Raw genomic sequence first — 113895 nt, 5'->3', positions numbered from 1 at the left:
CCGTGGGCGTCACGCCGCGGTACAGCACCAGGCGCGGCGGCTTGTACTGCGCGCCGTTCTCGCGAAACACCTGGCCCCACGCATCTTCGGTAGAGCGCAGCACGGTCGAAACAAACGCCGCCTCCTTGTCGTTCGATGGCGGCGCCTTGGCCGGGCCTTGCTGCTGCACTACGGGCGCACCGCCGCCGCCGCTCAGCATGCCCAGAATGGTCAGTGGGTTGATGCCAAAGATCCAGCCACCCACCAGCGCAATCACGATGGTGCCAATGCCGATGCTGCGGCCGCCGAAGCCAAAGCCGCCACCCCCGCCGCCGCCATCGTCACCGCGCCGGTCTTCCACGTTGCTTGACTGGTCGTTGCCTTCCCACCTCATCGTGTGCTCCTCACCGCGCATCCGCGATGCGCTAAATTGCCGCAATGGTATCTGCCCGCCACACCGCCCGCGCGTCGGACGACCGCCCAAGCCCCGCGCCCGTGTTGCTGACGGGCTTCGACCCCTTCGGGGGCGACCCCGTCAACCCCAGCTGGCGCATCGCCCAGGCCCTGCACGGCAGGCTGCTGGACGGCCACCGTGTCGTGGCCGAACAACTGCCCACCGTCTTTGGCAGCGCGCTGGTGGCGCTGGACGCCGCCCTCGCACGCCACCGCCCCACGCTGGTGATTTGCCTGGGGCTGGCCAGCGGGCGCAGCGCGTTGTCTGTCGAGCGCATTGCCATCAACGTGGATGACGCCCGCATCGCCGACAACGCCGGTGCGCAGCCCATCGACACCCCCGTGCTGCCCGGCGGCCCCGCCGCGTACTTCAGCACGCTGCCGATCAAGGCGATGCGCGACGCCATCCTGGCTGCGGGCGTGCCGGGCGAGATTTCGCAAACCGCGGGCACCTTCGTCTGCAACCACGTCTTCTATGGGCTGATGCACCGGCTGGCCACGGTGCCTGCCTTGAAAGGCGCGCGAGGCGGCTTCATCCACGTGCCCATGCTGCCCGAGCAGGGCGCGCCCAGCCTGCCGCTGGCCGACATGGTGGAGGGCCTGCGCGCAGGCATCCGCACCGCGCTGGCCACCACCGGCGATGTGCGCAGCGGCGGCGGCGCCATTCATTGAACGGCAGGGTTCAAGTAAAAAGTGCCCGTGGCGCAGGCCGCACCAGCGCTGGCAGCTATGCATTAAATAGCAATTCGCCGCTGCGCAGCGCCTGCGCCAGAATGCCCCGCATGACCGACACCCTGCTTGACGCCCCACGCACCGCCCAGTGCCTGCCCTGGCCCGCGCTGGTCAACGAGATTGAAGCCCTGCTGACCGACGCCAGCGTCAGCGTGCCGCCGCGCCTGGTGGTGCCCATGGACCAGGGCGCCTACCTTTTCGCCATGCCTGGCTGCGACGCCCGCACGGCGATGACCAAGCTCATCACCTTCACGCCCGCCAACGCCGGCACCGCGCGCCCCACCATCCAGGGCGACGTGACGGTGTTCGACGTGGCCACGGGCCAGCGCCGCCTGATTCTGGACGGCCCCACCGTCACCGCGCGGCGCACCGCCGCCGTGTCGGCGCTGGCTGCGCGCCAGCTGGCGCCGAACCTGGCGGGGCCCATGCTCATCGTCGGCGCCGGGGTGCAGGGCATGGCGCATGTCGAGGTGTTTGCCGCCGCGCTGGGCGTGCGGCGGTTTCTGGTCGCCTCGCGCAGTGCCGCCAGCGCCGATGCCCTGGTGCAGCACGCGCGCGGGCTGGGCCTGCAGGCCGATGCGGTGCCCGATGCCGACGCCGTCGCCGACGACTGCCCGCTGATCGCCACCTGCACGCCCGCCAGCGCCGTCGTGCTGCGGGCGCTGCCGCGCCCCGACGCCTTCATCGCCGCCGTGGGCGCCTTCACCCCGCAGATGGTGGAACTGGCGCCCGAGCTGTGCCGCCACGTAGCGCAGTACGGCCGCATCGTCGTCGATTCGCGCGATGCCGACCACGAAGCGGGCGACTTGCTGCAGGCCGGCCTGCCCGTGGCCGATTTCGCCAGCTTGGCTGACGTGGTGCATGGCGATTTGCTGGGCCAGGCCGGGGGCCAGCGCAGCGGCCCGGTGCTGTTCAAAAGCTGCGGCTGGGCTGGCTGGGACCTGGCGGCCGCACGGCTGGCGGTGCGCGCCGCTGGTTGATGAGGCCGATTAACGGGGCAGGTTGACGCTGCAGGTTGACGCCGTCTGGCTGCCCCGGCGCGGCGCCCGCAATGTCAGCCGCAACCCCCGCCGCGTCAGCTGCCGCGTTTCGCGCGCGCCGCAGGCGCCGCGGGTGGGCGGATCTGGATCGTGCGGTCAAATTCAAAGCGCCCTGCTGCGGTGAACTTGTTGGATTTCGCCTCGCCTTCCGCGTCGGTCGTCAGCGGCAGCCCGGTCTTGGCGTCGAACTGCGCCGTGATGGTGGTGATCTTGCTGCTCAGCCCGTCGCCCGGCACCTGGTAGCGGTACGTGCGCACGGCCCGGCCGCCGTTGTCTTGCAGGTCGCAGGTCAGGTTGGTCATGCCTTCGGTCGTCATGTACGTGGCGGTGGCGCCTGCAAACAGCTGGGTGTCTTCGGCGCTGAGCGCCGTCCATTCGCCATACGGAAGCGATTTGGACCACGCCTTCTGGCCCACGCCCATGTAGTGGTCGCCCATCGGCGCATCGGACGTGATGCGAAAGGCCGTCTTGTCGGGCACGACCTCGGACACCGTGGTCACCTTGCCCTGGCGCAGCGTCATCACCCAGCTGCCGTCAGACATGCGGGTCATGGGCACGCGGTCTTCCGTCAGCTTGAACGGCCCCGCCTCGGGCTTGACGCGGTTGTCGCGCGCAAAGTCGCTCTGGCAATCGGCCCACGCCGCGCAGGCGGGTGCCAGCCATGCGGCGGCGGCGATCGTCAGGCCCACGGCGCTGCGAAGTGGATGCATTTCAGTTCTCCCTTTTTGTAGATCAAAAACTCAAGGTGAAGTGGCCAGCTAGCGCTCACAGGTATGGCGCGCACAACACCACGATGCCCAGCACCACCAGCGTCATCCCCGCTTTCTCGGTGCCGCTCATGCGTTCGCGAAACAGGCCGCGCGACACCAGCAGGCTGAACAGCACTTCCGACATGCCCACGGTGCGCACCGCGGTGGCGTTTTGCATCGCGTAGGCCGCAAACCAGGCCAGTGAAGCGATGGCGCCCAGCGAACCCGCCACCAGCGACACGCGCCACGCGCGCCAGATGGGCCGCAAGCCCTCGGGCGAGCGCCAGGCCAGCCACCCGCCCAGGCTGAGCGACTGCATCGCCTGCGCCAGCAGCACGCCCCACGCCGCCGACAACCAGGGCGATTCAACCCCCAGCGCCAGCGCGGCGCCGCGGTAACCGACCGAGGCGAGGGCAAAGCACGCGCCGCACAACAACCCATAGCCTGCTGACGCCGACCACCAGGCTGAGTGGCCCAGGCTGGCGCGGCGTTCTGCTGGCGGCAGGCTGAGCACAGCCACGCCCGCCGTGGCCACCAGCATGGCGGCCACCATCACCACCGTGGGCCACTCGCCCAGAAACAGCACGCTGAACAGCGCCACCTGCAGCACCTCCGTTTTCGACAGCGTGACGGCCACGGCGAAGTTGCGCTCTTGCATGGCGCGCAGCAGCGCGGCGGTGGCGCCCAGCTGAAACGCCGCGCCCAGCGCGATCCAGCCGAAGTACGCCCAAGAGAACACCGGCCACGGCGCGGGCGCGCCGCCCGGCCACAGGTACAGCGACAGCAGGCACACCAGCGCGAACGGAAGCCCAAACAAAAATCGCACCAGCGTGGCGGCCCAGGTGCCCAGGCTGCCGGTCAGCGACTTCTGCGCCGCGTTGCGCCCGGTCTGCGCCAGCGCCGCGAACAAAGTGACGGGAACCCACCAGAAGGTGGCCAGGGTGGTGGAAGTCATCCGGATGGGGCCGCAGCAGGGCGCTGAGGGTGCGGCGACCGTGGCCTGGGCGTGATTTGCGTGGTTGCGAAAGGAAAATTCCGCCAGCGCACTGTGCACCAGCGCCAGCAGCTATCAATTCAGTAGTTGACGGGCGTCGGTCTGGCAGCGCGTCGGCTTGCGCCAGCCCGCGCCATCAGGTCTTGGGCAGCGTCACACCCACCTGGCCCTGGTACTTGCCGCCACGGTCCTTGTAGCTGGTTTCGCACACGTCGTCGGGGTCGCTTTCAAAGAACAGCACCTGCGCGCAGCCCTCGCCCGCGTAGATCTTGGCGGGCAGCGGCGTGGTGTTGCTGAATTCCAGCGTCACGTAGCCTTCCCATTCGGGCTCGAAAGGCGTGACGTTGACGATGATGCCGCAGCGCGCGTACGTGCTTTTGCCCAGGCAGATGGTCAGCACGTTACGCGGGATGCGGAAGTATTCCACCGTGCGCGCCAGCGCAAAGCTGTTGGGCGGAATGATGCAGACCGGCGCGTTGATGTCTACAAAGCTCTTCTCGTCGAAGTTCTTCGGGTCCACCACCGTGCTGTGGATGTTGGTGAACACCTTGAATTCGGGCGCGCAGCGGATGTCGTAGCCGTAGCTGCTGGTGCCGTAGCTGACGATCTTCTGCCCGTCGGCGCTTTGGCGGACTTGGCCGGGCTCGAACGGCTCGATCATGCCGTGCTGTTCGGCCATGCGGCGGATCCATCGGTCGCTCTTGATGCTCATGCTGTGTACTCTGGTTTTGATAGCTGCCAGCGCAGTCTGCGCCAGCGCTGGGGCGTTATTTTGCTTGAGAAATAATGGTTTGCTCGATCACGCGGTCGTCGCCCAGCACGATCAGGGCGAACAGCAGCTCGGCCAGCGAATCGGCCTGCGACGTGCGCCGCGCCAGCAGCGGTGTGGCGGCGGGGTTCAGCACGACGAAGTCGGCCTCGCAGCCGGGCTGCAGGTTGCCGATGACACCTTCCAGGTCCAGCGCGCGCGCGGCGCCCGCCGTGTGCAGCCACCACAGCTTTTCAGGTGCCAGGCTGACGCCGGGCTTGGCGGCAAAGCCGGTGGTGGCCGCGCGGCCGGTGAAGTAGGCGGCGCGCATGGTGACGAAGGGCGAAAAGCTGGTGCCACCGCCCACGTCGCTGGCCAAACCGTACAACATGCCCCCACGCTCCCCCGCTTCGCGAGGTCCGCTGCCCCCCGAGGGGGCCGTTTCTGCCTTGGGGCGGCCCGGCGGCAGAAAGCCCACGCGGTCGGCGGCGGCGAAGTCGAAAAAGCCGCTGCCCAGAAACAGGTTGCTGGTGGGCGAGACGGCGGCGGCGGTGCGCGTGTCGCGCATCAGGCGGCGGTCGTCGTCGTCGAAGTGGATGCAGTGCGCGTACACGGCGCGCGGGCGCATCAGGCCGTGGTCGGCGTAGATGGCCAGGTAGCTGCGCGAATCGGGGAACAGCGCGCGCGCCCAGGCCACTTCGTCCAGGTTTTCGGCCACGTGCGACTGCACCCACACATCGGGGTATTGGGCCGCCAGCGCGCCCGCGCCGCGCAGTTGCGCCTCGGTGCAGCTGGGGGCAAAGCGCGGCGTGATGGCGTAGCCCAGGCGGTCTACGCCGTGCCATTGGCGGATCAATGCCTCGGTGTCGATCAGGCTTTGCTCAGTGTCGTCGCGCACGCCGTCGGGGCTGTGGCGGTCTTGCAGCACCTTGCCGGTGATCAGGCGCATGTGGCGGCGCTGCGCTTCGGCAAAGAGCGCGTCGACCGAAGGCACGTGCGAGGTGCTGAACGTGAGCGACGTGGTCACGCCGTTGCGCAGCAGCTCGTCACAGAAAAAGCGCGCCACGCTGGCGGCGTGGGCCTCGTCGGCAAACTGCGCCTCGTGCGGGAAGGTGTAGTGCTCCAGCCACGGCAGCAGGCCTTCGGCGGGCGAGCCGATCACGTCGGTCTGCGGGTAATGGATGTGCAGGTCGACAAAGCCCGGCGCCAGGATGCGCCCCGGCAGATGCGTGCAGGGCACATCGGCGTACTGCGCGGCCAGCGCGGCGTAGGCGCCCGCGGCCAGCACCACCTGGCGGCCCTCGGCATTGGGGCCCACCACCAGCAGGCCGTCTTCATCGAACAGGGCTTGACCGTCGGGGTCAAAGCGAAGCAGGGAGGCGCGCCAGGATTGCATGCCGCCATTTTGCCTGCGGGCCGACGCCGGGCGCGCTCGCGCACCCCCGGCCAATGGCGCGCACCCTGTTGCCGGGTTGCGATGGCCATGTCCAATGACATAGCCAAACTTAAACCCCACTGCTATGCTGACTTACTGCTTACAGTATTCAAGACAGATCGGGTGACATGCGGGGACAGGTGCGGCACAAAATGGTTCAAGGGGCTTCGCGGGTTCTGGCGCGCAGGGGCTTGCACGCCACGGCGTTCTCGGAAGTGTTGGCGGTCACCGGCGCTTCGCGCGGGTCGATCTACCACCACTTTCCGGGTGGCAAGGCAGAGCTGATCGAGGCGGTGCTGGAGGACTACGGCGGCCGCACCGACGACGCACTGCAAGCGCTGCACGGCCAGCCCTTGTTGAGCGTGGTGCGCGGCGCGCTGGCGTTGTGGCGCGCCCGCCTGGTCGAAGAAGACTGCGGAGCCGGTTGCCCCGTGGCTGCCGTGGCGTTGGCCGCTGATTCACCGCGCCTGGAAAGCGACTGCCGCGCCATTTTTGACGACTGGATCGCCACGCTGAGCGGCGCGCTGTTCGCGGGCGGCTTGAGGTCGTCCGATGGCGCGAAGGCCCTGGCCACCTTGGTCATGGCAAGCATGGAAGGCGGCACCGTGCTGGCGCGTGCGCAGGGCAGCATCGAACCTTACGACGTGATGGCCCGGCAGGTGCTGGCCTACGCCGAGCACGCGGTGGCCGCCAATGCCGCCACCACCGGCCGCCGGGCGGCCTGATCGACAGCGGCGGGCGCCTGCTGTCAGCGGCCGGGTTGCCCGGACGCTCACGCTGGCGCGGGCCAGCGGCGGCGCGGGGTGACGATCAAGCGGCGCCGGGTGCGGCGGCTTCGGTGAAGCACTCGTCCAGCTGCGCGCGCCAGGCGGCCTTGTCAGCGGGCGGCGCAAAGCTGGCGTCGATGCTGTTGGCCGCCAGTTGCCAGGCGTGGCGGGCGTCCATGTTGCTGGCGGCGAACATGGCGCGCAGGTTGTCGTTGACGTAGCCGCCAAAGTAGGCTGGGTCGTCCGAGTTGACCGTGGCGCACAGGCCCGCGTCCAGCAGCGCCTTGAGCGGGTGGTCGCGCAGATCAGGGAACACCTGCAGCTTCTGGTTGGACAGCGGGCAGACGGTCAGCGGCATGCGCTCGCGCGCCAGGCGCTGCATCAGCCCCTTGTCGCGCACGGCTTGCACGCCGTGGTCGATGCGCTGCACCTTCAGCAAATCCAGCGCTTGGCGGATGTATTCGGGCGGCGCCTCTTCGCCCGCGTGCGCCACCACGTGCAGGCCCATGTCGCGCGCGCGGGCAAACACGCGCTGAAACTTCTCGGGCGGGTGCCCGACTTCGCTGGAATCCAGGCCCACGCCGATGAAGTGGTCGCGCCAAGGCAGGGCGTCTTGCAGCGTCTGCAGGGCCTCGTCTTCGCTCAGGTGGCGCAAGAAGCACAGGATCAACGCCGCGCTGACGCCCAGTTGCGCCTGCGCGTCGCGGCAGGCGCGCGACAGGCCGAGGATCACGGTCTGCATCGGCACGCCACGCGCCGTGTGCGTCTGCGGGTCGAAGAACAGCTCGGCCCGCACCACGTGGTCGGCTGCAGCGCGCTGCAGATACGCCCACGCCATGTCGTAGAAGTCTTGCTCGGTGAGCAGCACGCTGGCGCCGGCGTAGTAGATGTCCAGGAAGCTCTGCAGATCGGTGAACGCGTAGGCCGCGCGCAGCGCCTCGACCGATGGGTAAGGCAGCGTGACGCTGTTGCGCTGGGCCAGGGCGAAGATCATTTCGGGCTCCAGCGAGCCCTCGATGTGCATGTGCAACTCCGCCTTGGGCATGGCGGCCAGCAGGGCGGGCAGCTGCGCGCAAGGGATGGCGGCGAAGGCTTCGGCCATGGGGTGGACCACGTGGGTGTCTGCCGGGCGAGGGGTAGAGGCGTTCATGCCAAGCATTCTGCACAACGCGTGCCAGCGTGATCGAGGCGCACGCGGTGCCAATCGCTGGGCGGCCGAGCCTTGCGCGTGGCGCGCAGCCGGGCGTGTGCGCCACAAAAAACCCGCCTGAGAGGCGGGTTGGCAGGGGTTGACTGGATGCGCTGCGCGCTGGACGGCCCGGCAGCCGGGGCGGGCGGTGCTCGCGGCAGGGCGCGTCAGCGCAGCAAGCCCAGCAGCAGCTTTTGCATCGCGGATTGGCCGCGGTCTTCGGTGGGGAACACCGCCACGCCGTCCACGGCGCCAATCGCGCCCAGGCCGCGCGTGATCGCGTTGAAGGGCAGCAGGCCGGGGTTGTTGGTGCGCCAGGCCAGCGTGCCGCCGCTGCGCGTGTCCACGCCGCCGTTGCGCTGGCGAATCTCCAGCGTGTGGGCATCGCGCTCGACCACCTGCGGGCGAACCAGCAGGGGCTTGGTCATGGGCGGTGGCTGGGTGTGGCAGCGGCCGGGCTCTGCCCGCGCCGTGTCGGCCGCGCCGAACAGGTTCAGCCCGCCGCCGAACAGGCCGGTGAACAGGTACAGCCCAAGCGCCTGGCCGAATGACTGCGTGAACTCATACGCCTTCGGCGCGCCCGGCTTGGTGGCGTTCATGTCCTGCTGGGTGACCAGCTTGCCGGTGTCGGGGTTGATCCAGCCTTCGCCGTTGGCGTTCTCGCGCACGGTGAAGCCGTCGGTGGTGGCCCAGTCCAGCAGCTGGCCGCCGCGGTCGGACGTTTCGATCTTCAGGTCGCCCAGCTGGTTCTGGCTCAGCCCGGTGATCTTCATCGCGTTGTCGCCGCGCGTCACCGTGACTTCGCTGGCCACGTACATCTCGGGGTTGTTCTTGAACTGCTCGGTGTCGATGGTGATCTTGGTGCCGTCTTCCAGCTGGAAGGTGGTCTTGCCCCAGAAGTCCACGTCGGTCTTGCCGTCCTTGTTCCAATCCACATGGGGGTCGCCCCAGATGTTGGTCACCTCGCCGTTGTTCTTGTTGATGATCTTGATCTGCGAGTCTTTCTCGTCCAGCTGCAGCGTGTAGTTGCCCAGATCGATGTCGGCCTTGCCGTTGCCGGGGTTGTTCACCGTCCACTGCGTTGCCTGCTTGCCACCTGGCTGCGGCTTGCACGGGCAAAAGCACCCTTGCGTATCCAGTTTTCCCAGTTCAAAACGATTGGTGTGAGACAGCTGCGGCTTGGTCGGTTTGATTTGGCCGACATCGCCCAGAAAAACGGCGCCGATGGCGGCAAATCCGGCCACTTGGGTGTTGATCATGGAATCTCCTCGTTGAAGGGGCGCCGCACGGCCCGCGCTGGGCGTGGTGAAGGCATGGCGGCTTGGGCGCAAGTAGACCCGCGCAGGGGGCGCGCCACAAGCTGCCATCAATCCCATCGGTAACGTTCCTATCGGTAGTGTTACCAGGGGTCAGGCAGGCCAGGGGCGCCACCGGCGGGCCGATCAACGCAGGAGTGCAGGAGGGCCGGGCGCGCGAGGCCCGGCCAGGCGATCAGCGGATCACGCCGAAGTGGATGCCGCTGGTCTTCAGGTAGCGGCGGTAGGCGGCCGACATCCGGTCGGCGGCGCTGTGGGCCTCGGCGTCGGGCGCCAGGGGCAGGCGCTTGGGCTGCTGCGATTCCAGCACCGGCTGGTCCTGCCCAAAGATCGTGTTCTGGAAGTCGATCAGCCGGGCGTCGGGCGATTCAAAGTCGTTCATCGCCATGCGCGTCCAGGCCACGCTGGTTTCCTCCGTCACAGGGCAGACGAACATGGCGATCGATTCCCACAGCCCGTCGATGGCGGTGCTGCCCGCCTCGGGCTGCTTGGTCAGCACGGCCGTGTATGGCGCGGTGACTTCGTAGGTGTATTCCACCTGCGCGCCGCTTTCGGCGTGGATGGACGAGCGCGGCTGCCACGCCAGGCAGCCGGTGGCCAGCACGCCGTGCGGCGTGGGCTTGACCTCGTAGGGCGGGATTTCCGCGCGGTCGCGGCTGCCCAGCCAGTCTTCGTGCACGAAGCCGAAGTGCGACATGTCCAGAAAGTTTTCAATGATGCGCGGCGCGCTGGCCTGCACCAGGTAAGGGCCGCTGGTGGTCTTGCGCAGGCGCGGCTCGGCCTCGGCGGCGAAGCCGGGCAGGTCGTGAATGGGCAGCGCATCGTCCACGGGCTCGGCCAGGCGCACCCACAGCATGCCGTAGGCTTCGCGCGTGGCGAAGGTGGTGGCGGCGCAGCGCGGGCCGGGCTTGAAATCGGGCACGGCGGGCACCAGCGTGCAGGCGCCACCGGCTTCAAAACGCCAGCCGTGGTAGGGGCACTCCAGCTGGCCGGCGTGCACGCGGCCCAGCGACAGGCGCGCGCCGCGGTGCGGGCACTGGTCGGCCCAGGCGTGGGCGTTGCCATCGCCGTCGCGCCACAGCACCAGCGCCTGGCCCAGCAGGTTGGCGGCGTGCGGCTGCGTGCCGATGACGTGGCTCAGCGCCACGGGGTGCCACAAGGTTTTTTCTAACGTGGGTTCTGTCATTCTTATAGCCAAATCGCCTGCTGACGCCCGGTGGACGGGCGCCAGCAGCTATCTATTTGGAAGCAGGTACCTTGCCTTCCACGCCTTTGACGTAGAAGTCGATCTTGCCCATCCAGTCGTCGTCGGCGGTGGTGCCGGCGGCCAGGCGCTCTTTGCCGGTGCTGGGCGTGTCCGAATTTTTGTGTAAACGGTTCGGACTTCAATTGACGGAGATGCGGTCTCCGAACTGAATGGTAAAGCGGGTCAGCGCGGCCTTCCAATCGCGGATGGGCATGGTCCACTTCTGGCTGATGTTGCGCAGCGCCAGGTAGAACAGCTTGGTCAGCGCCTCGTCGCTGGGGAACAAGCCCCGGTTCTTGGTCAGCTTTCTCAAGCTCATGTTGACCGACTCGATGGCATTGGTGGTGTAGATGACCTTGCGGATTTCCGGCGGGTAATCAAAGAACGGGATGAGCCGGCTCCAGTTCCTGCGCCAGGACTGGCCGATGGGCAGGTACTCGGCATCCCATCGGGCCTCGAACTCTGCGAGCATCAGTTCGGCCTCCTCGGCGGTGGCGGCCGTGTAGATGCGGCGCAGGTCGGCTGCCACTTCCTTGCGGCGCTTCCATGAGACGTAGTTCAGGCTGTGGCGCACCATGTGAACGATGCACAGTTGCACCACCGCCTTGGGGAACACCGCCTCGATGGCGTCCGGAAAGCCCTTGAGCCCATCGACACAGGCAATGAAGATGTCCTGCACGCCCCGGTTGCGCAGTTCGGTGACCACCTGCAGCCAGAACTTGGCACCCTCGGTCTGCGCCAACCACAGACCCAGCACCTCCTTCTCGCCCGTCATGGTGATGCCGATGGCCAGGTACACCGCCTTGACCCGCACCGCGCCCTCGCGCACCTTCACGTGGATGCAGTCCAGATAGACGATGGGGTAAATCGGCTCCAGCGGCCGGGCCTGCCAGGCCTTGACCTCGTCGGCCACGGCATCTGTCACCGAGGAAATCAGGCTGGGTGAGACCTCGGTGCCGTACATCTCTTCGAGGTGGGCCTGTATCTCGCGCACCGTCATGCCACGGGCGTACAGCGAGATGATTTTGTCGTCGAAGCCGGCCCAGCGGGTCTGGTGCTTGGGGATGAGCTGAGGCTCGAAGCTGCCATGGCGGTCGCGTGGCACTTCGATGGGCAATTCGCCGAACTCGCCCTTGAGGGTCTTCTTGCTCTTGCCGTTGCGGGTGTTGCCAGCGGGGTTGGCCACCGCCTCGTTGCGTTCATGGCCCAGGTGCTCAGTCAGCTCAGCGTCCAAAGCTCGCTCGACCAGCAGCTTGGTCAGTTGCTTGAGCAGGCCGTTCTCGCCGATGAGGTCTTCAGGCTTCTTGTAGTTGGCCAGCAGGCCAGACAGCAGTTCTTCGGGTACGTTGTGTTTCTTGGTGCTCATTGTGCTTACGGACAGGCCGGCTTGCGTCGGCGTTGGATTGTCCGTTTACACAAAATTCTGCACACCCTCCCGGTGCTGTCCACGATGGGGCCGTTGAACACGTCAAAGCTGCGCGCCTTCATCTTGGTCTTGATCTCTTCGACCTTCGCGCGCACCTCGGCGGGGATCTCGTCCGACAGCTTGATCAAGTCGTTCTGCCCTTCCGGCACGCCCCAGCGCGTGACCTGGCCGCCCTTCCAGCTGCCGTCCAGCACGGCCTGGATGCTCTTCTTGTAGTAGTGGCTCCAGTCGGCGATGGCCGAGCCCAGGTGCGCCTTGCCGCCAAAGCTGCTCATGTCGCTGTCCCAGCCGAACGCGTGCTTGCCGGCGGTGTCGGCGGCTTGCAGCACGGCGGTGGAATCGGTGTTTTGCAGCAGCACGTCGGCGCCGCCGTTCATCAGCGCTTGCGCGGCCTCGGTTTCCTTGGGCGGGTCGTACCAGCTGTTGACCCAGGCCACGCGCACGCGAATGCCCGGCTTGACGCTTTGCGCGCCCAGCGTGAAGGCGTTGATGTTGCGAAGCACTTCAGGGATGGGGAACGAGCCCACAAAACCCAGCGTGCCGGTCTTGCTCATGCTGGCGGCCACCACGCCGGCCAGGTACGTATCTTGGTAGAAGCGCGAGTCGTACACGTTCATGTTCTCGGCCGTCTTGTAGCCGGTGGCGTGTTCGAACTTCACTTCCGGGTGGTCTTTGGCCACCTTGAGCATCGGCTCCATGAAGCCGAAGCTGGTGCCAAAGATCAGCTTGTTGCCCTGCGCCACCAGGTCGCGCAGCACGCGCTCGGTGTCGGCGCCTTCGGGCACGCTTTCGATGAAGGTGGTCTTGATCTTGCCGCCAAACTCGGCTTCGGCTGCCTTGCGGCCCAGGTCGTGCGCGTAGCTCCAGCCGGCCGAGCCGACGGGGCCGACGTAGATCCATGCGGCCTGCAACGCTTCGCTGGCCGGCGCGGGGGCCGAAGCGGCGGCGGGCGCGGGGGCGGGCGGGGCTGCGTCAGCCTTTGGGGCCTCGTCTTTGCGGCCGCAGCCAGCCAGCGCCGCTGCGCCCAGTGCGGAGGCGGCAGCGGCGAACTTGAGCAGCGCGCGTTTGTGGTTGTCGGTGGTCATGTCGAGCACTTTCGTCGTGAGGTTCGGAACGCGGTGCGGCGCACCACGGGCGCAAGCGCATGCAATTCGCGTGCCGATCAGGCCGGAATTGTAGGCAGGCCAACGCAGCCGCCAGCGGCGCGCTGTCACGCAGGCGGCGCAACGTGCTGGGGCGGATGTGTCGTTGAGATATTCAAGCAAAAACACGCCCTGGCGCTGGTAGGTAGTGCGCTGGCAGCTATCAAAAGAGGAGTGTACGGCGGTGCTGCCCATGCGCTGACCGGCACCGCGCGGCCACAAAAAAGCCGCGCACGGGGCGCGGCTGTTGGGCGAGGCCGGATGGCCTTATTTCTTGTCGGCGCCCGGCACTTTGCCTTCGACGCCCTTGACGTAGAAGTTCACGCCGCTCAGGAACTTGTCGTCGGCCACCTGGTCGGCCGCCAGCACTTCCTTGCCGTTGTTGTCGAACAGCGGGCCTTTCCAGATGTGGTACGTGCCTGCCTTCAGGCCGTTGCGCACTTCGTCCAGCTTGGCTTTGGCGGCCTCAGGCACGTCGGCGGCCAGCGAGACCAGGTCGATCGCGCCTTCTTTCACGCCCCACCAGCTCTGGCCCGTGGCCCACTTGCCATCCAGCGCGTCGCCCACGGCCTTGGTGTAGTAGGGCGTCCAGTTGATGATGGCCGAGCCCAGGTGCGCCTTGGGGCCATAGGCGGTCATGTCCGAATCCCAGCCAAAGGCGCGCTTGCCCATGGATTCGGCCGTTTTCAGCACGGCGGGCGAATCGGTGTTCTGGAACAGCACGTCGGCGCCGCCGTTGATCAGCGACGTGGCGGCCTCGGTTTCTTTGGGCGGGTTGTGCCAGTCGTTCACCCACACCACGCGCGTCTTGATCTTGGGGTTGGACAGCTGCGCGCCCAGCGTGAAGCTGTCGATGTTGCGCACCACCTCAGGGATCGGCACCGAGCCCACCACGCCCAGCGTGCCGCTCTTGGTCATCGCGCCGGCGATCACACCCGCCATGTACGCGCCTTCGTAGGTGCGGCTGTCGTAGGTGCGCAGGTTGTCGGCCGTCTTGAAGCCGGTGGCGTGCTCGAACTTCACGTCGGGGTTGTCGGCGGCCACTTTCAGCATGGGCTCCATGAAGCCGAAGCTGGTGCCGAACACCATCTTGTAGCCCTGGCCGACCAGGTCGCGCACCACGCGCTCGGTGTCGGCGCCTTCAGGCACGTTTTCGACAAAGGTGGTCGAAATCTTGTCGCCGAATTCCTTCTCGATCGCCTTGCGCGCGTTGTCGTGCGCAAAGCTCCAGCCGCCGTCGCCTACGGGCCCAACGTAGACAAAACCAATCTTCAGCGGCTCGGCCTTGGCGGGCGCAGGGGCCGAGGCTTCGGTGGCGGCGCTGGCAGCGGGCGCGGCGGCGGTGGGTGCCGGCTCGTCTTTCTTGCCACATGCGACCAGCGCACTGGCGGCCGCTGCCAGGGCAGCGAGTTGGAGCAGGGAGCGCTTGCGTTGGTCGGTCATGCGTGTGCCTTTCTGAGGTGATAGAGCTGCGTTGGAAAACTGGGATTATGAGGTAACAGTGTGTGGCGCAGCCCAGCGTGTCCGGGCTTGTTGAGCGACACGGCGGCCCTGCGGGTTGGCCCCGGCGGCGCTGGCTTGGCTGGCCTCGGATGGCGCCGCAGCGCAGGTCAACGTCGCAAAAGCTGACGCAGGTCAAAGACGCGGGGGCCTACTGTTCGCGCAAAATGTTGACTATTTAGTATTACGCTCGGTAAAGTTCCCGCCATGAAAACCGTGGCCGTGGGACTGACCGAGAAAGAAGCCTTTGCGCTTTCATTGCTGCTGCGCAAGCTGCAGCCCGAAGGGGCCTTCGTTGCGCAGTCGCTGGGCGCGGCCACCCAGGGCGGCGATCTGTACGTGATCGACGCCGACGCCTGGGTGCATGAGCACGGCGTTGAGCAGGCCACGGCGCACCTGCGCGGCCTGCTGCAAGGCCGGCCCGCCGTGCTGCTGATGGCGCCGCACGTGCCCGACAGCACCGAGCAGGCGCAGGCCGACGCGCAAAAAGCCGCCTGGACGGCGCAGGGCTGGGTGGTTTTGCGCCGGCCCTTCCGCGCCGAGGCGATGCGCCAGGCGCTTGACGCAGCCGCGGCACACGCTGCATCCGCGCCGGCTGACCACGTCGCCACGCCCGATGACGGCGGCCACAGTGCGGCCCAGGCCCAAGCCCAAGCGCATAGCGACGCCCCGGCGACGGCCCCGCTGCCTTTCGACACCACGGCCAGCCAGCGCAGCCGCACCTCGGCGTTCTTCAGTTCGGCATTTTTTGCGACCACCGTGCAGGGCCCGGCTTCGCAGCCAGCGCCTGCGGGCGGCGCGGGCTTCCCGCCGCCCGAGATCACCAACGCGCAACTCAGTCTGGGCGAGTTCACGGCCAGCCTGGCCACCTCACCCTCGGCGGAGTGTCGGCACTTTCTGGGTGCGTTGGCGCAGCGGCTGGCGCAGCCGGGGCCCTTCGAGATGAGCTTCACCATGATCAACGGCCTGGTCTTCGACGCCAACCAGGGCTGGGTGGCCAGCAACACGCCCATGTCGGTGCTGCGCATGGTGGCGCGCAGCCGCAGCCTGGGGGCGCACGTGAAGATCGTCGATCTGGATGCCGATGCAGAAGCGCGCCGCCGGGCCGAGCAGCGCGGCATGACGGCGTACCCGCTGGGGGCCATGCTGCATGCGCTGGCGCGCGTGGCCGATTGCCAGCTGCCCGTGGCGGCCAGCTAGCCGCTGCTGGCGGGGCAGCGGGCTTCAGCTGCCAGGGTAGTAGGGCTTGCCCAGGGACGCGGGCATGTTCACGCGGATCCAGGTCGGGTTGCGCGAAATCAGCGCCAGCACCACGATCGTGGCCAGGTAAGGCAGCATCGACAGCACCTGGCTGGGAATCTGCACGCCTTGCGCCTGCAGGTGGAATTGCAGCATCGTCACCCCGCCAAACAGGTAGGCGCCCAGCAGAATGCGGCCCGGCCGCCAGGTGGCGAAGGTGGTGAGCGCCAGCGCGATCCAGCCTTTGCCGGCCACCATGCCCTCGACCCACAGCGGGGTGTAGACCAGCGACAGGTAGGCGCCGGCCAGCCCGCACATCGCGCCGCCGAACACCACCGCGCCCAGCCGAATCAGCCGCACCGGGTAGCCCAGCGCATGGGCCGACTGGGGCGATTCGCCCACCGCGCGCAGCACCAAGCCGCCGCGCGTGCGGTACAAAAACCACACCAGCCCCAGCGCCAGCAGCATCGCCCCGTACACCAGCGGGTGCTGGCGAAACAGTGCCGGGCCGATGATGGGAATGTCGCCCAGGCCGAAGGCGTTGAACGGCGTGCGTTCGGGCAGCTTGGCCTGCACGAAGTTGATGCCCACGAAGGCCGACAGGCCCACGCCGAAGATGCTCAGCGCCAGGCCGGTGGCGTACTGGTTGGTGTTCAGCCAGATCACCAGCACGCCAAAGGCAGCGGCCAGCACCGCACCGGCCAGCGCGCCCGCGGCAAAGCCCAGCCAATCGTTGCCGGTGGTGACCACGGTGGCAAACCCGGCGATGGCCGCGCACAGCATCATGCCCTCGGCGCCAAGGTTCACCACGCCGGCTTTCTCGTTGATCAATAAGCCCAGCGCCGCCAGCGCCAGCACGGTGCCGGCGTTCAGCGTGGCCGCAAACAAGAGTGCGTAGACTTCCATTAGCCCGCCTTCGCGCGCACGCGGTAGTTGATCAGCGTGTCGCACGCCAGCAGCGTGAACAGCAGCAGACCCTGGAACACCCCGGTCAGCGACTTGGGCAGGCCCAGGCGCGATTGCGCCAGCTCACCGCCGATGTAGAACATGCTCATCAAGATGGCCGACAGCACCATGCCCAACGGGTGCAGGCGCCCAACAAAGGCGACGATGATGGCGGCAAAGCCGTAGCCGGCCGGCACATAGGGCGTCAGCTGGCCGATGGGGCCGGCCACTTCCAGCGCGCCCGCCAGCCCGGCCGTGGCGCCGGACACCAGCAGCGCCGTCCACAGCGCGCGGCGCGAAGAAAAGCCCGCGTAGCGCGCCGCCGCCGGGGCCAGCCCGCCCACCTGCTGCGCAAACCCGGCGCGGGTGCGAAACAGGAAGATCCACAGCAGCGCGGCCCCGCCCAGCGCCAACATCAGGCCCAGGTTCACGCGCGAGCCCTTCATCAGCTTGGGAATCTGCGTGACGGCCTCGAACGTGCGCGTTTGCGGAAAGTTGTAGCCCGCCGGGTCTTTCCAGGGGCCGTACACCAGATAGCCCAGCACCTGCACCGCCACGTACACCAGCATCAGCGTGACCAGGATTTCGCCCGCGTTGAAGCGGTCTCGTAAAAATGCCGCGATAGCCGCCCACAGCATGCCGCCCGCCATGCCGGCCAGCAGCACCGCCACCATGATCCAGCGGCCCGTATCTTTGGTCGCCATCAGCGCCACGCCGCCCGCAAACACCGCGCCGATGATGTACTGCCCCTCGGCGCCGATGTTCCACACGTTGGAGCGAAAACACACCGCCAGCCCCAGCGCGATCAGCAGCAGCGGCGTGGCTTTCAGGCCCAGCTCACCCAGCGCGTAAGGCGATTTGATCGGCTCCCAGAAAAACACCTGCAGCCCGCGCACCGGGTCTTTGCCCAGCGCAGCGAACAGCAGCGTGCCGATCAGCACGGTGATGGCCAGCGCCAGCAGTGGCGATGCCCAGGTCCAGGCGCGCGAGGGCGCCGGGCGTGGCTCAAGGCGCAGCATGCGCGCTCTCCTTTTCTTGCAGCGCCTGCTGCACTTCTTCGTGCCACAGGCCGCTCATCCACTGGCCGATCTGCTGCACGGTGGCCGCGCGCCGGTCGATCGACGGCGACAGCTGGCCCTTGGCGATCACGTGCAGGCGATCGCTCAGTTCAAACAATTCGTCCAGCTCTTCGCTGACCACCAGCACGGCGCAGCCCGCGTCGCGCAGCGCCAGGATTTCGGCGCGAATCTGCGCCGCCGCGCCCACGTCCACGCCCCAGGTGGGCTGCGAGACGATCAGCAGCTTGGGCTTGGCGTCGATCTCGCGGCCCATGATGAATTTCTGCAGGTTGCCGCCCGATAGCGAACGCGCAGGCGCGTCTGGCCCCGCCGCCTTGACGCGGTAGCGCGCAATGGTGTCGGCCGCCTGCGCACGCAACTGCCCAATGCGCAGCCAGCCCAGCGGGCCCACGGCTTCGCGCCGCGTCAGCAGCAGGTTGTGCGCCAGGCCCATCTCAGGCACGGCGCCGCGGCCCAGGCGTTCCTCGGGCACAAAGTGCAGCCCCAGCGCGCGGCGGCGCCCGGGCGTCAGCCGGCCGGCGGCGACGCCTGCTATCTTTATGGAAGCTGCCGGCGCCCGCTGATCCTCGCCGGAAAGCGCAAAAAGCAATTCCCGCTGGCCATTGCCCGATACGCCCGCCAGCCCCACCACCTCGCCGGCGCGCACCTGCAGGGCGATCTCGACCAGGTCAACGCCAAAGGGCGATTCGCGCGGCAGGCTCAGCCGGTCTACCTCCAGCACGGGCGCGCCCGGCGTGTGGGCGTGGTGCTGCAGCGCGGGCGGGTCGGCGCCGATCATCAGGCGCGACAGCGAGGCGTTGGTTTCGGTGCGCGGGTCGGTCACGCCCGTCACCTTGCCGCCGCGCATCACCGTGCAGGCGTTGCACAGCGCGCGAATCTCGTGCAGCTTGTGGCTGATGTACAGAATGCTGCAGCCCTCGGCGGCCAGCTGGCGCAGGGTGACGAAGAGCTTTTCCACCGCCTGCGGCGTGAGCACCGAGGTGGGTTCGTCCAGGATCAGCAGGCGCGGGTTGGTCAGCAGCGCGCGGATGATCTCCACCCGCTGCATCTCGCCCACGCCCAGCGTGTGCACGGGGCGCAGCGGGTCGATGTCCAGGCCGTAGGCGGCGGCGGTTTCCTGGATGCGGCGGGTGACTTCAGGCAGCGTCAGGCTGCGGTCAAGACCCAGCCACACGTTCTCGGCCACCGACAGGGTTTCAAACAGGCTGAAATGCTGGAACACCATGGCGATGCCCAGCTGCCGCGCCTCTTGCGGGCTGCGGATGTGCACGGGCTGGCCGTCAAAGTGCACCTCGCCCGCATCGGGCTTGACCGCGCCGTAGATGATCTTCATCAACGTGCTTTTGCCGGCACCGTTTTCGCCCAGCACGGCGTGGATCTCGCCCGGCTGCACCGTCAGCGACACGTCGTCGTTGGCCAGCACGCCGGGGTAGCGCTTGGTGATGTGTTGCAGTTGGAGTCGGGGCAGCATGGGCGGCGGCGTTCAGCTTGCAAAATTGTAGCAATCGGCATGCCAGCAGCGGCGCTGGCTGCGGGTTCAAGCCACATGGCCCGCTGGCTGGCTCAGATTGTGTGGCAATGTATCACCGCCATCGCGCGCGTCTGTGCGGGAAGATACGGGGGCGTGCGGCCGGCTCAGGGGGGGCCGGCGCGCCGCTGCACGAGCTTGCGCGGGGGCGTCGCCCAGCCATTCTCACAAGGGTTAGGCGGCCGCTGGCACGCAAGTTGCCAACCGAGGCTGACACCGTCGCAACCTCGGCGAATTGCACCATACTGGCGCCATGCCCACCTCTGAATCGTCCCCCGACGCGCTGCGCCTGATCCGGCGCGGCCGCGTCGTCACCTGCCACGGCGTCGCGCCCGACCGCACCCTGCTGCAGCTGCTGCGCGAAGACCTGCACTGCACCGCCGTCAAGGAAGGCTGCGCCAGCGGCGACTGCGGCGCGTGCACGGTCACCGTGGCCGAACGCACGCCCGAAGGCGCGCTGCGCTACCGCGCCGTGAACAGCTGCATCCGCCTGGCGCACAGCGTCGACGGCCAGGCGGTGTGGACCGCCGAAGACATCGCCGCCGCCGACGGTACGCTGCACCCCGCCCAGCGTGCGCTGGTCGAGTGCCACGGCTCGCAATGCGGCTTCTGCACGCCCGGCTTCGTCATGAGCCTGTTCACCCTGCACCGCCAGCGTGGGGGCGACGCCGTCACGCGCGACGAGGCGCTGCACGCGCTGTCGGGCAACCTGTGCCGCTGCACCGGCTACCGCCCGATTCTGGACGCCGCGCAGACCATGCACCACTGGCCCGAGCCGTTCCTGGATGAAGCCGATTTGCTCCAAAAAATGGAGCTGCTCGCGCAGTCTGCACAAGCGCCAGCGGCCGATTTGGCTAAAAACTTCTACCTGCAGCCCAACACCCTGGCCGAGCTGCTGGCCCTGCGCGCGGCCCTGCCCGCCGCGCTGCTGGCCGCCGGCACCACCGACGTGGGCTTGTGGATCACCAAGCAGCTGCAGCAGCGCCCGCAAATCATCGACGTGACCCGCGTGGCCGAGCTGCGCCAGCTGCAGCGCACGGCCAGCGCGCTGGTCATCGGCGCCGCCGTCACGCTGAACGACGCCTTTGCCGCGCTGGCGGCCGAGCGGCCCGCGCTGGCGCCTTTCTTCGACCGCTTTGCCGGCCTGCCCGTGCGCGAAAGCGGCACGCTGGGCGGCAACGTGGCCAACGGCTCGCCCATCGGCGATTCGATGCCGCTGCTGATCGCGCTGGGCGCCACCCTGCGCCTGGCCAGCACGCGCGGCGAACGCACGCTGCCCATCGAAGACTTCTACCTGGCCTACCGAAAAACCGCGCTGGCGCCCGACGAGGTGCTGGTCGCCATCACCGTGCCGCACCCCGCGCCCGGCGAATGGCTGCGCGTGGACAAGGTCAGCAAGCGCTTTGAGGACGACATCTCCGCTGTCTGCCTGGCCGTGGCGCTGCAGGTGCAGGACGGGCGCATCGCCAGCGCGCGCATCGGCGCGGGCGGCGTGGCGGCGGTACCGGCCCGTGCTACCAAAACAGAAGCTGTCTTCGCAGGCCAGCCGTGCGCTGAAGCCACATTTGAGCAAGCCGCGCAAAGCCTGATGGCTGAGTTTCAGCCGCTCAGCGACATGCGCGCATCCGCCGACTACCGGCGCACGCTGCTGGGCAACCTGCTGCGGCGCGCCTGGCAAGACGCCGCCGAGCCCGGCGCCCCCGCCTTGGCCGAACTGGAGCCCCAATCATGATGACCACCGCCACCTGGCCGCAGGCCCGCGCCGCCGGCCCCATCCCGCTGCCGGGGCAAGAGCCGCCGGTGCAAGACCCCGACCCGTTCGCCCCGCCCGCGCCCGTGGAAGACCCCGGCGCGCCGCCGCTGCCGCGCCGCGAACCCGGTGACGACCCACCCATCCAAGACCCTGAGCGCCTGCCGTGAACGACCGCCTGATTCCCCCCGCCGCCGAAGCGCGCACCAGCCCTAGCGCGTCGGCCAGCGCCTGCGGCACGTCCATCCCGCACGAAAGCGCGCGCGCCCAGGTGCAGGGCCTGGCGCCGTACGTGGACGACCTGCCCGAGCCGCGCGGCACCCTGCACGCCGCGCCGGTGATGTCGCCCGTGGCGCACGGCCGCCTGAACGGCGTGGACGCGAGCGCCGCGCTGGCCATGCCCGGCGTGCGCGCCGTGGTGCTGGCCGCCGACATTCCGGGCGACCCGGTGCTGGCTTCCTTTTCGCACGACGAGCCGGTGCTGGCGCAGGGCACCGTGCAGTTCGCCGGGCAGGTGGTGGCGCTGGTCGTGGCCGACAGCGTGATGGCCGCGCGCCACGCTGCGCGCGCCGTCAAGCTGGACATCACCCCGCTGCCTGCCTTGCTGACCATCGAAGACGCCATGGCGGCCAACAGCTTCGTGCTGCCGCCCGTCACCGTGGCGCGGGGTGACGCCGCCGCCGCGCTGGCCGCGGCACCGCACCGGCTGAAGGGTCACTTTGCCGTGGGCGGGCAAGAGCACTTCTACCTGGAAGGCCAGATCGCCCTGGCCGTGCCGCAAGAGCAGGGCCAGTGGCGCGTGGTCAGCAGCACGCAGCACCCGGGCGAGGTGCAGCACTGGGTGGCGCACGCGCTGGGCATTGCCAACCACGCCGTCGTGGTCGAATGCCGGCGTATGGGTGGCGGCTTTGGCGGCAAGGAAACGCAGGCCGGCCACCTGGCCGTGTGGGCAGCGCTGGCGGCCCACAAAGTGGGCGCACCCGTCAAGCTGCGGCTGGACCGCGACGACGACTTCATGATCACTGGCAAGCGCCACCCGTTTGCGTACGACTACGAGGTGGGCTTTGACGACAGCGGCCGCATCCAGGGCCTGACGATCGACATGATGGCCAACTGCGGCTGGTCGGCCGACCTGAGCGGCCCCGTGGCCGACCGCGCCGTGTTCCATGTCGACAACGCGTACTTCTTGCAAGACGTGGTGATCCGCAGCCACCGCTGCCGCACTCACACGCAAAGCCACACCGCCTACCGCGGCTTTGGCGGCCCGCAGGGCGTGATTGCCATCGAAACGCTGCTGGGCGACATCGCGCGCGCGCTGGGCAAGGACGCGCTGGCCGTGCGCACCGCCAACCTGTACGGCCCGCGCGGCGCCACCGAGCGCAACGTCACGCCCTACCAGATGCAGGTGGAAGACAACATCCTGCACGAATTGCTACCAAAACTGGAGCTGCTGGCGCACTACCAGCGCCGGCTGGAAGGCGTTTTGGCTTGGAACAGGCAGCACAAGCACATCAAGCGCGGCCTGGCCATCACGCCGGTCAAGTTCGGCATCAGCTTCACCGCCACGCTGTTCAACCAGGCGGGTGCGCTGGTGCATGTGTACACCGACGGCAGTGTGCAGGTGAACCACGGCGGCACCGAAATGGGGCAGGGCCTGAACACCAAAGTGGCGCAGGTGGTGGCCGATGAGCTGGGCGTGCCGTTGGCGCGCGTGCTGGTCACCGCCAGCGCCACCGACAAGGTGCCCAACGCCAGCGCCACGGCCGCATCCAGCGGCACCGACTTGAACGGCAAGGCCGCCCAGGCCGCCGCGCGCACCGTGCGCGGCCAACTGGCCGACTTCGTCGCCGCGCTGGACGGCTGCGCGCCCGAAGCGGTGCGCTTTGCCGACGGCCAGATCACCTCGCCCCAGGCTGTGCGCGACTTCACCGCCGTGGTGCAACAGGCCTACGCCGCGCGCATCCAGCTGTGGAGCGACGGCTTTTACCGCACACCCAAGATCCACTACGACAAGGTCACTCTCACGGGGCGGCCGTTCTTCTACTTCGCCTACGGTGCGGCGTGCAGCGAAGTGGCCATCGACACGCGCACGGGTGAATACCGCGTGCTGGGCGTGGACATCCTGCACGACGTGGGCCGCAGCATCAACCCAGCGATCGACATCGGGCAGATCGAAGGCGGCTTTGTGCAGGGCATGGGCTGGCTGACCACCGAAGAGCTGGTCTGGACCGACAAGGGCCTGCTGGCCACCAAGGCGCCCAGCACCTACAAGATCCCCACCGCGGCCGACGTCCCCGCGCGCCTGAACGTGCACCTGTGGCCCGAAGAAAATAGGGAAGACACCGTGTTTCGCAGCAAGGCCGTGGGCGAACCACCCTTCATGCTGGCCATCAGCGTGTGGGAGGCGCTGCGCGAAGCGATTGCCGCCGCGCGCGCTGATCGTGGCTTGGCCGGTGCCGCTGCCGCTGCCGTGCAGATGGACGCCCCCGCCACGGCCGAGCGCGTGCTGTGGGCGGTGAACGCGCCTTAATTGACGCACTTCATTGACGCGCATTCCAAGCCGCAGCTTTCGACGCGCCCGGCGCAGCCAAGAAAAAAGCCCCAGGACACAGGTCCCTGGGGCTTTTCTTTCTCTGGCCGTGGGCCGGAGAACTGCAATGTGGTGGTGGTAGGTGGAATCGAACCACCGACCTTGGGGTTATGAATCCCACGCTCTAACCGACTGAGCTATACCACCGGAAACCGCGCATTATAGACAAGTTTCGGCCGCCGAAAAATGGTTTTTTGCACGCTGGCCGGTGGGCTGACGGGCGCGCCCTGTGCCGCCCGCCGCATCGCCGTCAGCGCCGGGCTTGGGGCAACTGGGCTAGCTCATCGGTCACCAGCCGCACGATCAGCCTGTCCAGCGTATCGACCGAATAGTTGCTGACGTCGTGCACCGTCTCGCGCCCTGGGCCGCTGGCCGGGTTCTGCGCTTGCGCGTAGGTCAGAAAGACGAAGCGCCCGCCGGTGTACTGCGCGATTTGCCGCTGGATGTATTCGCCCTGCTTGTTCAAGCCGCTGGCGCCCACGCTGAACACCTTGATGCCCTTGGCCAGGGCGGCGCGCGCCGTGGCGTCGTACTGCGGGCCGGCGTAGTCCAGGTGCGGCGGCGCATCGGCCAGCAGCACCATCAGCCGCGTGGCGCCAGTGCCGCGCCAGCTGAGGGCGTGCACGGCCTCGAACAGGGCTTCGTTCATGGCCTCGGGTTCGTCGCCGCCGCCATCGGCTTGCAGCTGGTCCAGCACGGTCTGGAAGGCGCGCAGGTCGTTGGTGAAATCGTGGCTGCGCAGCACGAAGGTGTCGGTCTTGTCGCGGTAGGCGACCAGGCCAAAGCAGGTGTCGGGCTGGCTGGGCAGGGCGGCGACTTCGCTGGCGATGGTGCGCAGCGTGCTTTTCAGCTTGGCGATTTCGTCGCCCATCGAGCCGGTGGCGTCCACCAGAAACACCAGGTCCAGGCGTGCGCGCTGGGCGGGTGCGGCAGCGTCCAGCGTCACATCCACTGCGCTTTGCTGGCCGCGCTGGAATACGGCGCTGGCCTGCGCCTTGCCTTGCCGCACGGTCACTTCGTAGAAGCGGCCGTGGTCGCCGTCGAACGCGTCCGGCGACAACCAGGCGCGCCCGGCGGTGTCGGTGCGCGCCCATATGGCCGCGCCGCTGGTGGCGCGCACCACCACCTCGGCGTCGGGCACGGCGCGGCCACGCGCATCGCGCACCTGCAGCATGACGCGCTCGCGCACGTCCATGGGGCGGTGGGTAACCTGCGTGCGCTCTTGAAACGCCAGGTATTCCGCGAAGCTGGCGTTGTCGTCCACCATGCCTGCGGTGACGGGCTCCGCATCGGGGGCGGGGTGCGCTATCGGCGGCGCCGATGGGCCTGGCTTGACGGCGCGCGTGGCTGAAGCGCTGCCGGGCGCGCCGCTGCGGGCCACGGCATCAGCAGCGGCGGGCTCTGCGACCACGGCCGATTCCGCCATCGGCGCGGGCGACGGTGCAAGGGTGGGCGGCGCGGCCGGGCTAGCGTGCGCGCCGGCGGCTGCTGCGCGTGAATAGGCGCGGCCGATCTTCAGCTCGCCCGGAGCACTGTGCGCCTGGGTGCCAGCTTCTTCGTGCGTGCGCATCGGGCGGGCGCAAGTGGTGGCCGAGGGGGCGCGGAACGCGGGTGCGAAGGGCTTGGCTTCGGGCAACAGCGCGCTGCGTTGGCGCGTGAAGATGTCGGCTGGCGCGGGCGCGGCCCAGACTGGCGGGACATATAGCGGGCGGTCATCGCCCGGGGGCTGGGGGGCCAGCGCGCCGGCGGCGGGGGCCAGCAGCGACAGTACGGTGAGTGCGGCGACGCAGCGGGCGGCGCGGGGTGTGGCGCGGGTTGTCGCGGGTCGGGTGGGCATGCAGGCTCCTGAAAACTGAGGGTTGGAGCTGCATGAATCGATGCGCGCGTGCCGATGGGGTCAAACGGCGGGGTACGAGATGAAACTGGTGGTAACTGCTTGGCGCTTGGTGGGCCGCCCTGCGTATTCCGCTTGGACGCTGAATGAGCCAGCTGAGCGCCTTCAGGTACGTACGATAACTATCAAAAAAATAGCTGCCAGCGCTGGAGGGGCGGGCGCTGGGGCTTTGTTTCTTATGAAATTGTTCGGCGGCGGGCCAGCCGGTGGCCGCCCCGAGAGGTCGCTTGGGCCCTTCGCCGCAAAAAGGGCGAAGGGCGAGTGGCAAAGGCGAGTGGGCGAGCTGGGCTCGCCGCGCGCGCAGTGCTTACAGCGCCAAAGCGTTGGTCAGGTCGCCCATGGCGGGCTGGCCATGCGCTTGCAGGGCGTCGTCGCGCTTTTTCAGGCCGGGCAGCGTGGCCAGGTCAAAGCGGCGCGTGATCAGGCGCAGGATGGACGCGGTGTCGTATTGGGTGTGGTCCACCGTGCCCTTCTTGGCCAAAGGCGAGACGACGATGGCCGGAATGCGCGTGCCCGGGCCCATCAGGTCGCCTTTGGGGGGCGCAACGTGGTCCCAAACGCCGCCGAACTCGTCGTAGGTGATGACGATCACCATGTTCTTCCACTGCGGGCTGGCTTGCAGCTTTTGCACCAGGTCGGTGATCTTGGCATCACCATCGGCCAGGTTGGCATAGCCTTCGTGCTGGTTGTACAGACCTTCGGGTTTATAGAAGGCCACCGAGGGCAACGTGCCGGCCGCGGCCTGCGCGACCAGGTTGTTGTAGTCCTGCAGGTGGGCCTTGCGCTGGTCGGCGTTTTTCACCGGGTCCATGTTGGCGTAGTAGTTGAAGGGCTGATGGTGTGGCTGGAAGTCCACCGCGGCGGTGGACGACACGCCGTTGGCATCGCCCGCATAGATCACCGACCGCTTGGCGCTGGGGTCGCGCGCGCCGTCTGCCAGCGCCGCGTCCCATGAGCCGCTGTACCACGCCCAGCTGACGCCTTTGGCGCTCAGCAGGTCACCGATGTTCTGCGTGGTTTGCGGCGGCAGCGTGGTGGCGCTGGCCGTCGTGGCGTAGAGCAGGTCGCTGTTCGCACCGCCGGCAACGGGCGTGTTGCCGCTGGGCTGGTACGCGGGCTGCATGGTGTTGACGGCGTAGAACTTGCCGTCGCCAAAATAATTGGCCGGGGTGATGTTGCCGCTGCGAACAAACCGGGGCGGACCGTCCATCGCCGAAGCGGGGCTGGCGGCCGCCAGCGAGAGCTTGGGCAGGTACGCGCCTTGGGCATCGGTGTCCAGCACCGCGATGGTTGGCTTGGCGGCAGCGGTGTCGGCGTTCGCGTACTCGGGTGCGCAGGCGCAGATCAGGTACTGGTGGTTGAGGAAGGAGCCACCGAAGGCGCCCTCAAAGAAGTTGTCGGCCAGCACGTACTGCTGCGCCAGCTTGTACAGGCCCGACTGGCTGTAGTCGAAGTGGCCCATCGTCAGGCCGCCCGCGTCCGCCCAGGCGGCGAACATGTCGTTCTTTCCGCCGTTGATCTGCATCTGGTTCTCAAAGAACCGGTGGTACAGGTCGCGCGTGACGGTGTTGCTGTTGAGCGTGACGCCGGCCGTTTTCACAAAGGCGGTTTCGGCGCTGAACGGCGCGTTCGGCAAGCCTGCGCTTTGCGCTTGCGTGACGGTTTGCGCCTGGCCGGGCATGGTCACGCCGCCCCAGGTTTGAGGCAGGGTGGGCAGCACGGTGTTGCCGTCGCGGTCCTTTTGCGGCACGTAGGCGGCGGTTGGCTTGCCTTGGGCGTCCACGATATTGCCCAGGCCGTTGGCGCCGGGGAAGTTGCCAAACAGGTTGTCGAAGGCGCGGTTCTCGGCGTAGATGACCACGACGTTTTGCACCTTGTCGTGCAACTGCGCAGTGGTGTGTTCGGGCGAGTCATCGCTGCCACCGCCGCAGCCGGCCAGGAAGGCAGCGCACGCCAGCGCGCAGGGGGTGAGCACGGCGGTGCTCTTGAAGGATTTTTTGGGGGTCATCGGGGGATCCTTGGGATCGCGGTAGGGCTGAAAGCGCAGCGAGCATCTGCGTGGCTTGTGACGGCTGCGTGACAGTCCGCTGCGCCGAATGACCGGCTTGCAAATGACACAAACTATTGCGTTTGAGCGACCCCGTGACGCGATTCCGTTCGTCATCAAACTGTCGCGATCACGTCATACAAAGCGTGCTTTCGCTTTTGCTTTCGATTCGCGGGTAGTGCCACATGAGATTTCACGGTCGCCTGGCTTTGCGCCAGCCTGGGTGGGTTCTGGCGGCGGGTTGTGCCGTTGCGGTTGCGTTGATGAGTACCGCCACGCTGCGCCCCGTGCACGCGCAAGACAAGGCGAATGCGAAGGCGCACGCGCCTGGCGCGGCGCAGGCTGGTGGCGGCAGCGTTACCGCCCAATCGTTCTATGCCACGCCATTCGAGAAAAAGCCGGACGCCGCCACGCTGACCCACCTGGGGCGCGCGCTGTTTTCAGACGCGGCCCTGTCTGCCTCAGGCCGTTTGTCCTGCGCGTCGTGCCACGACCCGGCGCACGCCTATGGCCCACCGAATGGCCGCGCCACGCAGGTGGGCGGTGGTGACCTTCACCAGCCGGGGCTGCGCGCGGTGCCTTCGCTGCGCTATGCGCAAGACACGCCCGCCTTCAACGCGCACTTCACCGAGAACGAGGGCGACGACAGCATTGACCAAGGCCCCGTGGGCGGCTGGACGTGGGACGGGCGCGCTGCCTCGGCCCATGAGCAGGCGGCGATCCCGCTGCTGTCGGCGTTTGAAATGGGCAACCGCGACCGCGCTGCGGTGGTGGCGCGGCTGCGGCAGTCGCCCAATGCGGAGCTGATGAAAAAAGCCTTTGGCGAGCGCGTGATGACCGACGAGCGGCTCGCGTGGAATGGCTTGCTGTGGGCACTTGAAGTCTTTCAGCAAAGCCCGAGCGATTTCTACCCGTACAGCAGCCGCTTCGACGGCTACCTGCGCGGCAAGGAGAAACTGTCGGCCAACGAGCTGCGTGGCTTGCAAATCTTCAACGACCCGGCACGCGGCAACTGCGCGGAATGCCACGTGAGCGCCATCAAGCGCGGCGCGTTCCCGCAATTCACCGACCGCGGCCTGGTGGCGCTGGCCGTGCCACGCAACCTGCAGATCGCCGCCAACCGCGATCGCCGATTCTTTGACCTGGGGCTGTGCGGCCCGCTGCGCACCGACCTCGCAGGGCAGGGCGAATTCTGTGGCCTCTTCAAGACGCCCACGCTGCGCAACGTGGCCACGCGCCAGGTGTTTTTCCACAACGGCCGGTTTCACACGCTGACCGAGGCGGTGCGCTTTTACGCAGATCGCGATGCGTTTCCCAAGCGTTACTACGGCGCGCATGGGCAGACGAACGACTTGCCCGCCCGCTACAGCGCCAACGTCAACCGAGAGGCGCCTTTTGAGGCGCAGCGGCCCGGCAAGCCCTCACTGAATGACGCAGAGATCAACGACCTGGTGGCGTTTTTGCACACGCTGACCGACAAGGACGCGCACACCGTGCGTCCTTGATGTCTCACGTTGCTTCCAAAAACGAAGCAACCGATCAAGGCGCGGCGGACGCCGGAGCCACATAAATCTCGTATTCGCTGCCCGCCGCCAAGGCTCAGCGGTTCTTGAACGCCGGGGCGCGCTTGTTCACAAACGCGTCCATGCCTTCCTTCTGGTCTTCGGTGGCGAACAGCGAATGGAACACGCGGCGCTCGAACATCACGCCATCGGCCAGCGTGCCTTCGTAGGCGCGGTTCACGCATTCCTTGGCCGCCAGCACGGCCAAGCGGCCAAAGCCGCTGATCGTCAGCGCGGCGCCCAGCGCTTCGTCCATCAGCTTGTCCAGCGGCACCACGCGGCTGACCAGTCCGCTGCGCTCGGCCTCTTCGGCGTTCATCATGCGCGCCGTCAGTGCCATGTCCATCGCCTTCGATTTGCCCACGGCGCGCGGCAGGCGCTGCGTGCCGCCCGCGCCGGGGATCACGCCCAGCTTGATCTCGGGCTGGCCAAACTTGGCGTTGTCGGCGGCGATGATGAAGTCGCACATCATGGCCAGCTCGCACCCGCCACCCAGCGCAAAGCCGCTGACGGCGGCGATCACGGGCTTGCGGATGGTGCGGATGGTCTCCCAGTCGCGCGTGATGTAGTCGTCGCGGTACACGTCGGCGAAGCTGTAGGTGGCCATCGCCCCGATGTCGGCGCCCGCGGCAAAGGCCTTCTCGCTGCCGGTGATGATCATGCAGCCGATCGCGTCGTCGGCGTCGAAGGCCTTGAGCGCGTGGCCCAGCTCGCGCATGAGCTCGCCGTTCAGCGCGTTCAGCTGTTTGGGACGGTTGAGCGTGATGACGCCCACCTTGTCGCCTTCAACGCGGGTCTGGATGAATTCATAGGTCATGGGGCTGGCTCCTCGCAAGGCTGTGTGTAGTGAATTGGATGGCATGCGCGCCCTGCGGCGCGGCCGCCACACTATAGCGAGGCGACCTCCGAAAGCGCGGCAAGAATTAACCGACCGAAGGGTTGGCTAATGTTAAATTGCGCCCCAAAAGGAGACAACATGACAGCCCAAGAAACCGCCGTTCTGTACGAAGAGGATGGCGCGGTGGCCGTGCTCACGCTCAACCGCGCGCCATCGCTCAACAGCTTCACCCGCCAGATGCACCGCGACCTGTGGGCCTCGCTGGACAAGGTCGAAGCCAACCCCGCCATCCGCGCCGTGGTGCTGACAGGCGCCGGTCGCGCCTTCTGCGCCGGGGCCGATTTGTCGGAGTTCGACTTCCGCGAGGGCGCGGACATCATGCACCGCGCTGACCCGGGCCCGGTGATCGACGAGGCTTTCAACCCCACCACGCGCCGCCTGATTGGTCTGCGCGTGCCCACGGTGTGCGCCGTCAACGGTGTGGCCGCGGGCGCGGGCGCTTCGCTGGTGATGGCGTGCGACATCGCCATTGCGGCGCCGGGCGCCAGCTTCATTCAGGCCTTCAGCAAGATCGGGCTGGTGCCCGACAGCGGCGGCACCTGGCTGCTGCCCCAGCGCGTGGGCATGGCGCGCGCCATGGCGCTGTGCCTGACGGGCGACAAGCTGCCTGCGGCCGAAGCCAAGGCCATGGGCATGATCTGGGACGTGCAGGACGACGCGCTGGCCGCTGCCAAGGCGATGGCCCAGCGCCTGGCCGCCATGCCCACCAAGGCGCTGGTCGCCACGCGGGCCTTGCTGCGCGGCGCGCACACGCACAGCCTGGACGAGCAGCTGGACCTGGAGCGCGACGTGCAATCGCGCCTGGGCTTCACGCACGATTACATCGAGGGCGTGACGGCGTTCCTGCAAAAGCGCCCCGCGCAGTTCAAGGGCCAATGATGAACGCGCCGACACAGCAACCGACCGCCCAGCCCACATCGGAAGAGGCCGCCAACTTAGCGCGCCGCGTGGGCGAAGCCATGTACGCCGCCGACGCCGCTTCCAAAGACACGATGGGCATCGCGCTCATCCGCTGCGAGCCTGGCCGCGCGGTCATGCAGATGCCCGTGCGTGCGCTGCACCTGAACGGCCACAAGATCTGCCACGGTGGCTTCATCTTCACGCTGGCCGATTCCACGTTTGCCTTCGCCTGCAACAGCCGCAACCACAACACCGTCGCCAGTGGCTGCTCGATCGAATTCCTGCGCCCCGGCCATGAGGGCGACGTGCTCACGGCTGAAGGCGTGGAGCAATCGCAGAGCGGCCGCCACGGCATTTACGACATCCGCGTCACCAACCAGCATGGCCAGCTGGTGGCGCTATTTCGCGGCAAGAGCACGCAGATCGCCGGGCACGTGGTGCCCACCGATCGAGACGTTTGAACCGATGGCCCGAGCGGGCCGCCCATAAAAACCCACGGAGACAAAATGAGCCCCACCGACCTGCCGCTGGAGCCGATAGAGACCGCCAGCATCGACGAGCTGCGCGCCCTGCAGCTGCAACGCCTGAAGCAGACACTGGCCCACGCCTACGCCAATTCCCCCGTGTACCGAGCCAAGTTCGACGCCGCGGGCGTGCACCCAGGCGATCTGCGCACGCTGGCCGATCTGGCCAAATTCCCTTTCACCACCAAGAAGGATCTGCGCGACAGTTACCCCTTTGGCATGTTCGCCGTGCCGCGCGAGCAGGTGGCGCGTATCCACGCCAGCAGCGGCACCACGGGCAAGCCCACGGTGGTCGGCTACACGCTGAAGGACATCGACACCTGGGCCACGGTGGTGGCGCGCTCCATCCGCGCCGCCGGCGCGCGCCGGGGCGACATGGTGCACATCAGCTATGGGTACGGGCTGTTCACCGGCGGCCTGGGCGCGCATTACGGCGCCGAAAAGCTGGGGCTGACGGTGGTGCCCTTCGGCGGCGGCCAGACGCAAAAGCAGATCCAGCTGTTTCTGGATTTCAAGCCCGACATCATCATGGTCACGCCCAGCTACATGCTGGCGGTGGCCGACGAGGTGGAGCGCATGGGCATCGACCCACGCAGCCTGAGCCTGCGCACCGGCATCTTCGGCGCAGAGCCCTGGACGAACGAGATGCGCCACGCGCTGGAGGCGCGCATGGGCATCGACGCGGTGGACATCTACGGCCTGTCCGAGGTGATGGGCCCGGGCGTGGCCAGCGAATGCGTCGAGACCAAGGACGGCCCGACCATCTGGGAAGACCATTTCTACCCCGAGATCATTGACCCCGATACGGGCGAAGTGCTGCCCGACGGCAGCGAGGGCGAACTCGTCTTCACCAGCCTGACGAAAGAGGCGCTGCCCATCGTCCGCTACCGCACGCGCGACCTCACGCGGCTCTTGCCCGGCACCGCGCGCCCGATGCGGCGCATGCAGAAGATCACCGGGCGCAGCGACGACATGATGATCATCCGCGGCGTGAACGTGTTCCCCACGCAGATCGAGGAGCTGATCCTCAAGCGCGCCGAGCTGTCGCCCCACTACCTGTGCGTGCTGACGCGCGAAGGCCCCATGGACAACCTGCGCGTGCAGGTGGAAACCGCCGCTGGTGTCGACCCGCAAGGCAGCGACGCGCAGGCTGCGGCGCGGCAACTGCAGCACGAGATCAAGGTGTACGTGGGCAGCAGTGTAGAGATCGACTTGAAGGGCGAGGGCGGTATCGAGCGCAGCGTGGGCAAAGCGCGCCGCGTGATGGATCTGCGGCCCAAGTAAGGTGAAGTCTTGGTACGGCCACGGGGCGAAACAGCGTGCCTGTCAAGGTTGATGATTCAGGTCATAATGTGACGCCAGCGCAGGTGTGGCCTGCGCCGGTAGCTATCATACATATAGCAGGTTGATTCCGCGCAGGACCCGCGTCAGGTAGCGCAACTACCGTCCATGCAGCGGCTGCGCGAGACGCGCAGATGTGCGTCGAAGCCTCAGTCCCGCACGATGCGGGCCGCGTCCCAGCCCAGGCCACGTTGCAGGCGCGCCCAGTCAAAGCCTGGCCCCGGATCGTGCTTGCGGCCGGGTGCGATGTTTTCGTGGCCCGTGACCGCCGCGATCGGGTAGTGCGCGGCCAGTGCGCGAATCAGGCGGTCCAGGCGCTCGTACTGCCGCGCGGTGAAGCGCTCGCCCCCCAGGCCTTCCAGTTCGATGCCCACGGAATAGTCGTTGCAGTTGTCGCGCCCGCGAAAGCTGGACCGCCCGGCGTGCCAGGCGCGGTCATCCACGCTGACGAACTGCCACAGCGCGCCGTCGCGGCGAACGTAGAAATGCGACGACACCTCGATGCCGCGAATCTGCAGGAAGTACGGGTGCGCGTCCCAGTCGAGGGTGTTGGTGAACAAGGCCTGCACCTCGTTGCCACCGTACTGCCCGGGCGGCAGGCTGATCGAATGCACCACAGCCAGATCGATCGCCGTGCCGGGCGGCCGTGGGCCGAAGTTGGGCGACGGCAGCGCATGCGCGCGGCGGTACCAGCCGTGTGACCACACGCCGCGCGCTTGGCCCGCGCGGGTGGCGCTGGCCGCGGCCGTGGCGGCTGGCTCAGTGGTCGCCATGGCCGGGGTCGTCGCTGCCCGGTTCAGTGATGCCCAGGCGCGACATGCGGTAGCGCATCTGCCGCAGGTTCAGGCCCAGGCGCGCGGCGGCGGCCGTGCGGTTGAAGCCGGTTTCATCCAGCGCACGCACCAGCACCCGGCGCTCTTGCGCGTCCAGCCAGCCTTCCAGGTCTTCCGGCAGCGTCTCCGGCAATGGCAGGTCACCGGCGCCCGTGGGCGCGCCCGCGCCGTGAGGCGCGGTCAGATCGATGTCGAGCATCTCTGGGGCCGGGCCGTGTGCGGCGTCGAACAAGGGCAGTTCGCCAAAGCCGGAATCGCCCGCCTCGCCCAGCGCCATCGCGCGGTGCAGCAGGTTTTCCAGCTCGCGGACGTTGCCCTCCAGCGGCGCAGAGAGGATGTCGGCCATCTGGCGTTCGGTCAGGCGCGGCACGACGCCCGAACCATCGGCGGCGATGCGCGCCAGCAGTGCCTGGCAGAGCGCGGGCAGGTCTTCGCGGCGCTCGCGCAGCGGCGGCACGATCACCTCGATCACGTTCAGGCGGTAGTACAAATCCTGGCGGAAGCGCCCGGCCTGCACTTCGGCCGCGAGGTCTTTGTGGGTGGCGCTGACGATGCGCACGTCCACCGGTTCTTCCTGCGTTTCACCCAGCGGTCGCACGCGCCGCTCTTGGATGGCGCGCAGCAGCTTGGCCTGCATCGCCAGCGGCAGATCGCCGATCTCGTCCAGGAAAAGCGTGCCGCCTTGCGCGGCCTGAAAGAAGCCCTCTCGGTCAGCCGCGGCGCCCGTGTAAGAGCCCTTGCGCGCGCCGAAGAACTCGGCTTCGAGCAGGTTTTCAGGAATGGCGCCGCAGTTCACGGGCACGAAGGGGCCGTTGCTGCGGTGGCTGTTGGCGTGCACCGCCTGGGCGACCAGCTCTTTGCCGGTGCCCGATTCGCCCTGCACCAGCACCGGCGCCATGCTGCGGGCCACCTTGGCAATGCGGTGCTTGACGGCACGCATCGCCGGCGAGTCGCCCACCATGCGCGCCAGTGCCTGTGCACCGGCGCTGTTGGCCGATTTGTCTGGCGTGGCACACAGTGGAGCGGGCTGGCTCGGCGCTGGGGCAGGTCCGTGGGCAGAGCCCGATTCGATGCGGGCAGGCCCGCTGTCGGTGAAGCCCGGCGCGCGCGCCGGCGCCTGCATGGCCGAGGCCACCACGCCGCGAAACTGCTTGAGATCGACCGGCTTGGTCAGGTAGTCAAAGGCACCGGCTTTCAGCGCCTCGACGGCATTCTCGGGCGAGCCGTAGGCCGTGATGACGATGCAGCGCTCAGGCCGCCCCTGGGCCACCAGCTCTTTGAGCAGATCCAGGCCCAGGCCGTCGGGCAGGCGCATGTCGGTGATGACGATGTCGAAACGCTCTGCGGCCAATTGATCGCGCGCCTCGGCCATGTTGGCGGCGCTGAGCACCTCGTACCCGGCGCGCAACAGGGTCAGCTCGTACAGCGTACGCAGATCGGGTTCGTCGTCCACCACCAGCACGCGGGCACCGGCGGGGTTGGAAGCAGGGGAAGTCATGTCGGGGGTGCGGAATCCAAGAAAGTCGTCACGAAGGCGCCAGGTGCACGCCGCAGGCTGAGAAAGAACTCATTGCCATCGACGGCCACACTGCCTTGGGCGCGCTCGGTGCGTTCGTAGCCGATGCTGGCGCCGTGGCGCTCGCACAGTTCGCGGCAGATGAAAAGCCCCAGGCCGCTGGAGCGGCTTTCGGAGGAGAAAAAGGGCTCGAACAAATGGCGGCGCACGCTGGGTTCCAGCGGCGGGCCATTGCTCCAGACCATCAGCATGGCGGGGCCATGGCGCACGGGGTGGGTGCTGACCTGGATCGCCCCAGCCTGATGCGTCGCGTAGCGCGCGGCATTGTCCAGCAGATTGACGAGGATGCGCCGCAGGTGTTCGGGCGAGAAGACGACTGGCAGCTCCGGCATGCCCAAATGCAGCTGCACGCGCGCGCCAGCGCCATGCTGGGCGATCCACTCGCCGCAAAAGCGGTGCACCAGCGCGTCAAGCTCCAGCGTGTCCGTCGCCGCGTGCGGATCGGCAGGCCCCTGCGCGCGCACGACGTCGAGCACGTCTTCGACGATATGGCCCAGCCGGTCGGCGTTCTGGCGCACCATGGTGGTCAGGCGCAGCAGGGCAGGGTCGGTCAGATCTTCTTCCAGCAGCGCATTGGCTTGGCTGATGGCGGCCAGCGGGTTGCGGATCTCGTGGGCCACGGCGGCGGACATGCGGCCCATGCCGGCGAGCTTCTCGGTGCGCAACTGCGCTTCCATCTCGCGCAGATCCTGCATGAACATCACGCAGAGGCAGCGCCCGCTGTCACTGACCGTGGGTGTGCGCTGGGTGCGCACTTGCAGGCGGCTGCTGTGCCGGTCTTCGTGGTGCAGGGTGACCTCCATCGCGTCGACGGGTTCGTCCTCAAACGTCTGCCGGGCGATGTGGGCCAGCTGCAGCCATGCGGGGTTGTCGTCCAGCGCGAACTGGTCGGGCGTGACTTCTCGGTCGGAGCCCAGCATCAGCCGGGCTGCCGGGTTGGCGCTGCGCACCATGTAGTCGGTGTCGACCACCAGCACGCCATCGTCCATGGCGTCGATCACCATGCCGTTGACCAGCGATTGCACGTGCGCCTCGATGCGGCTGCGCCGTGCGGCGACTTCCTCGCGCGCCAGTCGGGCCGACAGCTGGTTGGTCAGCAGCGCCAGGATCAGCATGCCTCCGCCGGCCAAGCCCGCTTGTGCGATCTCGCCAGTGCCAGCCCAGCCTATGTCGTTGTTCCACAGCGAATGCGCGAGCAGGGTCAATGTGACCAGCGCCGCCGTGCCCAGCGCCAGCGCGCGCGAGCCCATTACCGCACTCATCAGCACCGGCAGTGCGACCAGCGGCACGTAGTTGATGCTGCCGACTTGATTTGCTTGGAGTACGACGAAGAAGACCAGATCCAGGCCAGCGGTATACACCCACTGTCGATCGAAAGAACGGCCCGGCCCTTGCGGCGTGGCCAGCGTCCGCGCCAACACTGTCATAGCCAGGTAGCCCGTGCATAGGCCCAGAATCCACAGCGGAAGCGGTCGCACCCAGAAGTGAACGGCGACGTGCAGGCCCAGAATCGCCGCCGCGATCAGCAGCCGTGCTGACATGAACGCCGTCCAGAGCCGCGCGAACCCCGGTAGCTCGGTATCGCCGTCCGCAGCGCCCATGGGCGAACCGGGCAAGATGCTGGGCGGCAAGGTCTGCGTCGAGAGCGAGCCTGGCCGGTTGCGCACGGCGGCGTTCATGCGCCTTCGCTTTCTCGCCGGTGGGCGGTGCTGCAGTAGGTGCCGCGCTGGCCGGCGATCGCTTCATCGCCTGGCACGTGCGTGCCGCACCGGGTGCAGCGAACCATGGGCAAGGTGGGCGCGGGCGCTGGCCGGGCGCGCGGCGGTACCTGGCGCTGGCGGCCGCGTTTCCATAGCCATACGCCGGCCAGCACGGTCAGCAAGACAACCAGCAGCTTCATGCACTGCGCCCCAGCAGCACTTCCAGCACAAAGCGCGACCCGACGTAGCCCAGCAGCAGCAGCGCGGCGCCGATGTACAGCACACGCACCGCCCGCCGGCCACGCCAGCCCAGGCGCCACCGGCCGATCAGCAGCGCGGCGAAGGTCAGCCACGACAGCACGGTGAAGGTGCGCTTGTGGTCCCAGCGCCAGCCCAGATCGTTGCTGCCATAGATATGCTCGCCAAAGAACGCGCCGGCGATCAAGGTCAGCGTCAGCAGCACGAAGCCGGCGCCGACGAAGCGGAACATGAGCCGCTCCAGCGTCAGCAGCGGCACCCCGCCTTCGCCGGCCTGAGAGGCCGTGCGCATCTGCTGCTCGGCCCGGGTCATCAGCCACCCGTGGGCCACGGCGGCGGCAAACATGCCGTAGGCCGCAATGCCCAGCGCCCAGTGCAGTGGCAGCAACACGGAAGAGGTGTGGGGCAGCGGCGTGCCCGGAAAGACCTGCGCCAGCACGATGGCCACCGTGCCGAAGCCCGCCAGCGCCCAGCGCGCGCGCATCTGCGGATACAGCTGGCTTTCCACCGCGTACACCGTCAGGGCCAGCCAGACGGTGATCGACAGCGCCTGCGCAAAACCGAAGCGTGGCGCGTCGTTGAGCAGGTTCCAGCCCAGCAGCAGCCCGTGCAGCACCCAGGCGATCAGCAGCACGCGGCGCGCGCTTTCGCCGCCCATGGCGCGGGCGCCCAGCGCGGGCACGGCATAGGCCAGTGCCGTGGCGGCGCTCAGCAAAAGGCCGACGGGGGAGTCGCTGGCTAGAATCATGGGCAAAGTTTAGCGGCTAGGCCCGTGCCCGTCGGGCCCCGCGCCGCGATCTACCGGCTTTAATGCACGCGTCCCGCAGGGCGCGCGACCTTCCCCATGGCCACAGCCCTTACCGACAAACTCTCCAGCCTGGTCAAGAAAATCTCTGGCCAGGCGCGGATCACCGAATCCAACGTGCAGGACATGCTGCGCGAGGTGCGCATGGCCCTGCTGGAGGCCGACGTGGCCTTGCCCGTGGTGCGCGACTTCATTGCCCGCGTCAAGGACAAGGCCATGGGGCAGGAGGTGCTGGGCAGCCTGAAGCCCGGCCAGGCGCTGGTGGGCATCGTCAACCGCGAGCTGGCCGCCACCATGGGCGAGGGCATCAGCGACCTGAACCTGGCCGCGCAGCCGCCCGCCGTCATCCTGATGTCCGGCCTGCAGGGCTCGGGCAAGACCACCACCACGGCCAAGCTGGCGCGCCACCTGGTGCAAAAGCGCAAGAAAAAGGTGCTGACCGTGTCGGGCGACGTGTACCGCCCGGCCGCTATCGAGCAGCTGAAAACCGTCACTGCGCAGGCCGGGGCCGACTGGTTCCCCAGCACGCCCGACCAGAAGCCGCTGGACATCGCCAGTGCCGCGCTGACGCACGCCAAGACGCACTTCTACGACGTGCTGATCGTCGACACCGCCGGCCGCCTGGCCATTGATGAAGCGTTGATGCAGGAAATCAAGGCCCTGCACGGTGCGCTGAACCCGGTCGAAACCCTGTTCGTCGTCGATGCCATGCAGGGCCAGGACGCGGCCAACACCGCCAAGGCGTTCAAGGACGCGCTGCCGCTCACCGGCATCGTGCTGACCAAGATCGACGGCGATTCGCGGGGCGGTGCTGCGCTGTCGGTGCGGCAGATCACCGGCGCGCCGATCAAGTTTGCGGGCGTGTCTGAAAAGATCGACGGCCTGGAGGTTTTCGACGCCGAGCGGCACGCCGGCCGCATTTTGGGCATGGGTGACGTGGTGGCGCTGGTCGAGCAGGTGACCGCCAACGTCGACATCGAAGCCGCCAAGAAGCTGGCCGAGAAGGTCAAGAGCGGTAGCGGCTTTGACCTGCAGGATTTCCTGGGCCAGTTGCAGCAGATGAAGCAGATGGGCGGCCTGGGCAGCCTGATGGACAAGCTGCCCACGCAACTGGCCGCCAAGGCGAGCGACGCCGACTTGAGCCGCGCCGAAAAAGACATCCGCCGCAAGGAAGGCATCATCAACAGCATGACCGCGCTGGAGCGCAAGAAGCCCGACCTGCTCAAGGCCAGCCGCAAGCGCCGCATCGCTGCCGGCGCGGGCGTGCATGTGCAAGAGGTCAACCGCCTGCTCAAGGAGTTTGAGCAGATGCAGGGCATGATGAAGCAGATGAAGGGCGGCGGCCTGATGAAGATGATGAAGCGTTTCGGCGGCATGAAAGGCTTGATGGGCGGCGGCGGCATGCCCCCGATGCCGCCGGGCATGGGCGGCCCGGGCGGCGGCAAGCTGCCGTTCTGACCGCTGCGGGCGTCGGCTGCCCGGCTGCCCATCCGCCCGGTTTCGCCAGGCGCTGGTACTTGAATTGATGGTGCACCCAATAGCCCTTTGGCGCCCTTGCCACCTGCGCTGGTAGCTATTGAAATCGTAGCTATTTGGTTGCTGCACGGTTCGGCAGGCGCTTGTGCCGAATCGCCTGGCGCATGGCTGACCGGCTTGGCGCCACGCCCGGCGGCCTCCGCCGCATCTTTCCCGCCTCGTCCAAGGCATACACTGCTTTGCTGCAACGGCGCGTGCTGCCTGGCGGCACGCGTGTTCCTCAACTTCCATCGTTTGAGCCATGCGCACACTGACTTTGAGCACCTTGACCGCATCCACCCTCCTGGCCGCCGGCTGCGCCGCCTCGGGCCCCGCGCCCGAGCCCGCAGCGCCCAAGGCCAACCCGCCGCTGATCGGCATGCCCAACCCCGCCTCCAAGTACTGCATCGACAAAGGCGGCACCCTGCAGATCCGCAAGGACGCCGCAGGCAACCAGGGCGGCTGGTGCACGCTGCCCGATGGCACCGTCATCGAGGAATGGGCGCTGTTCCGCCGCGACCATCCGCAGAAGTGATTCGCCTGAAGGGCGCGGGTACGGGTTCGGGTACGGGGACGGGTACGGGCGCTGGCCGCAGCGCGCCCGACGCGCCCCGGCTGAGGCTGCGCCACCGGCCTGCGCCGCGGCGCCTGGCTGCGTAGACTGCGGCGCATGACCGCTTCCCCCCGCTCGGGCGCCACGCGCCCCGCCTTGCCGCCCAGCCTGCCGCAGCGCCCGTCGCCCGGCGCACCCTACCGCGTGCTGATGGTGTGCATGGGCAACATCTGCCGCAGCCCCACGGCCGAGGGCGTGCTGGCGCACCGCGCCGCGCTGGCGGGGCTGGGCGACCGGCTGCAGGTGGATTCCGCCGGCACGCACGACTACCACGTGGGCGCGCCGCCGGATGGCCGCGCCCAGGCGCACGCCCTGCGCCGCGGGGTGGATTTGAGCGGCCAGCGTGCGCGGCAGCTCAAGTCGCGCGACTTTCACGATTTCGACCTGGTGCTGGTCATGGACGACCGCAACGAGCGCGCCGCCCGCGCGCTGTGCGCGCCCGCCGACCGCGCCAAGCTGCGCCGCCTGACCGATTTCTGCCGCCACCACGGCGCCGACGAGGTGCCCGACCCGTACTACGGCGGCGACGCGGGCTTTGAGCACGTGCTGGATTTGATCGAGGACGCGTGCGACGGCCTGATCGCCGCGCTGAAAGCGTCTGACGCGCCTGCCAAGGCGGCGTAGGCATGCGGCCATGGCCGACCTTGAGCGCCTTGGTGCGCCACAGGCTGCCGTTCATGCGCCGCTGCGTGGCAGGCAAGGGCAGGGCGGGCCGCTGCGCGTACACGACCTACGGCGAGATTCGCCCAGCCACTAAAAACACCTGTGCGACGGCGCAGATGACCCCACCACGCCGCACGCAGGGTTTCGCCTCCGCAGCAACCCAAGCCGCGCTTGGCGCATCCGATTACTACAAATACAATAGCTGCTGGCGCACGTCGCACCAGCGCCAGGAGCCTGTTTTATGCAGAAAGATGTCCCTGCACCAGCAGACCAAGCCCAGTGGCTTTTGGCCCGCGCGCGCCAGCCGGTGATGCGCTTGACTGGCCCTCACGCAGATCTTCGCCCGTCTATATCGCCTGATCGTCGCGCGTGGCTGGCGGGCGGCGTGGCCCTGGCGGCGATGGCATTGGCCGGGTGCGCCAGCCGGCCAGCGCGCCCCGTGGCGTCGGGCGGCACCGGCGGCGCGGTGGGCGGCACCAGCGGGCGCCGCACACCCCCCACGCCCGCGCCCGCCACGCAGGCTCCGCTGGATCTGGACCCCGCCGCGCGCGAAGCCAGCGTGGCGCAGGCCATGCTGCTGGTCAACACGCCGTACCGCTACGGCGGCAACACGCCCGAAGGCGGGTTTGATTGCAGCGGCCTGGTGGCCTACGTGTTTCACGTGGTCGCGGCGCCGGCCACTCGCCGCCTGCCGCGCAGCACCGCGCAATGGGCCGCCGCCAGTGTGCCCGTCGACGACGCGGCGCTGCAGCGCGGCGACCTGGTTTTCTTCAACACCACGGGTGCCGCGTTTTCGCACATGGGCATCTACGTGGGGCAAAGCCAGTTCGTGCACGCGCCGTCCACCGGCGGCACGGTGCGCAAGGACAGCGTGGACAGCCGCTACTTCGGCGCGCGCTACATGGGCGCGCGGCGCGTGTTCGCTGCCTGAGGCCTGGGCGGTTCGATGGCGGGCGAGGGCAGGCCTTTCGCCTGTCCAGGGCGTTGCAGGCAGGCGCCTGGCCGTCATGCTGATGGCTTCATTGGTCAGAACTTGATGCCCATCAAGTCTGGAGGCGGTGTACAACATTAGATTGCATGCCTCGACTATTGGAGCGCACTCGTGGAGCCCTTGGAACTCTACCGGGACAAGCAGCACGCCTGTCTCATGTTCACCGACCTGTTTGAAGAAGACGGCCAGGCCGTGCAGGCCAACCAGTTTCTGGTGATCGACGGCGAGCAGGCCGCCCTCATCGACCCGGGCGGCAACCAGGCGTTCAACGAACTGCTCATGGGCGTGGGGCGCGAGTTTCCGCCCGGCAAGCTGACCTACCTGCTGGCGTCGCACGCCGACCCGGACATCATTGCCTCGCTTGACCGCTGGATGACCAGCACGCCCGCGCGGCTGGTGATTTCCAAGCTGTGGGAGCGCTTCGCGCCCTACCTCACCAAGTTCGGCAAGACGCAAAGCCGCATCATCGGCGTGACCGATGCCGGCGGCGTGCTGCCGCTGGGCCGCAGCGAACTGGTGCTGCTGCCCGCGCATTTCATGCACTCCGAGGGCAACTTCCACTTCTACGATCCGGTCAGCTGCATTCTTTTCACCGGCGATCTGGGGGTTTCGCTGATCAGCGGGGTCGAGGCGCGCGAGTTCGTGACCGATCTGGCCCCGCACATCCCGCGCATGGAGGGCTTTCACCGGCGCTACATGGCCAGCAACAAGATCCTGCGCCTGTGGACGCGCATGGCGCGCAAGCTGGACGTGAAGATGCTGGTGCCCCAGCACGGCGCGCCCATCCTGGGGCGCCAGGCCATTGCCGACTTCTACGACTGGCTGGACGGCGTGAACTGCGGCATCGACCTGGTGGGCGAAAGCATGTACCAGTACCCCTCCGGCGCCATCGACGTGAAATAAGGCGGCGCTACGGGGCCCTCGTGGGGGCGACCGGGTGGGCGATCGCCGTGCGCTGATGTGGCCCAAAAACACCGCCAGCGCTTGCCGATGCTGCGCAAGGCGATATCAAAATCATAGCAAATCTCCTAGCCAACCACCAGTTGGCCGCTGATGGCCGACGGGGCGATGACCGCCTCAACGCCCGCGCCAAAGCGCAGAAAGTCGGCCTCCATGCCGTCGGAAAAGATCACGCCGCCGTCTGCCATGCGCGAGCGCACCGTCAAAGGCGCGTGCCCGCTGACGCGGCCAAACACCAGCGTGGCCTGGGAGTGGCGGCTGGGAAACGGCTCGCGCACCGCGTACAGCAGCTCGGGCGCGCCCCAGGGCAGTGGCTCGAAAGCGCAGGGTTGCCGGTGGCCCAGTGCGTCGGCCACCGCCACCGAGCCGGTCACCACGCTTTTGATCCAGGCGGTAGAGCCCATGCCGGTGGACACGATCACCCCCGACGACGATTGCAATTCGCTGCGGCCGCCCAGCTTAAGCTCGTACAAGGCCGAGGTATGGCTGCGCGGGCCGACAAAGAAATCGTTGACCGCCAGCAGGCGCTGGCCGTCGGACAGGCGCGCTTCGGCCATGGTGACCGAGCGCACGGCGGCGCTGCCTTGATCGGTGCGGCGGAGCACGTCCGCCAGCTGCGGGGCTTCAAAGGGCAGCAGCACGCCATCCCAGCGCGCGGTGTCGGGGTTCAGGCCCACCAGCGGCTGGCCCTTGTCCAGGTATTTCAGCGTGTTGGCCACCAGGCCGTCTTGCCCCAGCGCCACGACGATGTCGCTCGCGGAAAAGACAAAGTTGGGCAACAAAGCGCGTTCAACCACCTGGTAGCGCCCCCAGGCCGCCAGCGCCTGCATGGCCTGGGCATGCGCCCGGGCGTAGCGCTCGTCTTCCAGCACGTAGTCGGCGAAATCCGCTTGCAGGTGCTCCACGTAAAAGCGCGCCTGGGCGAGGGTGTTGTGGCGCTCGATCAAATCGCGCAAGCGTGTCTTGCGCGTGACCAGCACCACGCGGCGGCGGGCTTGTTCACTCATGATGCGCCCCCTTGCCGGCTTTTGCGGGCGCCCGCCTCGCTGCCGCGGGTGCTGGCTGCGCTGGACTCTGGCGCGTCGGCGGACCTGAGCAGGCCACTGAGCAAATCGGGCGAAACGTTCAGCTGCCCGATGCGCTCAGCGCGCTCGGCAATGCCGCCAAAGGCCTGCGCGATCAGCTGGCTAGGCTGCATGCCCACCGCCGCCAGCGCCTGCACCACGCGGGGATCGGCGTTGTCCAGCGCCTGCATCACCGCGCGCACGCGGTGCGCGTCGGCCTCGGCCAGGGCGCGGGTGTTGTCGGCCTGGCTGGCGACCAGGTCCTTGCGCTGCTGCTCAAGCTCCACGTCGGCGCCCATTTGTTCCTGCCGCAGGGCGTTGGCGCGCCGGGCGACGGCAGCGCGCGCCTCCATCTGGGCCTCCTGAATCTGGCGCTGCTTGGCTTCCACGGCCACCTCGGTATCCAGCTCGTTCTGGCGGATCTCCCGTTCGTTCTGCACGGCGGCCATGCGGCGCTGGTACACGGCAATGTCCGCCGCCTGCAGGTTGTTCTCGCGCGCCTGCGCTTCCAGCGCGCGGGCGATGTCGGGTGTGGGCTTGATCGCCACCACGGATGCGCCCAGTATTTCCAGCCCCAGGGCGCGTATCTCTGGCTGGGCGGCCAGCTGCGCCTGCACCGTCGCCGCGATGGCGGCCGAGGCCTTGAGCGCGTCGCCCAGCGCCAGCGCCTCGATCGCCTGGTGCACCACCACCTTGGCCTGCAGCACCACGCGCTCGCGGAGCCGCTCGGGGTCTTCGCTTGCCTGGCTGCCGTTGGGGCGCAGCGAGAAATCCATCAGCGCTGCCGTGGCGCGGGGGTCGGCCACGCGGTAGGTGACCTGGCCCTGCACGGTGACCGATTGGAAATCGCGGGTCACCAGCTCGAGGATGAAACCCGCATCCTGGCTGGCCAGCGGCACCGCCACCAGCGTGGTGGTGGGCGCGTAGTAGAAGAAAGCCAGCCCTGCGCCTTCGCGCACCACGCGGCCTTTTTGAAACTGCATGAGGTGCGTGGTGGGCTGCGATTTGATGTACCTGATTCCGAACATGACAAGCTCCTTAGCTGGTTCGATCATGTTAGTTGTACAGGACAACTAATATGGGTTGTACAGTACAACTAAATAGGCGCCTGTCAATCTCCATGCACCGCGAACCCGGCCACGATGAGCTCGACTTCCCCCGCCCCTTGGTGTGCGTGGATGTGATTGTTTTCACCGTCATGCAGGGCGTTTTGCATGTGCTGCTCGCACGCCGGCCCAGCGCGCCGGGCGAGCCTTTTCCTGGCGCGCCGTGCCTGCCGGGGGGCTTCATCGACGTGGCCAGAGACGACAGCCTTTTGCAGTGCGCGCTGCGCAAGCTGCACGACAAGACCGGGTTCTCTTCGCCTTACCTCGAGCAACTGGGCAGCTGGGGCAACGCCGCACGCGACCCGCGCGGATGGTCGGCCACGCACGCTTACTTTGCGTTGGTGCCGCCACCGGATATGCCCGTGGCCGCTGCGCGCGACGTGGAATGGGTGCCGGTGGAGCGCGCCGCGCAGATGGCCCTGGCGTTTGACCATTCGGAAATCTTCAGCGCGGCGCTGGGGCGCCTGCGGGGCAAGGTGGAATACACCTCGCTGCCCGCCTTTTTGCTGAACGAGCCGTTCACACTGCCTGAGCTGCAGCACGTGTACGAGGCCGTCCTGGCGCGCCCCTTGGACAAAAGCGCGTTCCGCAAGCGCATGCTGGACGCCGGCTTTCTGGAGCCCGCCGGGCAGGTCGCCCAAACCGTGGGCCGCCCGGCCACCGGCTATCGCGTGCGCGAGAGGGAGCGCGCGGCGATCTTTCCGCGCACGTTCCGGGCCAGCGAGGCTGCGGCCGACTGAAGTGGCCGGGCAGGCGCGTGGCCGCAGGTGGCGGTAAAAATCGGGCTCCAGCGCAGGTGCTGCCTGCGCTGGTAGCTATCATATCTATAGTAATCGGCGCGCCGGGCAAGCCGCCACGGCGCCCGCACGCCTCCAATGAAAACAGGGCGCCCGCTGACGCAGGCGCCCTGTGATCGGTCAGGAAGCAGGGTGATTACAACCCGGCCGACGCGCGCAGCAAGGCCGCTTTGTCCGTCTGTTCCCAGGTGAATTCCGGCTCGTCGCGGCCAAAGTGGCCGTAGGCGGCCGTCTTGGCGTAGATCGGGCGCAGCAAGTCCAGCATCTGGATGATGCCTTTGGGGCGCAGGTCGAAATGCTCGCGCACCAGCTTGGCGATCTGCTCGTCGGGGATCTTGCCCGTGCCTTCGGTGTACACGGTGATGTTCATCGGCTCGGCCACGCCGATGGCGTACGCCACCTGAATCTGGCACTGGCGCGCCAGCCCCGCGGCCACGATGTTCTTGGCCACGTAGCGTGCGGCGTAGGCGGCGCTGCGGTCCACCTTGGTCGGGTCTTTGCCGCTGAACGCGCCACCGCCGTGCGGGCAGGCGCCGCCGTAGGTGTCGACGATGATCTTGCGGCCCGTCAGCCCGCAGTCGCCCTGCGGGCCGCCCACCACGAAGCGGCCGGTGGGGTTGATCAGGTACTTGGTGTTCTGCAGCCACTCGTTGGGCAGCACCGGCTTGATGATTTCTTCGATCACCGCCTCGACGAAGCTGGCCTTCATCTTGGTCGCCGTCTCGCTCTGGTCGGGGCTGTGCTGGGTGGACAGCACCACGGTGTCGATGCTGTGGGGCTTGCCGTCCACGTAGCGCATCGTGACCTGGCTCTTGGCGTCAGGGCGCAGGAAGGGCAGCTTGCCGCTCTTGCGCAGCTGCGCCTGGCGCTCGACCAGGCGGTGCGCGTAGTAGATCGGCGCGGGCATCAGCGTGTCGGTCTCGTCGCAGGCGTAGCCAAACATCAGGCCCTGGTCGCCAGCGCCGGTGTTCAGGTGGTCGTCGCTGGCCTGGTCCACGCCCTGCGCGATGTCGTTGCTCTGCTTGTCGTAGCAGACCATCACGGCGCAGCCCTTGTGGTCGATGCCGTACTCGGTGTTGTCGTAGCCGATCTTCTTGATCGTGTCGCGCGCCACCTGGATGTAGTCGACCACTGCGTTGGTGGTGATTTCGCCCGCCAGCACCACCAGGCCGGTGTTCGTCAGCGTCTCGGCGGCCACGCGGCTGCGCGGGTCTTGCGCCAGGATGGCGTCGAGGATGGAATCGGAAATCTGGTCGGCTACCTTGTCTGGGTGCCCTTCGGAGACAGATTCCGAAGTGAAGAGAAAGCTGTTCGCCATGTCCATTGAATAAACTCCTTGGGTTTGAACGTTGCGTTGCCAACCTACGGGGAGTCATGGCGAACGCTTTAGCAGAATTGTTTTACGTCGCCCTGCAAGTAGTTCCATAACTCGGCGACCCGCGTATTTTAGGCCTGTCCGTATACCCATGCTTCGCTTGTACCGTTTGGTCGCCCGATGGCCCTTGCCGCTGCTGCACGCCGTGGGCGCACTGCTGGGTTGGCTGACCTGGCTGGCCTCGCCCACCTACCGGCGCCGCGTGGCGGCCAACGCGGCACTGGCCGGCTACGCCTTTGCCGACGTGCGCGGGGCCGTGGCCCACGCCGGACGCATGGTGGCCGAAACACCGCGCCTGTGGTTTGGCCCGCCCGTGCCCACCCAGTGGCAGGGCACCGAAGCGGTGGACGCCGCCTACGCCGCGCGCAAGGGCGTGGTGTTCCTCACCCCGCACCTGGGCTGCTTTGAGATCACCGCGCAAGGCCTGGCCGAGCGCTACCACGCCGAATACGGCCCCATCACCGTGCTGTACCGCCCCGCGCGCCAGGCGGCGCTGAGCGAGGTGACCGAAACCGCCCGCCGCCGCGAAGGGCTGGAAACGGCGCCCACCAACCTGTCTGGCGTGCGCCAGATGATCAAGGCGCTGCGCGCCGGCCGAGCCGTGGGCCTGCTGCCCGACCAGGTGCCGCCAGAAGGCCAGGGCGTGTGGTCGCCCGTGTTCGGCCAGCCCGCCTACACCATGACGCTGGCCGCGCGCCTGCTGCAGCAGACCGGCGCCGTGCCCCTGCTGGTGTGGGGCGAGCGCCTGCCGCGCGGGCAGGGCTTTCGCGTGCATTTCGAGCCCTTCCCAGAGCCGCTGAGTGACGACCTGGACACGGCTGTCGCCCAAATCAACCGCGCCATGGAAAGCCTGATCCGCCAATGCCCGCAGCAGTACCTGTGGGGCTACGGCCGCTACAAGCAACCGCGGGGCACGCCATGACCGCGCCCGAAGACAGCGGCGCATCGACCGACGCATCCACCCGCGCCAACACGGCGCCCAGCGCTTCGGATGGCGCCGGGCGAGAGCCCCAGCTGCGCCACCCCGCGATCACGCTGATGCGCCTGCTGGCGCCGCTGCCCCTGGGCGTGGTGCGCACGCTGGGCGCGGGCCTGGGGCACCTGCTGTTCGCTGTGGCGCGCTCGCGCCGGCGCATCGCGCTGACCAACCTGCGCCTGTGCTTTCCGGATTGGACCGAGGCCGAACGCAACGCCGCCGCGCGCCGCAACTTCGTCTACTTCGCCCAGGCGTTTCTGGACCGCGCCTGGCTGTGGCACGCCAAGCCCGAGGTGGTGCGCCAGCGCCTGCGCCTGACGGGCGACGTCGATGCGCTGCGCCAGCCGGGCGGCGTGGTCATTTTTGCGCCGCATTTCTACGGCATGGACGCGGGCGGCAGCGCCATCATGCAGCAGATCGCCCGCGTCTCCAGCACCGTGTACGCCGATCAGGGCGGCGTGCTGGACGAATGGATGCGCCAGGGCCGCCAGCGCTTTGGCCACGTCACGCCCATCGCGCGCAAGGCGGGCATGAAACCCGTGGTGCGCGCCCTGCGCGAAGGCCAGCTGCTGTACCTGCTGCCCGACATGGACCTGGGGCCGGAGGAATCGGTCTTCGTGCCCTTCTTCGGCGTGCCCACCGCCACCGTGCCCTCCGTGCCGCGCCTGGCCCAACTGGGCCGCGCCCACGTCGTGCCCGTGGTCACGCGCCTCACACCCACCGGCTACGACGCGCACGTGCACCCCACCTGGACGGACTACCCCACCGCCGATCCCGTGGCCGACACCGCGCTGATGAACCAGCGGCTGGAAGGCTACATCCGCGACATGCCCGATCAGTATTACTGGGTGCACAAGCGGTTCAAGACGCGGCCGGTTGGTACACCTTCGCTGTACTAAGCCCGTGAGCCGCTGACGCGGAAAGAGGAATTCACCCCCGAGCCGCTGGCTCGGCACCCGACTCCCTCTGCGCTGCGGGCGGGGGACAACGCGAGTTCCCGGCGCGAGATGAGGAAACGGCGTTCGCTGGCGTGGCCTGCTCCGCGGCCACTTGAACGGTGATGCGACGTAGGTCGGCGGGGCATTCGCGCACGGCGGCGCGCCGCGCTGGCGTAGGTAGCTGATACGGCCAGCGCGAGGCAGTGTGCGTTCCCAGGGCCGAGCGCAGCGATGGCCCGAGTTGGACTTCCCACCCCTCTGGACGTGCCGAGAAGCGCAGCGGGTGAGGCGCGCGGGGGCACCGAAGGATGCCCACGCTTCGTGATCTGATTTGCCGCAGTTGTCTGAGCGAAGCGCTGCAAGCGCGCAGCGAGTTCTGCGGCAGCGCCTCTCCCGCGAGCATCGCAGGTTGCCCGCAGCGAAGCGAAGGGACACGGCAAGCGGGCTCGCCTTTTCTTTGCCTACTTTCTTTTGGCGAAGCAAAAGAAAGCAGGTCGGCCGCCGGGCCGAGACCCGGCCTCCGCCCTCAATCCCTTAAGCCAACGCCTATCCAAGCAAAACAGGCCGCTGGCGCAGGCAGCGCCAGCGCCGCCAGCTATCCCTCCGATAGCAAAAACCCCTCAATCGACCCGGCCACCCGCCCAGGCTGCTCATGCACCACCCAATGCGTGCCATCGGCGATCCGCGCCACGCGCAGATCGGGCACCCAGCGCTCCAGCCCGTCGATCAGCTCGGGCGGCAGCGCGCTGTCCTGCATCGCCCACAGCACCAGCGTTGGCATGGGCACGGTGAACGCATCCTCGGGCAAGTCCACGGCCGCGGCGGCTGGGTCGCCCTCGCGCGGTGGGCGCAGGGGCGAGGCGCGGTAGTAGTTCAGCCCGCCCGTCAGACCCGCGCCGGGGCGGCTGCCGTCGCCCTGCCAAACGGCGCGGTACTGCGCGCGCAGCGGCTCGGTCAGCCAGCCTGCGCCGGTGGGCAGCGTGGCCGGCTGGCCGAATGAGGTGGCGTTGCCGCCTGCATGGCTGCCTGCGCCGTTGGCCTTGGCTGCGGCGCCGCTGTCCAGGCGCTGGCTGGCCGCCTGCATCGGGCCCGCGCCACGCGCGCCCATCAGGTCAAAGAAGGGCCACAGGCGCGCAAAGTCGTCGGCCGCCAGCAGCGCCTCGGCGTCGGGGCGGATCAGGAAGTTCATGTACGCGCTGGCCGCCTGCTGCGTGGGGCTGGCCCTCAGCCCGCGCCAGAAGGTCTGCGGGTGCGGCGAATTGACGATGATCAGCCGCTGCATCAGCCCCGGCTGCAGACTGGCCAGGCCCCAGGCCAGCGCGCCGCCCCAGTCGTGCGCGACCAGCGCGGCCAGGCTGCCGCCCGCGCCGCATTCCTGGGCGATCAGCGCGGCGATGTCGGCGTTCAGGTGCTTGGCGCGGTAGGCCTCGGGCTCGGGCGGGCTGCTGCTGCGCTCGTAGCCGCGCAGGTTGGGCGCCACGCAGCGGAAGCCGCCGTGCTCCGGCCGGGCGAAATGGGCCAGCAGCTCGTCCCACACGAAGGCGGCTTCGGGAAAGCCGTGCAGAAACATCAGCACCGGGCGCCCGCGTTCGCCCGCAGACCGGCAGCTGAGGGTGATGCCGTGGGGCAGCTCGGTGGTCCAGGTTTCGATCATGGCGGGATGGCGGGTTGATATGAGTTTGATAGCTGCCAGCGCAGGTGTATCAAGCGCTGGCGGCCTGTTGGGCGTGAAATTCGCCGCGCACGGCCGGTGCGTCTGCTGGCCGCCGCAGGGCTGCCCCGGCGCATGGGCGCAGCGGTGCTGCTATCGTAGGCCGCGCCCGTCGCCCGGGGCTGTCGCCAAGGTGCGGCGGCGCAGGGTTCTACCGATTTCACCACCAGCCTTTTCGCGCCATGAGCATTCGCATTGTTCGCCTGGGCACCCCGCGCGCCGCCGACGAAGGCACGCGCATCGGCACCGTGCGGCGGCCGGCGCGCGGCGTGCCCAAGGCCGATTTCGCCCGCCAGAACTGGTACGACGTGTGGTACCCCAACCTGTCGCCCACGCCAGAGCTGATGAAGCTGGCGCTGTCCACCCACGCCGAGCCGGACAGCCCCCAGTCGCAAAAGGATTGGGCGCGGTTCGTGCGCGAGTTCCGCCACCAGATGGCCGAGCCGGACGCCGCGCGTTCAATCGACGTGCTGGCCGCGCTGTCGCACGGGGCGAATTTCTCGGTGGGGTGTTATTGCGAGAACGAGGCGCGCTGCCATCGGTCGGTGTTGCGGGCGCTGTTGGCCGAGCGCGGGGCGGATGTGGCGGCCTCCTGAGCGCTGACGCGGCTTTCCATCTCTTTCTGTGCTTCGGGCGGCGGCAGCGCCGATGCCCGGCGCAGGCCTGCGCATGCCGTCGGCTGGTGAGGGTGGGGTTTGGGCGCCGGATGCTATGACTAGGATAGCTGGCGGCGCAGGTGGGGCGGGCGCTGGGGGCTGAAAAGCCTTGAAATCTGCGGTGAGCGAACCAGATGGCGCCGAGGTGCTGACCGGCCTTGCGCGGCGATCAGCAAGTAGCACCCGACGCGCTTGGGGCGCTAAGGCGCGAGGCGCCATCCCGAGCAGGCGGTCTTCCGAGTTTGCTATCAACAAAAGAGCTGCTGGCCCTAATGCCACCTGCGCCAGCGCCCCAAAAGACTAGAAATCAGTCTTCGCCGGGCAAGTCTTCCGCACCATCGTCAGCGGGGTGGTCGTCGCCATCGTCCGCGGTGCCGCCGTCATCGGCCATGTCCTGCTGCGTGGCCTCGACCTGTTGGCGCAGCCACAGCGCGGCCTCGCCCACGCCCTGGCGCTTGAGGGCGGAAAACATCTGCACGCTGCCGCCGCCGGCCTGCAGGCGGGCGATTTGCAGCGCCTTGGCTTGCTCGCTGCGGGTCAGCTTGTCGGCCTTGGTCAGCAGGATGCGGAACTGCAGGCCGTCTTCCACGCGCGGGCGGATCACTTCCAGCAGCGCCTCGTCCAGCTCTTTCAGGCCGTGGCGCGGGTCGCACAGCATGACCACGGCGGCCAGGTTGCGCCGGCTGACCAGGTAATTGGCCATCACCCGCTGCCAGCGCACCTTGTCGGCCAGCGGCACGGCGGCGTAGCCGTAGCCGGGCAGGTCGGCCAGCACCGCGTCCTGCGTGCCCTGGCGGCCCACCGAGAACAGGTTGATGTGCTGCGTGCGCCCTGGCTTTTTGGACGCGTAGGCCAGCTGGTTTTGCTGCGTCAGCGTGTTGATGGCGGTGGATTTGCCCGCGTTGGACCGGCCGACGAAGGCGATTTCGGGCACGTCCAGCTCGGGCAGGTGCACCAGCTGGGCGGCGGTAGTCAGAAAGCGCGCGGTGTGCAGCCAGCCCAGGGCGTCGCGCTCGGCGGGCGTGAGCAGGGCAGAGGGCTTGGCAAACGGTTTGCCGGGGCGGGGTTGGGAATCGGCAGTGGAGGCCATGGGGCGATAGGCTGAGGGCGATGAGCAAAGGCCGCCAACGCGGTCGACGACAGGAAAGCTGCGCAGGATCAAGGCCTGTGTCTTGGCCCCGTGCAAGGGGGCTGAGGCGCGCAGTGGGCATTGTAGAATCCTCGGGTTTAGCGCCTCCCCCAGAGCCCACTATTTAAAAGACGATCGCCCATGAAGTCGCTTGCCGTCCTGCTGACCGCCACGCTGCTGGCCGCCACCGCTTCCGCCGCCGACGCGCCGGCAGCCCCCAAGGTTGATCTGGCCAAAGGCTCGGCCAGCTTCGCCGCCGTGTGCGCAGCCTGCCACGGCGCCGATGGCAATTCCAGCGTGCCCACCCAGCCTACCCTGGCCGAGCAGCACCCCGAATACCTCGTCAAGCAGCTGCTGGAATTCAAGAGCGGCGTGCGCAAAGACCCGGTGATGCAGGGCTTTGCTTCGACGCTGAGCGAGGCCGACGCGCGCAACATCGCCTACTGGCTGGCCACGCAAAAGGCCAAGCCTGGCTTTGCCAAGAACAAGGACACCGTGCTGCTGGGCGAGCGCATCTACCGCGGCGGCATCCAGGACCGCCGCGTGCCGGCCTGCGCGGGCTGCCACAGCCCCAACGGCGCCGGCATTCCGGCCCAATACCCCCGCCTGGCCGGCCAGCTGAGCGACTACACCGTCAAGCAGCTGACCAGCTTCCGCGATGGCGGCCGCACCAACAACGCGCCGATGCACGACGTGTCGGCCAAGATGAACGACCGCGAGATCAAGGCCGTCGCCGACTACATCGCCGGCCTGCGCTGAACGGCGCTGGCCGTGGCGCATTGCAAGGCACCCTCAAGCCGCGTCTCGGTTGCCCGACGCGGCTTTGTTTTTTTGTGCAGGCGACAGGTTTGGGCGCGAAAGACGAATCTGGATCAGACTTCTGGTGACGCGCCCGCCGGGCGATTGAACCGATCGGGGCCAGCGGGCTCCAATGCGACGAACTGGCCTGCAGCCCCGGCGGCAGGCGATAGGCCATGACAACTTCGGCAAGCGACACGATTCCAGAGCAACCCTCGCGCGGCGCCCTCGCGTTGCGCCGGGCGACGGAGTTGCTGTCGTCCATGCGCTTTGCCATTGCGCTGCTGACCGTGATCTGCATCGCCTCGGTGATCGGCACGGTGATCAAGCAGCACGAGACGGCGGTCAACTACATGAACCAGTTCGGGCCGTTCTGGGCCGAGCTGTTCCTGGATCTGAAGCTTAACGCCGTCTACAGCGCCTGGTGGTTCCTGCTGATCCTGGCGTTCCTGGTGATCAGCACTACCCTGTGCATTGCGCGCAACGCGCCGAAGTTCCTGGCCGACATCCGCAGCTACAAGGAAAACATCCGCGAGCAAAGCCTGAAGGCCTTTCACCACAAGGCCGAGGGCGATCTGCCGCAGCCGCCGCAGGCCGAGGCCCAGCGTATTGGCCAGATGCTGAGCACCGGCGGCTGGAAAGTGCGGCTGCAAGAGCGCGACACACCCGCCGGCAAGGGCTGGATGGTGGCGGCCAAGGCCGGCACCGCCAACAAGCTGGGCTACATCGCGGCGCACAGCGCCATCGTGCTGATCTGTCTGGGCGGGCTGTTCGACGGCGACCTGTTCGTGCGCACCATGACCTGGTTTGGCGGCAAGACCGTCTACAGCGGCGGCGGCTTTGTGTCCGACGTGAAGCCCGAGCACCGCCTGCCCGAGAACAACCCCGCCTTTCGCGGCAACCTGGTGGTGGCCGAGGGCACGCAGTCCAGCACCGCCATCCTGAGCCAGTCCGATGGCGTTCTGCTGCAAGAGCTGCCCTTTGCGGTGGAGCTGAAGAAGTTCATCGTCGAGTACTACTCGACCGGCATGCCCAAACTGTTTGCCAGCGAGATCGTCATCCACGACAAGGAAACCGGCGCCAAGCAGGACGCGCGGGTCGAGGTGAATCACCCGGCCAGCTACAAGGGCGTGCAGATCTACCAGAGCAGCTTTGACGACGGTGGCTCCACCGTCAAGCTGCACGCCGTGCCGATGCACGGCGGCGCCAAGGGCTTCGACATCGACGGCACCATCGGCGGCAGTTCCGAAATCACCAACGGCACCGAGAAGTACACGCTGGAATACACCGCGCTGCGCGTCATCAACGTGGAAAACCTCAGCCCGGGCACCAGCGGCTCGGCGGTGGACGTGCGCAAGGTGGATCTGGGGCATGCGCTGTCGCAGCGCCTGGGCGCGGCCGACAAGACCGTCACCAAGCGCGAGCTGCGCAACGTCGGGCCCAGCATCACCTACAAGCTGCGCGATGCGTCGGGCCAGGCGCGTGAATTCCACAACTACCAGCTGCCGGTGGACACGGGCGACGGCAACCGCGTGTTCCTGCTGGGCGTGCGCGACAAACCGGCCGACAACTTCCGCTACCTGCGCCTGCCCGCCGACGATGATCTGTCGATGGACGGCTTCATGCGCCTGCGCGCGGCGCTGGACGACCCGGCCGCGCGCGATGCCGCCGTGCGCCGCTATGTGGCCAAGGCGGTGGGCGAAGGCCGCGCCGATCTGGCCCAGCAGCTCAACGAATCGGCCAGCCGCGCGCTGGGCCTGTTCGCCGGGCTGGAAAAGGTGGGTGGCAAGGATGTGCGCGGGCTGCAGGCGATTTCCGACTTCATCGAAACCGCCGTGCCCGAGGCCGAGCGCGAACGCGCCGCCGACGTGCTGCTGCGCATCCTCAACGGCAGCCTGTTCGAGCTGAATGCTGGCGCGCGGGAGGCGGCGGGCAAGAAGGCGCTGCCCGAGAACGATGAAAGCCACCGCTTTTTGTCGCAGGCCGTGCTGGCGCTGTCGGACGTGTCGCTGTACCCTGCGCCCGTGGCGTTCGAGCTGAAAGACTTCAAGCAGGTGCAGGCCAGCGTGTTCCAGGTGGCGCGCGCGCCTGGGCAAAACGTGGTTTACCTGGGCTGCCTGTTCCTGATCATCGGGGTGTTCGCGATGCTGTACGTGCGCGAACGCCGCCTGTGGGTCTGGCTGGCGCCCGAAGGCGCGGGTGCCCACGCCCGCATGGCCTTGTCGTCCAACCGCAAGACTATGGACGCCGACAAAGAGTTTGAACAACTGCAGCGCAAGCTGCTCACCCCGTCCTGACGGAGATTCGCGTCATGAACACCCAAGTGGCCACCGCGCCGAATCCGACCAGCCCCAGCCAGAGGCCCAACGCCACGCTGACGCTGAACGAAGGCTATTTCGCCCGCCGCACCTGGGGCGACTGGCTGTTTGCGCTGCTGGCGGTGATCGGCGGCGTGGTTGCTTTCCAACGCTACCACGCGTCCATGGACGTGTATGAAAAGGCGATCCTGGCGGGCACGGTGCCGGTGGTGATCTGGCTGGGCTGGTTCTGGCGGCCGCTGCGCCAGCTGATGCTGGTGGTGGCGGCACTGTCGCTGCTGGCCATCTGGTCTTACCAGGGGCCGCAGGGGCAGGCCGACCTGGGGCGCGCCGAAACGGTGTTCTGGCTGAAGTACTTCTTGTCCAGCCAGTCGGCCATCCTCTGGATGAGCATGATCGTTTTCATGAGCACGGTCTTCTACTGGATCGGCATGTTCGCGCGCAAGCAGTCGGGCACTTTCGAGGGCATTGGCAGCAAGCTGGCCTGGGTGGCCGTCACGCTGGCCCTCGTCGGCACCATGGTGCGCTGGTACGAAGGCCACCAGCTGGGCCCCGACATCGGCCACATCCCGGTCAGCAACCTGTACGAAGTGTTCGTGCTGTTCTGCTGGATGACCACGCTGTTCTACCTGTACTACGAGGCGCAGTACCGCACGCGCTCGATGGGCGCCTTCGTCATGCTGGTGGTCAGCGCGGCCGTGGGCTTCTTGCTGTGGTACACGCTGGTGCGCGAGGCGCACGAGATCCAGCCGCTGGTGCCCGCCCTGAAAAGCTGGTGGATGAAGCTGCACGTGCCGGCCAACTTCATCGGCTACGGCACCTTCGCGCTGGCGGCCATGGTGGCTTTTGCGTACCTGATCAAGCAGCAGGCGCATGAGACCCGCTGGTACAAGCTCACGCCGATCTGGCTGTTCGGCATCGCCCTGTGCTTCGTGCCGATCGCCTTCCGCCAGCGCAACGTGGGTGAGGCGGGTGGCAGCTACTGGCTGGGCTACGCCATCGTCGCCGCGCTGATCGTGGGCGGCATTCTGCTTGGCCGCAAGCGCATCGCCGAGCGGCTGCCCAGCTTCGAGGTGCTGGACGACGTGATGTACAAATCCATCGCACTGGGCTTTGCGTTCTTCACCGTGGCCACCATCCTGGGCGCCCTGTGGGCGGCCGAGGCCTGGGGCGGCTACTGGAGCTGGGACCCCAAAGAAACCTGGGCACTGATCGTCTGGCTGAACTACGCGGCCTGGCTGCACATGCGGCTGATGAAGGGCCTGCGCGGCACCGTGGCCGCCTGGTGGGCGCTGGCCGGGCTGGCGGTGACCACGTTCGCTTTCATCGGCGTGAACATGTTCCTGTCGGGGCTGCACAGCTACGGCGAGCTGTAGAAACGGCACCCCCTGAGCCGCTGACGCCGCTTCCCCTCTCTTTAGCGCGCTGCGCGCTTCAGGAGGGGGGCGCAGCCAGCGCGGCGAGGCGGCCCTTGCGCGGCTGTCTGGTCGGGCGGTGGGCCGACCCAGAACACACTGTGCCGCAGGCAAACAGCGAATCTCCGCTCAGCCATAAGTGACTATTGATTTGGTAGCTGAAAGCGCTGGTGCAGCGTGCGCTGGAGGCTGATTTGGCTTGAGAAATCCAACGCCGATCAAGGCGCTTGGATAGGCCGCACCAGCAGCACCGCGCGGTGGATGTCCTCCACCACCCACAAGCGGCCATCGTGGTCGATAGCCAGGCCCGTCGGGTGGCCAACCGGGCGCACGCCTTGGCGCGCCGCCCAGCCTTCCAGCACCGGGCGCGGTGGGCCGGTGGGCGTGCCGTCGGCGCGGATCGGCACGCGCATCACGCGCTGGCCGGCAGGCCGGTGGCCATGCCAGGCCACCAGCAACTGGCCAGCAAACGGCGACCCAGCCGTGCCTTGCAGCAGGTGCAGCGGCGCGGCGTGGGCGGGCCAGGTCTGGGCTGGCGGCGTGGCTTGCGCGCAGTCGTAGCGCTTTTCGTACCCACGGGCCGCCATGCCCTTGCCCACGCAGTAGGGCCAGCCGTAGTGCCGCCCGGCTTGCAGGCGGTTCAGTTTTTCAGGCGGCTGGGCGGCGTCGGGGTAGTCAATCGAGTTTTCGCCCTGCAGCACGGCGCCGCTAGGCAACACCGTCAATGCCACCGAGTTGCGCAGGCCGGTGGCAAAGGGCTCAAAGCGCGTGACCTTCCAGCCCTGCGCCGGGTCCAGCTGGGCGCGGTACACGGCGGCCCTGGGCTGGGTGCCGCCCAGTTCGGGGCAGGGCACGGGCTGCTGCTGCGCATCGTTGCGGCAGCTGTCGGTGACCGAGCCCATGTTCACGTACAGCGCGTCGCCAGGGCCGAAGGCGATTTCCTTGAGGGGGTGGGCGCCGCTGGTCGGCAGGTTGGGCAACATCACTTCGCGGCGGATCGGTTGGCCGGGCGGGGGCAGGGGCGTGCGCCATACCTGATGCACTTCGCCCATCCAGATCTGCCCGTCCGGCCCCTTGGCCAGGCCCAGCGGTCTGTCCAACCCTTCGGCCAGCGTACTCACCTTGGCGCGCGCGGCGCCGGGCGGCAGCGTCAGCTCCAGCAGGCGGCCGCGCTTGGGCACCCAGTTGGCGCCCATGTCGATCACCCAAAAGCGGCCCGGCGTCACTTCCAGAATGCGGCGCGGCGCGGCCAGGCCCTGCGTCTCGTCGGCGACCAGCGCCACGCAGTGCCCGGCGGGCACGGTGTCGATCTGCACGCGCTCGTGCGGGCCGCAGCGGCCCTGCGGCACGTAGCCGCGCGCCAGGGCGGGGGCCGCAGCGCTCCCCAGCAGCGCCAGGGCGGCGGCCAGGGTCAGCCAATGATGGCGCCGCTGCGCCAGCCCGCCGCGGGTGCCAGAAACCGAATCGCGCACGTGAACTCGCTCCCCCAAGCCGTGGTCGTAGCATGATGCCAGCAGCGTGGCGCCGCGCGCCCCACCCAGCGCAGGCCCACGCACCCTTTTCGCCGCACAGGAGCTTTTCCCATGTCCCGCCGATCCATTCACCGCGCGTACGACCACCCCATCCCCAGCGAGATCACGCCACGTGCGCTGGCAGAAAGCCGCCGCGAATGGCTGCGACAAGTGGCCCTGGGCGCCGCCGGGGCGGGCCTGGCCGCCTGGGCGGCGCGCGATGCGCTGGCGCAATCCGCCGCCGTGGCGCGCCCCGGCAAGCTGGCCGCGCTGGCGGCCACGCCGTCCACGGTGCCCGGCGCAATGACGACGGAAAAGCTGACCGACTACAAAGACGCCAGCACCTACAACAACTACTACGAATTCGGCACCGACAAGGCCGACCCGGCGCGCAACGCGGGCACGCTCAAGCCGTCGCCCTGGGCGATAGAGATCGAAGGCATGGTCAAGAAGCCCGGCAAGATCGGCCTGGAAGAGCTGCTGAAGCTGTCGCCCATGGAGCAGCGCATCTACCGCCTGCGCTGCGTGGAGGGCTGGTCGATGGTGATCCCGTGGGAAGGCTATTCACTGGCCGCGCTGATCCGCCGCGCCGATCCGCTGGGCAGCGCAAAGTACGTCGAATTCGTCACCCTGGCCGACCCCAAGCAGATGCCGGGGCTGCGATCCAGCGTGCTGGACTGGCCCTACACCGAGGCGCTGCGCCTGGACGAGGCGATGCACCCACTCACCCTGCTGGCCTTCGGCATGTACGGCGAGGTGCTGCCCAACCAGAACGGCGCGCCCGTGCGGCTGGTGGTGCCGTGGAAGTACGGCTTCAAATCCGCCAAGTCGATCGTGAAAATCCGCTTCTTGGACAAGGAGCCGCGCACCGCCTGGAACAAGGCCGCCGCGAACGAGTACGGCTTTTATTCCAACGTGAACCCGAACGTGGACCACCCGCGCTGGAGCCAGGCGACCGAGCGGCGCATCGGCGAAGACGGCCTGTTCGCCAAGAAGCGCAAGACGCTGATGTTCAACGGCTATGAGGCGCAGGTGGGGCAGCTTTATGCGGGGATGGATCTGAAAAAGAACTATTAGCCCCCTGAGGCGCTGGCGCGCCTTCCCCCGCTCTCTTCGCGCTGCGCGCTTCGGGCGGGGGACAACGCGAGTGGCCGCCGCAGGTGCGGCCACCGCGTTCGCTGGGCTGGCCTGCTCCGCGGCCGTTTGTTCTGTGGCGTGCGGGGGTTGCCGGGCTTCTTCGAAGGTAGTGAATTCGCCGCGCGCGACAGCTGCCGATGGCAGCGTCTGCCCTTGAAATACTATAAATACGATAGCTGCTGGCGCTCGTTGCGCCTGCGCTAGCGGCCCATTTGATTCATAAAAAGTACTGCCTCATGCGATCCCTCTTGCTGCATCCCCTGACCAAGCCGCTGGTTTTCTTGCTGTGCCTGCTGCCGCTGGCGTGGCTGGTGTACGGCGCCGTGGCGAATCAGCTGGGTGCGAACCCGGCTGAGGCACTGATTCGCGGGCTGGGCGATTGGGCGCTGCGTTTTCTGTGCATCGCGCTGGCTGTGACGCCGGTGCGCATCCACACGCGCACGCCGCAGCTGGCGCGCTACCGCCGCATGCTGGGGCTGTTCGTGGCTTTCTACGCCAGCTTGCACCTGGTCGCCTACGCGTGGCTGGACATGGGGCTGGACGTGGCCGAAATTGGCCGCGACATCCTCAAGCGGCCGTTCATCCTGGTGGGCTTCACGGCGTGGTTGCTGCTGGTGCCGCTGGCGCTGACCTCCACCAACGGCGCAGTGCGGCGCCTGGGCGGCAAGGCGTGGCGCGCGCTGCACCGCCTGGTGTACCTGGTCGCGCCGCTGGCGCTGCTGCATTTTTTCTGGATGCGCGCCGGCAAGAACGACTTTGCCGAGGTGGCGGTGTATGCGGTGATTCTGGGCGCGTTGCTGCTGGATCGGCTCAGCCGCTACTTCAAGCCAAAAACACCGCCAGCGCCCACCAGATAAGCGCTGGCTGCTATCTTTAAGATAGTTGATTTTGGTGGCGCTGGCTTACAGCTGCTCGGTGCGCCAAAGGTCGGCCACTGCCTCGCGCTGGCGAATGACACGCGCCTGATCGCCGCTGACCAGCACTTCCGCCGCGCGCGGGCGGGTGTTGTAGTTGCTGGCCATGCTCATGCTGTACGCCCCGGCCGACAAGACGGCCAGCACGTCGCCAGCCTGCGCCGCCAGCGCGCGGTCGCGGCCGATCCAGTCGCCGCTTTCGCACACCGGGCCGACCACGTCCCACGTGGGCGCGCTGGCGCCGGCGCGGGGCAGCTGCAGCGGCACGATGCGGTGGAAGGCTTGGTACAGCGCCGGGCGTGGCAGGTCGTTCATGGCCGCGTCGACGATGCAGAAGTTCTTCTGCTCGCCGGGCTTGAGGTAGAGCACCTCCGTCAGGCACACGCCGGCGTTGCCGACCAGCGAGCGGCCCGGCTCGATCAGCAGCTGGCGGTCGCCGTAGCCGCGCGCATCCACGCGCGCCAGCAGCGCGGCCCACAGCGCATCGGCCGCAGGCGGCGTGTCGCCGCTGTAGTCGATGCCCAGGCCGCCGCCAAAGTCGATGTGGTGGATGGGAATGCCCGCGGCCTCGATCTGCGCGACCAGGTCCAGGATGCGGTCCATTGCCTCAAGGTAGGGCGTGGGTTCGGTGATCTGCGAGCCGATGTGGCAATCGATGCCGACCACGCGCAGCCCCGGCAGCGCGGCCGCGCGCTGGTAGGCGCCCAGCGCCTGTTCGTGCGCGATGCCGAACTTGTTGCCCTTGAGCCCGGTGGAAATATAGGGGTGCGTCTTGGGGTCGACGTTCGGGTTCACGCGGATGCTGATGGGCGCACGCTGCCCGTGGGCAACGGCCACTTCGCTCAGCACGTCCAGCTCGGCCAGGCTTTCCACGTTGAAGCAGCCGATACCGGCCTGCAGCGCGCGGGCCATTTCGGCGCGCGTCTTGCCGATGCCTGAAAAGATGATCTTGGCCGGATCGGCGCCGACGGCCAGCGCGCGTTCCAGCTCGCCGCCCGAGACGATGTCAAAGCCGCAGCCCTGATCGGCCAGCAGCTTGAGGATGGCCAGGGTGGAATTGGCCTTCATCGCATAGCAGATCAGCGAACGGCGGCCCGCCAACCCGCGCTGGTAGGCGGCCAGCGCATCGACGATGGCGGCGCTGGAATAGACGAACAGCGGCGTGCCGTGAACGCGTGCCAGCTCGGCCAGGCGCACGCCTTCCATGCACAACTGGCCGTCGCGGTAAGACAGGTGCGCATCGCCGGGCAGGGCGGGCACCAGAGAGGTGTTGGAGGTCATTCGATGTCAGGCAGGTCCGGCAGCAACTGCTGCGGCGGCCGGTAGGCCGGTACGGCGGCCGAAGCGGCGCCGCTGGCGGGCGTGGCAGGTGGCGCACTGTGGCCGCCCCACACGGTTTGCGGCAGCGTGGCGCGCTGCGCCGCCGCCGGGGTTTGGGGAATGTAGAGCGGCCCGCGCTGGCCGCATGCGGCCAGCAGGGTTACCGTCGCCAGCGCAGCGGCTGCGCCGCAGGCGCTGAATAGAATCCTTCGAACTGGCGATGCTGCTGACGACATGGCATGGAATTGTAATGACCGAGCTTGAATACCTGGACCGCGCCGAGGCGCTGCTGGCCACTGTAGAGACCGAATGCGACCGCATCAACGAATCGGGCCAAACCGATATCGACAACCAGCGTGTGGGCGGCATGGTCACGTTGGTGTTCGACGACCGGAGCCAGATCGTCGTCAACCTGCAAAAACCGCTGCTGGAAGTGTGGCTGGCCGCGCGTTCGGGCGGCTACCACTACCGCTGGCAGGACGGCGCGTGGCGCGACACGAAGACCGGCGAAGAGTTCTACGTCCGCCTGTCGCTAAGCGCCAGCGAACATGCGGGCGTGCCGTTGTCGTTTGGCGCGGCGGCCTGACGGCGTTCGGGGCGCTGCCAGCCCACTGAGCGCTTGAGCGCCTCAGGGGCAGCCCGGCAGGCCGCCAGGCCCGAAGTTGTCGGCCAGGCAGCGAGCTCGCCCGCCACCTGGCCGCACCACACATCAGTTCTTGAACATGTCGAGGATGCGGTTGCGCTCCTCGGATGGCGCCGGGGCGCCGCCGCCTTCTGCCGACGGATCGGCCTCGGTCGGCGGTGCCAACCCCGCGCCGCCCAGGTTGCTGATTCCGCCACCGCGCGCGTATTCCTCGTAATACCAGTCGCCGCCCACGCGCGTCACGCCTTCGGGTGGCGTGGGCTCGCTGACGGGCACGCCCTTGAGCGCGGTCTGCATGAAGTTGATCCAGATCGGCAGGCTCAGGCCACCACCAGTTTCACGCGCGCCGAGGTTGCGCGGGGTGTCGTAGCCCATCCACACGACGCCCACCAGCGAAGGCTGGTAGCCGGCGAACCATGCGTCCATCGAGTCGTTGGTGGTGCCGGTCTTTCCGTAGATGTCGGGGCGCTTCAACTGGCCTTGCGCCTTGGCGGCGGTACCGCTGCGCGCCACGTCGTTCAGCATCGTGCCCATGATGAAGGCGTTGCGTGCGTCGATCGCGCGGTTGGTTTCGACGGGGCCGGCCGGCTGGCTTTCAACCAGAACGCGGCCGGTGTGGTCGGTAATGCGGGTCACCAGGAACGGATTCACGCGGAAGCCACCGTTAGCAAAGACCGAGTAACCCGCCGCAAGCTGCATGGGGGTGACCGAGCCGGCGCCCAGCGCCATCGTCAGGTAAGCGGGATGCTTGTCGGCGTCAAAGCCGAAGCGCGACACCCATTCCTGGCCGAACTGGGGCGTGATGGACTGCAGGATGCGAATCGAGATCATGTTGCGCGAGCGGGCCAGGCCGCGCTTCATGGTCATGGGACCTTCGAAGCCGCCTTCGTAGTTCTTCGGCTCCCAGGGCTGGCCGCCGGTGACGCTGCTGTCGAAGAACATCGGCGTGTCGTTGATCACGGTGGTCGGCGAAAAGCCTTTTTCCAGCGCCGCAGAATAGATGAACGGCTTGAAGCTGGAGCCAGGCTGGCGCCACGCCTGCGTGACGTGGTTGAACTTGTTCTTGTCAAAGTCAAAACCGCCCACCAGCGCCTTGACTGCGCCATTGCGCGGGTCGAGCGCGATCAGCGCGCCTTCGACCTCGGGCACCTGGGCGATGCTCCAGTTGCCCTTGCTGTTCTCGGTGACGCGGATGACGGCGCCGGGACGAATCTTGATCGCGGGGCCGGCCTTGGCAGACAGGCCGGTTTGCGCAACCCGCAGCGCTTCGCCCGTCATCGTGATCTTCGCGCCGTTGTGGCGCACGGCCGTGACCGACCTTGGGCTGGCCTCCACCACCAGTGCTGCCTGCAAATCGCCCATGTCCGGGTGCCCGGTCAGTGCCTCGTCTGCCATCGCGACGATCTCGGCTGGGTCTTTCGGGACTTCCACGAACTTCTCCGGCCCGCGGTAGGACTGGCGGCGGTCGTAATCCAGGATGCCCTTGCGCAGCGCCGCGTAGGCCGCGTTCTGGTCGTCCGTGTTGATCGACGTATAGACGTTCAGCCCGCGGCTGTAGGTCTCTTCTCCGTACTGCGCGAACATCATCTGGCGCACCATCTCGGCCACGAACTCGGCATGGACGCGGGTGCCCTCGTTGGCGGGGCGGATGCGCAGCGGCTGTTCCTTGGCCTCGGCGGCTTGCTCTTTGGTGATGAAGCCGTTTTCAACCATGCGGTCGAGGATGTAGAGCTGTCGTTCGCGGGCGCGGTCGAAATTGGCGATCGGGTTGGCCGACGACGGGAACTTGGGAATGCCCGCCAGCATGGCTGCTTCGGCAATCGTGATGTCCTTCAGCGGCTTGCCAAAGTAGGTCTCTGACGCCGCGGCGAACCCGTAGGCGCGGTTGCCCAGGAAGATCTGGTTCATGTAGATCTCAAGGATCTGATCCTTGGTCAGCATGTGCTCCAGCTTGAAGGTCAGCAGCACCTCATAGATCTTGCGGGTGTACGTCTTCTCGGAAGACAGGTACACGTTGCGCGCCACCTGCATCGTGATGGTGGACGCACCCTGGCTTTTCTCACGGCCCAGGTTGGCGAGCGCAGCGCGGGCCACGCCCATGTAGTCGACGCCGCCATGCTCGTAAAAGCGCGCGTCTTCCACTGCCAGCACAGCGTCCTTCATCGCCTTGGGAATCTTGTCGATCGGCGTGAGGTTGCGGCGTTCTTCGCCGAACTCGCTGATCAAGGTGCCTTCCGCCGTATAGATGCGCAAAGGCAGCTTGGGCCGGTAGTTGGACAACTCAGAGACGTCCGGCAGGTTGGGGTAGGCAATGGCGAGCGCCATCAGGCCACCCATGACGGCGCACAGCGCCAAGGCGACCACAGTGCCGACGGCCCACATGAGGCCTTTGAGCAACCACTTCAACCAGGAGGGCTGCGATGGTGTTGTGCGCTTGTTCACGCCATTCGGCGAATTTTCAGACGGCATCGGGGAAACAAGTAAGTTGGCAAGTACTTCCGTGAGACAGTACGTGCTCAGAGCAGGCGAGGGAGGAGGCCTGCGAGCACTTCTGCCTCGGCATTCTGGATTGTGATCGCCTCTGACGGCGTAACGCATCGCAACGCAATGCGTGTAGGCTAACCGCGTCTAGCGACGTAAGGAAATGTCCGCAGACGTTAGTTTTTGACAACGCGGTCAAGCGCATGTAGTCGGCTATTGCTTTGCCCGACAAGGGGCTTGCTGCTAGGATTCAAGTGAAATCTTAAGTGTGTTCGACTTTTGAAACTAAAGGTAACAGGGTGTCGTCTTGAACGCTGGATCGTTGTTCGGTCGCCAGTCGGCGTCCTTATTGGGGCTCGACGTCAGTCCATCCAGCGTCAAGCTGGTGGAGCTGTCGCAGGACCGCGCTGGCAATTTGGTGCTGGAGCGTTGCGGTATCGAGCCGTTTGAAGCGGGCTGGATCAGCGACGGCAACATCGAAAAATTCGACGAGGTCGTCGAGGCAACGCGCCGCTTGGTCAGCCGAAGTGGCACCAAGACCAAACAGGTGGCGATGGCGCTGCCTGCTTCTGTGGTTATCACCAAGAAGATCATTCTACCCGGGGGCCTTTCTGAGCGGGAGCTCGAAGTCCAGGTGGAAACCGAGGCCAACCAATACATTCCGTTCTCGCTGGATGAGGTCGCTCTCGACTTCTGCGTCGTTGGCCCGAGCCCGACCTCCGCAGGTGACGTGGAAGTGGTCATCGCTGCCTCACGCAAGGAAAAAGTTGAAGACCGTCAGGGTCTCGCTGAAGCCTGCGGCCTTACGCCTGTGGTGATGGATGTGGAGAACTATGCGTCCCGATTGGCTGCCAATCGAATCATCGCGCGCCTACCCGGCGGCGGTGCCGACGCAGTGATCGCTTTGATCGAGATCGGGGCGATGTCTTCCAACATGCAGGTGCTTCGGAACGACGAACTGCTGTACGAGCGCGATCAAGTTTTTGGTGGTGCCCAGTTGACGCAAATGCTGGCGCGCCAATACGGCTTCACACAGGAAGAGGCGGAGACTAAGAAACGTTCAGGCGAACTGCCGGAAGACTATGCGCAGACGGTTCTTGAGCCGTTTGTGGAGTCGCTTTCGCAGGAGATTGAACGCGCCCTGAAGTTCTTCTTCACCAGCACGCCGCACAACAAGGTCGACTACATTCTTCTGGCCGGCGGTACAGCGGGTCTTTCGGGCTTGACCGAGGTAGTGACCCAGCACACCAACTTCCCGTGCCAAGTTGTTAATCCATTCGATGGCATGGAGATCGGCAAGGGTGTGCGTGAGAAAAAGATGCTGCGTGAAGCGCCCTCGTACTTGACGGCCTGCGGCTTGGCTATGCGGAGGTTCGCGCGGTGATATTGATCAACTTACTTCCGCATCGGGAGATGGCGCGCAAGAAAGCGCGCCAAGTCTTCAACACTTCCTTGGGGTTGTCGGCATTGGCAGGCCTTGCCATTGCCGGCGGTATCTACCTCTGGTACCAGCACCAGATCTCCGAGCAGCAAGATCGAAACACCTTCATCACCTCCGAAATCACAAAGCTGGACTCTGAGATCAAAGAAGTTGCAAACCTCCAGGGAGAAATCGCGGCGCTGAAGGCACGCCAAGAGGCTGTTGAGAATCTGCAGGCTGATCGCAACCTTCCTGTTCATCTGATGAACGAAGCAGTGAAGCAATTGCCGGATGGTATCTACCTGAAAGGCATCAAGCAAGACAATCAGAACGTTCTCTTCACCGGCGTCGCTCAATCCAATGAGCGGGTTTCAGAGCTGTTGCGGAATTTGGAGCGAAATAGCGACTGGGTCACCAAGCCGGAATTGATCGAGATTGTCGCGGCCAACATGGCGCTGACGCCGCGCGAGCAGCGACGTGTGTACAACTTTACGGTTCGTGTGCAGTTGCAACGCGCCAGCGCGCCAGCATCGGGCGCTTCTGCTGCCGGCCGGACCTGAAGACGAGGCACACTGAACATGGCACGAAAAAAATCCAACAATATTGACGTCGGCGCTTCCGTCAGATCCCTCGGAGATCAATTTCGGGGTCTCGATACGCGCGATCCGTCGTCTTGGCCAGGGATTCCGCGCTTCGCTCTCTTTGCCATTGTCGCAATAGCGGTCGCAGGCGTTCTTTGGTTCTTTGCGCTGAAGGATATGGACTCGGAGCTTGAGGGGGAGCGACAAAAAGAGGCAACCTTGAAGTCTGACTATCAAGCAAAGTTGCAAAAAGCAGTGAGCCTTGATGAGCTGAAAAAGCAACGCGAGCAAGTGATGCAGTATGTCAATCTGCTTGAAAAGCAGCTGCCAAGCAAGGCGGAGATGGACGCCTTGCTGTCGGATATCAACCAAGCCGGACTGGGTCGGAGTTTGCAGTTTGAGTTGTTCCGTCCAGGGCAGTTGGTTGTAAAAGATTACTATGCTGAGCTTCCCATTGCTGTGAAAGTGACTGGCAGATATCACGACATCGGTGCGTTTACGTCTGATATCGCCAACTTATCGCGAATCGTGACGCTAAATAACATTTCGGTTACACCTGACGATAAAAATAAAGACAAGCCGGGCGGCCTGCTTTTGGATGCTACTGCAAAAACTTTCAGGTACTTGGATCCAGAGGAAATCGCAGCACAGCGCAAGGCGAGCCAAGCGAAGGGTTCAAAATGATGCGTTTTTTTTCAGTGCTGGGATGCGTCGCCATTTGCGCCGGAAGCTTGGCTGCTTGCACTGCTGAATCTGACGATCTGCAGCAGTGGATGGCTGAGCAGCGGCGCAACACTAAGCCTCGCGTAACTCCTATCTCGGAGCCTAAGAAATATGTTCCGCTTGCATATTCAGAGGGCTCATCATTTGATCCATTTGGTAGCGACAGGCTAACGCAAGCCTTGCGCCGCGAAACCGGCCCGGCGAGCGCTGGAGCGATGCTGGTTGCGCCCGAGCTCAATCGGCGAAAAGAACCTCTTGAGGCGTTTCCGCTGGATGTCATGACGATGGTGGGCAGTTTGGATCGGTCGGGGCAAAAGGTCGCGCTGGTACGGGTCGATAACTTACTGCACCAGGTCCGGGCAGGAAACTATCTTGGCCAAAACTATGGTCGAGTCACAAAAATTGATGAAAATGAGGTCGTTCTTCGTGAGATAGTTCAGGACGCGGCCGGTGAATGGATTGAGCGCAATACGGTGCTGCAGTTGCAGGAGAAAGCAAAATGAATTTCGGGTTTTACCCAGCACCGGGCATGGTGCGTAGAGCCGTTGTCGGTATCAGTTGGCTCGCGCTTGCGGGCGGCGCGTACGCGCAAGTCACGATTCAATCCATCACCAGTTCCATCCAAAGTGGCACGGAAACGGTGCGGATTGACATGTCCGAGCCCCTGAGCGCATTGCCAGCCGGGTTCGCAGTGCAGTCGCCGGCTCGAATCGCACTCGATTTTCCCGGTGTCGTAAGTGGCCTGAGCCAATCCACGGTTGAACTCAACCAAGGCAACCTGCGCGCCGCTAACGTCGCTCAAGCTTCCGACCGCACGCGCGTTGTGTTGAGCTTGAACCGCCCAACCACCTATCGTGCGGAACTACATGGTCGCAGTGTCTTCGTCACGCTTGAGCCGGTCGCAGTCGCTACCCCTGCTGCCGCGTCGAATCCCGTGACGCAAGTGTTCTCGGAGAGCCGAAATCCTGCTGCGCTACCTCTGAAGGACGTTGATTTCCGGCGGGGAGTAGATAACGCGGGTCGTGTTGTCGTTGATCTTGCGAACAATCAAGTCGGTGTTGATATCAAGCAGCAAGGTTCCTCCCTTGTCGTCGAATTCCTGAAAACAAGCCTCCCTGAAGGCCTACGCCGCAGGTTGGATGTAAGCGATTTCGGTACGCCGGTGCAAACTATCTCGACTACTCAGTCGGGCGACCGTGTTCGAATGGTGATTGAACCCAAGGGTCAGTGGGAGCATAGCGCTTACCAGAGCGACAACCAACTGGTTATTGAGGTGCGCCAGCAAAAGGCTACTGGAAGCAAGCTGGGTCAGGGGCCCGGGTTCCGCGGGGAAAAACTGTCGCTTAACTTTCAGAATATTGATGTCCGATCTCTTCTTCAGGTCATTGCTGATTTCACCAATTTCAACATAGTAACGTCTGACACGGTTCAGGGGAATTTAACATTGCGCCTCAAGGATGTTCCGTGGGACCAAGCGCTGGATATTATTCTTCAGGCCAAAAGTTTGGGGATGAAGCGCACCGGAAATGTGTTGCAAATTGCGCCTAAGGAAGAGCTGGCAGCCAAAGAAAAAGCTGAATTGGAGGCGCAAGCGGCAATTCGTAACCTGGAACCCTTGAGAACGCAGTCGTTCCAGCTGAACTACACCAAAGCTGCGGATATTGCAACGCAGCTCACGTCGTCTTCCGGCGGCTCGGCAGGAGGCGGCGGATCGTCCGGTGCATCCAGCAACAGCCTTTTGAGCCAGCGCGGCTCCGTTATCGCAGAGCCTCGAACCAATCAACTCTTCGTGTCGGACATTCCGTCGCGGCTTGAACAGATTCAGGAGATGATTGCCAAGCTGGACGTCCCGATGCGACAAGTGCTGATCGAGGCGCGCATCGTTGAGGCATCGGACACGTTCGGCAAGTCGCTGGGCGTCAAGCTCGGTTCGGCGGACATGCGCGGCGTACGTGGCGGTGATGCCGGCTATGCGGTCGGCGGTGGGAACCGAGTCGCCATCGGAGGCAATTACAACGCAGTTGGCGCGACTACGGGTGCCTTTGCGTCAGGGGGCCTGACATCGGATTCCTCCCAGTTTCTGAACCTTCCTGCGTCAGGGCTTGCCGGGGTTTCACCCGCCAACTTCGCGATATCCTTGTTCAGCTCGGCCGCAAACAGGTTCCTGAACCTGGAGTTGTCTGCGTTGGAGGCGGATGGCAAGGGCAAGGTGGTTTCCAGCCCCCGCGTCGTGACCGCCGATCAGATCAAGGCCGTCATCGAACAGGGAACGGAGTATGCATATCAGCAGGCTACATCCAGTGGTGCGACTTCCGTTGCCTTCCGTAAGGCGGTGCTCAAGCTGGAAGTCACGCCGCAGATCACGCCAGAAGGCAATATCATTCTTGACCTCGATGTGAACAAAGACAGTCCTGGCGGCCTGGTTGCCGGCGCAATGTCTATTGATACGAAGCGAGTGAAAACTCAAGTTCTTGTCGAAAACGGTGGAACCGTCGTGATCGGAGGCATTTTTGAGTTGAACGAGAAAGAGCAGGAAAACAAGGTTCCGTTATTGGGTGATATCCCCGCGGTTGGAAATTTGTTTAAGCAGCGAACTCGTCAGGCCAGCAAAACTGAAATGTTGGTTTTTATTACACCTAAGATGATTTCTGATTACGGTGCGGTTCGTTGATGCGTGTCGTTTGTGTGGCTTGGTTTGTTTAAAAGGGGATTTGCTGTGAAGAAGCTCGGAATGGCATTGGGTCTGAGTCTCGCTGCGCTGCTCGCAGGATGCGGTGGCGGTGGGGGGAGCGCCGGGAATACGCAACTGGAATATAAAATTTCACTGCGTGCAGACACCGTAGCGCTGCCGGTCAATATCGGAAATATTGGGCCGAGTATTGGCACCAACGCTCCCTACACCACGGTGCTTCATGTGACTGCGACCGAAGGTGGGAACCCCATCATCGGAACGAAAGATGCCTTTGCATGTAACATCGATGCCGGCGTGAATGTTGGTGCTCTTTATTATCTAGATGGCGATCCAGCGCATGAAACTGATGTCAATGGACAGAAAGTTCCAAATGCATATCGGAGTATTACGCTGGACTCTAACTCTGGTGGAAACTCTTTTCATTTCCATGCTGGTAACACCCGGGGTGTGGCAACTATAACGTGCTCCATCACTAACCCCCGGGATAATCAGGTTTCGGCAACGAGTGTGCAAATCGTCGTGGGCAACGGCGGGGCGCCTGCGGTTGGCATGCCCGCAAGTGTGGCTCTTGAGGCTGCTTCCGGTTATCTTGGCGCGCAGAACAATCCTAACAACGTCCGAAATACCGTCAGCTTGCAGGCGATGCTTCGCGACGAAGTGGGACAATGGGTTGCTGATACGTCTACACCTAACCTACAGGTCTATATTCAAGCTAGTGACGCCGCGGCAGGTGCGCGCTTGATTCGGGATCGTCAGTCGGGGACAGTCATTATGACTAACACTCGAAATGGTATTGCCGATTTCAGCCTCTCTAGCGGTTCGAACATTGGTGTGATCACCTTGGTGCTTGTTGCAGACCGTGCTGACAACAATGTCGCGAATGGTATTCAGGATCCGATCATTCAGCGGATGGTCATTCCGGTGGTGAATGGCATCGCGCAGAAGCCTCTGTCGGTGCAGGCGCAATCGGTGACCGCAACGTGCCGCCAGGAAGTCTCCACTCCGTTGGTCGCTTCTGATGGGTTGCCTCCGTATCAATGGTCCGTGGTCGGAAAGATGCCGGCTGGATTGAGCCTGACTCCTGACGGTTTGGTGACAGGTGTCCCGGTGCTGGTGAACGGCGCTGGCGCGGGAAGCTACCAGGTTGCTGTTCAGGTGACCGACGCCAACGGTTCTTCGCAGGTGACGACGCTGACGGTTGACGTGCAAGCTGGTGATTGCAAACCGCTGACGATCAATTCGAGCAGCCTGTCTGTGACGAAGGGCACCAGCTTCGCGTTTGCCTTGAGTGCAAGTGGCGGCAAGTCGCCTTATAAATGGGGCGCACCGGTGGCGTTGCCCACTGGATTGTTCCTGAATGGCGACACCGGTATCTTGAGCGGCGCCATCAACACCGCTGGTAGCTACCCGATCGTTATCCAAGTGACCGATGGTGACGGAATCGTGGTCGTCGCCAATATGACAGTTTCGGTGACAAACCCCACAGCGACAACGACGCCCTAAGGCCTGCGTGTTCTGCGTCGGCTAAGCCTGTGCGGCCGACGCAGGTCGCGGTGTCGAACCAATTCCGCCAGCTCGCGTTTTGTGGGCTGGCGGTTTTCTTTTAGATCGTGCCAAATGGGTTTTACCGCGCGCTCCGCATGCTCAATCTGGCGCGTAGCCGACAGCGTTTGCTGCCCATGTTTCTCTTCGTGGGCGCCCCGTGCGCATGTGCTTAACCTAGGTGGCTAGAACGGTGACATGTTTATTCACAGTCGTGTTGGTAGGTCTTCCCGGAAGCGGAAAGTCCTCTGTGGGGCGGGCAGTTGCTCGTCGGATGGATTGCGTCTGGAAGGACTCGGATCATGAAATTGAGGCCCAGCTTGGTTGCACCGTCCGTGAGTATTTCGAGGCAGAAGGCGAAGGTGCGTTTCGCGATCGCGAAGAAGAGGTGCTCGATTCGCTTTCGCGTACCGCAGGAATTGTCCTGTCCACCGGTGGCGGTGCAGTGCTTCGAGAAGTCAACCGTCAGCGGCTTAAAGAGCGTGGCACGGTGATTTACCTCCGGTCTTCCCCCGAGGCGCTGTGCCGCAGGCTCAAGAACGACACGAAGCGTCCTTTGCTTCAGGTGGCGGACCCGCTCAAGCGGCTGCGGGCGCTGTATGCCGAACGTGATCCGCTGTACCGCGAGTGCGCGCACTTCGTGATCGACACCCACGGCTCTTCGCTTTCCATGCTGGTCAATCGCATCATGATGCAGCTGGAGCTCGCCGAGGGCGGCGCTCTTGGCGGTCAGCCGGGCACAGGCTCCGCTGGCGACGTCGGTAGTTAGGCCGCTCCCATTCGCCACCGCATGTGTCGCGGTCGCCACCTCCTACACTAGCGCCATGGCCTTGACTTCTGAAACCCAAACCGTTGAGATTGCGCTGGATGAGCGCAGCTACCCCATCCTGATCGGCGCGGGCCTGCTTGACCACGCCGCATCGTTTGATCGCGCTGGCGCGGGCAGCAGCGCCTTGGTCGTCAGCAACACCACCGTCGCCCCGCTGTATGCCGAGCGGCTGCTCCGGGCGCTGCAGTCGCGCCATGCGAGCGTGCGCGTGCTGGCCTTGCCCGATGGCGAGCAGTACAAGACTTGGGAAACGCTCAACCTGGTCTTTGATGACCTGCTGGCGCATGGCGCTGACCGCAAGACGGTGCTCTACGCCCTGGGCGGCGGTGTCGTCGGCGATATGACGGGGTTTGCGGCGGCCAGCTACATGCGCGGCGTGCCCTTCGTGCAGGTGCCGACCACCTTGCTGGCGCAGGTCGATTCGTCGGTGGGGGGCAAAACGGCCATCAACCACCCGCTGGGCAAGAACATGATCGGCGCTTTCTACCAGCCGCAGGTGGTGGTGTGCGATCTGGACGTGCTCAAGACCCTGCCGCCGCGCGAGCTGTCGGCTGGCCTCGCAGAGGTGATCAAGTACGGCCCGATCGCCGACATGGCGTTTCTGGACTGGATCGAGGCGAACGTCGATGCGCTGCGCGCGTGCGACCGCACCGCCCTGGCGCACGCCGTGCGGCGCAGCTGTGAGATCAAGGCGCATGTGGTGGGCCAGGATGAGCGCGAATCCGGCCTGCGCGCCATCCTCAACTTCGGCCACACCTTTGGCCATGCGATCGAGGCGGGCATGGGCTACGGCGCGTGGCTGCACGGCGAGGCCGTGGGCGCGGGCATGGTGATGGCGGCCGAGCTGTCGCGCGAGCTGGGCCGGGTGGATACCGCCTTCGTGCAGCGCCTGACCGCGCTGATCGACCGCGCCGGCTTGCCCACGCGCGGCGCCGTGATCGATCCGGTGGACAACGCCGGCCGCTACCTTGATTTGATGCGCGTGGACAAGAAGGCCGAGGGCGGCGACATCCGCTTCGTCGTCATCGACGGCCCCGGCCGAGCCGCCGTGTGCGCCGCGCCCGATGCGCTGGTGCGGCAGGTGATCGACCGGTGCACCTGACGCGGGCGCCGGGGCGGCCAGCATGTGTTCGCAGTGCTTGCGGATGGCCAAGTCGTGACGTGGCCCGCGCAGGCAGTGCAAGGTGGGTTGCAGCTATCTGCGCAGGCAAGCTGCGGCAGCGTGAAGACAGCGCTGCGCAGACGTTTAGTATGTTTTTGATAGCTGCTCGCGCTCATTGGACGGGCGCCAGAGGGTGATTTGACCGATATTCCTAACCCGCTATCGCTGGCCGCGCACGGCGCGCCAAATGGCGCATCGCACACCGCGCCACCCGGCACGCAGGGCCAACTCGCGCCCTACGCCAGCCACCCCGCCGCGTCGCGCGGGCGCCTTCACCCCACGCCGCCAGCGCCTACGCGCAATGAGTTCCAGCGTGATCGTGATCGCATCGTGCATTCCACGGCGTTTCGGCGGCTGGTCTACAAGACGCAGGTGTTCGTCAACCACGAAGGCGACCTGTTTCGCACGCGCATGACGCATTCGCTGGAGGTGGCGCAGCTGGCCCGGTCCATCGCCCGGCCATTGGGCCTGCACGAAGACCTGGTGGAGGCCATTGCGCTGGCGCACGACCTGGGGCACACCCCGTTCGGCCACGCGGGGCAGGACGCGCTGAACGAATGCATGGCCGATTTCGGCGGCTTTGAGCACAACCTGCAAAGCCTGCGCGTGGTCGATCAGCTGGAACACCGCTACCCCGATTACGACGGGCTGAACCTGACCTTTGAGGCACGCGAGGGCATCCTCAAACACTGCTCGCTGGCCAATGCGCGCCGGCTGGAAGCGGCCGAGCCCGGTGGCGTGGCGCACCGATTTCTGCAGCGCACGCAGCCCAGCCTGGAAGCGCAACTGGCCAACCTGGCCGACGAAATCGCCTACAACGCGCACGACATCGACGACGGCGTGCGCTCGGGCCTGCTCACGCTGGCGCAGTTGGAAGCGGTGCCGCTGTTTGCGCGCGCAATGGCCACGGTGCGTCGCGACTTCCCCGCGCTGCACGGCCGCCGCGTGTTGTACGAGGCCATCCGCCGCATGCTGTCGGAGCAGGTGTACGACGTGGTGGCCGCCACCGGCGCCGCCGTCGCCGCGGCCGGCGTGGCCAGCGCGGACGAGGCGCGCCGCGCCGCGCCGCTGGTTCAGTTCAGCGCCGCGATGCGCGAACAATCCGCCGTGCTCAAGCGTTTCTTGTTCGCCAACCTGTACCGCCACCCGCAGGTGATCGACACCACGGCGCAGGGCCGCCAGGTGGTGCGCGAGCTGTTCGACGCCTATCGGCAGCGCCCCGGCGAGCTGCGTCCCAGCTTCGCCGGGCGCGCCGACCGAGAGCGCGCCGTGGCGGACTACATCGCCGGCATGACCGACCGCTTCGCGCTGCGCGAACATGAGCGGCTGACGGGCCGGCGGCTGTTGAGTTGATCAGGCACACGACCAAGGTGGGTGCGCTGGCGGACTGACTGGACCTGGATTTGCCAGGGCGACGCCCCGCCTACCGCTGCCAACGCATGACACAGGCTGGTCGGCCAGCGGCGGCGCTCTCCGGCCGACCATCCGCGCAGCAGGGCGCGGCGCCAAGCGACACTCGCCTGCAACGCCCGACATACCCCTGTCGCCGGTGCGGTGCGCCGTTGCCGGCACACTCGCGCCAGCCGAGCCCTGCCGAGCGCCAACCCCACCTCCGCCATGACCGCCGCCAACCCTACACCCTCACAAGCCACCCGCGCCGCGCCCGGTGCGCCCACCCGCAGCGGCCTGACCGCCTGGATCGTCATCCTTGCCGGGGTGGCCGCGGCGCTGTACGTGGGCAAGCTGCCGCCCGCGATTCCGGCGCTGCAGGCCGCGCTGGGGCTGACCTTCGTGCAGGCAGGTTTCCTGCTTTCGCTGGTGCAGCTGGCGTCGATGGCGCTGGGGCTGGTGGCCGGGCTGATGGCCGAAGGGCTGGGCCTGCGCCGTTGCGTGATCGGCGGGCTGTGGCTGCTCGCGCTGGCCGGGCTGGCCGGAGGCTTTGCGCAGAGCGCGGCCGGGCTGCTGGCGCTGCGCGCGGTGGAAGGCGTGGGTGTGCTGCTGGTCACCGTGCCGGGGCCCAGCCTGATCAGGCGCAGCCTGCCGCCCAGCCAGCTCACGCGCATGCTCGGGTTCTGGGGTGCGTACATGCCGTTTGGCACCGCCGCCGCGCTGCTGCTGGGCCCGGCGGTGATTCCGGCGGCCGGGTGGCAGGGCTGGTGGTGGGTGGTGGCCGCGTTTTCTGCGCTGATGGCGCTGTGGATGAGCGCGAAAGTGCCCGCCGACCCCCCGCGCCGCGCCAGCACGGCTGCGGGCGAGCCGTGGCCGCCCCGCCTGACCGGCACCCTGGCCGCCGCAGGCCCCTGGCTCTTGGCGCTCAGCTTCATGGTGTATTCGTCGCAGTGGCTGGCCGTGGTGGGGTTTCTGCCTTCGCTGTACCAGCGGGCCGGCTGGGGCGGGGCGCTGGGCGCGCTGCTGACGGCCGGCGTCGCGGGCGCCAACATCATCGGCAACGTGGCGGCAGGGCGCCTGCTGTCGCGCGGCGTGGCGGCGCCGGTGTTGCTGTGGATCGGCTTTGCCGCCATGGCGCTGGGCGGCGTGATGGCCTTCGCCGAGCTGACGGCCGCCTGGCCCGTGCCGCGTTACCTGGGCGCTGTGCTGTTCTCGGCGGTGGGCGGCCTGATTCCCGGCACGCTCTTCGGCCTCGCCCCGCGCCTGGCGCCGGGCGAAGGGCGCATCGCCACCACGGTGGGTTGGATGCAGCAGCTGTCGGCCGTGGGCCAGGTGTGCGGCCCGCCGCTGGTGGCGGCCTTCGCCGGCTGGGTGGGCGGATGGCAGTTCACCTGGGTGCTGACGGCCGCGTGCTGCGTGGCGGGCGCCGTGCTGGCGGGCTTGATAGGCCGGCGGCTGGCACAATCTGGGTGAAATAGCCTCTGGCGCCGGTGCAACCAGCGCTGGCAGCTATCCAAAATATAGCAATCAGCCGGTTTGCACGCAGCGCCTGCGCAGCGGCACGCCACCTGAGCCCCCACCACCCCACGCCACCCATGAACGACGACACCCTGCGCGACACCGTCATCGCCGACACCCAGCGTTGGCTGGAGCGTGCCGTGATCGGCCTCAACCTGTGCCCCTTCGCCAAGGCACCGCACACCAAGGGCCAGATCCACTACGCCGTGTGCACCGCCGACGAGCCCGAAGCGCTGCTGCTGCAACTGCAAGCCGAGCTGACCGCCCTGGCCGAGGCCGACCCTGCCCAACGCGAAACCACGCTGCTGATGGCGCCGCGCCAGATGGCGGACTTTCTCGCCTTCAACGATTTCCTGGACGCGGCCGACGCCGTGCTGGAAGAGCTGGGCCTGGAAGGCGTGCTGCAGGTGGCGCCCTTTCACCCGCGGTTCCAGTTTGCAGGCACCGAGGAGGACGACATTGGCAACGCCACCAACCGCTCGCCGTACCCCACGCTGCACCTGATCCGCGAAGAAAGCATCGACCGCGCGGTAGAGGCTTTCCCCGATGCCGAGGAAATCTTCGAAGGCAACATCGCCAAGCTGGAAAAGCTGGGCGCCGACGGCTGGGCCGCGCTGGACGTGGGCGCCAGCGTGACCGAATCGGCGCGCTGAGCGGCACGCCATGAAGACCAATACCCACCCCGGCGCCCAGGCACCTCGGCCGAATCGCGCCAAAGATACTTCAAAAAAGATAGCTGCTGGCGCTGGTGCCACCGGCGCCAGAGGCGCAAAAGATACTGAATCCGCCCTGCAGGCCGAACTGCGCCCCGGCCAGTCCATCGAGCTGCTCAAGGCCCTGCACATCCTCACGCGCGACGGGCGGCTGAACCAGGATTCGCGCCGCAAGCTCAAGCAGGTCGAGCACCTGGTGCAGTTCATCGAAAAGCAGATGGCCGAGCTGACGCCGCACGGCGCCGAGCTGACGCTGGCCGACCACGGCGCGGGCAAGTCTTACCTCGGCTTCATCCTGTACGACCTGTGCCTGAAAGCCAGCGGCAGCGGCCGCGTGTTCGGCATCGAAACGCGGCCCGAGCTGGTCGAGCGCTCGCGCGCGCTGGCCCGCCAGCTGGGTTTTGCGCGCATGGACTTCCTCAACATCAGCGCTGCCGATTCCGCGCACCATGCGGCGTTGCCAGAGCGCATCGACGTCGTCACCGCGCTGCACGCCTGCGACACCGCCACCGACGACGCCATCGCCTTCGGCCTGGAAAAGCACGCGCAGGCGATGGTGCTGGTGCCCTGCTGCCAGGCCGAGCTGGCCGCCAGCCTGCGCCAATCCAAGGCCCTGCAACTGGCACGCACGCCGCTGGCCGAGCTGTGGCGCCACCCGCTGCACACCCGCGAAATGGGCAGCCAGCTGACCAACGTGCTGCGCTGCCTGTACCTGGAGTCGCAGGGCTACAGCGTGACGGTGACCGAACTGGTGGGCTGGGAACACAGCCTGAAAAACGAGCTGATCATCGCCCGCTGGACGGGCCAGAAGAAACGCAGCGCCGCCGAGCGGCTGAAAGCGCTGCTGGCCGAATTCGGCCTTCAGACGCTGCTGCCGGTGCGCTACCCGAGGCTGGTGGAAGCTGAGCCGTCGGTCTGAGATGGCGTTGAGCTCGTGGCGCTAGGAGCAGCGGGCAGGGCGAGCGTGCGGGGCGCGTGACTTTGCACACGCCTACATGCCTGCATGCCTTTGCGCGCGCGATGGCCGGTGTCGCGCCGTTAGGTGGCGCTTGCGTAAACGCGTGGGGCCTGCGCCGGGCGTTTGGGCTGCCGCGCCACGCGTTGGGCGTTTAAAACTTGACGACGACAGCGCGGCGCACAACGGCGCAATGCGGACACCGCCGCACACCGCTCAGGCGGAACCCCACGCGCTAGTAGCACAGATCGGCTGGCTATTCCGCCCACTGGCCCCCGGTGCAGCGCGGCTGGCCACCCAGGTCGCGCCGGCTTTGCACTTGCTTGAAACCCGCCGCGTGCAGCAGGCCCTGCACCGCATCGGCTTGGTCCCAGCCGTGCTCCAGCAGCAACCAGCCGCCCGCGCACAGGTGGGCCTGGGCGTGCGCGATGATGTGGCGCAGGTCGTCCAGCCCATCGGCGCCGCTGACCAAGGCCTGGCGCGGCTCATGCGCCAAGGCGGGCAGGTGCGCGTCGCCCTCGGCGATGTAGGGCGGGTTGCTCAGAATCAAGTCAAACCGCTCGCCCGCCACCGGCGCGAACCAACTGCCGTGGCGCATGGCCACCGGAAGGCCCAGGCGTTGCGCGTTGGCGCCGGCGACGGCCAGGGCGTCGGCGCTGGCGTCGACCGCCGTCACGCGCGCGTGCGGGCGCTGTTGCGCCACGGCCAGGGCAATGGCACCGCTGCCTGTGCCCAGGTCGAGCACGCTTGCGCTTGCTCTGGCGTTGGCTGCGGTCGTGGTGGGTAGAAGTTCCAGCGCCCAATCGACCAGCGTCTCGGTGTCGTCACGCGGGTCCAGCACGCGGGCGTCTACCTGCAGCGTCAAGCCATGAAACGCCTTCTGGCCGACCAGGTAGGCGATGGGTTCGCCCGCCCGTCGTCGCTCGGCCAACGCGGCCAGGCGTTGCGCGGCGGCGGCCGGCAGCGGTTCACCATCGTGCGTCAGCAGCCAGGCGCGCGCGCGCGTGGGCTGGTTCAGCACATGCAGCAGCAGCATCTGCGCCTCCAGGCGCGGCAGGCCTGTGGCGGTCAAGCCTTGCAGTGCTTGGGCGATGGTGACGGGGGTGGAGTTCACGGGCACCCAATACTATCGAAAATATAGCTGCTCGCGCAGTATGGACAGGCGCCAGACGCCTTTTCTATCCAGATTTCTGTGCCCGGAGTCAGCCTGACAAACCAGCGACACGCGCAGTTTGAGCGGCACGGATCAAGGCGCCGTCAACCGGTCGACCACGCCGGTCACGCCAGTCACTTGGCGCGCCGTCTGCAGCGCCAACTGGCGTTCGTTGGCAGACGGCACGGCGCCGCTCAGCACCACCAGGCCGCCTTCCAGCCCTTCAACTTGCAGGTTGAGCCCCGCCAGGCTGGGCTGCGCCGCCAATGCGCTGCGCACCCGCTGCGCCACGCGCAACGACCCTTGCGTGGAACCCGACACGCCGTCGAACACCTCCGGCGCCTTGCGCAAGTCGGGCACCGGGATCTCGATGCGCTCGGGGATGGCGCCCCACGGCGTGCCGCCCGTGCAGGCGCTGAGCAGCACGACCGGCGCGGTCGCCAGGGCGGCGATCGCGAACGGGCGGCGGGCAAGATGGGTCGGGCGCATGGTCAATCCTCCGGTGGGGCAAGGCGCGAAGCGGCGGTGGGCGCGGTGAACGCCGGTGAAGCGATCTTCGCATGAGGCGCTGTCTTGGGAAGAGCGTGCTTGGGTTTCAACGATGGGTCACCTGACGCGGCAAAACGCGGGTGGATCCCCGCGCCGGCAATGCACGAAGTCGCCCGTATGCCGAGGCCGATCCACCCACGCATCGGTGCATCGGGGCATCGATGGGGCTTGAAGGCGCAGGCGCCCCTCATACGAATCCGCCCTCAAAAATATAAGAACCGTTCGGGCTGAGCCTGGCCTGTCCTGAGCTTGTCGAAGGGTCGAAGCCCTGCGCGGTGCATGCACTTCGACAAGCTCAGTGCGAACGGTTTCTGACGGATTGAACGCAATTGGGTATCAGTGGTTCACTTCCAGCTCGGCCATCAGCTCGGCCTCGCGCGCGGCGCGCAGAGCATCCACCACGTCCTGCAATTCGCCCTCCATGATCAGCCCCAGCTTGTACAGCGTCAGGTTGATGCGGTGGTCGGTCAGGCGGCCCTGCGGAAAGTTGTAGGTGCGGATGCGGTCGCTGCGGTCGCCGCTGCCAATCAGCCCCTTGCGCGTGGCTGCTTCCTTGGCCAGCCGCTCAGTGCGCTCTTTTTCTTGTAGCCTTGCCTGCAGCACCCGCAAGGCCTGCGCCTTGTTGGCGTGCTGGCTGCGGCCGTCCTGACACTCGGCCACGATGCCTGTGGGCAAGTGCACCACCCGCACCGCCGAATCGGTTTTGTTGATGTGCTGGCCGCCCGCGCCGCTGGCACGGAAGGTGTCGATGCGCAGGTCCGCCGGGTTCAGCTTGATCGCCTCGGCCTCATCCGGCTCGGGCATGACCGCCACGGTCGCGGCGCTGGTGTGGATGCGGCCCTGAGTCTCCGTGGCCGGCACGCGCTGCACGCGGTGGCCGCCCGATTCAAACCTGAGCTTGCCGTAAACATTGTCCCCGTCGACGCGCAGCACCAGCTCCTTGTAGCCGCCCAGCTCAGCGGGCGACTCGCTCATCACCTCCACGCGCCAGCCCTGGTTGGCCGCGTAGCGCGTGTACATGCGCGCCAGGTCGCCCGCAAACAGCGCAGATTCATCGCCGCCCGTGCCCGCTCGAATCTCCACGAACGCGGGCCGGGCGTCGTCCGGATCCTTGGGCAGCAGCATGCGCTGCAGCTCCGCTTCGAGCGCGGCCAGCTCCGCCTGGGCCGCTGCGATTTCCTCGGTCGCCATGTCGGCCATGTCGGGGTCTTGCAGCAAGTCCTGCGCGGCGGCTACGTCCTGCTCGCGCTGCTGAAAGCGCGCCCATCGATCGGCCACGGCCGATACCTCCGTGTGCTCGCGCGACAGCTTCATGAACTGCGCCATGTCGGACATGATGTCCGGGCGGGACAGCAGGAAGTCCAACTCCATCAGGCGGGCGGCGTGGCGGTCGAGTTGATGTCTTAAGGATGAGCGCATAGCGGGCCGCATTGTCGCGCTTCGGCGCGTCTCGCTGCGGCGCCAGCCTTGTGGGAAAAGCACGGATATCCGACCAACGGCGCTCTGCGCGGGCTTGGCGGGCTTGAGCAAAGCGTTACGCAACCAGGAAAATGGTCACATGATGCTTACTGTCCGTCGTCAGCCCGCACGCGGCTTCACCCTGATCGAGCTGCTGGTCACCGTGGCTTTGGTCGCTGTGATGGCAGGTTTGGCGGCGCCGTCGTTCCGCGATTTCATCGTGCGTCGCAATCTGGAATCTGTGACCAGTGATTTCCAGAGCGACATCATGAAGGCCCGCACGACCGCCATGAACAAGAACATCTGCGTCACCATGTGCATGAGCAGCAGCGCCGCGAACAGCAATCCGACCTGTGCGACCGGCGGTGCCGATTGGCAGCCGGGCTGGATCATCTTCCTCAATCCTGCGTGCGATGCCACCACCAACAACATCCCCGCGGATCCAAACGACCCTGCGTCGCCCAGTCCGCCGATCAATCTGATCGGTGCGCGAGTGGGAATATCTGGTGCTTATTATCTGAACAGCCAGGGCACTGCAGTCCGGAGATTTACTTTCAACCCGAGAGGGGGGGGCTCTCTGGCGTCGGCCGCAGAGTTTGATGCGGTTTATGAAAGCGCAGGAAATTCCTTGACCATGCAGTACGCCAAGAACGTTTGCGTCGACAGCCTGGCGCGAACCCGAACCATCCCGAGCGATAAAAAGTGCGCAACATATTGATCATGCAAACCGCGAGGTCTTCGAGTGGATTTACCCTCATCGAAATGATGGTGGCGATCATTATCATGTCCATCGGCTTGTTGGGTGTGGCGGGTCTGCAAGCCATATCGTCAAAATACAAGATGAACACTTGGGCGCGGGCGAATGTGTCTGGGCTGGTGTCCGATATTGGCGAGCGTATTCGCATCAATACCGACGTCGCTGGCACGAATGTCCTACACGGCGGCGTCACCACTCCGTCGGCATATAAGCTGGATGAAGATTGGGGTGCGCAGCAATCCGACACGCTTGTCATAGCCAAAGACTGCACCACCAGCACCTGCACCCCTTCTGAAAGGGCGACTTACGACATGTTGGCGTGGCGCCGCCAGGTTCGCGCGCTGCTGCCGCAAGGCGCGGCTTGGCTGGAAGGGGATAAAGGCGTTGGATTTGACGTAACGCTGATGTGGTTCGACAAGGAATTCACCGATAAGCAGGGTTCGGTGGATGCGGAGGATTCGGCGAATGCGCGTACGCTGGAAAAATCACCGGTCTGCAAGGGAACCGAATCCGGGTTCGCTCAGCAATCATGCTGCCCTGAGGACGCTGATGTGCCCGCAGGTGTGCGGTGTGCTCGATACAGGTTTGTGCCATGACCCCTAAAAAGTTATTGAAGCGGGCGCCTCATGGCCAGGCCGGCCTGACCATGGTGGAATTGCTGGTGGCGCTGGCCATCAGTCTCGTCTTGGTGCTGGCAGCAACGTATGTTTATCTGGCGACGCGGCAGTCGGATCGCGCGCTGGAGCGCAGCAGCGATGCGCAAGAAACCGGGGTTTACGTACTCCAGCTGTTGGGCCGTGAGATTGCCAACGCCGGGTTCTACCCGGCCTCCCGCTCCCCCATGGTCGTCCATGTGTCACAAACCGGCATGATCGACACCTATCCCCCCCTGCAGGCCGATCCGCGCATGGCGACCGACTGGATGAATACCGCCGCCGGCTGGCCGCCAACTGCTTTCATGACCGGGATTTTTGGTTGCGACAGCGCGTTATTCGACACGGCCAGCAGCACCTGTGGCACGGTAACTGCCGGCACGGGCGACACGATCGTGATCAATTCGTTCACCAGTGATTCGATGGCCAATGTCGTCGGCTCCCGGTTCGATTGCACGGGCGCGAACGTTGCCGGGACCGGTGCCAGTCTGGGCGATGACGTCAGCAACGGTGTGCGCAAGCTCAATACCGGCGGCAATCCGCCACTGACGCCGCACACGGGGCTGAATGAGAATTTGCCGCCTCAACTGCCGCTGTTCGTGTCCAATCGATACACGATGAGGCCAGTGAAAATCGCGCTGGATCAGTCCGATATCTCGTCGTTCAGTCTTTCCTGCAGCGGAAATGGACGCAGCCCACATGGCAAGACGGACACGACGGCTTACCAGCCCATCGTGTCCGGTCTGTCCGATTTGAGGTTTGCTTACGGCGTCTATATGAACGATCAGTCTCTGGCGCCTGCGCGTTTCTATACCGCAACCGAAGTCGGGGCGCTGGCCCCCATTGTGGTCAACGGCCAGTCATTGAATGGTTGGCAGCGCGTGACCGCGGTGCGGGTCTGCGTGCTCACGCAAACTCTCGGGGGGGGTACCCGGCTGGCTGACAAGGCCGGCGCCGCGCGCACCTATCTTGATTGCAGCGATACGCCAAAGAATCAGCCGACCGGCTCCACCATCACGCGCTACACGCAGGTCTTCGGCCTGCGCAACGCGCTGAAACAAACGTTCTGAGACATGCAACGCGAAATTCATTCCGGTGCCTGCGGTGTCCCGGTCGGGCTGGGTGGCCGCCGGGTGCAGCGCCACGCGCAGAAAGGGGTCGCGCTGGTGGTGGTGATGGTTCTGCTGATCGCCATCTCCGCCATCAGTGCATGGACGGTTCGGCGATCCATGATGGGCGAAAACATGGCGCGCAACCAGATTGACCAGCAGGCCGCCCGCCAGGCTGCGGAATCGGCCCTGCGCGATGCCGAGCGCGACATCATGAACACGTCGGCAACCGCGCTCGACAATGCCTCCTGCGCGCGCGGCGTGACCGAGTTCAACCCCAACATGTTTCGCGCCACCTGCGATCTGGGCTTGTGCGCGAAGCCCGACGCCGAGTACGACACGGTGAACTGGAGCGTTGCAACCGCTTCGAATCAGTCCGTGGCCGAGCCCTGGTGGCCAGAGTCCAAAGGCGGGCGGTGGAACGAAACAGTGGCTCAGAAGCCTGACCGCACGGCAGCTTCGCTGGACACGGGGCATTGCAGCTTCACGGGCGGAGTTCCTTTCGGCACCTTTACGGGCATGCCACCGATCCGAAGTGTGGCCAGGCAGCCTGAATACATCATTGAAGTTTTCCGTCGCAAACATGTCCGCATCAATCTTGACGAATCGCAGGTGACGTCGGGCGGGGAATTTGCAAATCAATGGTCCACCATGTACCGAATCACGGCACGCGGGTTTGGGTATTCCCCCAAAACGCAGGTCGTGCTTCAGACCATCTATTTTCCCTGAGCGCCCCATCAGCCGGCCCTGCGGAAACTGAAATCCGATCGGAATTGACCATGAACAGTATCAAGCGCTTTACTGCAGCCCTTTTCATCGCCGGCGGTAGCCTCACGGCGTGGGCATTGCCCTACGACGTGTCCCTGCCGCGCAACGCGGTGCCACCCAACGTGGTGTCGACGCCCAACAAGCCGATGATGATGTTGGCCACCTCCAAGGATCACACCTTGTTTGGGCCGATTTACAACGATTTCGAGGATTTGGAAGGCGATGGAACGATCGAGACGACGTTCAAACCCACTTTCAAATACTACGGCTATTTTGATGCCGTCAAGTGCTACACCTACGATTCGGGTGTGTTTGTGCCCAGCAGCATGGCCACGCTGACAGGCGACAAACGCTATACCTGCGGGGGTCAGTGGAGCGGCAACTTTCTCAACTGGGCGACCATGACCCGGATGGACGTGGTCAGAAAAATGCTGTATGGCGGCAAGCGCAGCACCGACACGGCCACCGCCACCGTGACGGCCGGACAGGTGACGGCCGTCACCAATTCAAAAACCATCCTGGAGCGTGCCGGTCTTTCTCAGGATGCGCATTCCTTTGTCAAATTCTACGCTGGTACGGATATTGCCGATTACACGCCCTTTACCGTTTCGAGTCTGACGAAAAAAAACAGAGGTGCCAATAAAGGTAATTATGCCGGATTGAGTATATGCAGTCGTTCTGATGGAAATACCAATGGGGGTGTGACACCGCAGATTCGATTGGCCCGAGGGAATTATCTGTTGTGGGCAACGACTTCAAAGCTGGTTTGTCGATGGGCGGATGAGGGTCCTCAGAATTTCACCGCCAAATCAGCGCGTTACTATAAAGACGTCGATAAAGGAAATGGGGTAATTTCACATGAGGTTGAGAGGCCCGATAAAACTTTGGATGGCGCGGCATACGGTGGCGTTGGGCCGGAGCTTACCGTTCGTGTGGAAGCTTGCAAGCCCAATCTGTTGGGTGAGGAGCGTTGTCAAGCCTATCCGCCTCAGTTGCGAGATAACTACAAGCCCTATGGGATTTTCCAGGAATTCGCGATGCCGCAGGACGGGGCCAGTGCAGGGCGGGTGGAGTTTGGCGTCATCACCGGTAGTTACGACGAAAACCTGAAGGCTGGCGCGTTGCGCAAGAACATGGGGGATTTCCTGGATGAGATCAACCCCGTCACGGGCGTGTTCTGTCATTCGGCTGGAGCGCATGGGTGTGCGACCAGCTTGGCGGCGCCAGACGGCCGCGCGACTGGCAAGGGCGCTATCAAGGCCATTGACGCGGCCGTTCTGTATGGGAACAACGGCAACTACGGTGGATCGGGTACGTTTTCGGAGGGCATGACCGCAGGTGGCTTGCCAGCCTGGGGAAACCCCATTGGGGAAATGCTGGTGCAGGCCTATCAGTATTACGCTGGCGTTACCTCCACCAACCCTTCAACTAAGACCAAGGATGAGGCCATCGGGCTGTTGCAGCAGGCTTGGGCAGATCCGCTCTCGACCGCCAATCCCAATCGCGGCAACCTTTATGGCAACCCCATTTGCCGGCCCATGTATGCCATGGCCTTGTCCAGCAGTGCGCTCAGCTTTGATGGCATGGATGGAAACCCGGCAGCCGACACACAGATCGTGAATGCCTTCAACTCGTTGCCCAATAGGGCCAAGGGCATCAATGATTTCACCGACGACATCGGCGCTGCGGAGAACATCCATGGCACGCGCCGCTCGGTGGGTTCGGTGACGTCGACGTGGGGTGAGACCTGTTCGGCCAAAACCGTGACGGCGCTCTCTAAAGTCAGCGGGGTTTGCCCAGAGGGCCCCGCCATTGGCGGCACCTACAAGGTCGCGGGTGCCGCATTGTCGGCCAACACCTCGAAGATCAGGACCGTGGCCACGCCACCGGTCGATTTGAACAAGGTGCAGGATGCACTCAAGGTCAAGACGCTGACCGCGTCGCTCGCGGGTGGATCGGCGCGTGTCGAGGTACCCATTCCGGGTAAGCCAGGGCAGTTTGTCTACATCACGCCAGAAGGGCTGTGGAACGGCGGTAGATCGTCCGGAAAACCGATGCCGGGTGCCATTCTGACCTTCAACTCGATTTCTGCCGGAAAAACGGCGGCGGGCCATCCCTATGGCGCTTTCATCGTGACCTGGAACGACACGCAGTTCGGCGGTGACTACGACATGGATATCGTGGGCTTCATCCGCTACGAGGTGTTCCCCGACGCGGGCAGCCCCTCTGGCTACAGCATCAAGGTGACCACCGACGTGACGGATGCCGAGGCCGGATGGACGGGGCTGCACGGTTTCAGCATTATTGGAACGGACAGGGATCGGCGCTATTTGACCCATCTTCACCACAGCGGTGACACTGGACCGTTTGTTGGTGCTGAAGGATTTCTATGTGGTGACGAGACGTTCAAATCAGCCAACGCAGAAGCCTGCAGCGGCAATGCGACGAGTTCCAACAAGGACGCGCCCGTGACGATCACCTTTCAAATGCTCGGCGCCAGTGGCGTCACCTTGAATGACCCGCTGTGGTACGCCGCGAAGTACGGTTACTTTCCTTCCAGTGTGAAAGCGGCCAATGATACTTATACCAACATTTCCATGCCGGCCAACCAGGACGCGTGGGACCACTACAAGGCCGATGGCTCGGTCGGCTCGGATGGTATTCCCGACGGTTATTTTCTGGCCCGCCGCCCGGACATCCTGGAGCAGCAGCTGCGCCGCGCGCTGACGGGCCTGGCCGATACCGCCAATGCCGCGCCGGCCACGTCCTCATCCCAGTTGCTGGCAGATGGCTACAAATACACCGTCGGTTTCAGTACCGAATCCGTCACGGGTGACCTGGAAGGGTACAAAGTAGATGCCGCCGGGAATTTCGGCACTGCGCCGACATGGAGCGCTGGAACACGGCTCAGGGCGGACGCTTCGGGCAGCCATGGCACCATGCGATCCATCATCACCAATACCGGTAACACGGCCAGTGCAGGTGTTCCTTTCCGCTGGGGGTCACTGGATGCGGCTTACAAGACGCAGATGACCACGTCCAGCAACAACGTGATGAGCGAGGCCAACGCCCAGCTGGTGTTGAACTATCTGCGCGGCGACCAGTCGCTGGAGGGTTCCAACGGTTTGCGAGAGCGCGGTTCCAACCTTCTTGGCCCGATCGTGAATGCCGAGCCGTGGGTGCAACGCCGCCCTGACGCGCAGATCACTGGCGACGGCTACGGCACCTTTTTCTCAGACAAGAGCACCCGAGCCAACTTGCTTTGGGCTGCCGCCAACGATGGCATGGTGCATGCCTTTGATCCGTTGACTGGGGAAGAGAAATTCGCCTACGTACCCGGGGTGCTGGCGAATCGACTGGCAGAGATCCCTCTCCAGCGTGGGGGGCCGGCAGGTGGCCGCACGCAGTTGAGCGGGGCCAACTTTGTCGCCGGAGTCGCCGAAAGCAAACCGGCTGGGACCGTATGGGCGTACGTGGACAGCAGCCCCTTCACCGCCGACGTCAAGGTGGGGACGGACTGGAAAACCTATCTGTTCGGCAGCCTGGGCCGCGGGGGCAGGGCGGTTTACGCCTTGGACGTGACCGATCCAGCGTCGCTCACAGAAGGGTCGGCATCGAACATTTTCAAATGGCAGTTTACGGCGGACGACGATATTGACCTGGGTTACGTATCCATGGGCAAGATTCTTCGCCACGTCAACACCAACCAGGCCATGCCGGTGGTCAAGATGAACAACGGCAAGTATGCGATGCTGCTGGGTAACGGTCAAAAATCTGCGTCTGGCAAGGCCGTCTTGTTCATTCTTTATATGGATGGGCCAAACGGGGCAAGCTGGACGGGACGCTACAAGAAAATCGTGGCAGACACCGGCGCCGATAACGGTTTGGCCATGCCCAATTGGGAAGATTACGATGGCAATGGAACTGCGGATGTGATTTACGCAGGCGACCTGCAGGGCAACATGTGGAAATTTGATGTTTCCAGCGCCAGCGACGCGAATTGGGACGTTGCGTTCAAGGATGGCAACCACAACAAACCGCTGTATCGGGCGACCTACGTCAATCCCACGACGAAGGCTGTGACCGGCCTGCCCATCACCACCGTGCCGCAGCTTCTTTATCGTGCGCAAGGTGGCCTGAATGTAAACTTTGGTACGGGTAATGCGTTTGAGGATGCCAATTTCCCGAATCTGGTGCTGCCGCAGCGCATCTATGGCATTTGGGATCGCCCAGGATTGGGCGAAACGGGTAAGCGTCCGCTGCCGACGGGGCTTGCTACCCTGTCCAAACAGGTTTATGCACGTGATGTGACAACTGGGGTAATTACGCTGGATGTCGCTGCCAGCGATCCTGCGCCTGACTATGCGATTCAGGATGGTTGGTACGCTACCTTGCAAGCAAGCTCCGAGATGGTTCTTTCCAATCCAGAGTTGAGTGCTGGTGTTTTGGCATTCACTTCGGTCAGACCGAAAGCCAACGCGCTGAACTATTGCAGCACTTCGCCCGACGCGGCGCTTTACACGCCGGATCCTTTTTCTGGGCGGCCGGAGCGGAATACTCAAGGTACTTTGACCTCGGGGACCGAGACAGTGAATATCCTCGGACGCGACATCGGCGACCAGATCGTTCGCGTGGTGAATGATCGGACCAAAAAGCCCTTTGAGACGAAATGTGTTGCAGGAGAGCCCGGGTGCACCTGTGTGGGCGCAGATTGTACGAAGGCGGCGACCTGCGGCCCGGGACAAGCGGCCAAACGGGTGGTTGGCAAAAAGGCTGACGCCACCATTTGCTATTCGACATCGCCGCGCGTTCAGTGGCGCGAGATTCCGGGATTGAGGACCGATCAATGACCAAGCCCCATCGCCAAGACGGCTTTACTTTGCTGGAACTGATGATTACGGTCGCGATCATCGCGATTCTCGCTTCCATTGCATACCCCAGCTATCAGGAATATGTGGCGAAGTCTCGTCGGGCTACCCTGGTCGGACTGCTCCAGCAAGGGCAGCAGTGGATGGAGAGGTTTTATACTGAGAACTATCGTTATGACGAGACTGACAATCGCCAGGGGGGAGGAAAGATAAAAGTCACGGACAAATCTCAATTTCCCAGTTGGTTCTCGGTTTCACCGAAACCAGGCGACGGTGGCCCGGTGTACGAAATTGCCGTGACTGCGGGATCACGCGATGCGTATTCCATCAAGGCAACGCGCAAGACCGGCACTGGCATGGCTAACGACCGCTGCGGCGACTACGTCATAGATCAGTATGGACGCAAGAAGCTGGAGAACTATGACGCGGCCAAGTTTTCCACGCACGCCTTGGCGCTGGCGTATTGCTGGAAATAGTTGGCAGATCCGCCAGATCAGTCGGCTAGAGAACGTCTGCATAAGTCCCCTGATCGAGCCCCTCGAACGTTGAACACCGATGAACCAGATCAGCCTTGCCCAGAGCGGATTCGAGTTGGCTCACAAGCGCACGCGCAAGCGGGTGTTCCTGGACGAGATGGATCAGGTCATCCCATGGTCTGACTTGCTCGCGCTCATTGCGCCGCACGCGCCAGCGGGCAAGACAGGGCGCCCGCCCTTTGCGCTGCAGACCATGCTGCGCATTCACCTGCTGCAACAGTTCTTTGGCCACTCCGACCCGGCCATGGAAGAGGCGCTGCACGACATCCCGCTGTACCGCGAGTTCGCACACCTGGATGCCGGCCTCACCCGCCTGCCCGACGAAAGCACCATCTTGCGCTTTCGCCACCTGCTGGAGCAGCACCAGTTGGCGCTGCAGATTCTGGCTAGCGTCAACGCCAGGTTGATGGCCCGTGGCCTGCTGCTCAAGAGCGGCACCGTGGTGGACGCCACCTTGATCGCCGCGCCCAGCTCCACCAAGAACAAGGACGGCCAGCGGGACCCTGAGATGCACCAGACCAAGAAGGGCAACCAGTGGCACTTCGGCATGAAGGCGCACATTGGCGGGGACGCCGACTCGGGGCTGGTGCACACCGTCGCCACCACCGCAGCCAATGCCCATGACATCACGCAAGCGCACGCGCTGCTGCACGGTGAGGAAGACGTCGTCTTTGCCGACTCGGGCTATCGGGGGGTTGAAAAGCGAGACGAAGTGCAGGAACTGCACCCCGACAGTTGCTGGCACATTGCCATGATGCCGGGCAAGCGCAAGGCACTGGACAAGAGCAAGGCGCTCGATGCGTTGATCGATCAGCTTGAAACCATCAAGGCGCGCATCCGCGCCAAGGTCGAGCACCCGTTTCGAGTCATCAAGTGCCAGTTTGGCCATCGCAAGGTGCGCTACAAAGGTTTGGCCAAGAACACCAGCCAGTTGCTGGTGATGTTTGCCCTGTCCAACCTGTGGATGGTGCGCAAGCGAATTTTGCAAGGACAGCAGGCGTGAGTGCGCCTGAAATATGGGCAAGCGCCCGAAACAAGGCCGAAATCGACCTGATGAGCGGGAAATCAACCGGAAATTCAGCGCTGGTTTCGCCATGTGAATATTCATGTATCAACTTGCGCTGCGGCGGAGGTTGTGCAGACCTTCCCTAGATTGTTCGCAGAAGGCAGAAGCCTTCTGCCTTTTGGTCAGCGAAGAAAAATCCGGCTGATGGCTTCTGCTGCGTCCTGGCGGGTCTCGGTATTGCTCGCACGCAATTCCGCCATTGCGCCGTGCAGCATCTTTTGCGTCAAGCCGTGTGAGAGCGCTTCCAGCACCGCATCCACGTCTTCGCCCTTGGCGAGACGCTTGCGGGCACGGGCGATTTCTATGCTGCGCCAGCTGTCGGCCTTGGCGTTGAGCTGCTGAATCAAGGAAACGACTCCGTCTGCCGAATCCCGCTGCCCCACCCAGCTCATGAAGCTTTGCACGCCAGCGTCGATGATGGCTTCAGCTTGGCCCACGGCCGCCTGCCGATTCGCCTGCCCCGACTGAACTACCTGGGCCAAATCGTCCACGGTGTACAGGTACACGTCGTCAAGCTGCTTGACTTCGGATTCGATGTCGCGCGGCACGGCCAAATCGACCATGAAGATGGGGCGGTGGCGGCGCTTCTTGAGGGCGCGCTCAACGGCGCCCAGGCCGATGATGGGCAGGGTGCTGGCGGTGCAGCTGACGACGGCGTCGAATTCGTGCAGGCGCTCGGGCAGCTCGGCCAGGGGCATGACGGCGCCGCCGAAGCGGGTGGCCAGCTTGTGCCCGCGCTCCAGTGTGCGGTTGGCGATGACGAAGCCGGCCGGCTTCTTGGCGGCGAAATGGGTGGCTGCCAGCTCGATCATCTCGCCAGCGCCCACGAACAAAATCTTGATCTGGCTCAGGTCTTCAAAGAGGTTGCTGGCCAGCTTGACGGCCGCGGCGGCCATGCTGATGGAGTGGCTGCCGATCTCGGTGCTGCTGCGCACTTCCTTGGCGATGGAAAAACTGCGCTGGAACAGCTGGTTGAGCGTGGTGCCCAGGGCGCCGGCCTGATCGGCGGCGCGCACGGCGTCTTTCATTTGGCCGAGGATCTGCGGCTCACCCAGCACCATGCTGTCCAGCCCGCTGGCGACGCGGAAAGCGTGGCGCGCCGCGCCGCCGTCCTGCAGCAGGTAGGTGTGGTCGCGCAGTGCGTCGGCAGGCACGCCGCCCGCCTGGGCCAGCCAGCCGAGGGTGTGGTCGATCTGTGGGCTGTCTGAGGCGCAGTACACCTCGGTGCGGTTGCACGTAGAGAGAATGGCCGCCTCAGGGTGCTTGACGTGCGAGGTGCGCAGGCCCTGCAGCGCGGGCGTGAGCTGATCGAGCGCGAACGCAAACCGGCCGCGCAGATCGAGCGGCGCGGTGTTGTGGTTGAGTCCCAATGCCCAGACGGCCATGGGGGCGATTATAAAATTGGCCGGCGCAGCGCGTGCTGCCGCTTGTCTCTGCCCTTGACCTTCATCAAGAACGCCATGGATTTCCTTGACTTTGTCTGGCTGGTGGCCGGGTTTGCCGCACCGGCCGCGGCCATGGCCTTGGGCATGGTTTTGTTGGGCCGGCTTTGGGGGCGAAATGCGGCGCCAGCGCTTGCTGCGTCTGCGCAGGCAGCTATCCAGTTTGTAGCATGTCTGGTGGTGCTTCTGGTCGGTCTGGCCGTGACCGGGCACGACGGACGGATGGCCACTTACGGCGCGCTGGTGCTTGTGGCGGCCACGCTGCAGTGGTGGCTGATTGGTCGCCCCCGGCGCTAGTGTGCGGCGCAAGGCGCCCGCGGCGGGCAGACGGGCAGGCGCCCAGGCGCGCGCCCAGGGCCTTGCGCACGCCGCCGATCGCCGGGGCTGGCGCCTCATACGAATCCGCCCTCAAAAATATAAGAACCGTTCGGGCTGAGCCTGGCCTGTCCTGAGCTTGTCGAAGGGTCGAAGCCCTGCGCGGTGCATGCACTTCGACAAGCTCAGTGCGAACGGTTTCTGACGGATTGAACGCAATGGGGTATCAGGCCAGGCCCGCGCCGGCTGGCGGCGGCGGTGACGCGATCACCACCGACGGGGTGGTGGACAGCGGCAGCCCCGCTTCGCGCAAGTCGGCCAGGATGGTGAACAGCAGCTCGCTTTTCACGCTGCTGGCCAGGCGCGGCCCGGGCACGTAGGCGATGGCCTGAAAGATCAGTTGTCCGTTTTCAATGCCTTCCAGCGTGAGCGACGGCCCGGGCGTGGTCAGCACGCGGGCGTTGGCTGAGCAGGCCGCCAGGATCACGTCGCGCACGCGCTGCGGGTCGCTGTCCAGCGGCATGGGCAGGCGGATCAGCACGCGGCCCTCGGCGTTGGCCAGGGTCATGTTGCGCACGGTCTTGGTGATGAATTCGGAGTTGGGCACGATCACGGTGGACCGGTCGCCCAGCGCGATTTCGGTGGCGCGCACGCTGATGCGCCGCACGTCGCCCTCGGTGCCGCCCAGCGACACCCAGTCGCCCACCTTCACCGGCCGCTCGGCCAGCAGGATCAGGCCCGAGATGAAGTTCTGCACGATGGCCTGCAGCCCGAAGCCGATGCCCACCGACAGCGCGCTCGCGATCCAGGCGATGCGGTTCACGCCAATGCCCAGCGCCGACAGCGCCAGCGCCACCACCAGAATGCCGCCCGCATAGCCCAGCAGCGTGGTGATGGAGCTTTGCATGCCCGGCTCCATCGCCGTGGTCGGCAGGTAGCGCTTGAGCAGCCAGCGCCGCGCCACCCGCAGGGCGATGAAGCCGCCCACCAGCACGCCCACGGCGGTGAGGATGGCCGAGGGCACCAGCTGGAATTCGCCGATCTTCACGCCATCGCTGAATTCGCCCGTGCGCTGCACCACCTTGGCCGGATCGGTGCCCAGCGGCTCGACCAGCGCGATCACCATGTAGAAGAACAGCGCCAGCCGCGCCAGTGCCGACAGCACCACCGCCGCCTGATTCAGCGTGGAGGGCGCAAAGCCAAAGCTTTTTTGCAGCCGCTGGCCAAAGCCGCTCTTGGCCGAAAACAGGCCCATGAACAGATCGTCGGCAAACTTGAACAGCACGTAGAACGCCGCAATGACGATGCCCGACCACGTCATGCGCCCCGCCGTGGTGGACGCCAGCGACAGATAGCCCAGCGCCATCATGGCCCAGATGGCGATCAGCACCACGGCCACGCCGGCCAGCAGCAGCGCAACCCACAGGGGCCGCTCCGGCTCTTCCGGCGCGGTGGCGGTGGCCGTGCCAGGCGCGGCGGGCGTGCCGGCCGGGGCGGGCTGCTCGATGCCCTCGGCGTCGGCCGGGGCGGGCGGCGCTTCGTCGGCGGCAGCGCCGCTGGCGATGAGCGGGCGCGGCCCGCGCAGGCGCACCAGCAGCGCGGCGATCACGGCCGACATGACGGCGGCGCTCAGCCCGTCGGCGGCGGCGGCCCAGGCGCGGCTGGTCTCCAGCATGTCGTGCAGCTCGCCCGGCAGCCAGGTGAGCAGGATGGCCAGCGCGATCAGCAGCGGAAACGGGCGCAGGCGCTGTGCCGTGGCGTCTGGAATGGGCGGCAGCCGCCAGGATGGGCGGTCCACCGCCAGCAGCGCGCGGCCCAGGCTGACAACGCAGGCCATGAAGATCACCACGCCGCTGAACACAGTGGCCAGCTCGTCCGTCAGCGGGCCGGGCAGCACGCCGCGCCCGCCCAGCGCCGACACGGCCAGGTGCATCAGCACCGCCACCACCAGCACATTCAGCCCTACGACGGCAATCACCAGCAGCGACCGGCGCAGCCGCCCACGCGGCAGCACGCGCTGGCACAGGCGCACCAGGCTGCGCTCGATCACCACGTTGGCCAGCAGCACGCCCGCCAGCGTGGCCAGCAGCGTGAGCAGCACGGCGCCGCGGTTGCCGGGCGCGGCTGCGCGCGCCCAGCCCTGGCGCAGCTCGTCGTTCAGGGGCTGCAGGCGGGCCAGGTCGGCCGGCCAGGCCTCGGCCAGCACCCTCCAGAAAGCGCCGCTGAGCGGCGAGTCAGACCGCTCCAGCAGCCGGTCGGTGGCGACTTTCTGGCGCTTGCTGAGCACTTCGGTGCCGCGCTGGCGGGCGTCCACCGTCACCAGCCGCGCGAGGCGGATGTCGGCATCGACCGCGTTGCGCTGCCGGGTCAGGGCGGCGCGCTGGCGGGTGATGTCCGGATCCTCGGTGGTGCCGGCGGCGGGAGCGTCGCCCAGCTCGGTCAGGCGGGCGTTCAGGTCGTTGAGCTGACTGGTGCGGGCGCTTATCAGGCGACTGGCGCCGGCGGAAATGGCCTCTACCTGCGCCACCAGGGCGCGCGCCTCCTCGTCGGTGTCGGCGGTGGTGGCCAGCTTGGCCAGTTGCGCCTGCAGCTCGGTGATGTCGGGCGGCGGCGCGGTCTGCGATGGCGTTGCCGGCGCGTTGGCGGCGGCCGCTGCACCCGGGGCCTGGTCCGCGGTGGTCAGCGCACTGGCGCCGCCCGCGCCCCACAGGGCGGCCAGCAGCAGCGCGCGTGAAAGGGCCAGCAAAAGGGGGTGCTGAACGGGGCGCAGAAGGGGCCGCAGCGGGGGCCGCAGAAACGGGCGCCCCATCAGAAGGGCCAAGCTTTGCAATGGGTGCATCGGCCCATCATAGAGAGTGCCGGCGTTGATTGCCAAATCACCCGCTAGCGCTGGTGCGGCCGGCGCTGGCAGCTATTAAAAGAATAGTTTCAGGCGGCGGGGGCGAACAGGTCCACCCGGTCCGTCACCACGCCGTCGGTGCCCAGGGCCACCAGCCGCTGGGCGGCCCATTCGTCGTTGACGGTGTAGCTCAGCGCGCGCCAACCGGCGGCATGCACCTGGTCGACCAGCGCCGCGTCCCACAGCGCGTGGTTGCAGACGATGGCGCGCACGCCCACCTGCGTGGCGTGGGCGTGCCAGCCTTCCCACAGGGTGTCCAACAGCAGGCCGCGGGGCAGCTCGGGCGCGGCGTCGGCGGCGGCGGCCAGCGCATCGGCCTGGAAAGAGGTGAGCAGCGGCGGCACGGCGGCCCTTTGCCACAGCCGCGCGGCCGCTTGCCCCACGGCGCGGCCGGTGGGCAGCTCCTGCCCCGGCGTGGGTTTGATTTCCACGTCCAGCTGCAGGCCGTTGGCGATGCAAAAGCGCGCCGCGTTGTCGAAGGTGGGCAGCGGCTCGCCCGCATAGGCGCGCGAATGCCAGCTGCCGGCATCCAGCTGCGCCAGCTCGCCCCACGGGCGTTCGCCCGCCAAGCCCTGGCCGTTGGTGGTGCGCTGCAGCGTGGCGTCGTGCAGCAGAAAGGGCACGCCGTCGGCCGACAGTTTCACATCGCATTCGGCCATGCGGTAGCCGTGCTGGGCGCCCAGGCGGAAGGCGGCCAGGGTGTTTTCGGGCGCCAGCTTGCCGGCGCCGCGGTGGGCGATCCAGAAGGGGTAGGGCCAGGGGGTGGTGGGGGTCATGGGGCTTGGGGGGCTGAGGTGTGGGTGTGGATTTTCGCGCGGTGGGTTGGTGGCGGGGTGGATGGCTGGATTGAGGCGAGGGGGAAGGAGGCTATATGGATTGGAGGTAAAAGTGGGGGTTGGCGCTGGTGGGGCTTGCGGTGGTAGCTATCTTTTTTGATGTTCGCTTGGGTTGCTGAGCGCAGAGGCCGGGTCTCGGCCCGGCGGCCGAAGTCCTTTTCTTTGCTTCGCCAAAGAAAAGGACTCAAAAGAAAGGCGACCCCACTGGGCGTGTCCCCTGCGCTTCGCTACGGGGCAACCTGCGATGCTCGCGGGTAAGGCGCTGCCGCAGAACTCACTGCGCGCCCTTGGCGCTCCGTTCGGACAACTGCGGCAAGTCAGAGCACGAAGCGTGGGCATGCTGCGCTGCCCCCGCGCGCCTCACCCGCTGTGCTTCTCGGCACGTCCAGAGGGGAGTTGAAGCCAGACACGGGCCATCGCTGCGCTCGGCTTGGGGTGTGGCGCGGTGCGTGGGTTGGTGCGCAGGGTCGGCAGGTGGGGCAGGCAGCCGGGGCAGGCGGACGGATTGCGCCTGTGCCCGCGCGGTCGGCTAACAGGTTTGTCGTGATTCTGCTCTGCGAGGCAGGCGTCGCGGGTCAAACCCGGTTAGGCGAGCTTGCTGGCAAAAAAGCCTTCCAGCGCCCGCTGCTCCAGCGCTGGCAGCTATCAAATCCATACCAATCGTCAGGCCTGCTCGCCCGGCGATCAATGCTCGGCGCGGGCGCCGGTGGCGGCGTCGAACCAGTGGACGCGGTCTTCCAGCGGGGCGACGAGCAGGGTGTCGCTCAGGGCAGGCGGTTGCTCGGTTTCGTTCATGCGCAGGATGGACCATTCGCCGCCGCCCGCGTCGGTGCCGCCCAGGTAGCCGTAGACCAGGCGCTCGGCGCCCAGCATTTCGATGGTTTCCACGCGCAGGCGCCAGCCGTCGTGCGGCACCACGCGCAGGTGCTCGGGCCGCACGCCCAGGATGCGGCCTTCGGGTACGCCGGGCGCGGTTTTCAGCAGGTTCATGGGCGGCGCGCCGATGAAGCCCGCCACAAAGGTGGTGGCCGGGCGGTGGTACACCTCGTCGGGCGTGCCGAATTGCTCCATGCGGCCCGCGTTCATCACGATCATGCGTTCGGCCAGCGTCATCGCCTCTACCTGGTCGTGGGTGACGAACAGGCTGGTGATGCCCAGCTCACGGTGCAGCTTGTCGATTTCCAGGCGGGTTTGCGCGCGCAGCTTGGCGTCCAGGTTGGACAGCGGCTCGTCAAACAAAAACACCTGCGGCTGGCGCACGATGGCGCGGCCCATGGCCACGCGCTGGCGCTGCCCGCCCGACAGCTCGTGCGGCTTGCGCTGCAGAAAGCCGCCCAGCTCCAGGATGGCGGCGGCCTGATCCACGCGGGCCTTGATCTCGTGGGCAGGCACCTTCTTGATCTTCAGACCATACGCCATGTTGTCGAACACCGTCATGTGCGGGTACAGCGCGTAGTTCTGGAACACCATGGCGATGTCGCGCTCGGCCGGCTCCAGCCGGTTGACCACGCGCCCGCCGATGCTGATGGTGCCGTCGGTGATTTCCTCCAGCCCCGCCACCATGCGCAGCAGCGTCGATTTGCCGCAGCCCGAAGGCCCGACGATGACGACGAATTCGCCATCGCCCACCTCGGCGTTCACACCGTGGATGACCTGGTTCGCTTTGGGGCCGCTGCCGTAGCGTTTGATGACGTCTTTGAATTCGATGGTGGCCATGGAAGCGATGTTCAATGTCTGCCGGCTGGGTCTTTGGCCTTCACACCAACTTCTCGCACAGCGGCGTTGCTGCCAGCGAGAAAACGGCGTTGGAGCTTGCGATTGACCACGATGCCCAGCGGAGTGTCAGGGGATTTGAAGAAGCGCCGCTTGGTCTGCGGCGCCGAGCGCAGCGCGTTCTCTACCAGGTCCAGTGAGGACCTATCACTTGTCGCGTTTATCGCGCTGCTGAGCAACTGGTTCTCAACGCTGCGCAGAGCCTGTTGAGTCAGAACTTTGTTCTGACGGATCGAGAACCGAGAGTTCGCTCCTCTTTCTCCGTAAGTGTTTCGCCTGTCCTTTTGATAGGAAAGCGCCTTCTTTTGCTGCGGTGTAAGTGACTTGCGCTTGGGTGGCATTGCCTACTTCTCCGTATCCACCAAGCCCTTGACGAACCACTTCTGCATCAGGATCACCACCAGCGCTGGCGGAATCATGGCCAGGATGGCGGTGGCCATGACCACGTTCCATTCGACGTAGATCTCGCCAAAGATGGCGCGCTTGATGCCCAGCACGATGGGGTACATGTCTTCGCTGGTGGTGGCGATCAGCGGCCACAGGTACTGGTTCCAGCCGTAGATGAACTGGATGACGAACAGCGCGGCCATGCTGGTTTTGGACAGCGGCAGCAGGATGTCCTTGAAAAAGCGCATGGGCCCAGCGCCGTCGATGCGGGCGGCCTCGGCCAATTCATCTGGCACGGTCAGGAAGAACTGGCGGAACAGGAAAGTGGCCGTGGCCGATGCGATCAGCGGCACCGTCAGGCCCGCGTAGGTGTTCAGCATCTTGAGGTTGGAAATCACCTCGTACGTGGGGCCGATGCGCACTTCCACCGGCAGCATCAGCGTGATGAAGATCAGCCAGAACACCAGCCCGCGAAACGGGAAGCGGAAGTACACGATGGCGAAGGCCGACAGCAGCGAAATGGCGATCTTGCCCAGCGCGATGACCATCGCCGTGACAAAGCTCACCCACAGCATCGGCCAGCCCGCGGCGATGGTCGAGCCGTTTTGCGTCTTGCCGCCAAACAGCGCCAGCTCGTAACTGGCCAGCAGGTTGCTGCCCGGCACCAGCGACAGCGGGTGGCTGCCCGCGATCTGCGACGCCGACTGCGTGGACATGACGATTGCCACGAACACCGGAAACGCCACGATGGCGACGCCGACGATCAGCACCGCGTGGGCCACGAAATCCAGAACAGGCCGCCGCTCGATCATGCAAATCTCCCCACGCCAAGAGCGCATGCGCCCACTACGGCCGCGAAGCGGGCCGCGCCAGCGAACGCGGTGGCCGCACCTGCGGCGGCCACTCGCGTTGTCCCCCCTCCCGCAGCGCGCAGCGCGTAGAGAGCGGGGGCTGAGGCCCGCGGCTCCAGATCTGCCTGCGCAGATCTGGACGGGCCGAAGGGCCGCTGCCTCTGGCAGCGAGCGCCGAGGCGCGTCAGCGACTCAGGGGGGTGCATCAGTATTGGACTTTCTTCTCGACAAACCGGAACTGCACCACCGTCAGCAAAATGACGATCGCCATCAGCACCACCGACTGCGCGGCCGAGCCGCCCATGTCCAGCGCCTTGAAGCCGTCGTAGTACACGCGGTAGACCAGGATGGCCGTGTCTTTGCCCGGGCCGCCGTGCGTGGCCGCATCGACGATGGCGAAGGTGTCGAAGAACGCGTAGATCACGTTCATCACCAGCAAAAAGAAGGTGGTGGGCGACAGCAGCGGGAAGACGATCGTCCAGAACCGCCGCCAGGGCGAAGCGCCGTCGATGGTGGCGGCCTCGATCACCGCGTTGGGAATCGACTGAAGCCCGGCCAGGAAGAACAGGAAGTTGTACGAAATCTGCTTCCACACCGCCGCCATCACGATCAGCGCCATGGCGTCGCGGGCGTTCAGCAGGTGGTTCCATTCGTAGCCCGCCGCCTGCAGCAGGTAAGACACCACGCCCCAGGGCGAGGCGAACATCATCAGCCACAGCACGCCCGCCACCACGGGCGCCACGGCGTAGGGCCAGATCAGCAGCGTCTTGTACAGCGTAGCGCCGCGCACCACGCGGTTGGCCATCACCGCCAGCAGCAGGGCCACGCTGATGCCCACCACCGACACCAGGGCCGAGAAAAGCAGGGTGATCTTGAATGAGTTGAGGTAGCTCGCGTCGCTGAACAGGCGCTCAAAATTGGCCATGCCGACGAATTCGCGGCTGGTGCCGAAGGCGTCTTCCTGCAGCACGCTTTGGTACAGGGCCTGGCCTGCGGGCCAGAAAAAGAACACCAGCACGATGGCCAGCTGCGGCGCCACCAGCAGCCACGGCAACCAGGCCGATTTGAAGCGCACGCGTTTTTCCATGGGCAATGATCATAGCGGCGCCGCAGGGCGCTTAAGGGCAGCAACTACCCGCAGGCGCGCGCGCCGTGGCGCACACAGTGGGATGGCAAATAGTGAAAAAACGATAGCTGCCAGCGCAGGCTGTACCAGCGCTGGCGGCCTGTTTGGCATGAAACTGCGCCAGATCAAGCGACCAGGCTGGCGTACTGCGGGTGCCGCTGGATGTAGCCGGCCACAAACTCGCAAGCCGGGATCACCCGCTGCCCGCTGGCCTGGATGTCGTCCAGTGCGAAGCGCACGATGGCGCTGGCCACGCCCTGGCCGCCGTAGGCGGGCTCTACCACCGTGTGCGGCAGTTCCACCGCGCCGCCTACGTCGCGGTAGACCGCATAGCCCAGCACCTGGCCGTCCTGCACGGCTTCGTAGCGATCGCGTTCGGTGTTCTTGCGCAGTTCGGGCATGGGGGTGGGTCCAGGGTCACAGGGTGAAATTCCACGGCGTGGTGGCCGTGGCGACTAAAAAAATGGCACGCTCGCCAGCCGCTTGGCCGGCGGGCATGCCCGCGCGCTGGGCGGCGGCGCTGGCGTGTGGCCCGCCAAGGCCGGCCCGCCCGCGCCGCGCTACTTTAGCGATTGGCGGCCTGGAAGCGCTCCAGCTGCTCGTTGCCACGCTTGACGATGGCTTGCAGGGCGGGTTTGGCCTGCTTCTTGCCGGCCCACACGCCTTCCAGCTCTTCGTCGACGATGGTGCGGATCTGCACGAAGTTGCCCAGGCGCACGCCGCGCGACTTGTCGGTGGTCTTGCGGATCATCTGCTGCACGGCCACGTCGGTGCCGGGGTTCTGCTTGTAGAAGCCCGACTTTTCGGTCAGCTCATACGCGGCGATGGTCACGGGCAGGTAGCCCGTGCGCTTGTGGCTTTCCGACGCCACTTCCGGGCGCGACAGGTAGGCGAAGAACTGGCCCACGCCCTTGTATTCGGCGGGCTTCTTGCCGCTCATCACCCACAGGCTGGCGCCGCCGATCACGGTGTTCTGCGGTGCGCCCGGCACGTCGGGGTAATAGGGCAGGGTGCTGATCCCGTAGGCGAACTTGCTGTTGCGCTTGACGTTGGCGTACAGGCCGGACGAGCCGGTCATCATCGCGCACTCGCCCGACACGAAGGTGGCGTCGGCCGAATTGCCGCGGCCTTTGTAGACGAACAGGCCCTGCTGCGCCATGTTGGCCAGGTTCTGGATGTGGCGCTCATGCAGCGGGGTCTCCACTGCCAGGCGGGTGCCGGTGCCGCCAAAGCCGTTGTTCAGGGTAGAGAACAGCACGTTGTGCCAGGCGCTGAAGCTTTCCAGCTGCGTCCAGCTGACCCAGCTGGTGGTGAAGGGGCACTTGTGGCCAGCGGCCTTCAGCTTGGCGGCGGCGGCGGCTACCTCAGGCCAAGTCTTGGGCGCCTTTTCAGGATCCAGGCCAGCGGCCTTGAAAGCGTCCTTGTTGTAGTGGAACACCGTGGTCGAGCTGTTGAACGGGAAGCTCAGCATCTGGCCGTTGGACGCGGTGTAGTAACCGGCCACGGCGGGCACGTAGGCTTTTGGGTCGAAGTTGACGCCGGCTTCCTTCATTACTTCAGCCACCGGCTTGATGGCGCCCTTGCTGGCCATCATGGTGGCGGTGCCCACTTCAAACACCTGCAGGATGGCCGGGGCGTTGCCAGCGCGGAAGGCGGCGATGGCGGCGGTCATGGATTCGTCGTAGCTGCCCTTGAAGGTGGGCACGATCCTGTAGTCCTTCTGGCTGGCGTTGAATTCCTTGGCCAGGTCGTTCACCCACTCGCCCAGGGCGCCCCCCATCGAATGCCACCACTGGATTTCGGTTTGCGCGTGCGCGGGCGCTGCCAGGCTGAGCGCTGCCGCGCCCGCCAGGGCCAAGTATTTGAATTGCATGAAATCTCCTCAGAAAAACATATAGACCAAGCCACGGCACCACGCTAAGACAGGCCTGTGACCGAAACGTGACGTTGTCGCATGTGTCAGCAATTCGTCACAAGCGGGTTAACCCCGCTCGGTGGAGCACCTGTGCGCCACGGCAAAGCCGGATTGTCCATCCGGACAATTGTTGCAATGCACAATGGCCGGTTCGCCCTGGGGCAAAGCCCGTGCGCGGGCCTGCGTTTGACGACTTTTCTGGATGGCTGCCATGCAACAGACTTCACTGGACAAAAGCAAGATCAAATTTCTCCTGCTGGAGGGCATTCACCCTTCCGCGCAGGACGTGCTGCGCCGCGCGGGCTACAGCCAGATCGAGGCGCTGCCTGGCGCACTGGAGGGCGACGATCTCAAGCGCAAGCTGCACGACGCGCACTTCGTGGGCATTCGCTCGCGCACGCAGCTGACGGCCGACGTGCTGGCCCACGCGCCGCGCCTGGTGGCCGTGGGGGCGTTTTGCATCGGCACCAACCAGATCGACCTGAACGCGGCGCGCGAGCGCGGCATCGCCGTGTTCAACGCGCCGTATTCCAACACCCGCTCGGTGGCCGAGCTGGTGCTGGCCGAAGCCATCCTGCTGCTGCGCGGCGTGCCCGAAAAGAACGCCGTGGCGCACCGGGGCGGCTGGCTCAAGAGTGCCGACAACGCCTACGAGGCGCGTGGCAAGACGCTGGGCATCGTGGGTTACGGCTCCATCGGCACGCAGCTTTCGGTGCTGGCCGAAGCCATGGGCATGCACGTGATCTTTCATGACGTGGTCAACAAGCTGCCGCTGGGCAATGCGCACCAGGCCGAATCCCTCGCGGCGCTGCTGGCGCAAAGCGACGTGGTCAGCCTGCACGTGCCCCAGCTGCCGTCCACCCAATGGATGATCGGCGCCGCCGAGCTGGCCGCCATGAAGCCTGGCGCCATCCTCATCAATGCGTCGCGCGGCACCGTGGTCGAGATCGAGCCGCTGGCCGAGGCCATCCGGGCCAAAAGGCTGCTGGGCGCGGCCATCGACGTGTTCCCCACCGAGCCCAAGAGCAACAAGGACGAATTCCAGTCGCCCCTGCGCGGGCTGGACAACGTCATCCTGACGCCGCACATCGGCGGCTCCACCATGGAGGCGCAGGCCAACATCGGGGTGGAAGTGGCCGAAAAGCTGGTCAAGTACAGCGACAACGGCACCAGCATCACCTCGGTCAACTTCCCCGAAGTGGCGTTGCCCGCGCACCCGGGCAAGCACCGCATCCTGCACATCCACAAGAACGTGCCGGGCATCATGTCGGCCATCAACCAGGTGTTCGCCGACAACCACATCAACATTGCCGCGCAGTACCTGCAAACCAACGAAAAGGTGGGCTACGTGGTGATCGACCTGGACGCGCAGTCGTCCGAGCTGGCGCAGCATGAGCTGGCGCAGATCGAGGGCACCATCCGCTGCCGCGTGCTGTTCTGAGGGCGCGGGCCTTCGTGGCGAGCTGGCCCGCCCTGTAGGCCAGGGCGCCGTGCCGCCCGCGCAGTGGTTGCTGCGCGCGCCGCGGCTGTCTTTTTGATTCAAAAATGATAGCTGCTGGCGCTGGTCGGATAAGCGCTGGGGGCTCAATTGACCCCTAAACCGCCCGTGCAGGGGCCGTCGCATAAAATTCTGCCCCCGAGGCACGAGGGCGCCCACCGCGCCCAACCCAGGTTGATTCCATGAATGTTCCGCTAGCGCTGGCGACGCTGACAGCCCAGGCAGCCGCGCCCGTGCGCCTGCGTGAGATCCCGTACAACTACACGAGCTTCTCCGACCGCGAGATCGTCATCCGCCTGATGGGCGAGCGCGGCTGGTCGTTGCTGAGCGAGCTGCGCAGCGAACGCGCCACCGGCCGCTCGTCGCGGATGCTGTACGAAGTGCTGGGCGACATCTGGGTGGTGCGCCGCAACCCCTACCTGCAGGACGACCTGCTGGACAACCCGCGCCGCCGCGCCGCGCTGGTGGACGCCCTGCGCCATCGCCTGGCCGAAATTGAAAAGCGCCGCACCCCGCAGGACGACGCCACGCGCGACGCACTGGTGGCCGAGCTGCTGGTGCTGGCCACCGCCGTCGTCGATGCGTTCGACCGCTCTTTCGACAAGGTGGCCGAGCTGCGCCGCCGCACCGCGCGCGCCCTGGGCAAGCACACGCACAAGGACAACATCAAGTTCGACGGCCTGTCGCGCGTCAGCCACGTGACCGACGCCACCGACTGGCGGGTCGAATTCCCGCTGGTGGTGCTCACCCCCGATACCGAGGCCGAAATGGCGGGCCTGGTCAAAGGCTGTATCGACCTGGGGCTGACCATCATCCCGCGCGGGGGCGGCACCGGCTACACGGGCGGGGCGATTCCGCTGGACTGGAAAACCGCCGTCATCAACACCGAAAAGCTGATCACGCTGGGCAAGGTAGAGCGCTTGCGCCTGCCGGGGCTGGACCACGACGTGGCCACCATCCACACCGAAGCGGGCGTGGTCACCCAGCGCGTGGCCGACGCCGCCGAGGCGGCCGACCTGGTCTTTGCCTGCGACCCGACCAGCGCCGAGGCCAGCTGCATTGGCGGCAACATCGCCATGAACGCGGGCGGAAAGAAGGCCGTGCTGTGGGGCACGGCGCTGGACAACCTGGCCAGCTGGCGCATGGTGACGCCCGACGGCGGCTGGCTGGAAGTCACCCGCATCGGCCACAACCTGGGCAAGATCCACGATGCCGAAGTGGCCAGCTTCGAGCTGCAGTACTTCGACGCCAGCGGCAAGCACCTGCAGCGCACCGAGCGGCTGGACATCCCCGGCGCCATCTTCCGCAAGGAAGGGCTGGGCAAGGACGTGACCGACAAGTTCCTTGCGGGCCTGCCGGGCGTGCAAAAAGAGGGCTGCGACGGCCTGATCACCAGCGCGCGCTGGGTGTTGCACCGCATGCCCGAGCACACGCGCACCGTGTGCCTGGAGTTCTTCGGCCACGCCAAGGACGCGGTGCCCAGCATCGTCGAGATCAAGGACTTCATGTTCGCCGAGGCCAGGCGCAGCAGCGCCGCCGGCTCGCCCGTGCTGCTGGCCGGGCTGGAGCACCTGGACGACCGCTACCTGCGCGCGGTGGGCTACACCACCAAATCCAAGCGCGGCGGCCTGCCCAAGATGGTGCTGATCGGCGACATCGCCGGGGACGACGCCGACGCCGTGGCCCGCGCCACCAGCGAGGTGGTGCGCATCGCCAATTCGCGTTCGGGCGAGGGCTTCATCGCCGTCAGCGCCGACGCGCGCAAGAAGTTCTGGGCCGACCGCAAGAAAACCGCCGCCATCAGCCGCCACACCAACGCCTTCAAGATCAACGAAGACGTGGTGATTCCGCTGCCGCGCATGGCCGAATACACCGACGGCATCGAGCGCATCAACATCGAGCTGTCGCTGCGCAACAAGATCGAGCTGGCCGACGAGCTGGAGCAGTTCCTCACCCGCGGCAACCTGCCGCTGGGCCGCGCCGAGCAGGGCGCCGAGCCGCCCTCGCCTGAGCTGCTGGAAGAGCGCGTGGCCCAGGCGCTGGCCGTGGTGCAGGACACGCGCGCGCTGTGGCAAGGCTGGCTGCGCGACGTGGCAACGCTGTTCCCGCAGCTGCAGGACCACAGCCTGCGCGCCAGCTGGAAGGCCCAGATCCGCGAGCCGCTGGCGCACATTTTCACCGGCGCCGATTTCGAGCCGCTGATGAAAGCACTGGGCGACGTGCAGCAGCGCGTGCTCAAGGGCCGCGTGTGGATCGCGCTGCACATGCACGCGGGCGACGGCAACGTGCACACCAACATCCCGGTGCACAGCGACAACTACGCCATGCTGCAGACCGCGCACGAGGCGGTCGACCGCGTGATGGCGCTGGCGCGCCGCCTGGACGGCGTGATCAGCGGCGAGCACGGCATCGGCATCACCAAGCTGGAATACCTGAGCGACGCCGAGCTGGCGCCCTTTGCCGCCTACAAGCAAAAGGTGGACCCGAACGGCCACTTCAACCGAGGCAAGTTGCTACGAAATAACGATCAGCTTGCGCTGAATGGACGGGCGCTGAAGGCCGATTTGACCAATGCCTACACGCCCAGCTTCGGGCTGATGGGGCATGAGTCGATCATCATGCAGCAAAGCGACATTGGCGCCATTTCCGACAGCATCAAGGACTGCCTGCGCTGCGGCAAATGCAAGCCCGAATGCAGCACCCACGTGCCGCGCGCCAACCTGCTGTACAGCCCGCGCAACAAGATCCTGGCCACCTCGCTGCTGATCGAGGCCTTCCTGTACGAAGAGCAGACGCGCCGCGGCGTCAGCCTGAAGCACTGGGAAGAGTTTGAAGACGTGGCCGACCACTGCACGGTGTGCCACAAGTGCCTGTCGCCCTGCCCGGTGAAGATCGATTTTGGCGACGTCACCATGAACATGCGCAACCTGCTGCGCAAGATGGGCAAGAAGAGCTTCCGCCCCGGCAACGCCGCGGCCATGTTCTTCCTGAACGCGACCGACCCGCGCGTCATCAACACCACGCGCGCCGCCATGACCGGCGTGGCCTTCAAGGCCCAGCGCGCCGCGGTGGACCTGTTCAAGGTGGCCGGCCGCCACCAGACGCAGCACCCGCCTGCCACCGTGGGCACGCCGCCGCTGCGCGAAGAGGTGATTCACTTCGTCAACAAGAAGCTGCCGGGCGGCCTGCCCAAGCGCACGGCGCGCGCGCTCTTGGACATCGAAGACCGCGACTACGTGCCGGTGATCCGCAACCCCAAGGCCACCACGGCCGATACGGAGGCGGTGTTCTACTTCCCCGGCTGCGGGTCCGAGCGGCTGTTCAGCCAGGTGGGCCTGGCCACGCAGGCCATGCTGTGGCATGCGGGCGTGCAGACCGTGCTGCCGCCGGGCTACGTGTGCTGCGGCTACCCGCAGCGCGGCAGCGGCCAGTTCGACAAGGCCGACAAAATGATCACCGACAACCGGGTGCTGTTCCACCGCGTGGCCACCACGCTGAACTACCTGGACATCAAGACGGTGGTGGTGAGCTGCGGCACCTGCTACGACCAGCTGGCGGGCTACCAGTTCGACAAGATCTTTCCGGGCTGCCGCATCATCGACATCCACGAATACCTGCTGGAAAAAGGCATCACGCTGCCCGCGCCCGACCAGGGCGCCTACCTGTACCACGAGCCCTGCCACAACCCCATGAAGCTGCAGGATTCCACCAAGACCGTGAAGGCGCTGGTGGGCCAGCAGGTGCTGAAAAGCAACCGCTGCTGCGGCGAAAGCGGCACGCTGGGCGTGACCCGGCCCGACATTTCCACCCAGGTGCGCTTTCGCAAGCAAGAGGAAATCCGCCTGGGCGAGGCCGCGCTGCGCGACAGCGGGGCGGTGGCACCCAAGGCCAACGTGAAGATCCTGACCAGCTGCCCCAGTTGCCTGCAGGGCCTGCAGCGCTACGAAGACGATCTGCAAAACGGCCTGCTGGAGGCCGACTACATCGTCATCGAAATGGCGCGTGCCATCCTGGGTGAAAACTGGATGCGCGAGTACGTGGACAAGGCCAACGCCGGCGGCATAGAGCGCGTGCTGGTGTAAACGGGCCCGGCGCTGGGGTGATCGGCCCCGCGCGGCGGCCAACCCGGGAGCGCGGGCCGCTCAGGCGCCGTGGGTGGGGCCGGGCGCCGGGGGCGGCATCGGCACCGTGCGCGGCCCTTGCCGGTCTTCGTCCAGCATCTGAATGGGGCCGTCTTCCAGCCATTGGGGCTCCACGGCGTGCATCGGCACGGGCTTGCTGCCCGCCTTGGCCGACGGGGCCTGGTGGCCCGTGGCGGTGTGGCTGTGCTGGCTGCGGTGGTTCTCCTCGGCGTCGTGCTCGCTGCGGGTGAACACCGCCCAGCAAGCCATGAACATGGCGGCGATGGTCGGGCCAATCACAAACCCGGTCAGGCCGAACAGCGACATGCCGCCCAGCGTGGTCAGCAGCACCACGTAGTCGGGCAGCTTGGTGTCCTTGCCCACCAGCAGCGGGCGCAGCAGGTTGTCCGACAGGCCGATCACCACCATGCCCCAGGCGGTCAGTGCGGCGCCTTGCCACATCTGCCCCGTGGCGGCCAGGTAGATGGCCACAGGCGCCCAGACCAGGGCCGCGCCCACCGCAGGCAGCAGCGACAGGAAGGCCATCACCACGCCCCAGAACACCGCGCCGCTGATGCCCAGCGCCCACAGCGCCAGCCCGCCCAGGAAACCCTGCACGATGGCCACCACCACGTTGCCCTTGACGGTGGCGCGGACCACGGTGGTGAACTTGCTCAGCAGATAGCGCGTGTGCTGCGGCGCCAGCGGCACCGCGTCGCGCAGCGTGCGCGCCAGCGGGACGCCGTCGCGCAGCAAAAAGAACAGCAGATACAGCGTGACAACTACGTTGACTAGGAACTGGAACGTGTTCTGCCCGAACTCCAGCACGCGCGTGCCCAGCAACTGGCCGCCCTGCAGCACGCCCGCGGACACCTTGTCCCAGATGTTTTCCAGGTTGCCAAAGCCCAGGCGATCCAGCCAGGTGGTGGCCCAGGGCGGAATGGCGTTGACCACCTGCTGGAAGTACCCGCGGAAGTCCACCTGCCCGGCGCGCACCTTCTGCATGAAGGTAGCGACGTCCGTCACCAGCGAGCCAGCGATCACCGTCACCGGCAGGATGACGATCAGCAACACGATCACCAGCGTGACCAGCGCCGCCAGCGTGGCGCGCCCACCCATGCGGTGGCGCAGCCACTGAAACATCGGGTTGAACAGCAGCGCCAGCGCCATGGCCCAGAAAACCGCACCGAAGAACGGCGTCAGGATCCACAGAAAGGCGATGGTGACCCCCGCCAGAAGCAGCAGGAATACGGCGCGCTGAAGGCGAGGTGTGTTCATTGGGGCGCCACTATACCTACCGGCCGGGCGCGCAGCAGAGCCACCGGGCCCGTTGTGGCCACCCGTCGCGCGCGGTCGGGCGGGGCACAATCGGGGCATCGACCGGCGCGTCCGGCTCTTCTGTAAGTCTTTGTCGCCATGGCCGAAACCCCCACCACCCGCCGCACCCCCGAATCGCTGACCGTACACGCCAAATCGCGCGTGCTGGAGCTGCGTTTCACCGATGGCGCGCAATTCCGCATCCCGTTCGAGCTGATGCGCGTTTACTCACCGTCCGCCGAGGTGCAGGGCCACGGCCCTGGTCAGGAAGTGCTGCAGACCGGCAAGCGCGACGTGGGCATCAACGCGCTGGTGCCCGTGGGCAGCTACGGCGTGCAGCCGCATTTTTCCGACGGCCACGAAAGCGGCATCTTCACCTGGGACTTCCTGTACCAGCTGGGCGAGCAGCAAGAGCGCCTGTGGCAGGCCTACGAGGCGCGTCTGGCCGCCGCCGGCGTGGGCCGGGACACGCCCATGCCCGAAGCCGCCGGCGGCGCGTGCGGGCACTCGCACTGAGCCACCCGCGCCCAAAAAACGTTGCCGCGCCGCGTGGCCGGCCCGCAATCAAACTATTGATTTGATAGCTGCCAGCGCTGGTGCCACCTGCGCTGGAAGGCTATTTGGCTTAAAACCCCCGATCACCCCACATGGGCAGCCGCGTGCGGATGCCTTAGGATGCAGCCACCATGGCCAACACACATTTCGGATACGAATCGGTCGACGAGCAGGACAAGGCGCGCCGCGTGCGCGGCGTGTTCGACTCGGTCGCCTCGCGCTACGACGTCATGAACGACTTGATGTCGGGCGGCCTGCACCGCGCCTGGAAGGCGTACACCCTGATGGTCGCCAACCCGCAGGAAGGCCAGCGCGTGCTGGACATCGCCGGCGGCACGGGCGACCTGGCCAAGGCTTTTGCCCGCAAGGTGGGCCAGCGCGGCGAAGTGGTGCACACCGACATCAACGAAGCCATGCTGCGCACCGGCCGCGACCGCCTGCTGGATGCGGGCGTCATCCTGCCCACCGTGGTGTGCGACGCCGAGCAGCTGCCTTTCCCCGACGGGCACTTCGACATCGTCACCGTGGCCTTCGGCCTGCGCAACATGACGCACAAGGACAGCGCCCTGCGCGAAATGGCGCGCGTGCTGAAAGACGGCGGGCGCTTGCTGGTGCTGGAGTTTTCGCAGGTGGCTCGCCCCCTGCGCAAGGCCTACGACCTGTATTCGTTCAACGTGCTGCCCAAGCTGGGCAAGCTGGTGGCCGGCGACGCCGACAGCTACCGCTATCTGGCGGAATCCATCCGCATGCACCCCAATCAGCAGGAACTCAAGGAGCTGATGAAGATCAATGGGTTTGGACACGTGGACTATCACAACATGACAGGCGGGGTGGTTGCCCTTCACGTGGGCATCAAGTGCAGCTGACGCGCACTTGAGCTTCTGCAAGGCACACCCACCTGTCGCATACATTGGAGGTTAGACAGACATGAAATTGAAAGCCATCATTTCGCGCCTGTTCACGCTGCTTCTGGCGGTCGTGCTCGTAGGCGCCTTCACATTCGACGCCGAGGCACGCCGCATGGGCGGCGGCAAATCCATGGGCCGCCAATCCAGCAACGTGACGCAGCGCCAGGCCACACCGCCGGCAGCGCCTGCCAATCCGCAGCAGGGTGCGGCGGCGGCAGGTGCCACGGGCGCTGCAGGTGCGACGGCTGCGGCAGCCACCCGCAAGCCCTGGGGCGCCATGCTGGGCGGCCTGGCCGCTGGCCTGGGCCTGGCCTGGCTGGCCAATTCGCTGGGCCTGGGCGCCGGTTTTGCCAACCTGATGCTGATCCTGCTGCTGGGCGTGGTGGTCATGGCCGTCATCGGCATGGTGCGCCGCTCGCGCAGCGGGGGCGCCAACACGCTGGCATACCAGGGTGCGGGGCAGGCTTCTGCCGCCACACCGCGCCAGTACAGCCCGGCCAACGTCGGTAACGATGCCTCTGCGCGCCCTTGGGAATCGCAGGCCACGCAGTTCAACTCGGGTGCGGCGCCGCAAGGCGGCTCGATCATCGGGTCGGCCCTGAGCGGCTCGCAAAGCTGGGGCGTGCCGGCCGATTTCGACATCAACGGCTTCCTGGACGCGGCCAAGCGCAACTTCATCACCCTGCAGGACGCCTGGGACCGCTCCGACATCCCGGCCCTGCGCGCCATGATGACCAACGACATGCTGGCTGAAATCCAGTCGCAACTGGCCGAGCGCGAACGCACGGCCCCCGGCCAGGCCAACAAGACCGACGTGGTCATGCTGGACGCGCAGCTGCTGGGCATTGAAGAGCTGGACGACGTGTACATGGCCAGCGTGGAGTTCAGCGGCATGATCCGCGAAGACAACGCGCCCAGCCCGAGCCCGTTCCGCGAAGTGTGGAACATGACCAAGCCCAAGAACGGGCGCGGCGGCTGGCTGGTGGCAGGCGTTCAAGCCATGCAGTAAGGCCCGCAAGGCGAGCAGGGCGGCCATCCAGGCCGGCCCTGCCCAGTAATAATGGGGACTATGGCAACACAGTCCCCTTTTTCTTTGCTGGCCGACGCGCTCGGCAAGCTCACCGACAACCTCAAGGCGCCCGCCTGGCTGGTCGATGAAGTCCAGCATCGGCTGGTGCTTTTCTTCAACCACGTGCTGATGCAAGAGCCCGAGGCGCAGGCGCGCCTGGTCAAGCAAAAAGGCCGCGTGGTGCGCGCCCAGTGGCGCGACTTTGCGCTGCAGCTGCGCGCCACGCCCGCCGGGCTGTGGGAGCTGGCGCCCGCGGCCACGCCCGATTTGCTGCTCACGGTCACCGACACGTCGCCGCTGGATCTGGCGCGCAGCGCCATGCGGGGAGAACGCCCCGGCGTGCGCATCGAGGGTGACGTGCAGTTCGCCGCCGAGGTGAACTGGCTGGTCGACCATGTGCGCTGGGACGCCGAGGAAGACCTGTCGCGCGTGATCGGCGACGCGCCCGCGCACACGCTGGGCAACATCGGCCGCAGCATGGCGCAGGCCCTGCGCACCTTCGTCAGCAAGCTGCCAGGCCAGGGCAAGGCCGACGCATGAAGCGCTTGCTGCGCGCCGCCTACATCGTGTGGGTGGCCTTGCGCTATGGGCTGGACGAACTGGTGCTGACCAGCTTTCAGCGACCCGACCTGCGTCTGGCCGCGCGCATCGCGTCGTTTGGGCGCGATTTGTCGGCCCCGCGCGGGCAGCGCCTGCGTGAGGCGCTACAAAAATTGGGGCCGATCTTCGTCAAGTTCGGCCAGGTGCTGTCCACCCGGCGCGACCTGCTGCCCGCGGACATCGCCGATGAGCTGGCGCTGCTGCAGGACCGCGTGCCGCCCTTTCCGGCCGAGGAGGCCATCGCCATCATCGAGCGGTCTTTCCGCAAGCCGATCAGCGAGATCTTCCTGAGCTTCGACCGGGAGCCGGTGGCCAGCGCGTCGATCGCGCAGGTGCATTTCGCCACCCTGCGTGACGAGAACGGACGCGAGCGCGAGGTAGCGGTGAAAGTGCTGCGCCCCGGCATGCTGAAGGTCATCAACCAGGACATGGGCCTGATCCGCATGATGGCCGCGTGGGTAGACCGCCTGTCGCCCGACGGCAAGCGCCTCAAGCCGCGCGAGGTGGTGGCCGAGTTCGACAAGTACCTGCACGATGAGCTGGACCTGGTGCGCGAAGCCGCCAGTGCCGCCCAGTTGCGCCGCAACATGGCCGATTTGCATCTGGTCATGGTGCCGGAGATGTTC

General features: G+C 66.1%; 97 protein-coding genes and 1 tRNA gene (2 of these 98 only partly in view). 53 read left to right on the top strand and 45 right to left on the bottom strand.

The genetic code is table 11. From position 1 onward, the window contains the following. On the bottom strand, positions 1-373 hold the beginning of the coding sequence (gene ypfJ / locus C6570_RS17230; protein WP_106704787.1) for a KPN_02809 family neutral zinc metallopeptidase. Its footprint begins 512 nt before the window's first position; 373 of the gene's 885 nt are visible here — the first part of the coding sequence; its start codon is at positions 371-373; its stop codon lies beyond the left edge, outside the window. Between the two features lie 44 nt (positions 374-417). Between ypfJ and pcp the strand changes: the two genes are divergently transcribed. After that, positions 418-1104, top strand: a complete 687-nt coding sequence (gene pcp, locus C6570_RS17225; protein ID WP_106704310.1) for a pyroglutamyl-peptidase I — start codon at positions 418-420, stop codon at positions 1102-1104. A gap of 110 nt (positions 1105-1214) precedes the next feature. After that, positions 1215-2144, top strand: a complete 930-nt coding sequence (locus C6570_RS17220; protein ID WP_106704309.1) for a delta(1)-pyrroline-2-carboxylate reductase family protein — start codon at positions 1215-1217, stop codon at positions 2142-2144. Positions 2145-2239: 95 nt separating this feature from the next. Here C6570_RS17220 and C6570_RS17215 read toward each other — a convergent pair whose 3' ends face one another. From C6570_RS17215 to C6570_RS17200, 4 genes are all read right to left on the bottom strand, one after another. Next, the gene (locus C6570_RS17215) at positions 2240-2914 is read right to left on the bottom strand and encodes a hypothetical protein (RefSeq protein ID WP_106704308.1); all 675 of its coding nucleotides are present in this window, start codon (positions 2912-2914) and stop codon (positions 2240-2242) included. Positions 2915-2969: 55 nt separating this feature from the next. Continuing rightward, positions 2970-3908, bottom strand: a complete 939-nt coding sequence (locus tag C6570_RS17210; protein ID WP_106704786.1) for a DMT family transporter — start codon at positions 3906-3908, stop codon at positions 2970-2972. Between the two features lie 175 nt (positions 3909-4083). After that, a complete protein-coding gene (gene dcd / locus C6570_RS17205) occupies positions 4084-4659 on the bottom strand; it encodes a dCTP deaminase (RefSeq protein WP_106704307.1) in 576 nt (191 codons plus the stop codon). 55 nt (positions 4660-4714) lie between these two features. After that, positions 4715-6091 (bottom strand): guanine deaminase, encoded by a 1377-nt coding sequence (locus C6570_RS17200; protein WP_106704306.1) that lies wholly within the window; start codon positions 6089-6091, stop codon positions 4715-4717. Between the two features lie 230 nt (positions 6092-6321). Here C6570_RS17200 and C6570_RS17195 point away from each other — a divergent pair, with 230 nt between their 5' ends. After that, a complete protein-coding gene (locus tag C6570_RS17195) occupies positions 6322-6855 on the top strand; it encodes a TetR/AcrR family transcriptional regulator (RefSeq protein WP_164675558.1) in 534 nt (177 codons plus the stop codon). Between the two features lie 85 nt (positions 6856-6940). On the opposite strand, the gene C6570_RS17190 is transcribed toward C6570_RS17195, so the two are convergent. From C6570_RS17190 to C6570_RS17165, 6 genes are all read right to left on the bottom strand, one after another. Then, complete coding sequence (locus C6570_RS17190) at positions 6941-7999, bottom strand: adenosine deaminase (protein ID WP_106704785.1); 1059 nt, start codon at positions 7997-7999, stop codon at positions 6941-6943. A 254-nt stretch (positions 8000-8253) separates the two neighbouring features. Next, entirely contained in the window at positions 8254-9345 is a 1092-nt protein-coding gene (locus C6570_RS17185; protein WP_164675557.1) for a DUF1521 domain-containing protein, read from the bottom strand. Between the two features lie 232 nt (positions 9346-9577). Then, on the bottom strand, positions 9578-10588 hold the full coding sequence (locus C6570_RS17180; RefSeq protein ID WP_106704303.1) for an aromatic ring-hydroxylating dioxygenase subunit alpha: 1011 nt from the start codon (positions 10586-10588) through the stop codon (positions 9578-9580). Between the two features lie 199 nt (positions 10589-10787). Next, a complete protein-coding gene (locus C6570_RS17175; RefSeq protein ID WP_106702355.1) occupies positions 10788-12014 on the bottom strand; it encodes an IS256 family transposase in 1227 nt (408 codons plus the stop codon). Between the two features lie 5 nt (positions 12015-12019). After that, positions 12020-13159, bottom strand: coding sequence for a BMP family ABC transporter substrate-binding protein (locus C6570_RS17170; RefSeq protein ID WP_106704784.1), 1140 nt, complete (start codon positions 13157-13159; stop codon positions 12020-12022). A 324-nt stretch (positions 13160-13483) separates the two neighbouring features. Continuing rightward, positions 13484-14659, bottom strand: coding sequence for a BMP family ABC transporter substrate-binding protein (locus C6570_RS17165; protein WP_106704302.1), 1176 nt, complete (start codon positions 14657-14659; stop codon positions 13484-13486). Between the two features lie 264 nt (positions 14660-14923). Here C6570_RS17165 and C6570_RS17160 point away from each other — a divergent pair, with 264 nt between their 5' ends. Then, positions 14924-15916 carry a hypothetical protein gene (locus C6570_RS17160; protein ID WP_106704301.1) on the top strand — a complete coding sequence of 331 codons (993 nt, stop codon included), beginning with the start codon at positions 14924-14926 and terminating at the stop codon, positions 15914-15916. A gap of 24 nt (positions 15917-15940) precedes the next feature. Here C6570_RS17160 and C6570_RS17155 read toward each other — a convergent pair whose 3' ends face one another. From C6570_RS17155 to C6570_RS17145, 3 genes are read right to left on the bottom strand one after another with little or no spacing between them, the layout of a single operon-like run. Then, positions 15941-16861, bottom strand: coding sequence for an ABC transporter permease (locus tag C6570_RS17155; RefSeq protein ID WP_106704300.1), 921 nt, complete (start codon positions 16859-16861; stop codon positions 15941-15943). Next, positions 16861-17919 carry an ABC transporter permease gene (locus C6570_RS17150; protein ID WP_106704299.1) on the bottom strand — a complete coding sequence of 353 codons (1059 nt, stop codon included), beginning with the start codon at positions 17917-17919 and terminating at the stop codon, positions 16861-16863. The genes C6570_RS17155 and C6570_RS17150 overlap by 1 nt, the downstream gene beginning before the upstream one ends. Further along, complete coding sequence (locus C6570_RS17145) at positions 17906-19450, bottom strand: ABC transporter ATP-binding protein (protein ID WP_106704298.1); 1545 nt, start codon at positions 19448-19450, stop codon at positions 17906-17908. Before C6570_RS17145 ends, C6570_RS17150 begins: the two co-directional genes overlap by 14 nt. 310 nt (positions 19451-19760) lie before the next feature. Here C6570_RS17145 and xdhA point away from each other — a divergent pair, with 310 nt between their 5' ends. Genes xdhA through xdhB form a run of 3 tightly spaced genes read left to right on the top strand, consistent with a single transcriptional unit; the run spans position 19761 to position 23787 of the window. Continuing rightward, complete coding sequence (gene xdhA / locus C6570_RS17140) at positions 19761-21239, top strand: xanthine dehydrogenase small subunit (RefSeq protein ID WP_106704297.1); 1479 nt, start codon at positions 19761-19763, stop codon at positions 21237-21239. Next, a complete protein-coding gene (locus tag C6570_RS17135; RefSeq protein ID WP_123812290.1) occupies positions 21236-21427 on the top strand; it encodes a hypothetical protein in 192 nt (63 codons plus the stop codon). Before xdhA ends, C6570_RS17135 begins: the two co-directional genes overlap by 4 nt. An 8-nt stretch (positions 21428-21435) precedes the next feature. Next, entirely contained in the window at positions 21436-23787 is a 2352-nt protein-coding gene (xdhB, locus tag C6570_RS17130; protein WP_425437934.1) for a xanthine dehydrogenase molybdopterin binding subunit, read from the top strand. Positions 23788-23917: 130 nt separating this feature from the next. Here the strand turns inward: xdhB and C6570_RS17125 are convergent. The 3 genes from C6570_RS17125 to acpA all read right to left on the bottom strand — a co-directional run bounded on the left by C6570_RS17125 (position 23918) and on the right by acpA (position 27749). After that, positions 23918-23994 (bottom strand) — tRNA-Met (locus C6570_RS17125). Positions 23995-24097: 103 nt separating this feature from the next. Further along, the gene (locus C6570_RS17120) at positions 24098-25684 is read right to left on the bottom strand and encodes a vWA domain-containing protein (RefSeq protein WP_106704294.1); all 1587 of its coding nucleotides are present in this window, start codon (positions 25682-25684) and stop codon (positions 24098-24100) included. A gap of 364 nt (positions 25685-26048) precedes the next feature. Then, a complete protein-coding gene (gene acpA, locus C6570_RS17115; protein WP_106704293.1) occupies positions 26049-27749 on the bottom strand; it encodes an acid phosphatase in 1701 nt (566 codons plus the stop codon). A 302-nt stretch (positions 27750-28051) separates the two neighbouring features. Here acpA and C6570_RS17110 point away from each other — a divergent pair, with 302 nt between their 5' ends. Further along, positions 28052-29293 carry a cytochrome-c peroxidase gene (locus C6570_RS17110; protein ID WP_245896235.1) on the top strand — a complete coding sequence of 414 codons (1242 nt, stop codon included), beginning with the start codon at positions 28052-28054 and terminating at the stop codon, positions 29291-29293. Between the two features lie 94 nt (positions 29294-29387). Here C6570_RS17110 and C6570_RS17105 read toward each other — a convergent pair whose 3' ends face one another. Beyond that, positions 29388-30167, bottom strand: a complete 780-nt coding sequence (locus C6570_RS17105) for an enoyl-CoA hydratase (RefSeq protein WP_106704291.1) — start codon at positions 30165-30167, stop codon at positions 29388-29390. 159 nt (positions 30168-30326) lie between these two features. Between C6570_RS17105 and C6570_RS17100 the strand changes: the two genes are divergently transcribed. From C6570_RS17100 to paaK, 3 genes are read left to right on the top strand one after another with little or no spacing between them, the layout of a single operon-like run. Then, positions 30327-31127 (top strand): enoyl-CoA hydratase-related protein, encoded by an 801-nt coding sequence (locus C6570_RS17100; RefSeq protein ID WP_106704290.1) that lies wholly within the window; start codon positions 30327-30329, stop codon positions 31125-31127. Beyond that, the gene (gene paaI, locus C6570_RS17095) at positions 31127-31609 is read left to right on the top strand and encodes a hydroxyphenylacetyl-CoA thioesterase PaaI (protein ID WP_106704289.1); all 483 of its coding nucleotides are present in this window, start codon (positions 31127-31129) and stop codon (positions 31607-31609) included. The genes C6570_RS17100 and paaI overlap by 1 nt, the downstream gene beginning before the upstream one ends. A gap of 45 nt (positions 31610-31654) precedes the next feature. Then, positions 31655-32956, top strand: a complete 1302-nt coding sequence (gene paaK / locus C6570_RS17090; protein ID WP_106704288.1) for a phenylacetate--CoA ligase PaaK — start codon at positions 31655-31657, stop codon at positions 32954-32956. 206 nt (positions 32957-33162) lie between these two features. Here the strand turns inward: paaK and ampD are convergent, their stop codons facing one another. Genes ampD through C6570_RS17065 form a run of 5 tightly spaced genes read right to left on the bottom strand, consistent with a single transcriptional unit; the run spans position 33163 to position 38128 of the window. Then, a complete protein-coding gene (gene ampD, locus C6570_RS17085) occupies positions 33163-33786 on the bottom strand; it encodes a 1,6-anhydro-N-acetylmuramyl-L-alanine amidase AmpD (RefSeq protein ID WP_106704287.1) in 624 nt (207 codons plus the stop codon). Continuing rightward, on the bottom strand, positions 33773-35344 hold the full coding sequence (locus C6570_RS17080) for a sigma-54-dependent transcriptional regulator (RefSeq protein WP_106704286.1): 1572 nt from the start codon (positions 35342-35344) through the stop codon (positions 33773-33775). The genes ampD and C6570_RS17080 overlap by 14 nt, the downstream gene beginning before the upstream one ends. Next, entirely contained in the window at positions 35341-37101 is a 1761-nt protein-coding gene (locus C6570_RS17075; RefSeq protein ID WP_245896234.1) for a sensor histidine kinase, read from the bottom strand. The genes C6570_RS17080 and C6570_RS17075 overlap by 4 nt, the downstream gene beginning before the upstream one ends. Continuing rightward, on the bottom strand, positions 37098-37322 hold the full coding sequence (locus tag C6570_RS18525; RefSeq protein WP_106704285.1) for a PP0621 family protein: 225 nt from the start codon (positions 37320-37322) through the stop codon (positions 37098-37100). The genes C6570_RS17075 and C6570_RS18525 overlap by 4 nt, the downstream gene beginning before the upstream one ends. Further along, entirely contained in the window at positions 37319-38128 is an 810-nt protein-coding gene (locus C6570_RS17065) for a cytochrome C assembly family protein (protein WP_106704284.1), read from the bottom strand. The genes C6570_RS18525 and C6570_RS17065 overlap by 4 nt, the downstream gene beginning before the upstream one ends. A 96-nt stretch (positions 38129-38224) precedes the next feature. Between C6570_RS17065 and ffh the strand changes: the two genes are divergently transcribed. The 5 genes from ffh (at position 38225) to C6570_RS17040 (ending at position 42870) form a co-directional block, all read left to right on the top strand. Then, positions 38225-39643: a signal recognition particle protein gene (gene ffh, locus C6570_RS17060; protein WP_106704283.1), complete on the top strand. Its 1419-nt coding sequence runs from the start codon at positions 38225-38227 to the stop codon at positions 39641-39643. Positions 39644-39962: 319 nt separating this feature from the next. After that, positions 39963-40235, top strand: a complete 273-nt coding sequence (locus C6570_RS17055) for a putative hemolysin (RefSeq protein ID WP_106704282.1) — start codon at positions 39963-39965, stop codon at positions 40233-40235. A 228-nt stretch (positions 40236-40463) separates the two neighbouring features. Beyond that, complete coding sequence (locus C6570_RS17050) at positions 40464-40937, top strand: low molecular weight protein-tyrosine-phosphatase (RefSeq protein ID WP_106704782.1); 474 nt, start codon at positions 40464-40466, stop codon at positions 40935-40937. A gap of 280 nt (positions 40938-41217) precedes the next feature. Beyond that, positions 41218-41907, top strand: a complete 690-nt coding sequence (locus tag C6570_RS17045; RefSeq protein WP_245896233.1) for a C40 family peptidase — start codon at positions 41218-41220, stop codon at positions 41905-41907. Between the two features lie 216 nt (positions 41908-42123). After that, entirely contained in the window at positions 42124-42870 is a 747-nt protein-coding gene (locus tag C6570_RS17040) for an oxygen-binding di-iron domain-containing protein (RefSeq protein WP_106704281.1), read from the top strand. A gap of 125 nt (positions 42871-42995) precedes the next feature. On the opposite strand, the gene C6570_RS17035 is transcribed toward C6570_RS17040, so the two are convergent. Both C6570_RS17035 and C6570_RS17030 read right to left on the bottom strand, forming a co-directional pair. Then, positions 42996-43934 carry a diacylglycerol kinase catalytic domain-containing protein gene (locus C6570_RS17035; protein WP_106704280.1) on the bottom strand — a complete coding sequence of 313 codons (939 nt, stop codon included), beginning with the start codon at positions 43932-43934 and terminating at the stop codon, positions 42996-42998. Next, positions 43931-45019, bottom strand: a complete 1089-nt coding sequence (locus C6570_RS17030; RefSeq protein ID WP_106704279.1) for an SPFH domain-containing protein — start codon at positions 45017-45019, stop codon at positions 43931-43933. Before C6570_RS17030 ends, C6570_RS17035 begins: the two co-directional genes overlap by 4 nt. Positions 45020-45111: 92 nt before the next feature. Here C6570_RS17030 and C6570_RS17025 point away from each other — a divergent pair, with 92 nt between their 5' ends. After that, positions 45112-45837: an NUDIX hydrolase gene (locus tag C6570_RS17025; RefSeq protein WP_106704278.1), complete on the top strand. Its 726-nt coding sequence runs from the start codon at positions 45112-45114 to the stop codon at positions 45835-45837. A gap of 193 nt (positions 45838-46030) precedes the next feature. On the opposite strand, the gene metK is transcribed toward C6570_RS17025, so the two are convergent. Beyond that, positions 46031-47212 (bottom strand): methionine adenosyltransferase, encoded by a 1182-nt coding sequence (gene metK, locus C6570_RS17020; protein ID WP_106704780.1) that lies wholly within the window; start codon positions 47210-47212, stop codon positions 46031-46033. Between the two features lie 148 nt (positions 47213-47360). Between metK and C6570_RS17015 the strand changes: the two genes are divergently transcribed. Both C6570_RS17015 and C6570_RS17010 read left to right on the top strand, forming a co-directional pair. Beyond that, positions 47361-48191: a lysophospholipid acyltransferase family protein gene (locus C6570_RS17015; RefSeq protein WP_106704277.1), complete on the top strand. Its 831-nt coding sequence runs from the start codon at positions 47361-47363 to the stop codon at positions 48189-48191. 116 nt (positions 48192-48307) lie between these two features. Then, the gene (locus C6570_RS17010; protein ID WP_106704779.1) at positions 48308-49144 is read left to right on the top strand and encodes a lysophospholipid acyltransferase family protein; all 837 of its coding nucleotides are present in this window, start codon (positions 48308-48310) and stop codon (positions 49142-49144) included. 634 nt (positions 49145-49778) lie between these two features. Here the strand turns inward: C6570_RS17010 and C6570_RS17005 are convergent. After that, positions 49779-50837 (bottom strand): alpha/beta fold hydrolase, encoded by a 1059-nt coding sequence (locus C6570_RS17005; RefSeq protein ID WP_106704276.1) that lies wholly within the window; start codon positions 50835-50837, stop codon positions 49779-49781. A 239-nt stretch (positions 50838-51076) separates the two neighbouring features. On the opposite strand from C6570_RS17005, the gene C6570_RS17000 reads away from it, so the two are divergent. Continuing rightward, positions 51077-51490 (top strand): DUF488 domain-containing protein, encoded by a 414-nt coding sequence (locus C6570_RS17000; protein WP_106704275.1) that lies wholly within the window; start codon positions 51077-51079, stop codon positions 51488-51490. 367 nt (positions 51491-51857) lie between these two features. Here the strand turns inward: C6570_RS17000 and yihA are convergent, their stop codons facing one another. Beyond that, positions 51858-52640: a ribosome biogenesis GTP-binding protein YihA/YsxC gene (gene yihA / locus C6570_RS16995; RefSeq protein WP_106704274.1), complete on the bottom strand. Its 783-nt coding sequence runs from the start codon at positions 52638-52640 to the stop codon at positions 51858-51860. Positions 52641-52820: 180 nt separating this feature from the next. On the opposite strand from yihA, the gene C6570_RS16990 reads away from it, so the two are divergent. The 3 genes from C6570_RS16990 (at position 52821) to ccsB (ending at position 57171) form a co-directional block, all read left to right on the top strand. Further along, entirely contained in the window at positions 52821-53438 is a 618-nt protein-coding gene (locus tag C6570_RS16990) for a c-type cytochrome (RefSeq protein ID WP_106704273.1), read from the top strand. Positions 53439-53653: 215 nt separating this feature from the next. Next, positions 53654-55774 (top strand): cytochrome c biogenesis protein ResB, encoded by a 2121-nt coding sequence (locus C6570_RS16985; RefSeq protein WP_106704272.1) that lies wholly within the window; start codon positions 53654-53656, stop codon positions 55772-55774. 14 nt (positions 55775-55788) lie between these two features. Then, positions 55789-57171, top strand: coding sequence for a c-type cytochrome biogenesis protein CcsB (ccsB, locus tag C6570_RS16980; protein ID WP_106704271.1), 1383 nt, complete (start codon positions 55789-55791; stop codon positions 57169-57171). Between the two features lie 257 nt (positions 57172-57428). Here the strand turns inward: ccsB and C6570_RS16975 are convergent, their stop codons facing one another. Continuing rightward, entirely contained in the window at positions 57429-58682 is a 1254-nt protein-coding gene (locus C6570_RS16975) for a PQQ-dependent sugar dehydrogenase (RefSeq protein ID WP_245896232.1), read from the bottom strand. 111 nt (positions 58683-58793) lie between these two features. On the opposite strand from C6570_RS16975, the gene msrP reads away from it, so the two are divergent. Both msrP and C6570_RS16965 read left to right on the top strand, forming a co-directional pair. Then, on the top strand, positions 58794-59798 hold the full coding sequence (gene msrP / locus C6570_RS16970) for a protein-methionine-sulfoxide reductase catalytic subunit MsrP (RefSeq protein WP_106704270.1): 1005 nt from the start codon (positions 58794-58796) through the stop codon (positions 59796-59798). A 296-nt stretch (positions 59799-60094) separates the two neighbouring features. Further along, positions 60095-60715, top strand: coding sequence for a protein-methionine-sulfoxide reductase heme-binding subunit MsrQ (locus C6570_RS16965; RefSeq protein ID WP_106704269.1), 621 nt, complete (start codon positions 60095-60097; stop codon positions 60713-60715). A 45-nt stretch (positions 60716-60760) separates the two neighbouring features. On the opposite strand, the gene lysA is transcribed toward C6570_RS16965, so the two are convergent. Together lysA and lptM are read right to left on the bottom strand one after the other, a co-directional pair. Next, a complete protein-coding gene (gene lysA, locus C6570_RS16960) occupies positions 60761-62053 on the bottom strand; it encodes a diaminopimelate decarboxylase (RefSeq protein ID WP_106704268.1) in 1293 nt (430 codons plus the stop codon). Then, a complete protein-coding gene (gene lptM, locus C6570_RS16955) occupies positions 62050-62328 on the bottom strand; it encodes an LPS translocon maturation chaperone LptM (RefSeq protein ID WP_106704267.1) in 279 nt (92 codons plus the stop codon). The genes lysA and lptM overlap by 4 nt, the downstream gene beginning before the upstream one ends. Positions 62329-62342: 14 nt before the next feature. On the opposite strand from lptM, the gene cyaY reads away from it, so the two are divergent. Beyond that, positions 62343-62678 carry an iron donor protein CyaY gene (gene cyaY / locus C6570_RS16950; RefSeq protein ID WP_106704266.1) on the top strand — a complete coding sequence of 112 codons (336 nt, stop codon included), beginning with the start codon at positions 62343-62345 and terminating at the stop codon, positions 62676-62678. Between the two features lie 123 nt (positions 62679-62801). Here cyaY and C6570_RS16945 read toward each other — a convergent pair whose 3' ends face one another. Continuing rightward, positions 62802-65204: a penicillin-binding protein 1A gene (locus tag C6570_RS16945; protein WP_211297615.1), complete on the bottom strand. Its 2403-nt coding sequence runs from the start codon at positions 65202-65204 to the stop codon at positions 62802-62804. A gap of 319 nt (positions 65205-65523) precedes the next feature. Between C6570_RS16945 and C6570_RS16940 the strand changes: the two genes are divergently transcribed. The 12 genes from C6570_RS16940 to C6570_RS16885 all read left to right on the top strand — a co-directional run bounded on the left by C6570_RS16940 (position 65524) and on the right by C6570_RS16885 (position 78704). Continuing rightward, positions 65524-66600 (top strand): pilus assembly protein PilM, encoded by a 1077-nt coding sequence (locus tag C6570_RS16940; protein ID WP_106704265.1) that lies wholly within the window; start codon positions 65524-65526, stop codon positions 66598-66600. Next, positions 66597-67196, top strand: coding sequence for a PilN domain-containing protein (locus C6570_RS16935; protein ID WP_106704264.1), 600 nt, complete (start codon positions 66597-66599; stop codon positions 67194-67196). The genes C6570_RS16940 and C6570_RS16935 overlap by 4 nt, the downstream gene beginning before the upstream one ends. Before the next feature lie 18 nt (positions 67197-67214). Further along, positions 67215-67901: a type IV pilus inner membrane component PilO gene (locus C6570_RS16930; RefSeq protein ID WP_106704263.1), complete on the top strand. Its 687-nt coding sequence runs from the start codon at positions 67215-67217 to the stop codon at positions 67899-67901. Beyond that, positions 67901-68443 (top strand): pilus assembly protein PilP, encoded by a 543-nt coding sequence (locus tag C6570_RS16925; RefSeq protein WP_106704776.1) that lies wholly within the window; start codon positions 67901-67903, stop codon positions 68441-68443. Before C6570_RS16930 ends, C6570_RS16925 begins: the two co-directional genes overlap by 1 nt. A gap of 26 nt (positions 68444-68469) precedes the next feature. Continuing rightward, positions 68470-70611, top strand: a complete 2142-nt coding sequence (locus C6570_RS16920; RefSeq protein WP_106704262.1) for a type IV pilus secretin PilQ — start codon at positions 68470-68472, stop codon at positions 70609-70611. 3 nt (positions 70612-70614) lie between these two features. Continuing rightward, positions 70615-72135: an Ig domain-containing protein gene (locus tag C6570_RS16915; protein ID WP_123812289.1), complete on the top strand. Its 1521-nt coding sequence runs from the start codon at positions 70615-70617 to the stop codon at positions 72133-72135. A 232-nt stretch (positions 72136-72367) separates the two neighbouring features. Further along, positions 72368-72943 carry a shikimate kinase gene (locus C6570_RS16910; RefSeq protein ID WP_106704775.1) on the top strand — a complete coding sequence of 192 codons (576 nt, stop codon included), beginning with the start codon at positions 72368-72370 and terminating at the stop codon, positions 72941-72943. A gap of 55 nt (positions 72944-72998) precedes the next feature. Continuing rightward, on the top strand, positions 72999-74105 hold the full coding sequence (gene aroB / locus C6570_RS16905) for a 3-dehydroquinate synthase (protein ID WP_106704260.1): 1107 nt from the start codon (positions 72999-73001) through the stop codon (positions 74103-74105). A 198-nt stretch (positions 74106-74303) separates the two neighbouring features. Continuing rightward, positions 74304-75518, top strand: coding sequence for a deoxyguanosinetriphosphate triphosphohydrolase (locus tag C6570_RS16900; protein ID WP_425437900.1), 1215 nt, complete (start codon positions 74304-74306; stop codon positions 75516-75518). A gap of 264 nt (positions 75519-75782) precedes the next feature. Continuing rightward, on the top strand, positions 75783-77027 hold the full coding sequence (locus C6570_RS16895; RefSeq protein ID WP_106704259.1) for an MFS transporter: 1245 nt from the start codon (positions 75783-75785) through the stop codon (positions 77025-77027). Between the two features lie 122 nt (positions 77028-77149). Then, complete coding sequence (locus C6570_RS16890) at positions 77150-77725, top strand: DUF1415 domain-containing protein (protein ID WP_106704258.1); 576 nt, start codon at positions 77150-77152, stop codon at positions 77723-77725. 10 nt (positions 77726-77735) lie between these two features. Continuing rightward, a complete protein-coding gene (locus C6570_RS16885; protein WP_106704257.1) occupies positions 77736-78704 on the top strand; it encodes a class I SAM-dependent methyltransferase in 969 nt (322 codons plus the stop codon). A gap of 292 nt (positions 78705-78996) precedes the next feature. On the opposite strand, the gene prmC is transcribed toward C6570_RS16885, so the two are convergent. From prmC to prfA, 3 genes are all read right to left on the bottom strand, one after another. Further along, a complete protein-coding gene (prmC, locus tag C6570_RS16880) occupies positions 78997-79854 on the bottom strand; it encodes a peptide chain release factor N(5)-glutamine methyltransferase (RefSeq protein WP_106704256.1) in 858 nt (285 codons plus the stop codon). A gap of 132 nt (positions 79855-79986) precedes the next feature. Beyond that, complete coding sequence (locus tag C6570_RS16875; protein ID WP_106704255.1) at positions 79987-80382, bottom strand: BON domain-containing protein; 396 nt, start codon at positions 80380-80382, stop codon at positions 79987-79989. A gap of 396 nt (positions 80383-80778) precedes the next feature. Next, complete coding sequence (gene prfA / locus C6570_RS16870; RefSeq protein WP_106704254.1) at positions 80779-81861, bottom strand: peptide chain release factor 1; 1083 nt, start codon at positions 81859-81861, stop codon at positions 80779-80781. A 139-nt stretch (positions 81862-82000) separates the two neighbouring features. Between prfA and C6570_RS16865 the strand changes: the two genes are divergently transcribed. The 7 genes from C6570_RS16865 to C6570_RS16835 all read left to right on the top strand — a co-directional run bounded on the left by C6570_RS16865 (position 82001) and on the right by C6570_RS16835 (position 91594). After that, the gene (locus C6570_RS16865) at positions 82001-82618 is read left to right on the top strand and encodes a GspH/FimT family pseudopilin (RefSeq protein WP_106704253.1); all 618 of its coding nucleotides are present in this window, start codon (positions 82001-82003) and stop codon (positions 82616-82618) included. Positions 82619-82620: 2 nt separating this feature from the next. Further along, positions 82621-83253: a type IV pilus modification protein PilV gene (pilV, locus tag C6570_RS16860; RefSeq protein WP_106704252.1), complete on the top strand. Its 633-nt coding sequence runs from the start codon at positions 82621-82623 to the stop codon at positions 83251-83253. Further along, positions 83250-84380 carry a PilW family protein gene (locus C6570_RS16855; protein ID WP_106704251.1) on the top strand — a complete coding sequence of 377 codons (1131 nt, stop codon included), beginning with the start codon at positions 83250-83252 and terminating at the stop codon, positions 84378-84380. The genes pilV and C6570_RS16855 overlap by 4 nt, the downstream gene beginning before the upstream one ends. Positions 84381-84383: 3 nt before the next feature. Then, positions 84384-85148: a pilus assembly PilX family protein gene (locus C6570_RS16850; protein WP_106704250.1), complete on the top strand. Its 765-nt coding sequence runs from the start codon at positions 84384-84386 to the stop codon at positions 85146-85148. A gap of 50 nt (positions 85149-85198) precedes the next feature. After that, a complete protein-coding gene (locus C6570_RS16845; protein ID WP_106704249.1) occupies positions 85199-90037 on the top strand; it encodes a pilus assembly protein in 4839 nt (1612 codons plus the stop codon). Beyond that, on the top strand, positions 90034-90531 hold the full coding sequence (locus C6570_RS16840; protein WP_106704248.1) for a type IV pilin protein: 498 nt from the start codon (positions 90034-90036) through the stop codon (positions 90529-90531). Before C6570_RS16845 ends, C6570_RS16840 begins: the two co-directional genes overlap by 4 nt. A gap of 79 nt (positions 90532-90610) precedes the next feature. Then, positions 90611-91594: an IS5 family transposase gene (locus tag C6570_RS16835; RefSeq protein WP_106704247.1), complete on the top strand. Its 984-nt coding sequence runs from the start codon at positions 90611-90613 to the stop codon at positions 91592-91594. A gap of 185 nt (positions 91595-91779) precedes the next feature. Here C6570_RS16835 and hemA read toward each other — a convergent pair whose 3' ends face one another. Next, on the bottom strand, positions 91780-93042 hold the full coding sequence (gene hemA / locus C6570_RS16830) for a glutamyl-tRNA reductase (RefSeq protein ID WP_106704246.1): 1263 nt from the start codon (positions 93040-93042) through the stop codon (positions 91780-91782). A gap of 75 nt (positions 93043-93117) precedes the next feature. On the opposite strand from hemA, the gene C6570_RS16825 reads away from it, so the two are divergent. Next, positions 93118-93396: a hypothetical protein gene (locus tag C6570_RS16825; protein ID WP_106704773.1), complete on the top strand. Its 279-nt coding sequence runs from the start codon at positions 93118-93120 to the stop codon at positions 93394-93396. Positions 93397-93640: 244 nt separating this feature from the next. Here C6570_RS16825 and C6570_RS16820 read toward each other — a convergent pair whose 3' ends face one another. The 8 genes from C6570_RS16820 to ugpB form a co-directional block, all read right to left on the bottom strand. Beyond that, complete coding sequence (locus C6570_RS16820) at positions 93641-96223, bottom strand: DUF3772 domain-containing protein (RefSeq protein ID WP_106704772.1); 2583 nt, start codon at positions 96221-96223, stop codon at positions 93641-93643. A gap of 119 nt (positions 96224-96342) precedes the next feature. After that, positions 96343-97089 carry a glycerophosphodiester phosphodiesterase gene (gene ugpQ / locus C6570_RS16815; RefSeq protein ID WP_106704245.1) on the bottom strand — a complete coding sequence of 249 codons (747 nt, stop codon included), beginning with the start codon at positions 97087-97089 and terminating at the stop codon, positions 96343-96345. A gap of 744 nt (positions 97090-97833) precedes the next feature. Continuing rightward, positions 97834-98865, bottom strand: a complete 1032-nt coding sequence (gene ugpC / locus C6570_RS16810) for a sn-glycerol-3-phosphate ABC transporter ATP-binding protein UgpC (protein WP_106704244.1) — start codon at positions 98863-98865, stop codon at positions 97834-97836. A gap of 11 nt (positions 98866-98876) precedes the next feature. Beyond that, positions 98877-99263 carry a hypothetical protein gene (locus C6570_RS18035; RefSeq protein WP_123812288.1) on the bottom strand — a complete coding sequence of 129 codons (387 nt, stop codon included), beginning with the start codon at positions 99261-99263 and terminating at the stop codon, positions 98877-98879. Between the two features lie 3 nt (positions 99264-99266). Continuing rightward, a complete protein-coding gene (gene ugpE, locus C6570_RS16800; protein ID WP_106704242.1) occupies positions 99267-100121 on the bottom strand; it encodes a sn-glycerol-3-phosphate ABC transporter permease UgpE in 855 nt (284 codons plus the stop codon). Between the two features lie 244 nt (positions 100122-100365). Continuing rightward, on the bottom strand, positions 100366-101247 hold the full coding sequence (gene ugpA / locus C6570_RS16795; protein ID WP_106704241.1) for a sn-glycerol-3-phosphate ABC transporter permease UgpA: 882 nt from the start codon (positions 101245-101247) through the stop codon (positions 100366-100368). 164 nt (positions 101248-101411) lie between these two features. Beyond that, positions 101412-101687: a GNAT family N-acetyltransferase gene (locus C6570_RS16790; RefSeq protein WP_106704240.1), complete on the bottom strand. Its 276-nt coding sequence runs from the start codon at positions 101685-101687 to the stop codon at positions 101412-101414. A gap of 164 nt (positions 101688-101851) precedes the next feature. Next, positions 101852-103159 carry a sn-glycerol-3-phosphate ABC transporter substrate-binding protein UgpB gene (gene ugpB, locus C6570_RS16785; RefSeq protein ID WP_106704239.1) on the bottom strand — a complete coding sequence of 436 codons (1308 nt, stop codon included), beginning with the start codon at positions 103157-103159 and terminating at the stop codon, positions 101852-101854. Between the two features lie 253 nt (positions 103160-103412). Between ugpB and serA the strand changes: the two genes are divergently transcribed. Beyond that, the gene (gene serA / locus C6570_RS16780; RefSeq protein ID WP_106704771.1) at positions 103413-104642 is read left to right on the top strand and encodes a phosphoglycerate dehydrogenase; all 1230 of its coding nucleotides are present in this window, start codon (positions 103413-103415) and stop codon (positions 104640-104642) included. A gap of 239 nt (positions 104643-104881) precedes the next feature. Then, positions 104882-108781: a DUF3683 domain-containing protein gene (locus C6570_RS16775; protein ID WP_106704238.1), complete on the top strand. Its 3900-nt coding sequence runs from the start codon at positions 104882-104884 to the stop codon at positions 108779-108781. A gap of 60 nt (positions 108782-108841) precedes the next feature. On the opposite strand, the gene C6570_RS16770 is transcribed toward C6570_RS16775, so the two are convergent. Then, entirely contained in the window at positions 108842-110098 is a 1257-nt protein-coding gene (locus C6570_RS16770; RefSeq protein WP_106704237.1) for an AI-2E family transporter, read from the bottom strand. 138 nt (positions 110099-110236) lie between these two features. Between C6570_RS16770 and C6570_RS16765 the strand changes: the two genes are divergently transcribed. The 5 genes from C6570_RS16765 to ubiB all read left to right on the top strand — a co-directional run. Continuing rightward, the gene (locus C6570_RS16765; protein WP_106704236.1) at positions 110237-110653 is read left to right on the top strand and encodes a gamma-butyrobetaine hydroxylase family protein; all 417 of its coding nucleotides are present in this window, start codon (positions 110237-110239) and stop codon (positions 110651-110653) included. Between the two features lie 170 nt (positions 110654-110823). Further along, a complete protein-coding gene (gene ubiE / locus C6570_RS16760) occupies positions 110824-111558 on the top strand; it encodes a bifunctional demethylmenaquinone methyltransferase/2-methoxy-6-polyprenyl-1,4-benzoquinol methylase UbiE (RefSeq protein WP_106704235.1) in 735 nt (244 codons plus the stop codon). Positions 111559-111619: 61 nt separating this feature from the next. Next, entirely contained in the window at positions 111620-112609 is a 990-nt protein-coding gene (locus C6570_RS16755) for a Tim44 domain-containing protein (RefSeq protein WP_106704234.1), read from the top strand. Positions 112610-112669: 60 nt separating this feature from the next. Further along, on the top strand, positions 112670-113209 hold the full coding sequence (locus C6570_RS16750) for a hypothetical protein (RefSeq protein ID WP_106704233.1): 540 nt from the start codon (positions 112670-112672) through the stop codon (positions 113207-113209). Further along, positions 113206-113895, top strand: the 5' portion of a protein-coding gene (gene ubiB, locus C6570_RS16745; protein ID WP_106704232.1) for a ubiquinone biosynthesis regulatory protein kinase UbiB. The gene runs 885 nt beyond the window's last position; the window shows 690 of its 1575 coding nt (coding positions 1-690); its start codon is at positions 113206-113208; the stop codon falls past the right edge of the window. Before C6570_RS16750 ends, ubiB begins: the two co-directional genes overlap by 4 nt.

Origin of the sequence: Ottowia oryzae, assembly GCF_003008535.1 — a bacterium.
GTDB classification, from domain to species: Bacteria; Pseudomonadota; Gammaproteobacteria; order Burkholderiales; family Burkholderiaceae_C; genus Ottowia; species Ottowia oryzae.
Note: the sequence above shows the minus strand (reverse complement) of the source record. Positions and strands in the feature narration are given on the sequence as shown.

What these genes read in the sequence shown, in the direction of transcription:
- C6570_RS17165 (WP_106704302.1), bottom strand. Translation starts at nt 14,659, where the DNA reads ATGACCGACCAACGCAAGCGCTCCCTGCTCCAACTCGCTGCCCTGGCA.
- C6570_RS17025 (WP_106704278.1), top strand. Translation starts at nt 45,112, where the DNA reads ATGCACCGCGAACCCGGCCACGATGAGCTCGACTTCCCCCGCCCCTTG.
- metK (WP_106704780.1), bottom strand. Translation starts at nt 47,212, where the DNA reads ATGGCGAACAGCTTTCTCTTCACTTCGGAATCTGTCTCCGAAGGGCAC.
- C6570_RS16845 (WP_106704249.1), top strand. Translation starts at nt 85,199, where the DNA reads ATGAACAGTATCAAGCGCTTTACTGCAGCCCTTTTCATCGCCGGCGGT.
- C6570_RS17175 (WP_106702355.1), bottom strand. Translation starts at nt 12,014, where the DNA reads ATGAGCACCAAGAAACACAACGTACCCGAAGAACTGCTGTCTGGCCTG.
- C6570_RS17075 (WP_245896234.1), bottom strand. Translation starts at nt 37,101, where the DNA reads ATGAACGCCGCCGTGCGCAACCGGCCAGGCTCGCTCTCGACGCAGACC.
- C6570_RS17210 (WP_106704786.1), bottom strand. Translation starts at nt 3,908, where the DNA reads ATGACTTCCACCACCCTGGCCACCTTCTGGTGGGTTCCCGTCACTTTG.
- C6570_RS17035 (WP_106704280.1), bottom strand. Translation starts at nt 43,934, where the DNA reads ATGAGTGAACAAGCCCGCCGCCGCGTGGTGCTGGTCACGCGCAAGACA.
- ampD (WP_106704287.1), bottom strand. Translation starts at nt 33,786, where the DNA reads ATGGCGACCACTGAGCCAGCCGCCACGGCCGCGGCCAGCGCCACCCGC.
- xdhA (WP_106704297.1), top strand. Translation starts at nt 19,761, where the DNA reads ATGCCCACCTCTGAATCGTCCCCCGACGCGCTGCGCCTGATCCGGCGC.
- C6570_RS17180 (WP_106704303.1), bottom strand. Translation starts at nt 10,588, where the DNA reads ATGACAGAACCCACGTTAGAAAAAACCTTGTGGCACCCCGTGGCGCTG.
- aroB (WP_106704260.1), top strand. Translation starts at nt 72,999, where the DNA reads ATGGCCTTGACTTCTGAAACCCAAACCGTTGAGATTGCGCTGGATGAG.
- C6570_RS16770 (WP_106704237.1), bottom strand. Translation starts at nt 110,098, where the DNA reads ATGAACACACCTCGCCTTCAGCGCGCCGTATTCCTGCTGCTTCTGGCG.
- C6570_RS16835 (WP_106704247.1), top strand. Translation starts at nt 90,611, where the DNA reads ATGAACCAGATCAGCCTTGCCCAGAGCGGATTCGAGTTGGCTCACAAG.
- C6570_RS16850 (WP_106704250.1), top strand. Translation starts at nt 84,384, where the DNA reads ATGCAACGCGAAATTCATTCCGGTGCCTGCGGTGTCCCGGTCGGGCTG.
- C6570_RS17155 (WP_106704300.1), bottom strand. Translation starts at nt 16,861, where the DNA reads ATGGAAGTCTACGCACTCTTGTTTGCGGCCACGCTGAACGCCGGCACC.
- C6570_RS16775 (WP_106704238.1), top strand. Translation starts at nt 104,882, where the DNA reads ATGAATGTTCCGCTAGCGCTGGCGACGCTGACAGCCCAGGCAGCCGCG.
- C6570_RS17220 (WP_106704309.1), top strand. Translation starts at nt 1,215, where the DNA reads ATGACCGACACCCTGCTTGACGCCCCACGCACCGCCCAGTGCCTGCCC.
- C6570_RS16925 (WP_106704776.1), top strand. Translation starts at nt 67,901, where the DNA reads ATGCGTTTTTTTTCAGTGCTGGGATGCGTCGCCATTTGCGCCGGAAGC.
- C6570_RS17120 (WP_106704294.1), bottom strand. Translation starts at nt 25,684, where the DNA reads ATGCCCACCCGACCCGCGACAACCCGCGCCACACCCCGCGCCGCCCGC.
- ugpC (WP_106704244.1), bottom strand. Translation starts at nt 98,865, where the DNA reads ATGGCCACCATCGAATTCAAAGACGTCATCAAACGCTACGGCAGCGGC.
- C6570_RS17010 (WP_106704779.1), top strand. Translation starts at nt 48,308, where the DNA reads ATGCGCCTGCTGGCGCCGCTGCCCCTGGGCGTGGTGCGCACGCTGGGC.
- C6570_RS16820 (WP_106704772.1), bottom strand. Translation starts at nt 96,223, where the DNA reads ATGGGGCGCCCGTTTCTGCGGCCCCCGCTGCGGCCCCTTCTGCGCCCC.
- C6570_RS16855 (WP_106704251.1), top strand. Translation starts at nt 83,250, where the DNA reads ATGACCCCTAAAAAGTTATTGAAGCGGGCGCCTCATGGCCAGGCCGGC.
- ugpE (WP_106704242.1), bottom strand. Translation starts at nt 100,121, where the DNA reads ATGATCGAGCGGCGGCCTGTTCTGGATTTCGTGGCCCACGCGGTGCTG.
- C6570_RS16890 (WP_106704258.1), top strand. Translation starts at nt 77,150, where the DNA reads ATGAACGACGACACCCTGCGCGACACCGTCATCGCCGACACCCAGCGT.
- C6570_RS16755 (WP_106704234.1), top strand. Translation starts at nt 111,620, where the DNA reads ATGAAATTGAAAGCCATCATTTCGCGCCTGTTCACGCTGCTTCTGGCG.
- C6570_RS17160 (WP_106704301.1), top strand. Translation starts at nt 14,924, where the DNA reads ATGAAAACCGTGGCCGTGGGACTGACCGAGAAAGAAGCCTTTGCGCTT.
- C6570_RS16895 (WP_106704259.1), top strand. Translation starts at nt 75,783, where the DNA reads ATGACCGCCGCCAACCCTACACCCTCACAAGCCACCCGCGCCGCGCCC.
- C6570_RS16885 (WP_106704257.1), top strand. Translation starts at nt 77,736, where the DNA reads ATGAAGACCAATACCCACCCCGGCGCCCAGGCACCTCGGCCGAATCGC.
- ccsB (WP_106704271.1), top strand. Translation starts at nt 55,789, where the DNA reads ATGAACACCCAAGTGGCCACCGCGCCGAATCCGACCAGCCCCAGCCAG.
- serA (WP_106704771.1), top strand. Translation starts at nt 103,413, where the DNA reads ATGCAACAGACTTCACTGGACAAAAGCAAGATCAAATTTCTCCTGCTG.
- acpA (WP_106704293.1), bottom strand. Translation starts at nt 27,749, where the DNA reads ATGACCCCCAAAAAATCCTTCAAGAGCACCGCCGTGCTCACCCCCTGC.
- C6570_RS17100 (WP_106704290.1), top strand. Translation starts at nt 30,327, where the DNA reads ATGACAGCCCAAGAAACCGCCGTTCTGTACGAAGAGGATGGCGCGGTG.
- C6570_RS17150 (WP_106704299.1), bottom strand. Translation starts at nt 17,919, where the DNA reads ATGCTGCGCCTTGAGCCACGCCCGGCGCCCTCGCGCGCCTGGACCTGG.
- C6570_RS18035 (WP_123812288.1), bottom strand. Translation starts at nt 99,263, where the DNA reads ATGCCACCCAAGCGCAAGTCACTTACACCGCAGCAAAAGAAGGCGCTT.
- C6570_RS17055 (WP_106704282.1), top strand. Translation starts at nt 39,963, where the DNA reads ATGCGCACACTGACTTTGAGCACCTTGACCGCATCCACCCTCCTGGCC.
- C6570_RS16945 (WP_211297615.1), bottom strand. Translation starts at nt 65,204, where the DNA reads ATGCCGTCTGAAAATTCGCCGAATGGCGTGAACAAGCGCACAACACCA.
- C6570_RS17170 (WP_106704784.1), bottom strand. Translation starts at nt 13,159, where the DNA reads ATGACCACCGACAACCACAAACGCGCGCTGCTCAAGTTCGCCGCTGCC.
- prfA (WP_106704254.1), bottom strand. Translation starts at nt 81,861, where the DNA reads ATGCGCTCATCCTTAAGACATCAACTCGACCGCCACGCCGCCCGCCTG.
- paaI (WP_106704289.1), top strand. Translation starts at nt 31,127, where the DNA reads ATGAACGCGCCGACACAGCAACCGACCGCCCAGCCCACATCGGAAGAG.
- C6570_RS16790 (WP_106704240.1), bottom strand. Translation starts at nt 101,687, where the DNA reads ATGCCCGAACTGCGCAAGAACACCGAACGCGATCGCTACGAAGCCGTG.
- C6570_RS16875 (WP_106704255.1), bottom strand. Translation starts at nt 80,382, where the DNA reads ATGCGCCCGACCCATCTTGCCCGCCGCCCGTTCGCGATCGCCGCCCTG.
- pcp (WP_106704310.1), top strand. Translation starts at nt 418, where the DNA reads ATGGTATCTGCCCGCCACACCGCCCGCGCGTCGGACGACCGCCCAAGC.
- C6570_RS17040 (WP_106704281.1), top strand. Translation starts at nt 42,124, where the DNA reads ATGTTCACCGACCTGTTTGAAGAAGACGGCCAGGCCGTGCAGGCCAAC.
- C6570_RS17200 (WP_106704306.1), bottom strand. Translation starts at nt 6,091, where the DNA reads ATGCAATCCTGGCGCGCCTCCCTGCTTCGCTTTGACCCCGACGGTCAA.
- ugpB (WP_106704239.1), bottom strand. Translation starts at nt 103,159, where the DNA reads ATGCAATTCAAATACTTGGCCCTGGCGGGCGCGGCAGCGCTCAGCCTG.
- C6570_RS17105 (WP_106704291.1), bottom strand. Translation starts at nt 30,167, where the DNA reads ATGACCTATGAATTCATCCAGACCCGCGTTGAAGGCGACAAGGTGGGC.
- lysA (WP_106704268.1), bottom strand. Translation starts at nt 62,053, where the DNA reads ATGACCTCCAACACCTCTCTGGTGCCCGCCCTGCCCGGCGATGCGCAC.
- msrP (WP_106704270.1), top strand. Translation starts at nt 58,794, where the DNA reads ATGTCCCGCCGATCCATTCACCGCGCGTACGACCACCCCATCCCCAGC.
- C6570_RS17190 (WP_106704785.1), bottom strand. Translation starts at nt 7,999, where the DNA reads ATGGCCGAAGCCTTCGCCGCCATCCCTTGCGCGCAGCTGCCCGCCCTG.
- C6570_RS16825 (WP_106704773.1), top strand. Translation starts at nt 93,118, where the DNA reads ATGGATTTCCTTGACTTTGTCTGGCTGGTGGCCGGGTTTGCCGCACCG.
- C6570_RS17065 (WP_106704284.1), bottom strand. Translation starts at nt 38,128, where the DNA reads ATGATTCTAGCCAGCGACTCCCCCGTCGGCCTTTTGCTGAGCGCCGCC.
- ugpA (WP_106704241.1), bottom strand. Translation starts at nt 101,247, where the DNA reads ATGGAAAAACGCGTGCGCTTCAAATCGGCCTGGTTGCCGTGGCTGCTG.
- ffh (WP_106704283.1), top strand. Translation starts at nt 38,225, where the DNA reads ATGGCCACAGCCCTTACCGACAAACTCTCCAGCCTGGTCAAGAAAATC.
- C6570_RS16965 (WP_106704269.1), top strand. Translation starts at nt 60,095, where the DNA reads ATGCGATCCCTCTTGCTGCATCCCCTGACCAAGCCGCTGGTTTTCTTG.
- C6570_RS16765 (WP_106704236.1), top strand. Translation starts at nt 110,237, where the DNA reads ATGGCCGAAACCCCCACCACCCGCCGCACCCCCGAATCGCTGACCGTA.
- C6570_RS17185 (WP_164675557.1), bottom strand. Translation starts at nt 9,345, where the DNA reads ATGATCAACACCCAAGTGGCCGGATTTGCCGCCATCGGCGCCGTTTTT.
- C6570_RS17080 (WP_106704286.1), bottom strand. Translation starts at nt 35,344, where the DNA reads ATGACTTCCCCTGCTTCCAACCCCGCCGGTGCCCGCGTGCTGGTGGTG.
- C6570_RS17030 (WP_106704279.1), bottom strand. Translation starts at nt 45,019, where the DNA reads ATGTTCGGAATCAGGTACATCAAATCGCAGCCCACCACGCACCTCATG.
- C6570_RS17145 (WP_106704298.1), bottom strand. Translation starts at nt 19,450, where the DNA reads ATGCTGCCCCGACTCCAACTGCAACACATCACCAAGCGCTACCCCGGC.
- C6570_RS16920 (WP_106704262.1), top strand. Translation starts at nt 68,470, where the DNA reads ATGGTGCGTAGAGCCGTTGTCGGTATCAGTTGGCTCGCGCTTGCGGGC.
- C6570_RS17050 (WP_106704782.1), top strand. Translation starts at nt 40,464, where the DNA reads ATGGTGTGCATGGGCAACATCTGCCGCAGCCCCACGGCCGAGGGCGTG.
- yihA (WP_106704274.1), bottom strand. Translation starts at nt 52,640, where the DNA reads ATGGCCTCCACTGCCGATTCCCAACCCCGCCCCGGCAAACCGTTTGCC.
- ugpQ (WP_106704245.1), bottom strand. Translation starts at nt 97,089, where the DNA reads ATGACCCCCACCACCCCCTGGCCCTACCCCTTCTGGATCGCCCACCGC.
- C6570_RS16840 (WP_106704248.1), top strand. Translation starts at nt 90,034, where the DNA reads ATGACCAAGCCCCATCGCCAAGACGGCTTTACTTTGCTGGAACTGATG.
- cyaY (WP_106704266.1), top strand. Translation starts at nt 62,343, where the DNA reads ATGACCGAGCTTGAATACCTGGACCGCGCCGAGGCGCTGCTGGCCACT.
- C6570_RS17110 (WP_245896235.1), top strand. Translation starts at nt 28,052, where the DNA reads ATGAGTACCGCCACGCTGCGCCCCGTGCACGCGCAAGACAAGGCGAAT.
- pilV (WP_106704252.1), top strand. Translation starts at nt 82,621, where the DNA reads ATGCAAACCGCGAGGTCTTCGAGTGGATTTACCCTCATCGAAATGATG.
- C6570_RS16750 (WP_106704233.1), top strand. Translation starts at nt 112,670, where the DNA reads ATGGCAACACAGTCCCCTTTTTCTTTGCTGGCCGACGCGCTCGGCAAG.
- lptM (WP_106704267.1), bottom strand. Translation starts at nt 62,328, where the DNA reads ATGTCGTCAGCAGCATCGCCAGTTCGAAGGATTCTATTCAGCGCCTGC.
- C6570_RS17015 (WP_106704277.1), top strand. Translation starts at nt 47,361, where the DNA reads ATGCTTCGCTTGTACCGTTTGGTCGCCCGATGGCCCTTGCCGCTGCTG.
- C6570_RS16990 (WP_106704273.1), top strand. Translation starts at nt 52,821, where the DNA reads ATGAAGTCGCTTGCCGTCCTGCTGACCGCCACGCTGCTGGCCGCCACC.
- C6570_RS16930 (WP_106704263.1), top strand. Translation starts at nt 67,215, where the DNA reads ATGGCACGAAAAAAATCCAACAATATTGACGTCGGCGCTTCCGTCAGA.
- paaK (WP_106704288.1), top strand. Translation starts at nt 31,655, where the DNA reads ATGAGCCCCACCGACCTGCCGCTGGAGCCGATAGAGACCGCCAGCATC.
- C6570_RS16985 (WP_106704272.1), top strand. Translation starts at nt 53,654, where the DNA reads ATGACAACTTCGGCAAGCGACACGATTCCAGAGCAACCCTCGCGCGGC.
- C6570_RS16865 (WP_106704253.1), top strand. Translation starts at nt 82,001, where the DNA reads ATGATGCTTACTGTCCGTCGTCAGCCCGCACGCGGCTTCACCCTGATC.
- C6570_RS17005 (WP_106704276.1), bottom strand. Translation starts at nt 50,837, where the DNA reads ATGATCGAAACCTGGACCACCGAGCTGCCCCACGGCATCACCCTCAGC.
- dcd (WP_106704307.1), bottom strand. Translation starts at nt 4,659, where the DNA reads ATGAGCATCAAGAGCGACCGATGGATCCGCCGCATGGCCGAACAGCAC.
- C6570_RS17045 (WP_245896233.1), top strand. Translation starts at nt 41,218, where the DNA reads ATGCAGAAAGATGTCCCTGCACCAGCAGACCAAGCCCAGTGGCTTTTG.
- ubiE (WP_106704235.1), top strand. Translation starts at nt 110,824, where the DNA reads ATGGCCAACACACATTTCGGATACGAATCGGTCGACGAGCAGGACAAG.
- C6570_RS17000 (WP_106704275.1), top strand. Translation starts at nt 51,077, where the DNA reads ATGAGCATTCGCATTGTTCGCCTGGGCACCCCGCGCGCCGCCGACGAA.
- hemA (WP_106704246.1), bottom strand. Translation starts at nt 93,042, where the DNA reads ATGGCCGTCTGGGCATTGGGACTCAACCACAACACCGCGCCGCTCGAT.
- C6570_RS18525 (WP_106704285.1), bottom strand. Translation starts at nt 37,322, where the DNA reads ATGAAGCTGCTGGTTGTCTTGCTGACCGTGCTGGCCGGCGTATGGCTA.
- C6570_RS17135 (WP_123812290.1), top strand. Translation starts at nt 21,236, where the DNA reads ATGATGACCACCGCCACCTGGCCGCAGGCCCGCGCCGCCGGCCCCATC.
- C6570_RS17215 (WP_106704308.1), bottom strand. Translation starts at nt 2,914, where the DNA reads ATGCATCCACTTCGCAGCGCCGTGGGCCTGACGATCGCCGCCGCCGCA.